The sequence below is a fragment of the Mesorhizobium sp. M0217 genome, assembly GCF_040321955.1.
Taxonomy (GTDB): Bacteria; Pseudomonadota; Alphaproteobacteria; order Rhizobiales; family Rhizobiaceae; genus Mesorhizobium.
In genome coordinates, this window is record NZ_JAMYSN010000002.1 from 280,376 (window position 1) to 393,751 (window position 113,376).

The window sequence follows — 113,376 nt, forward strand, 5'->3', positions numbered from 1 at the left end:
GCGCCTTGAGGTCGGCGATCACCTTGAACAGGATCTCGACTTCCGCCGCACTGAGCGCCGAGGTCGGCTCGTCCATGATCAGGATGCGTGCATCGAGCGAAACCGCCTTGGCGATCTCGACCAGCTGCTGCTGGCCGATGCGCAGATCCTCGACCAGCATGTCCGGTCGGATCCCGGCCTGCAGGCGTTCGAGAAATTGGGCCGCACGGCGCTCCTGCTCCTTGCGGTCGATCTTGCGAAACCGGTTGGTGATCTCGCGCGTGGCGAAGATGTTCTCGGCGACGGTCATATTGCCAAACAGGTTCAGCTCTTGGAACACCATGCCGATGCCGCGGTTCACCGCGTCGCCCGATGACGAGAAGGAGACCTCCTCCCCTTCCAGGAGGATCCGGCCGAGCGTCGGCTGTTCGACGCCGGCGATGATCTTCATCAGCGTCGATTTGCCGGCGCCGTTTTCGCCGACCAGCACATTGACGGCGCCCTTGCGCACCTCGAAATTCGCGCGCTTGACCGCGACGGTGCCGGAATAGACCTTGGAGACGTCCTCCAGCTTCAAGACGACATCGTGAGCAACCGCAGCGCTCATGGCTTCGGCCCGATTTCTGCCTCCGCCGGCGTCACCAGCGGCAGGTCCTGGCCGCTCTCGAGCGTATAGGCGCCGAGAACCTTGGCGGTCCGGCCTTCCAGCGCGTCACGCGGCAGTTTGGCAAACAGGGCCTTGACGGCATAGGCGTTGAACGCCTTGCCGAACTGGGCGAAGTCGATCTGGTTGGTAAAATCGTTGAACTGGATGAAATCGAGGCTGTCGCGCAGCGCGGTTCCGCGCATCGCCGGTCCGATCTGTACCCGCGCATCGGCCTTGCCGTCGCCGTCGACATCGATATCCATGGTCGCGGCCCGCGACTGCGTGTTGGCTGCGATGATCTTGCCCTCGACGCGAACCGCGAAGGTCCAGGGCGAATTCGCCTGCTTGTTCGGATTGCCATATTTGGCGCCGGCGGAAGCAGGATCGGTTTTTGCCAGAGCGTGGACCTCGGCAAAAGGCCCGGCCTTCTGCTGGAGGTAAGGCACGACCTTCGCGGCCCAGATCTCCTCGACCATCTTGTCCGGATTGAAGGCGGCAGCGCTGCCGCTATCCCCCGAGGGAGTCGGCAAAATCTTGCAGGCGGTCAGGCTGATGCCGACTGCAACGACAAGCATCGGCCAGATCGGCTTGTTGTTCAGCATGATGGCCTGTTGAGCATGGTGATTGGCACCCACGGAAAATGGCGGCGAGGGACGACCTTGATCGCCCCTCGCTATTCATGTCACGCCGGCTCAGTTGGTAAGCGCAAACGTTTCCAGCTTGGAAGCATTGTCGCCATTGACCAACACGCAGTCCATCAGCTGCTTTTCCTTCTCGGGCGACTTCTTGTTCTTGATGAAGTCGTTGGCCTGCTCGACCGCCATCTGCGCCTGCGCATAGGCCGGCTGCAGCACGGTTGCCTTGATGCCGCCCGCGGTGATCGAATCGCGCACGTCGTTGGATCCGTCGAAACCGACGACGATGACTTCCTTGCGGTTCGCCGCAACCAGCGCCGCATACGCGCCCATGGCCATCGTGTCGTTGCCGGAGATGACGCCCTTGATATCCGGGTTGGCCTGCAGGATCGATTCCATCTTGGAATAGGCTTCCGTCTGGCTCCAGTTGGCCGATTGCTGGGCGACCATCTTCAGGTCCGGATAATCGTCGATGACGTCATGATAGCCCTTCGAGCGAATGCCGGCATTGGTATCGGATTCCTTGCCGACCAGCTCGACGAAATTGCCCTTCTCGCCCATCAGCTTGACGAACTCCTGCGCGCCGAGCTGGGCGCCCTGGTAGTTGTTGGAGACGATCTGAGCCACGGCGACGCCGGTGGCGTTGATCTCGCGATCGATCAGGAACGACGGCACGCCTGCGTCCTTGGCCTTCTGCACGGCAGCGACAGTGGCGTCGGCGCCGGCATTGTCGAGGATGATCGCCTTGGCGCCGCGACCGATCGCGGTGTCGATCAATTCGGACTGCTTGTTGGCATCGTCGTCATGGACGAGCACAAGCGCTTCGTAGCCGAGTTCCTTGGCCTTGGCTTCGGCGCCGACGGCTTCCGCCTTGAAGAACGGATTGTCGTGCGAGGGCGTGATGATGGCAATGAGGTCGGCCGCATAGGCGGGTACCGCCGTGCCAAGCGCCAGCATGCCGGCGAACGCCGCAAGTGTCATTCTGCGTGTGAGTTTCATGATGTCCTCCCGTTTGAAAAATTGCCTTGATAAATCAAGGCCTCTGCATTCGAATTCATCGCGCAACGCGGGCCGCCGATCGGTTCAGGCTGAATGCCGGTGCCGGCTTCCCAAACGATCGCTGCTCCCCCGCCGTCCCTCCACTCGCCCAGGCTTCGTACTTCCCGCGAACCCTTGCCCAAGCCATTAACAGCTAAGCCAACTGGTATGATGAGTCAATCACTAATTGAGGTGACATGTTCCCACTGAGCAAAACATCTGTTCGTCATGGCGGGTGTGTCGAGCCATCGAGGCGCTCCGGCAAGCGCCCGACTCGGCCTGTCTCAGGTAATGCGCCGAATGCTCGCGGCGATCTCTTCCGGCTCGAACACTCGCTTCCAGTCGTCGCGCATCAGCACCGGCTTGCCGAATTCGATCGCCTTGTTGCAGGCATCCGAGAATACGCCCTTGGTCTCGCCGAAAATCACGGCGCCGAGCACGTTCATGTGGCCGAGCAGGAAGTCGAGCGCCGCCTGTTGGTCGACGCCTCGCGCGACGACCTCGTCGACGGCTTCCTTCATGACGACAAGCAGTGACGCGCACACCGTCTCCGATAGACCGGGCTCCAGCAGCGCCATCTGTTCGACGGTGACACGGTGCGAGCGCATGACCGGCGCCCAGATGATTTTTGCGACCGCCTCGCCCTTGGCGTAGTCCGCTTCCGGCCCCTGCATCAGCGCGCTGACCATATGCTGCTTGGCCTTGACGCCGCCAAAATAATCCTTCTTGGCCGCCATGTCGGTCTCGTCGTTGAAGATCGGCGGATGACAGGGATGGGTGACGAAATAGGTCAGGTCCGGCCGGTTGGGCAGATGGCCGGCGAAGGGTGCGGCCGCGTCGAGCACTATCACCATCGTGCCAGGCGCGAGCTTGCTCTCGATATCAGCCGCCACCTTGCCGATATGCGTGTCGGGAACGGCCAGGATGACGACATCCGCCCCGTCGAGCGCCGCATCGGCACTGACCGCGTCGAAGCCCAGTCCGGTCTTCAGCCGCTCGCGGCCGGCCTCGCTGACCTCGACATGGCGTACCGTGTAGGGCGATCCGCGAAAATTGGTCGACAGGCGGTAACCCATTTTGCCGCCGGCACCGAACAGCGCAATCGTCGTCATCTATCCCTACTCCCGCATTAAACGACGGCCGCGCCGATCGTCATGTTATTAACTGGTATAATCACCTTACCACGAATTGAGGAGTTGAACAGGGCTTTGATGAGCGGCTATACGGGCGCCCGTTTGGATTCCGTCCGCACGATTTCCGCAGTGGCGGTCGAGAATTCAACCAAGCCAGAGCGCCGTTGCCTTTCCAGACGTTCGATGCCCGCGTTAGAAGCCTCCAGGTCCATTTTTGCGGGGCTCGGTCGCGAGGTGACGGTGGGGGGCCACCAGCAAGGCGAAGCGCGTCCGCGCGGTCCGGTCGCGTTTTCGGGCCGTGAGTTCTCGCGGCGATTTGGCGAAGGGCTATAGAGAGCGCTTCGCCGGGGTTCCGGCGAGCCAAATCACTTCTAGTCGATCATGCCGACAATTATTTACCGGTAGCTTCCCGGGTCCTTGGCTTTCTCCGCCCTACAGCTGTCCGTGCGTTGCGCCGCCGTGCGGAAAGCGCCTTCATAAAACCTGATGGCTCTCTTGAATTTGGGGGGATTGGGCATCAGGTGTTTATCTTGCACATCGTACAAGATGTATATCGCCGTTATTTTGGATTTTCCGTCTGGAGTCAGCTGCAGCGCCGGGCATCGCGTCGTAACGGCGATGACGTTGGCTGACCATGTTACGACCAATTTCAACTGGGCGTCGGACAGCCCGGCCAGATAGTTGATGTTTTTTTGATAGGCAGGGTCGATGTGTTGTCGATTATCTTTTGCAGACGCAGCGGAAGACAGGACACCTACCACGCCGAGTATAATCAATATGCATTTCAAAAGCTGCCTCCCCCAATGTTATGGCCATCTCGACCACGGCATTGTCCGTCCCCACAAAGCAGGTTGAAACAAGTCAATTCGAAAAGCAATTGGGGTTCGCGACCTTATACGGATCACCGCACCTTCAGAACCCGGTTGCTCGCGGACGCCCTTCTTCAACCAATTGAAACCGGTAGCGGTCGCGCACGAACTCGTTGAAAAATTGCCCTTTCGAGAAGGCGGCCCGGAACGCCGCATAGGTCTCGGGCTCGACCTCTTCATAGTCGTAGCGGGCTCCGCTCGGGACGAACCAGACCGAGAGGATTTTCGTCGACGGGTCGTAGTGGGTATTGCGGATGGCAGTGGACGGCATGTCGAAAATCCCATCGTCCCCAAATCTTCTCCAAATCCTGCTTCGAACATGCGTAATGCCGCAACGATGCGGAGGTTCCGACAGGGAGGCGCACCACAACGCCGAAAATCTTGCCCGGGTGGCGAGGCTTCCTATCTCTCCGTCAGATGGCACAGACGAAATCCAGTACAACAGCGTATGCCAGCCAGGGCGATCTCTTCGGCGCGGCCGACACGCTGCCGGAAGGATTTTCTTACCGGCCTAGCCTGATCACAACGGACGAAGAGGCGGAACTGGTCCGTCACCTCAATGAACTGTCCTTCAAGCCGTTCGATTTCCACGGCCACCTTGCCAACCGGCAGGTCGCCGGCTTCGGCTGGCGCTACGACTACGACCGGCGCCAGGTCGTCGAAGCGCCGCCCATCCCGAAATTCCTGCTGCCGCTTCGCGACAAGGTCGCGGATTTTGCCGGCAGGCAGGCCACGGAATTCGCGCAAGTGCTCATCAACGAGTATCGGCCGGGCGCGGGCATAGGTTGGCATCGCGACAAGCCGCATTTCGATCTCGTCGCCGGCGTCTCGCTGCTGGCGCCCTGCAGCTTTCGGCTGCGCCGAAAAAACGGCTCGAAATGGGATCGCAAGACGATCGAGGTTCAGCCGAGATCTGTCTATCTCATTGACGGCCCGGCGCGCCACGAGTGGGAGCACAGCATTCCGCCGGTCGCCGGGCACCGCTATTCGATCACGCTGCGCACTCTGAAATAGGCCACACTCCAAGCCACGCAGCAGCCGCTCTGGAAGACCGAGCGCAGTTGTGCTTCGATCGCACATGAGCGTGGATCGCAGCAGAGTTTTGGTTACCCGCGTGGCGCTCTTTCTGGCGGCATGCCTGTCCTGCGTTCTGGCTCTGCAGTGGCTCGTCGACCTTGGCATGGTCGGCTTTCCCGACGGATACATAACGCCCTATGCCCAAGCAACGAGCACGCTGTTGCATGTCCTTGTCTGGGCATGCCTGGCTCAAAGTCTCTACTTCGCTTGCCGAGCCTTGTTTGGCAAACGCTTCGAGCCTGCTCCTCTCTTCCTGCAAATCCTGATCGCCGCCGCACTGACTGTCGTGCCGGTATTCATCGTAAAACACTGTCCGCGGTCCCAGGTATGCAGCAACATCTATGAAGCGCTCACGAATACGATGATGGACGACGGCACCGGCGGATGACGTTGTGTCTCCAGTAACTGACGAGAGATAGAAGTTTGGCGTCGCGCCCGCGCGGTGGCGGTAAAACCTGGAGGAACCATGCGAAAGATCCTGGCATCGATGCTGCTGTTCGCGGCGGCGCTATCTGCAAACCCCGCTCGGGCGCTGGACAGTACCAGCCCGCCGGTTGTCGTCACGCCGCTTGCCGATCGCAGCCAGACGGCGTCCGGCCAGCCGATCGTGCTGCCGCAGAAAAATGTCCAAGTGCTGGTTTCAACCTATGACATTGCGGTCGGCGCCACTCTGCCGGTGCACAAGCACCCGTTTGCCCGCTACGCCTATGTCGAGGCCGGGACACTCAAAGTGACGAATGTCGAGACCGGCAACAGCAACACCTACAAGACGGGCGATTTCATCATCGAGATGATCGGCCAATGGCACCAGGCCACCAACATCGGCGACGCCCCGGTCAAGCTGCTGGTCATCGACCAGGCCGAACGAGGCGCCAAGAACACGGTGCTGCAGAAACAATAGATCTCTCGCTACGGACCTAGGCAGGGTTGCCGGGCTGGCCCAAGCAGCGACTGGCTGTTCCGGCTTCCCCGGGAACCGAGCCGATGCTAGGGCTGGCCATCTGCAATCATGAAGGATCGCCCCTTGGCCGGAAATGCTCGCCCCCTGATCGAAATCTGCGTCGAAGGCATCGATGGACTGCTGGCTGCGCAGGCCGCCGGCGCCGACCGGGTCGAGCTCTGCGCCAGCCTGGTCGAAGGCGGCATCACGCCCAGCCTCGGCACGGTGCGCGCCGCACTCGAGAGCGCGACAATTCCCTTCCATGTCATCGTGCGGCCGCGCGGCGGCGATTTCCTCTACAGCGAGGCCGAATACAGCTCGATGCTCGCCGATGTCGCAGCGCTTCGTGACCTCGGCGTCGCCGGCGTCGTCGTCGGTTGCCTCAATGCCGACGGCACCATCGACGAAACCCGCATGGGCGCGCTGGTCGATGCCGCCGGTCCGCTCGCCGTCACCTGCCACCGCGCCTTCGACATGACGCGCGACCCGGCCGAGGCGCTGGAAGCGCTGATCCGCTGCAAGGTCGGCCGCGTGCTGACCAGCGGCCAGAGGGACACCGCGGTGGAAGGCGCCGGCCTGTTGGCGGATCTCGTCCGCCAGGCCGACGGCCGCATCATCATCCTCGGCTGTGGCGCGCTGGACCCCGAAAACATCGCCGGGGTGCTGGCATCAACCGGGCTGACGGAAATGCACTTCGCCGCGCTCAAGGATGTACCGAGCGCCATGGCCTACCGCAACCCGCAAGTCGGCATGGGCGGCGGCGATCTCGACCGCGAATACCGCACCACAGTCACCGATGGGGCGCTGGTTGCCGCGACGATTGCGGCGGCCAGAGCATGATGAGCGAAGCCGTGACTGGGCCGTCGCCGATCAGCCGTGTCTCGCCTCAGGACGAAGCGGCCATCCTCGCACTCAACAATGAGCACGCCGCCGAACTGTCATGGCTCGAGCTGGAACGGCTGTCCTTCCTGCTTGGCGAAGCGTTTTACGTCAGGCGCATCGGCACGCTCGAAGCCTTCATCATGACCTTCGACCAGAATGCGGCCTACGACAGCCCGAATTTCCTCTGGTTCCGCGAGCGCTATCCACGCTTCGTCTATGTCGACCGCGTCGTCGTCGCGGCGCAAGCGCGCGGCCGCGGCCATGCCCGCCGGCTCTACGAGGATCTGTTCGGGGAAGTCGCCCGCGCGGGCCACAGCATCGTCACCTGCGAGGTCAATGTCGAACCGCCCAATCCGGCTTCGGACGCCTTCCATGCCGCGCTTGGCTTCGCCGAGGTCGGCGACGCGGTGATCCATGGCGGCAAGAAGACCGTGCGCTACTACCTCAGGCAGATTGCGGGCTGACGCATCGCTGGCTGATGATCGGCAAGCAGATCGCCACGGCAGCATAAGATTAGGAGTCCGTAGCCCTCACCAATTCCGGTTCAGCCAGGCCCGCGCGGGCTTCTCGACCAGATAGTAGCTGCATAATGCACAGGCGAAGACAGCCGCCAGCATCGGGATCGGCGCACTGCCCTGCTCGGCGACGAATTTGTAGAAGGGCTGTTGCCAGAGATAGAGCGAGTACGACCATAGCCCGATCATCACCATCGGCCTGGATGAAAGCAGGCCGGTAAGATGCCAGTTGCTGGTGTCCAGCGTATTGACGGCAAGCGCCAGCAACGGCACCGCCAGTAGGTAATGGATCGGCGTCGGCACCGGATCGAGGAACAGCAATATAGCCGCCGCCGACACGAGGCTGACATAGGGGCTCGTCAGGAATGCCGGCAGCCGGTCATCGTGCTTGAGCAGGCAGATCGATGCCGACAGCAGGATCGAGGCGATATGCACATCGGTGCGCCAATAGCTGTGCTCGTAATCCATGCCGAGTGCCCAGTACGAAATGGCGCCATTGGCCATCGCCAGCAGCGACAGCGTCACCAGCAGCCGAACGACATTACCCCGCCCGGTCACCACCACGCTGATCAGCGCCAGGATGATGTAGGCATGCTCTTCCACGCATAGCGACCAGATGTGGTCGAGCGCGCCGGCGCGGGTGATGAGAATTCCGGCATAGTTGTAGGTGAATGTCAGCGCCGTCAGCGCCGCCTTCCATTTGAAGCCGATAAAGGTGCCGGAGAGCCCGATCATGGCTGATGTCACGAACACCAAAAGCGCGGGATAGATGCGCGAAAAGCGGCGCTTGAAGAATTTTTTCAGCGGAAAGCGTTCGATGAACAGTATCTCGCCCATCAGCCGGCCTGAGAGCACGAAGAAGAACTCGACGCCGAGCACGCCGAGATTGATCCCGGGAACGGGGAAGAAATGGCCGATCAGCACCAGTGCGATCGAAAGCCCGCGCCAACCATCGAGATAGGCCAGTCTTGCTCTGGCTGCTTTGTCGGCTGTGGCCCGCGGCAGGGCAACAGACGCTGCGGAGATGTCGGCCATGCCGATCCTCTACGACGCAAGATCTTGGCGCAGCTCACACCGCCGCGCGCAGAATCCACCCCGTGTTCCGCCAAGCTATACATATTGCAGTGCAATATCAGATTGTGCAAGTGCGAGAATGGGGCTGGGCAGTCCCTTGGGAAGTATGCGCCTGTTCTTCCACGGGAATTACCTGAAACAACGGATTTGCGCGTGGCAGCGAACCCGCAAGGACTGGGCAGTTACAGCCCGCCACAGACGAACAAAGGGGCCGCGATGGCCCCTTTCCTTGTCAGTAGCTTTATGATGTCAGGCGTTGGCTGCCGCCACCGCGCGCTTGGCCATCACGGCGATCAAATTGGCACGGTATTCGGCCGAAGCGTGGAGGTCGGTCATCAAATTCTTCGCCGGCACTTTCACGCCGTCGAGCGCCGATGCGGCAAAATTCTTCGCCAGTGCTGCTTCGATCTCCTTCGAGCGGAACACACCGTCATCGCCGGCGCCGGTAACGGCAACGCTGACCCCGTCCTTGCCCTTTGCCACGAACACGCCGACGATCGCATAGCGCGAGGCCGGGTTGCGGAATTTTTCGTAAGCAGCCTTGGCCGGCGCGGTAAAACTCACCGCGGTGATGATCTCGCCTTCTTTCAGCGCCGTTTCGAACAGGCCGGTGAAGAATTTCGCGGCTGAAATCTCGCGCTTGTTGGTGACGATGGTGGCGCCCAGCGCCAAGAGCGCCGCCGGATAATCGGCGGCTGGGTCGTTGTTGGCGACCGAGCCGCCGATCGTGCCCTTGTGGCGCACCGCCGGATCGCCAATCAGCGACGCAAGGTGGGCAAGCGCCGGACAGGCTTTCCGCAGCTTCTCGTCATTGGCGACGTCGTAATGGGTTGTGGCGGCGCCGATGGTGACGGTCTTGCCCGACACCTTGACGCCTTGCAGCTCCTTGATCCGCGACAGGTCGATCAGGTCGGACGGTGCGGCGAGCCGCGTCTTCATCGCCGGGATCAGCGTCATGCCGCCTGACAAAAGCCTGGCGTCGCCGCTCTTCACCAGCTTGGCGGCGTCGGCGACCGAGGCGGCGCGGTGGTAGTTGACTGCGTACATGGGATCCTCCCCTGAAGTGGTTAGGCAGTAGTGAGTAGTGAGTAGGGAATAGGGACGCTGTCATCTCCGGTAATGCCCATTCCCTACTCACTACTCCCTACTCACTCATTTCTTCGCCCTAATCGCCGCCCACACCGTCGACGGCGAGGCCGGCATGGCGATGTCCACAATCCCCAAAGCGTCGGTGATGGCGTTGATGACCGCCGGCGGCGAGCCGATGGCGCCGGCCTCGCCACAGCCCTTGATGCCGAGCGGATTGCTCGGACACGGCGTGTTCGAGGTCGACACCTTGAATGACGGCAGGTCGTCCGCGCGCGGCATGGTGTAGTCCATGTAGCTCGCCGTCAGCAGCTGCCCGCTATCGTCATAGTGCGCGCCTTCCAGCAGCGCCTGGCCGATGCCCTGGGCGATGCCGCCATGCACCTGACCCTCGACGATCATCGGGTTGATGATGTTGCCGAAATCGTCCGCCGCGACGAACTGGACGATCTCGGTCGTGCCGGTTTCCGGATCGATCTCGACCTCGCAGATGTAGCAGCCCGCCGGGAAAGTGAAGTTCGCCGGATCGTAGAAGGCTGTTTCCTTCAGTCCCGGCTCCATGCCTGCCGGCAGATTGTGAGCGGTGTAGGCGGCAAGCGCCACCTGGAACCAGGGCAGGCTCTTGTCGGTGCCGGCAACCTTGACCTCGCCATTCTCGATGACGATGTCGCCCTCGTCGGCCTCGAGCAGATGGGCGGCGATTTTCTTGGCCTTGGCCTCGACCTTGTCGAGCGCCTTGGCAATTGCCGACATGCCGACCGCGCCCGAGCGCGAGCCGTAGGTGCCCATGCCCATCTGCACCTTGTCGGTGTCGCCATGGACGATCGACACCGAGTCGAGCGGCACGCCGAAGCGCTGGGTGACCAGTTGCGCGAAGGTCGTCTCATGGCCCTGGCCGTGGCTGTGCGAGCCGGTCAGCACCTCGATCGTGCCGACGGCATTGACCCGCACCTCGGCCGATTCCCACAGACCGACGCCGGCGCCGAGCGAACCGACCGCCGCCGACGGCGCGATGCCGCAGGCCTCGATATAGCAGCTCATGCCGATGCCGCGCAGCCTGCCCTGGCTGGCGGCCGCCGCTTTGCGCTTGGCAAAGCCGGCATAGTCGGACGCCTGTGTCGCCGCATCGAGTGAAGCTCCATAGTCGCCGGCGTCATAGTTCATGATGACCGGCGTCTGATGCGGAAACTCGGTGATGAAATTGGCGCGCCGAAGCTCCGCCGGAGACACGCCGAGTTCGCGTGCGGCGGTCTCCATTGTGCGTTCGAGCAAATAGGTCGCTTCCGGCCGCCCTGCCCCACGATAGGCATCGACGGGTGCCGTGTTGGTGTAGACGGTGCGCACATTGGCGTGGATCGTCGGGATGTTGTACTGGCCCGACAGCAGCGTCGCGTAGAGATAGGTCGGCACGCAAGACGAGAACAGCGACATGTAGGCGCCGAGATTGGCGATGGTGTCGACTTTGAAGCCGGTGATCTTGTTGTTCTTGTCGAACGCCATTTCGACCGTCGAGACATGGTCGCGGCCATGTGCGTCGGTGAGGAAGCTTTCGGTGCGGTCGGCGACCCATTTGACCGGGACGCCGGTTTTCTTGGACGCCCACAGGCAGACGATCTCTTCGGGATAGATGTAGATCTTCGAGCCGAAGCCGCCGCCGACATCGGGCGCAATGACGCGCAGCTTGTTTTCCGGCGCGACATTGTAGAAGGCGCTCATCACTAGCCGCGCGACATGCGGGTTCTGCGACGTCGTCCAGCAGGTAAAATGGTCCTCGGCCTTGTCGTAATGGCCAAGCGCAGCGCGCGGCTCCATGGCGTTGGGAACCAGCCGGTTGTTGACGATCTTCATGCGGGTGACATGGGCCGCCGCCTGGATCGCCGCGTCGGTCGCCTTGGCATCGCCGATCTCCCAGTCGAAGATAAGATTGTCCTCGGCTTCGGCATGGACCTGCGGCGCACCTTTTTGCAGCGCCTTAGTGGCATCGACCACCGCCTTCAATTCCTTGTAGGTGATCTCGACCGCTTCGGCCGCGTCGCGGGCCTGGCCCTTGGTTTCCGCCACCACGATGACGACCGCGTCGCCGACATAGCGCACCTTGTCGACGGCCAGCGGCGACCACGCGCCCATCTTCATCGGCGAGCCGTCCTTGGAATGGATCATCCAGCCGCAGATCAGGTTGCCGATGCCGTCGGCCTTGAGCTCCTTGCCGGTCAAGACGCCGATGACGCCGGGCATCGCCTGCGCTCGTCTGACGTCGATCTTCTTGATCTGAGCATGCGCGTGCGGGCTGCGCACGAAAGCGGCATGCTTCATGCCGGGAACCACCATGTCGTCGACATAGCGGCCGGCGCCGGTGATGAACCGTTTGTCTTCCTTGCGCACGACCCGAGCGCCGATGCCTTCAATGCCCATAGGAATTCCTCCGGAATAGCGAATAGTGAGTAGCGAATAGTGAACAGTGAGTAGGGAATTGTGCTCGGAGCGGTTCGGCTAAACCGACTACTCGCTATTCACTATTCACTACTCGCTTCTTTCTTACGCTGCCTGTTTCGCCCTGCCCTTCGGCACCTTCGCCATCGTCTGCGATGCGGCGAGGATCGCCTTGACGATGTTGTGGTAGCCGGTGCAGCGGCAGATGTTGCCTTCGAGCTCGGCGCGCACCGTCGCCTCGTCAAGGCCTTCGGGATGGCGCGCGATCATGTCGGTCGCCGTCATGATCATGCCCGGCGTGCAGAAGCCGCATTGCAGCCCATGATGTTCCTTGAACGCGGCCTGCATCGGATGCAGGTCGCCGCCATTGGCAAGCCCTTCGATCGTCACCACGGTCGACCCGGAGGCCTGCACGGCCAGCATCGAACAGGACTTCACCGCCTTGCCGTCGACATGCACGACGCAGGCGCCGCATTGAGAGGTGTCACAACCGACATGCGTTCCGGTGAGACCAAGATTTTCGCGCAGGAAATGAACCAGAAGCGTTCGGTCCTCGGCAGCGCCGCTGATCCGTTTTCCGTTCACGACAAACGAAACGTCCGACATGCATCCTCCCTGGGTATCGACCTTGGTAGTCATGCTGCCGATGCGGCTTTGGCGCTCGGCCATGCGCTATTGGTACACTGCAAAAAGCGCAAAAAACACACGGCGCTCATTGTACTTTCGGTCATGGAGAAAACGAAAATCATGGGCCTGTCCGCCCCATTGCCAAAGAGCGAATAGGGGGCAACAATGCCCTCGACGCCAACGCGCCGAGAGACATAAAACGGGCGCGCGCAGGAAGCGTCGGAGGATATCGGGAGGAAGCCTCTGGCCAGTTCACGGACGAGCTATGCATCCGGTCTGTCGGCGCTCACCACCGACGAGCCCGACGCCGATGCATTCGCCCTGGCGGTCGCCGTCGAGGCCGCAGCCATCGATGCCGGCTTTGCCCTGCTGTTCTTTTCCCAGAGCCTGCTTGATGCGAGCGTCCTTTCGCAAGCGCTGAAGACCCACGCGCCGACGCTGGCCTACGCCGCCTGCTCGACCGCCGGCGAGATTACCCCCCAGGGCCTGGAGGAAGGCCATGTGCTGGCGCTGCTCTTTCCCTCCGCGTCGTTTTCGGCGGTCAGCACCATGGTCGACAATCTCTCCTCGTCGGGCATGGACAGGATCACTGATGAAGTCGAGGCCCTGCGGCGCCTACTGCGCGGACGCACCGGCAGTTGCCATGCCAAAAGCACCTTCGCGCTCTGCTTCATCGACGGCCTGTCCTTTGCCGAGGAAGCTGTAACCTCGGCCATCCATTGGGGGCTCGACGACATCCCGCTGATCGGCGGTTCGGCGGGCGACGATTTGAAATTCGAAACCACAAGGCTGATTTCAAACGGCAAGGTTGCGTCCGACAGCGCCATCATTGTGCTGGTCGCCACCGAGATACCGTTCCATGTCTTCAAGACCGACAATTTCATCCCAACCGACGAGAAGCTGGTGGTGACGGCATCCGATCCGGACCACCGCACCGTGCGCGAATTCAACGCCACCAACGCGGCTGAGGAATATGCAGCCTCGGTCGGCATCGTTGCGCAGAACCTGACGCCGATGAGCTTCGCCTCGCACCCGGTGGTGGTGAAAGTGGGCGGCGAATATTACTGCCGCTCGATCCAGAAGATGCATGCCGACGGTTCCCTGTCTTTCTTTTGCGCCATAGACGACGGCGTCGTGCTGTCCATCGCCCAGCCCAAGGACATGGTGGAATCGACGCGCGCCGCACTGCGCGACGTCGAGCAACGGCTCGGCGGCATCGACATGATCCTCGGCTTCGATTGCGTGCTGCGCCGGCTCGATGCGCGCAACCGCCAGGTGTTCCGCGACATTTCGGAGCTCTACCGGGTCAACAATGTCATCGGCTTCGGCACCTATGGCGAACAGTACCGTTCGATGCATCTGAACCAAACCTTCACCGGCATCGCCTTCGGCGAACGCCAGGCGGCGGAATAGCCCATGCCGCTCAGGGATATCGACGACGTCGACAGGCTGAAGAAGATCAACGCCGCTCTGGTCAGCCGCGTCGAGCGCTCGATGGACCAGCAGGGCAACGCCTTCTCGCTGTTCCAGACCGCAATTTCACTGGAAAACCGCGTGCGCATGCGCACCGAGGAACTGCACTCGACCTTGCGCCGGCTGGAACAGTCGAACATCGACCTCAGCGCCGCCAAGGAAAACGCCGAGCTGGCAAACCTGTCCAAGACCAGGTTCCTGGCCGCCGCCAGCCATGACGTGCTGCAGCCGCTGAACGCCGCCCACCTCTCCGTCTCGGCGCTGGCCGAAGTGCAGACCAGCGACGAGGGCAAGAAACTTGTCCGCCAGGTCGAGCGCTCGCTGGAGACCATGGAAGACCTGTTGCGCACGCTGCTCGACATTTCCAAGCTCGATGCCGGCGTGGTCCAGCCCGACATCGGCGATGTCAATCTGGAGACGCTGTTTTCCTCGCTTCGGTCGGATTTCCTGCCGGTGGCCGAGATGAAGGGGCTGGCGCTGAAGTTCCGCCCGGTCAGCGCCGTGGTGCGTTCGGACCGCACGCTCTTGCGCCGCATCCTGCAGAACATCCTGTCCAATGCGCTGCGCTATACCCCTTCGGGCGGCGTGCTTGTCGGCACAAGGCATCGCGGCGATACCATCCGCATCGATGTCGCCGACACCGGCTGCGGCATTCCCGACGACCAGCGCGAGGCGGTGTTCGAGGAGTTCCATCGCGGCTCCGCCATTCCAGCCGACACCGGGATCTCCGGCGGCGGGCTGGGCCTGGGCCTTGCCATCGTGCGGCGCATGGCCGCCGCGCTCGGTCATCCCGTGACGTTCTCCTCGAGGGTTGGGCGCGGCACCATCTTCCACATCGACGTGCCGGTCGGCATCGGCGCCAGCGCCGACGCCATCGCCAGCCTTGCCGAAATGGAGCGGCCGCGCGGCTACGGCCTGTTCGGCACCAAGGTGCTGCTGGTCGAAAACGACGCCGACGTGCTGCAGGCGATGACTTTCCTGCTCGAGCGCTGGCAGTGCCTGGTGCGCGCCGCGACCTCGACCGAGGCTGCGGTCAGCCTGCTTGGCGACACCGACTGGGTGCCCGACATCGTCATTGCCGACCAGCATCTCGACGACGGCGACCTCGGCACCGCCACCATCGCCGAAGTCCGCGATTATCTCGGCCGCGCCGTGCCGGCGCTGATCGTCACCGCCGACGGATCGGAGGCCGTCGCCAAGGCAGCCCGCGCCGCAGGCATAGAGCTGATGCGGAAGCCGCTAAAGCCGGCGCAACTAAGGGCGCTGCTGGCGCATCTGCTGGCTTGAGCCCCATACCCTCCCCTCGATGGGGAGGGTCGGCGCGCAGCGCCGGGGCGGGGTGCAGCGCCAAGCTCCCCCACCCCGCTCCGCTTCGCGGATCGACCCTCCCCACAAGGGGGAGGGTAAAGATCAAAACCCGGCCTGATCGCGAAACAGCTCCGCATTGTCCAGCTTCGACACCTCGATCACCGCTTGCGTGCGGCTGTAGACGTTGAGCTTGCGCAGGATCTCCGAGACATGCGCCTTGACCGTGGTCTCGCCGACCTGCAGCTCGTAGGCGATCTGCTTGTTGAGCAGGCCCTGGCGCAGCATCTGCAGCACGCGCAGCTGCTGCGGCGTCAGTTTGGCCAGCCGCTGCACCATGTCGGCGCGGTCGGCGCTGTCGGCGTCGGGCGGCTGTCCCTCATAGGTCTCCGGCACATAGATCGCGCCCTCCATCACCGAGCGGATTGCGGCCGCAAGATCGCTCTTGCGCGCCGATTTCGGGATGAAGCCGGCAGCGCCATAGGACAACGCCTCGGAGATGATCTTCGGCTCCTCATAGCCCGAGACGACGACCACCGGCAGCCGCGGATGGCGGGTCCTCAGCTGCAGCAACCCGTCAAAGCCATGCACATCGGGCATGTTGAGATCGAGCAGCGCCAGATCGAACGGTTTTATCCCACCCAGGAGATCGAGCGCTTCGGCAATCGAGCGCGCCTCCACCGTGTCGACTTCCGGGTACGCCATCTGCACGGCGCTGTGCAGCGCCTCGCGAAACAGCGGATGGTCGTCGATGATCAGAAACCGGGCGCGATCGTTGATTGCGGTCATGGTGTTTGTTTCAGTTCTCCGTGGGCACGATACTCCCGCTGGTATGGCCAGCTTATTGGCAAATAGTCTATCGCCATCTTAACCCCCGGAGGCGAAGCCGACTTTATCCGACAATCAAGGCGCAGCTCGTGCTTTTGCGGACGCTGATGCCTTGCCCGGGGGTTCAAATCGGTCAAATGTGCCGTCAAGATCCCAAGCAGAGACCCGCGCATGACAGACTTCGTCCTTCCCCTGCCCGCAACACCATCGGTCGCCGTCGCCGGCTCGGCCGAGCGTTTTGCGGTGCGCCGCATCTTCTGCGTCGGCCGCAACTACGCCGCCCACGCCCGCGAACTCGGCAATGACGAGCGCGACCCGCCGTTCTTTTTCACCAAGCCGGCCGATGCGGTGGTCGATTCCGGCACCACGATCCCCTACCCGCCCTTGACCAAGAACCTGCACCACGAGATCGAGCTGGTCGCGGCGATCGGCAAGGCCGGCTTCCGCATTCCTCGCGCGCAGGCGCTCGACCATGTCTGGGGCTACGGCGTCGGTATCGACCTCACCCGCCGCGACCTGCAGGACGAGGCCAAGAAAGCAGCCCGGCCCTGGGACTGGTCGAAGGCCTTCGACCGCTCGGCGCCCTGCGGCCCGTTGGTATCAGCCGCCAAATCCGGCCACCCGCAAAAGGGCCGCATCTGGCTCGCCGTCGACGGCACGGTGAAGCAGGAGGGCGACCTCGCCGAATTGATCTGGCCGATCGCCGATATCGTTTCGATCTGCAGCAGTGCGGTTGTACTACAACCGGGCGACCTGATCTTCACCGGCACGCCGGCCGGCGTCGGCGCGGTGGCGCCGGGACAGACGATGACCGGCGGTGTCGACGGCATCGGCACCATCGAGATCACTGTCGGCCAAGATTCGATCGGCCAAAATTCCACCGGCAAGCCGTGATCCGATGAGCGACCTCGTCCTCCACAACTACTACCGCTCCTCCACTTCCTACCGCGTCCGCATTGCGCTCGAGATGAAGGGGCTGGGCTACGATTACGTGCCGCATCATCTGCGTCATGGCGACCATCTGGAGCCGGCTTACCTGGCGGTCAATCCGCAGGGGCTGGTGCCGGCGCTGATCCTGGGCGACGGCACGCTTTTGACGCAGTCGCTGGCGATCATCGAATATCTCGACGAGACCCACCCCGAACCGCCGCTGCTGCCGAAGGACGCGCTCGGCCGGGCGCGCGTGCGAATGCTGGCGCAGATGATCGCCTGCGACATCCACCCGGTGAACAATCTGCGCGTGCTGACCTCGCTGCGCACTTTGTTCGGCGCCGGCGACCAGGATGTCATCCACTGGTTTCGCCACTGGGTGAACGAAGGGTTCCAGCCGCTTGAAAAGATTCTGGCTTCATCGGATGAGACCGGCACATTTTGCCATGGCGACGCACCGGGCCTCGCCGACATCTGCCTGGTCGCCCAGATCGCCAGCAACGCCCGCTTCGGAGTCGACCTGACACCCTACCCCGAGATCTCGCGCATCCACGCCGCCTGCATGGCGCTGCCGGCCTTTCAGAAGGCAGCGCCGGAGAATCAGATAGATGCCGAATAGGCTCACAATGCCGGAGCAGAGCACGGAGAGTTGCCGATGAAAGCCGTCGTCTTCGAAAAATTCGGCGAAGCGCCGAGAATCCAGACCGTGCCGGATCCTAAACCGGCCGCCGACGGCGTCGTCATCAAGGTCGAGGCGACCGGGCTCTGCCGCAGCGACTGGCATGGCTGGATGGGCCATGACGATGGCATCACACTGCCGCATGTGCCGGGCCATGAACTGGCCGGCATCGTCGTCGCCGTCGGCAAGCAGGTGACCCGCTGGAAGGCCGGCGAACGCGTCACCGTGCCGTTTTGCGTCGGCTGCGGCCGCTGTTTCGAATGCAATTCGGGCAATCATCAGGTCTGCGAGCACCAGACGCAGCCGGGTTTCACCGCCTGGGGATCGTTTGCCGAATATGTCGCCATCGAGCATGCCGACACCAATCTCGTACGCCTGCCCGAGGAGATGGAGTTCGCCACCGCCGCCAGCCTCGGCTGCCGCTTCGTCACCTCGTTTCGCGCCATTGTCGACCAGGGCCGGGTGACGCCGGGGGAATGGGTGGCGGTGCATGGCTGCGGCGGCGTCGGCCTGTCGGCGATCATGATCGCCAGTTCCATGGGCGCCAATGTCATCGCCATCGACCTCACCGACGAGAAACTGGACTTCGCCAAAAAGATAGGCGCCGTGGCGACCATCAACGCCGCGACCACGCCGAACGTGGTCAAGGCGGTCAAGCAAATCACCAATGGCGGCGCGCATATGTCGATGGACGCGCTCGGCCACCCCACGACATCCTTCAACTCGATTGCCAATCTGCGCCGGCGCGGCCGCCACGTGCAGGTCGGCCTGATGCTGGGCGAACATGCCCGCCCGCAAGTGCCGATGGACAAGGTGATCGCCTTCGAGCTCGAAATCCTCGGCAGCCACGGCATGCAGGCCTACCGCTACCCCGCCATGATGGAGATGATCCGCACCGGCAAGCTCAAGCCCGAACTGCTGGTCGGCAAGAAGATCAGCCTTGATGAGGCGCCTGCGGCGCTGATGGCGATGGGCGGGTTCGAGGGGATTGGCATTGGGGTGGTGACGAAGTTCTAGGGCGGAGTCGCCCTCCACCACCAAACTCCTAGCGCGCAAATTTCTTCGCCCCGAACACGCAGGCCACCACGCCGAGCGTGACGACAATCATCAGCGGGCTGACCTGTTCGTGCAGCAGCGTCGCTGCCAGCGCCAGGCCGAAAAAGGGCTGCAGCAGCTGCAACTGCCCGACGGCAGCGATGCCGCCTTGGGCGAGGCCGCGGTACCAGAACACGAAGCCGATCAGCATGCTGAACAGCGAGACATAGGCGAGACCCGCCCAGGCGCCGGAGCCGACGCCGGCGAAGGACGACGGCAGCGTCGCAAAGGTCAGCACCAGCATGATCGGCAGCGAGATCGCCAGCGCCCAGCAGATCACCTGCCAGCCGCCCAGCCTGCGCGACAATGCCGCCCCCTCGGCATAGCCCAGCCCGCAGACGATGATGGCAGCCAGCATCAAGCCGTCGCCGATCGGTGATGCTGTTACGCCTTGGGAGAAGGCAAAACCGCCGACAAGCGCGCTGCCGATGCAGGAGAACAGCCAGAAGGCCGGGCGCGGACGCTCGCCACCGCGCAGCACGCCGAAGATCGCGGTGGCCAGCGGCAGCAGGCCGACGAAGATGATGGAGTGGGCGGAGGTGACGTGCTTAAGCGCCAGCGCTGTCAGCAAGGGAAAGCCGACAACCACGCCAAGCGCCACGATGACCAGCGACAGAAAATCGCTGCGCTCCGGGCGCTTCTGCCGAAAAAGCATCAGCATGGCGAGACCGAGCAGTCCGGCAATCGCGGCGCGGGCCGAGGTCAGGAATATCGGATCGAAATCGGCCACGGCCACCCGCGTTGCCGGCAGCGAGCCTGAGAAGATCAGCACGCCGACGAATCCGTTCAGCCAGCCGCTCGCGGTCTTGTCCATTCCAGGCTCCATTGCTTTCGCCCTCTATCGGGCAAGTGCCTATGGTGCAGCCAGAGACAATGCAGTACAATTCCGCAAAACTGTAATGGCTGATTGAGCAATACAGATGACTGGTCTCGTTTTGGAAGTCGACACCGCACGCACTGTTGCCCCGACCACTCTGGTCGAAACTGTCATGGCGACCATCCGCCAGCGGATTGCCGCGCGCAGCCTGACGCCGGGCGCGCGGCTGCCTTCGATCCGCGCCTTCGCCAAAGCCATGCAGGTGTCCAAGTCGACCGTGGTCGAAGCCTATGAGCGGCTCGCTGCCGAAGGCGCGATACGCTCACGGCCGGGCTCGGGTTTCTATGCCGCCGGATCGCTGGCGCCACTGTCGCTGGCCGAGATCGGCCCGCGGCTCGACCGCGCTGTCGATCCGCTTTGGGTTTCGCGCCAGTCGCTGGAAGCCGGCGACGACATGCTGAAACCCGGCTGCGGCTGGATGCCGGCCTCATGGATGCCGCAGGCGGCCTTGCGCCGGGCGCTGCGCACCGTGGCGCGCGCAGACGATGTCGACCTAGCCGATTACGGCACGCCGCTCGGCCTGCCGCCGCTCAGGCAATTGCTCGCGCGGCGCATGGCCGGCCACGGCATCGAGGTCTCGCCCGAACAGATCATGCTGACCGAATCGGGCACGCAGGCCATCGATCTTCTGTGCCGCTTCCTGATCGAACCCGGCGATACCGTGCTGGTCGACGACCCCTGCTATTTCAATTTCCACGCGCTGCTGCGCGCCCACCGCGCCAAGGTCGTCAGCGTGCCCTACACGCCATCCGGGCCTGATATCGAGCTGTTCGCCCAGGCACTGGCCGAGCACAAGCCGCGCCTCTACATCACCAATTCCGCCATCCACAACCCGACCGGCGCGATCCTGTCGCCGGTCACCGCGCACCGGCTGCTGAAGCTCGCCGACCAGTCGGACCTGACCATCGTCGAGGACGACATCTTCGCCGATTTCGAGCACAGTCCCGCGCCCCGGCTGGCGGCGTTCGACGGCCTCAACCGCGTCGTCCATATCGGCAGCTTCTCCAAGACGCTATCGGCATCGGTTCGCTGCGGCTTCATCGCGGCACCGCGCGACTGGATCGAGCAACTCACCGACCTCAAGATTGCCACCACCTTCGGCGGCGGCCGGCTGGCGGCCGAACTGGTGCTGACGCTGCTTAGGGACGGCAGCTACCGCAAGCACATGGAATTGCTGCGCGCGCGGCTTTCCCGCGCCATGGGCGAGACGGGCGTGCGCCTGAAGGCGATCGGCATCACGCCCTGGATCGACCAACCGGCCGGCTTGTTCCTGTGGTGCAGCCTGCCCGATGGCGTGGATGCGGCCGAAATCGCCCGCCGCGCGCTGGCCGACAACATCGTGCTGGCGCCCGGCAACGCATTCAGCCTGTCGGGAACCGCCAGCCGCTTCCTGCGCTTCAACGTTGCCCAGTGCCAGGACGAGCGGATTTTCAGGGTGCTCAAGGCGGCAATGGCGCGCTGAGGGCTCAGCGGGAGGCCGCGCAGACCTCCCGAACGCAATCTCGCAGCCAGCGTTGCGCCGGAGCGGCATCGAGCCGTGGATGCCAGAGCATCGAGATGGTGACCTCCACCGTGGCGACCGGCAGCAGAAAGCTGACCATGCCGGCGCGTGCGCCTTGCGTGTGCCGTTCGGGCACGCTGGCGATCAGGTCCGAAGCGCGCGCCATGGAGAGTGCAGCCGAAAAGCCGGAGACCATGCACGCCACGGTTCGCTGCAGGCCGAGCAGCGCCAAAGTCTGATCGATCGGCCCTCTTTCCCGACCCCGCCGTGAAACGCTGATGTGGCGGCCGGCCGCGTAGCGTTCAGGCGTTACCGCGCCTTCACTCAAAGGGTGGCCGGCTCGCACAGCACCGACGAAGCGGTCGCGAAACAGCGCCTGTATCAGCACTTCAGGTCCGGCCTCGCCGGCAACGCCGATTTCGAGGTCGATGTCGGCGTCGCGCAATGAGGCGACGTCTTTGTCGGCTTTCGGCGCAAAGCGCAGCCGCACGCCCGGCGCCTCGGCCTGGATGCGGGCGACAAGACGCGGCCCGAATTCCTCGACGAACCCTTCATTGGTGCGCAGCGTGAAGATCTGTTCCAGCTTTGCCAGATCGAGCAGCCTGGCGGGACGCAATAGCGTTTCCGCATCGTGGACGACACGGCCGGCCTGCTGCCGCAATGCCTCCGCGCGCGGCGTCGGGACCAGGCCTCGGCCGGCGCGGACCAGCAGCGGATCACCGGTCGCTTCCCGCAGCCGCGCCAGCGTGCGGCTCATCGCCGACGGGCTGAGCCGTAGCCGGCTGGCGGCGCGCGCCACGCTGCCTTCGGCGAGCAAAACGTCGAGCGCGAACAGCAGATTGAGATCTGGCGATGCCATCGGCGGATTGTAGCACATGCCATGGCGTTTGGCGCACGAATAAGATGCAAATGCTGCGCCTTCCGCCATTCCACCCCGACGATTAGATCTCGGTTGCGGGACTGACAAGGAGGAAATCGCCATGGCAACTGCCGAGCAGAACGAGTGCGCATCGGCGCCGCAGAAAACCCGGTCCGCAGGCCTGGCCCACTCTCCTGTCTTGGCATTGGCCAGCCTGTCGCTCGCCACGCTGCTGTCGTCGCTTGGAACCAGCATTGCCAGCGTCGGGCTGCCTTCCCTCATGCAAGCGTTCGGTGCGCCGTTCCAGTCCGTGCAATGGGTGGTTCTCGCCTATCTGCTCGCCATCACGGCCCTGATCGTCAGCGCCGGCCGGCTGGCCGATATGGTCGGCCGCCGGCCGTTGCTGCTCGGCGGCATCGCGCTGTTCACACTGGCCTCGGTGCTCTGCGGCCTGGCGCCGACGCTCTGGCTGCTGATTGCGGCGCGCGCCGTACAAGGACTGGGTGCCGCGCTGATGATGGCGTTGACGCTGGCCTTTGTCGCGGAGACCGTAGCCAAGGAGAGAACCGGCAGCGCCATGGGTCTGCTCGGCGCCATGTCGGCGATCGGCACGACGCTCGGCCCCTCGCTCGGCGGCTTTCTGATTGCCGGCTTTGGCTGGCGGGCGATCTTCCTCGTCAATGTGCCGCTCGGCGTCGCGGCCTTCGCTATCGCCTGGCTGGCCCTGCCCGCCCGCGGCAAGGCTGCGGGCGTTCAAGGCGGGTTCGACGCGATCGGGACGGTCTTGCTCGCCTTGACGCTCACTGCCTATGCATTGGCCATGACGCTCGGCCGCGGCCATTTCGGCGCCCTCAACATCGGCCTCCTGGTGGCCGCCGGCATCGGCGTCGTTCTGTTCGGCGTTGCGCAGACGAAGGCGAAAAGTCCCTTGATCCGGCTTGCCCGGTTGTACGACATCCGGCTCAGCGCCAGCCTCGCCACGAACCTCGTTGTCGCCACTGTGATGATGGCGACCCTGGTGGTCGCTCCGTTCTATTTGTCGCGAGGGCTGGGGCTCAATGCTGCGATGGTCGGCGTGGTCCTGTCGACAGGTCCGCTGGTCTCCGCGCTCTCGGCGCTTATCGCCGGCCGCCTTACCGATCGCTTCGGTACCAACAGGATGATGATCGCCGGACTGTTCGGCCTGGTCAACGGCACCTTGCTTTTGTCGCTCGCCGCAACAAAACTCGGCATTGCCAGCTATATCGTGCCGATCGCCGTCACCTGCTTCGGGTACGCCCTGTTCCAGACATCCAACAATGCCGCCGTCATGAGCGGTGTCGCTGCCGGCGAGCGCGGCGTGGTGTCCGGCCTGCTCAATCTGTCGCGCAATCTCGGCCTGATCACCGGCGCATCGCTTATGGGCGCCATTTTTGCGGCTGCCTCGACGGGAGAACGGCAAAGCCAGGACATGCTGACCTCAGCGGCAGCCGCGCACGGCATGCAGGTTACCTTTCAGACGGCAACGGTCCTGGCGGTGGCTGCGCTGTTGCTGGCACTGCTCTCGACCCGCGCCGGCGGCAGTCTGTCGGTGCGGCAACAGCCATCATGACCGAAGATAGGGAGCTTACGCTCCCGCCCGCTTGCGCCGCTCATAAAGCATCACCAGCGTTTCGGCGGTCAGCGCCGGCCTCTGTTCGCCCTCGATCTCGACCGTATTGGCGGCCTTCATCAGATACTGGCCCGGCCCCTTGTCCTCCACCGACAACAGCGTCGTGCGCAGCCGGATGCGTGCGCCGACCCTGACGGGCGCCAGGAACCGCACCTTGTCGAAGCCGTAATTGAAGGCGGCTTGCGTGTTTTCGGGTACGATGCCCATGCCCAGCGCCAGCGCGCCGATGATCGACAGCGTCAGATAGCCATGCGCGATCGTGGTGCGAAATGGGCTCTGCCGCTTCGCCCGCTCCGGATCGACGTGGATCCACTGATGGTCGCCTGTGCATTCGGCAAACTGGTTGATGCGGTTCTGGTCGACGGTCGTCCATTCCGACACGCCGAGCTCCTGCCCGGCCATCGCCCTTAACTGCTCGAAGGTCGGCGGCGTTTTCGGCCGTAGTTCCGTCATTCCTGCTTTCCCGGTGGCTCCCAGTGCCTCGGACCACGAACGGACGGCTCCTGTCAATTCGCCCGTTGCGATTCCGTTCCGCCATTTTCCGCCAAACAGCGTCCCTCGTCCATGCTCATGCGCCGCAACCGGCCCACTCCTCTCATGGTTGCGTTGAGAGTCACTTCTTGTCATAGCCCGAGCGGATTTCCTCCATCGCTTCCTTGATGCGGCTGCGCAGGATTTCGATCGATTCGGTGCCGGATTTCTTGACCAGCTCGGCCACTTCGCCGGCATTTTTCAGGGCGGCTTCGAAGGATTTCCTGGCGAACTCCGCCTGTTTTGTCATCAGTTCCTGGGGATTGCCCGGCGCCTTGTAGCTCTGCGCCATGTCGCTGACTTCACGCAGCGTGTCCTGCAGCATCTCGCGCTGTCTGGACAACAATGAGGTCGCGCCGGCAGCTCCCGCCCGCGCCGATCTTTCCAGGGCCTCGAGGTTCTTGCGATGATGCGCGAGGATCGCCTCGACATTCGGCACCTTCAGGTCACGGCCGAACCGGCTGAACATGTCAAGGAACGAATCGGAGTCGGGTTGTTTGGCCATTGCTCGTGCTCCCCAGTGTCGCAAATGCTGAACCTCGAGCAATTCCAGGAAAAGTGTGAAACGGTTTTCCGTCAGGAATTGCGTCAAAACAAAGAGTTAGAGCAGGTCGCCGTTTCCTTGAAACGGTGAACTGTTCTGTTCTGGACAATAGCACTCGCGCGCCGTGTGTCCATTCGGACGCCCAAGCAATTCAGCGGCAAATGCAGCATCAGCCAGCGAGAAACAGCCTCTCCGCCGTGTAGAGCACGATACCCGCCAATCCGCCGACAATCATGCCATTGAAGCGGATATATTGCAGGTCCCTGCCGATGTTGATCTCGATCAGCCTCGTCAGCTGGGCAAGGTCCCAGCGCTTGACCTGGTCGGAGATGAACGTCGACACACCGCTCTTCTGGCTCTCGACGAATGACGACAGCGCCACGACAAAGCCCTGGTTCATGTCGGCCCTGATCTGCGGATCGCCTGAGAGATGGCGGCCGACCTCGACGAACATGTTGGCGAGATGCGCGCGAACAATCGAATTCTCCGCCTTGGCGTCCTGTTCGATGAACACGCTGAGGCTCTGCCACATGTCGCCGGCGAGCGACTTCACTTCCGGCCGCGCCAGGAAATCGCGCTTCAGCTTCTCGGCCCGTTTGGCGTATTGCTTCGAGGTTCTGAGCCGCTCGATGAAGCTGTGCGCGAAACGGTCGAATTCGGCGCGCATCGGATGGTCGGGGTCGGCCCGCACCTCGTCAAGCAGCGAACCGGCGGAAGCGACGATCTTCTTCAGCAGATAGGCGTCGGCTCTGAACAGGTTGAACAGCGACGGCAATTCCTCGCGGATTTTCTCGCGCATGGTCGCCAGCGCCTCTTCATCGTTCAGGAACCGGCCGATCACCCTGGTGAATTCGTCGAAGAGTTTCTGGTGGCGGCGGTCGTCGGTCAGTGCCGACAGCAATTCGGCCGCGAGCGGCGCCAGCGGCACCTTGTCGATCTGCTCCAGCATGCGGCTGGTGACGAAGCCGCGCAGGCCGGATTGCTCGATCGCCGCAAGCGTCTGCGGGACCAGCCGTACGACGAAGCGTGACAGGCCGGCAGAGCGTTCGGCGTCAGTCAGCCAGTCGGCGACGAGTGCTGCAAAATCGACCTCGGCCAGCTTTTCCCGCACCGGCTCCGGCGCCAGAAAATTGACCTCGATGAAGCGGCCCAGATTATCGGCGATGCGGTTCTGGTTCGCTGGGATGATGGCGGTGTGCGGGATCGGCAGGCCCAGCGGCCGCTTGAACAGCGCCACCACCGCGTACCAGTCGGCCAGGCCGCCAATGGTCGCCGCCTCGGCGAAGGCCGCCACGAAGCCCAGCCACGGATACTTGGCCTCGGACGATTTGGCCACGGCAAAAACCACGACGCAAAGCACCAGCGCAGCCGTGGCGAGGAACTTTGTCCGCCGCAACGCGAAAAGCTTGGCGCCCGTCTCGGCATCAAAACCGCCAGGCGCCAGGGACGAAGCCGATTGGGACATGATACGCCGCTCCTCATCGATCTCTTGGCTATCTGGCATGGGCTATTTAGGGGGTGTTTGGGCCCGTAGCATGATCGGATGGGCCGATTTCGTCCGGGGATTGCCGGTTTCGCACGCAAAGTTGACAAGAATGTTCATCTATCATGCAATCCCAGTCTGGAATTGTTCCAAGGTATAGGCCATATTCCGATCAGGCCAGTGTGGGCGAATCCGAAACTCCGGGTGAGAAAGCCGCACCAGCACAATCTAAAATCTGGTGCAGTTCCAGCGCGCCAGCACTCGGGTGAGGAATTAAATGCGGCTGACGCGCCAGACCAACTACGCCATGCGCATCCTGATGTATTGCGCCGCCAACAACGATCGCCTGAGCCGCATCCCCGAGATTGCGGCCGCCTATTCGGTGTCGGAGCTTTTCCTGTTCAAGATCCTGCAGCCGCTGGTCGAGCATGGCCTGGTCGAGACGGTGCGCGGCAGGAATGGCGGCGTGAGGATCGGCCGCCCCGCCGAGCAGATCAGCCTGTTCGACGTCGTACGGGTGACCGAAGAGAGCTTCGCCATGGCCGAGTGCTTCGAAAACGACGCCGCCGAATGCCCGCTGGTCGACAGCTGCCAGCTGAATTCGGCGCTGCGCGAGGCGCTCAACGCCTTCTTTGCCGTACTCTCCCGCTACACCATCGCCGATATGGTGGCGGCGCGCCCGAATGTGCGTCATTTGCTCGGCATCGACATGCTGGTCCAGCGAGCACCGGCCGCCTGAGTTTTCTAGTGCATGTCGCTCAAAAGTGGCCCCGGTTTTGAGACAACGACATGCATAAAGACAAAGACCTAAAGCGCGTCGCCTGAGTTCGTTCAAACGCGACGCGCTTTAGGCGGCTGACTGCGGCAAGACAAACGGCATGTTCGCCGCCGGCAACACACCGACCCTTAGCCGACAATCGAACACCTTTTCGATCAGATCGTCGCTCAGCACCTCCTGCGGTGAACCGTCGGCGGCGAGCCGGCCGCGATGCATCACGAAAATCCGGTCGGCATACATGGCCGTCAGATTGAGGTCGTGCAGGATGGCGATCACACCGCCGCCGCGCCGGGCGAAATCGCGGGCGATGTTCATGATGATCAGCTGGTGCTTGATATCAAGGCTGGAGACCGGCTCGTCGAGATAGAGATAGCGCGGCTTGCCGTCCAGCACCGGCGCCCAGACCTGGCACAGCACGCGCGCCAGCTGCACACGCTGTTGTTCGCCGCCCGAAAGCTCCTGATAGAAGCGGCCGGCAAAGCCGTCGAGGTCGACCCGCGCCAGCGCCCGCTCGGGCAGACGATCATCTTCGCCCGGCAGAACGCCGGAACGGCCGCCGATAAGGCCGAGCCTGACCACTTCGTGCACCGTGAAGGGAAAGGACAGCGTCGCGGCCTGCGGCAGCACGGCACGCACAGTGGCGGCCTCCACCGGCCTCATCGCCGTGAGATCGCGCCCGTTGACGGCCACTGTCCCCACAAACGCCAGATCGCCCGACAACGCCTTCAAAAACGTCGTCTTGCCCGAGCCGTTGGGTCCGACGACTGCCGCAATTTCGCCCGGCCGCGCGACGAAATCGACATTGGCAACAATGCGCTTGCCGCCGATCGCTACCGAGACATCGCGTGCTTCGATCATGCCGCCTCACAAGTCGATTACGCCGCGCTTGCGCAGCAGGATCCAGAGGAAGAACGGCGCGCCGGCGATCGCCGTGACGATGCCGATTGGCAATTCGGCCGGCGCCACGATGACGCGGGCAACTGCGTCGGCAAGAAGCAGCATCGAGGCGCCGAGCAGCGCCGATGCCGGCAAGAGATAGCGATTGTCCGGACCGATCAGCAGCCGCAAGAGATGCGGCACGACGATGCCGACAAAACCGATGCCTCCGCTGACTGCGACAGAGGCGCCGACCGCTGCCGAGACGCCGACGATCGCGGTGTATTTCAGCCGCTGTACCGGGATGCCGAGATGTCCGGCCGTCGCCTCGCCGAGCGCCAGGGCGTTGAGGCCTTTGGCCAGGAACGGCATTGCCGCAAGCGCCAGCACGATGATCGGCCCGACGGAAGCGATCTTCGGCCAGGTCGCGCCGCCAAGCGAGCCCAGCTGCCAGAAGGTCAGGTCGCGCAACTGCCGGTCGTCGGCCATGAAAATCAGGATACCGGTCAGCGCCATGGCAAGGGCTGCGAGCGCAATGCCGGCAAGCAGCATGGTGGCGACCGAGGTGCGCCCCTGCCGCGTGGCGACGCGGTAGAGCACCAGCGTGACCGCAAGGCCGCCGCAGAAAGCGGCGAGCGGCAAGGCCATGCCGCCGAGCGCCAAAGTGAGCGGCGCCAGCCATGTTGTGCCGAGCACGATGACGGCGACGGCGCCGAGGCTGGAACCGGCTGAAACGCCGATCAGGCCGGGATCGGCGAGCGGATTGCGAAACAGGCCCTGCATGACCGCGCCCGATACGGCCAGCGCCGCACCGATCACCACGCCGAGCAGCACGCGCGGCATGCGGATGTCGTAGACGATCAGCCGGTCGCGGGCGCCAAGCGCGGCGTCGGCCGGCACGGCGCCGGTTAGCCAGTCACGAATGACACCGACGGCCGATGCATCGGAAGCGCCCTACCTCAGAGACAGGAACAGCGAAAGGGCAAGGGCCACGCACAGGAGCAAAATAACCAGGCGCGCGCGCCCGGAACGATCGCCCTCGGCCATCTTGCGCGCCGCGCCGGCGACCGACTGATCCACCATCGGCTCAGTCCGTGACCTGGCTGCAATAGAGCGAGACTGCGAGATGGTGGATGGCATCGGCCGTGCGCGGCCCGAAGCCGAGCAGATAGCTGCCATCCATCAGGATCAGTTTGCGGCCTTCACCCGCCGGCGTCGAGGTGATCGACGGGATGGCGAAAAGCTCGGCCTCCGCAATCGGCGGTCCGGCATTTTTCATCGCCAGGATCACGTCCGGCCTGGCGGTTACGATGGCCTCGTCGGACATCTGCTTGTAGCCGGAAAAACCTTCGACGGCGTTGACCGCACCGGCGAGCTTGATGATGCCATCACCGGCGGTGTCGGTGCCGGCGGCCAGGATCTTGCCGCCCTGGATCGACAGCACGAACAGGATGCGCTTGCGCTGCTTGATCGACGCCGTCTGCTTCTCGGCCGCCTTCAGCTTGGCGTCGGTCTCAGCCACCAGCGTCTCGGCCTTGGCGTCGACGCCAAGCGCCTTGCCGACGATGCGGATCTTTTCCAGGATGCCGTCATGGCTGTAATGCTCGGGCACGTCGATGAACGGAACGCTCGACTTTTTCAGCACATCGACCGCTTCCTTCGGCCCACTGCCATGCAGCGCCAGAATGCCCGAAGGATTGACCGACAACACGCCTTCCGGCGACAGCTGGCGCATATAGCCGACGTCGGGCAGCGCGACCGCGGCGGCGGGGTAGCGGCTGGTCGAATCGCGGGCGACGAGATGACCTTCCTCGCCAAGCGCGTAGACGATCTCGGTGATCGAACCGCCGATCGCCACGATCCGCGACGTGTCGGCCAACACGGCCACGTTCTCGCTGGCCGGCACTGGGGCGGCAATAAACAGCGACAGGCCCATGGCCGCGGCAAGCGTCCTGAACAGTGAAATCATCGTCGTTTCCTCAGGCTGCGGTCGGGCTTGGAATGCGCGGCAGGTTCTCGGCAAGGAACCGCCAGTCGTCGCGCTCGCCCTCGCCTTCACGGCGCTTGCCGAAGAACTGGATGATCATCTTGCCGTCGGCGCCATAGGCTTCGAGCGAGGTGACATGACCGTCCTTGGTCGGTTTGCGCACCGCCCACACCTCCTGGATGTGGTCGGTGCGCAGATGCAAATGGAAGGTCTCGTCCATGACGTTGATCCACGGCCCCATCGGCTTGATCGACTTGACCGGGCCGGAATGGATCTGGATGCAGCCTCGGTTTCCGACAAAACACATGATCGGCATGCCGTCGGCGGCGGCATGGTGGAACATGGCGCCGATGGCGTCATTGTCGAGCAGCCAGGCATAGTCCTGGCCGACCATGCGCACGGCCTGGCGGCGGCTGAGCTTCAGCGCTTTCAACATGCCAAAGAACTGGTGGACGTCGGTCAGCCGGCTCCAGCGGTCGCGCAGATCATCGATGTCTGCGGCAATGCCCGACGTCTCCGCGTCGTCGTCGGCCAGGCCTGCGATAGACACGGTCGCCTCCTGGTTCGGCGATTCGAGTGCGGCCACGAGCTTCTGGTAGGCATAGAGATTGGACGCCGGCCGCAGATGCACCTTGTGCACCGCATCGCCGGCCGCGTCGAAGAATTGCAGGCTGCGGCGGATGTCGCCACCGTCGCGCTTTTCCACGGCAAAGCCATGCGCCCAGACCTTTGGAAAGATACGCAGGTCGATGTTTTCGCCCAGCACCATGGCATTGTGCGCGCCTGTGACAACCTTGTCGTAGACGCCGATCTTCTCGTGCACCGCGCTTTCGTTGCGGGTCAGCGCCATCACTTCGCCGACGGCGTCGAGGCCGGTCAGAAGATCGTTGACCCTGGGCTCGACGCGCACGACACCGTCGCCGCAATGCGCGGCCACCAGCTCGGCTTCGGAAATACCGAGCTCGGCGGCAAGATCGCGCTCGCGCGCTTTCGGATTGTCTGCCCGCGCTCGCCGGATTTCATGCGGTGCGGGTTTTACGCGCTGGTCCATGTCCTGCTTACCTGTCCTGCCTGGCGTTTTGGCCTGCCTGGCTGTTTCGTCACTTGTTGAGGATGAGCTTGCCCTGGCGGGTGATCTTCAGCCGATAGAGCGCCCCATGGTGCTCGATGCCGATCTCGTGCTCGCCCTGGAACAGCGTGTTGGAGGACAGCGTCCGCACCGCCAGCGGCACCCGGTCGAAGCGGGTCGGCGTCTCCTCGGAACGGCGGACGCGGTAACGGAAGTCGTTGGGATTGTGGGTGTTCATCTCTTTCGATCCCTTTCCTGTGCCGGGCAACTGGCTAGCGTTGTAAAAATGCCGATTCATTTCTTGACTCGAATAATCATGTTTATTAGTCAGTGCAATACCGGACAAAATGAGTCAACATTTAAGACGCCGGACAGAATGAAAAATGCCAGCGAGCACCAAGCCAGCCAGCATCGAACCTGGAATTTTGGAGTTGGGGCATGGGCTTGGGAAATTGTGGACGACTGGGTCTGGCGAACGCCGATCCGGTGCATCGGCCTATGGCAAAGGCAATGGCAGCCTTGCTTGCGGGGGCAGCGACGATCGCGCTGCTGACATCGCCGGCCAGCGCTCAGCAGGCTGCTGACCAGCAGCAGGCTGATCCGGCCAGGAAAGCTGAAGACACCAAGGCCGCCCCTGCCGGCGCAACGCTGCTCGACAAGATCCTCGTCATCAGCCGCACCGGCGAGACGGCGATCGAATCGCTTGCCTCGGCCAGCCATGTCGACCAGGAACAGCTCGACCGCCGCATGGCGACGACGCCGAGCGAAATGCTGCTCGGTGTGCCTGGTGTCGCCGTGCAGGCCGATGCGCGACGCGTCAGCTCCAGCATCAACATCCGCGGCCTGCAGGATTTCGGTCGCGTCGCCGTCATCGTCGACGGCGCCAGGCAGAATTTCCAGCGCTCCGACCACGGCACGCAGTCGACCTTCTATGTCGATCCCGAGCTCATCAAATCCGTCGATGTCATCCGCGGACCGACCGCCAACACCTATGGCTCCGGCGCCATTGGCGGCGTCGTCTTCTTCGACACCAAGGATGCGGTGGATTTCCTCAGATCGGGCGAAACCTGGGCCGGCTCCGTCACCGGGCGCTATGAAAGCAACGGCAAGGGCTGGACCGCCAGCGCCAGCGGCGCCTACAAATTCAACGACGATTTGGATGTGCTGGGCAACATCGTCTACCGCGACTACGGCGACTACAAGAATGGCAGCGGCGACACCGTCGCCGGTACCGGTTTCGACGTGCTGAGCGGCCTGCTCAAGACCACAATCCGCCCGAGCGAGAACAGCGAATTGAAGCTCGGCTGGGTCGGCTCGAGCGACGGCTGGACGGAAACCAGCGGCGGCGTGCCGGCCAACGACGTCGACCTGAAGTCGAACACCTTCACCGCCCGCTACAACATCACTGACGACGCCAAGAGCTGGCTCGACCTCCACATCAACGCCTCCTACAACAAGACCAATCTCGACCTCACCACGCTGGTCCCGCAGAACCGCTTCGATCCGTCGACCGGCCTTCCCGTGCTGCTGCCCGTCGGTTCGACCTCGACCTTCGACGTTGGCACGGCCGGCGTCGACATCTGGAACACGTCGCGCTTCGAAACAGCCGGTGTTGCGCACGAATTGACCTATGGCGGCGACTGGGTGGGTGACGATGTCGAGACCGGCGGCACCGCCGGCGGCGACAGCTTCTACACCCCATCGGGCAAGCGTAGTGTTTCGGGCGCCTACATCCAGGACAAGCTCACCTGGGACTGGCTCGAGGTCATTGCCGGGCTGCGTTACGACAATTACAGCCTGGAGGATTCCGACAATGGAACGTCAGGTGATCGTCTGTCGCCGCGCATCACCGTTGGTGTCACGCCCTTCGAAAGCGCCAGCCTGGCGGGCCTGCAGTTCTATGGCACCTACGCCGAAGGCTACCGCTCGCCGTCGCTGACCGAAACGCTGATCAGCGGCAACCATCCGGCAGGCGTCACCTTCCCGTTCCTGCCCAACCCCAACCTGCAACCCGAAACCGGCAAGACCACCGAATTCGGCGTCAACTACAAGCTGAACGACCTTATCGAGGCCGGCGACGCGTTCCGGCTCAAGGCCGGCTACTTCCACAACGATGTCGACGATTACATCGAAGGCGTCACGTTGTCGCCATTCGACCCGACCAGCGGCTGCCCGTTCGGCCCCGGCATTCCGATCTGCTTCCAGTACCAGAACGTCGCCCAGGCCAGGATCAACGGCTTCGAACTGGAAAGCGTCTACGATGCCGCCTGGGGTTATGCCGGGCTGTCGGCCTCGATCATCAACGGCCACACCATCTCCGATGAAGGCGAGCGGGCCGACCTTGCCACCATCCCGTCCTCGCAGGTCACCGGGCAGCTCGGCTTCCGCTTCCTTCAGGACAAGCTGACCGTCGGCGGCGAGGTGCAGTACAACGGCAAGCCGAAGGGCAACCCCGTGGCCAAGGATTATACTCTGGTCAACGCCTTCGCCAGTTACCAGGCCACCGACAATCTGAAGGTGGACTTCCGCGCCGACAATTTGTTCGACGTCAAATATACCAACCCGCTGAACGGCGGCACCACCGCCGTCATCTATGAACCCGGCATCACGCTGAAGCTGGCCGCAACCATGCGCTTTGGAGGCTGACACCCATGACAAGTTTGACGGCATCGCTTCGGCTCCTGACCTCGACGCTGGCGATGTCGCTTGGCTTGATGCCGGCGTGGGCTCAGTCCGCGCCGGCTCCGCAACTCAGCCTCGAGCTCAATGCCGCGCAGCCCTCCGAAAAGGGTTGCCGCCTGACCTTCGTCGTCAACAATGCGCTCGGCGCCGATCTTTCCAAGGCGGCATTCGAAATCGCGCTGTTCAACGAGGCCGGCATTGTCGACCGCCTGAGCGTGCTCGACTTCAAGGACCTGCCGGCCGGCAAGACCAAGGTGATCCGCTTCGACCTCGCCGGCACCGACTGCACCAAACTCAGCCGCGTGCTGATCAACAGCGCCACCGAATGCGCCGGCGTCGAACCGGGCGCCTGCATGCGCGGCATGAAGACGCAGACCAAGTCCGGTATCGCATTCGGCGTTTGAGGTGGGTCTGCATCCCGCCTTCCTGCACGACAATGCGACACGACCCGTCGCAGCTCCGCCGTTATGGCCGGCAACCGATCTTGATTTGACAATCCCGCCGCGCTCGCGGCAGGTCTCGCCGCGAACCATGCAGGACATCACCCCCCTCCCCGACGCCGGCAACGAACCGGCGATAACAATGGACGAGCTCGTACAGCCGGCGGCCGCGGACCGCAAATGGACTGTGGCGATCGTCGCGTCCTGCCTGCTCCATGCCGCTGCCGCAGCGGCGTTCTTCATCGGACCCGCAGGGACATTCGATTCCAGTAACGCGATACAATCCGAAGGCACCGACCAATCGGGCGCCGAGGTGGTCGGCAGCGCCTTGGACAGCCAGGCTCCCGACGCGGTCGATGTTACCCTGGTAACCGATCCGCAGCCGGCCAAGCCCGAGGCCGTTCGACCCGTGCCGCCGACCGAGGCGCCTCAACCGGTAAAGGAGCCGGCGGCGCCCAAGCCTGCGCCGGAAGCCGCCGAACAGGCGACCGCCGCGCCAGATACACTGACGGCCGCCATCCCGAATGATCAAACTGTCGCCCCAAGCGCTGAGACGTCGACTCCGCCAGGGGTTCAAACGCAAAGTTCAGAGGCACCGCCCGCCGACGAGCCCGCCGTTGATTTGCCTGCTGCCAAACCACCAGTCCCGAGCCCGCGGCCGACCCCTCCAGCCGGATCTGGAGATACCCGCGGTGCGGCAGATGGCGAAGAACGCGACGCACCGGCGGTTGCCAGCAAGGGTAAAAACCAGGACGCGGCTGGCAATGCGATGGAATCTCGTTACGGCGGTGAAATTCAAAAGAAGCTTGCCCGCGCTAACCGGCGCGTTTCGAAGGAAATTCAAGCCAAGGCTCGCAACAATGCCAGGGTCTATTTCGTCGTCATGGCTGACGGCAGCGTCAGCGACTTGCAGCTTGTCGAAAGTTCAGGGTCTGCCGAACTAGACCAATTCGCTTTGAAACTGGTGCGCCAGCAAGCCCCGTTCCCGCCCATTCCACCCGAGACCGGATTATCAAGTTGGGTGTTCAGGGCGCGGATCGGTCCGTTTTAACCAGCTCGCAGACCTTCGCCAAATCGTCCATCAATTCAAGAGGAAGCCCAATGTACATCGCCATGAACCGCTTCAAGGTCCAGAACGGCTCGGAGACCGCTTTCGAGGATGTCTGGAAGAACCGCGATTCGAGCCTCTCGGAGATGAAAGGCTTCAGGGAATTCCACTTGCTGCGCGGCCCGGTCAACGAGCCCGAGGGTTACACGCTATTTGCCTCGCACACGGTGTGGGCAAGCCATGAGGACTTCGTCGCCTGGACCAAATCCGAGAATTTTCGCGCCGCCCACCGCAACACCGGCACGTCGAAGGTGCACTATCTCGGCCATCCGCAGTTCGAAGGCTTTTCGGTCGTCGAAGGCGCCTGATTGAGATTTCACCCGTCGACGAGATCTGACGACGGGCAGATGCCGTCATGTTCCGGTTGAATTCCGGCCGCCCAGTCGCTGAAGCCACTGGGCAATGTGCAGGCGCAGCCGCCGCCAGGGCTGTCCGCGTGTCAGGTAGCGCGCCAACCGCGGATCACCGGCCAGCTCCGGGAATTGGCGCACATGCTGCGTCAGGAATGCAGCTATGAAATTGCGCCCGTTGAGATCGCTGAGCCAGGCAGAATTCGCCAGCAAATAGTCTGCGGCATCCGCCGCCAACACGCTCCTGTAGCTCCTGTATGCAGGCGTTTGCCGCACATTGCCGCCGGCAAAGGCAGTTCCGGTGGACAGGTTGGAGCCATGCAGGCGATAGAGCCCGAGACCTTCTGACAGGATGAGGCTGCCGCCGGCCTGGTGCGCGAGTGTCGCCGTCAGATAATCCGTCCCGACCTTGGCCTTGAACGGGAAGGACAATACCGGTTCCAGCGCGCCACGCCGGTACATGATCGCCGAGCATTGCGACCACAGCCAGCCCGTCACCGCAGGTGCGAAATAGGTTACCGGATGCTCCGATGCGTAGGCGATCCCGGGCGCCATGCCGGCAAGCCGGCCACCGGGCGCGATGGCGACGCCACTGCGATCCGCTCCGGACCGCGGTTTGCGCAAGGCAAGGAAGGTACCGCCCAGCAAGGTGCCGTCGCCATCGACAAGGAACACATCGGAACTCGACAGTGCGGCCGAATGCGTCGTGTTGAGGTGGGCGGACAGATGCGCGAGGAGAAAATCCGGCAGCCACACGTCATCGGCGTCGAGAAACGCGACGAAGGGCGCGTCGGTTGCGGCAAAGCCGTCGCGGAATCCCGCGGTCTGGCCGCCATTCTCCGTGCGCGCCAACAGGCGCAGGCGCGGGTCGTCTATATCCCTTAGAAGCTGTCGGACATGGTCGGCCGAGCCGTCCGTCGAGGCATCGTCGACGATGACGCATTCCCAATTCCGGTAGGTCTGCGCAAGCACCGAGCGGATCGCCTGTTCGACGTACGGCCGATAATTGAAGCAGGTGATGACCACCGCCACGCGCGGCAGCTCAAACGGTCGGGACGTGTCTTCCATCTGTTCGGCTGCCCCGCTCGAGTTGCTCTCTATCCCTTGCGCATACCCTTGCAACCCGACGCAGGCAAGCGAGCCGCGAAAAGCCCCCTAGGCCGCCGCGAGCAGGCTGGCATTGCCGCCGGCGGCCGTGGTGTCGACGCAGACAGCGCGTTCATGCGCATAGGCCGCCGGGTTGAGCACCTCGCTGACCAGCGGCACGATCGGCCCGCTGCGGTCGGCAATGACCTTGCGCACGATCCGCGCCGCCTCGGGCCTGCCCGAGAAGGCGACGACATGGACGCGCAGCGAACGCGCTTCGACTGGGTCTGGCCGACCGTCTATGGCCGCCAGCGGCAACCCCTTGCCGGTCAGCGCCGACAGTGCCGCCGGCGCGCTCGGCGCCACGGCCAGCACCGCATTGCCGGCGGCCAGCGCCTGGATCGTCTGGGCAAGCAGCGTGTCGGCGTCCGGACCGAGGCACAGCACCCGGCCACGCGGCGACAGCGACAGCGTGTTGGCCTCGCCGGTCGGTCCGGGCAGGTCGACCTGGCCGAAATCGATGGCGGCTGCAGCGCCGATCGCTGCAGCGCCCTTGCCGCGCAGATGTTTTCTCAAAATGGCGATGCGGTCCGGCCGCGTCGACCAGCCGCCAAGCGTCGGATCGGGCAGATTGTCGGCCAGTTCGGTCGCCGTCACCTTGTGGCCCTCGGCAATCTCCGTGCCCGCCTCCGGCCCTTTGCGGAACCGCCGGAGATAATGCGGCCCGCCGGCCTTCGGCCCGGTGCCCGAAAGCCCCTCGCCGCCAAAGGGCTGCGAGCCGACGACGGCGCCGATCTGGTTGCGGTTGACATAGATGTTGCCGGCATGGATGCCGTCGACGAAATGCTGGACGCGGCCTTCGATGCGGGTGTGCAGGCCGAAGGTCAGGCCATAGCCCTTGCGGTTGATGGCGGCGATGACGGCGTCGATCCCGTCGGCGTCGAAGCTGGCGACATGCAGCACCGGACCGAACACTTCGCGCTCCATCTCCTCGATGCCCTTGACCCGGAACACATGCGGCGCAACGAAGCGGCCGTCCTTCGGTGCTTCGAGCTTGGCAATCAACCGGCCCTGCAGCCCCATCTTGGTGCAATACTCGCGGATCGATTCCTGCGCCTCGTCATCGATGACCGGCCCGACATCGGTCGAAATCTGCCAGGGATCGCCGATGGTGAGCGCTTCCATGGCGCCCTTCAGCATCTCCAGCATCTTCTTCTCGACATCCTTTTGCACGTAGAGCACGCGAAGCGCCGAACAGCGCTGGCCTGCACTCTGGAAAGCCGATGCCAGTATGTCGCGCACCGCCTGTTCGGGCAGTGCTGTGGAATCGACGATCATGGCATTGAGACCGCCGGTCTCGGCGATCAGCATGGCGTCCGGCGCGGCCGTCTCGGCCAGTTGCTTCTCGATCAGCTTTGCAACCTCGGTCGAGCCGGTGAAGCAGACGCCGGCAATGCGCGGATCCGCAGTTAGCGGTCCGCCGACCGCCGGACCGTCGCCCGGCAAAAGCTGGATGACATCTTCCGGAACGCCGGCCTCGCGCAGCAGCTCGACGGCGCGGAAGGCGATCAGCGGCGTCTGTTCGGCTGGCTTGGCGATGACCGAATTGCCGGTGACGAGCGCTGCCGCGATCTGGCCGGTGAAGATGGCGAGCGGGAAATTCCACGGCGAAATGCACACGATCGCGCCGCGCGCCTCGCTGCCCGCTTCGTTGTTGGCCGCTTCGGCAGCGTAGTAGCGCAGGAAGTCGACGGCTTCGCGCAGTTCAGCCACGCCGTCGGCCAGCGACTTGCCGGCTTCCCTTGTAGCCAGCGCGAAAAACTCGACCGCATTGGCCTCATAGAGGTCGGCGGCGCGGTTGAGGATGGCGGCGCGCTCGGCAACGGGACGCTTCGCCCAGGCCGGCTGCGCTTCCACAGCAAAGCGCACCGCGGTCGCGACCTGCTTGGCAGCGGCTTCGGCGACCGTGCCGACGATCTCGGCAGGCTTTGCCGGATTGACCACCGGGCGCTGCTTGCCGTAGCCGGCGGCGCGCGTGATCGGCTTGGCATGCCAGCGCTCGGGCCCGGCAAAGGCCGCCTTGGCCTTGTCGATCGCCGCCAGCGTCACCGGATCGGTGATGTCGAACCCCTTCGAGTTGCGCCGACCAGCGCCGAAGATCGTCGCAGGACGAGCGATTGCCGGATTGGCGGCGGGGCCCTGGCTCTCGACCGTCTCGAGCGGATCGCGCGCAATATCCTCCGGCTCGACGTCCTCGTCGGTGAGCTGATGGACGAAGGAGGAGTTGGCGCCATTCTCCAGCAGGCGGCGAACCAGATAGGCCAAGAGGTCGGAGTGCGCGCCGACCGGCGCATAGATGCGGCAGCGCGTGCCTTCGGCCCGGCGCACCGTCTCATGCAGCGCTTCGCCCATGCCGTGCAGGCGCTGGAATTCGAAAGCGTCACGGTTGTCAGCCATCGACAGGATGGCGGCGACGGTATGGGCATTGTGCGTGGCGAATTGCGGATAGATGCGGTCGGTCATCGACAGCAACTTTTTGGCGCAGGCCATGTAGGAAACATCGGTGTTGGCCTTGCGGGTGAAGACGGGGTAGCCGGAAAGCCCGAGCGTCTGTGCCCGCTTGATCTCGGTGTCCCAATAGGCGCCCTTGACCAGCCGCACCATGATGTTGCGGTCGTACTTTTCCGCCAGCGCATAGAGCCAGTCGATGGTGAAGGCCGCGCGCGGGCCGTAGGCCTGGACGACGACGCCAAAGCCATTCCAGCCGGCAAGCTCCGGCTCGGACAACACACGCTCGATCACATCGAGCGACAGGTCGAGCCGGTCGGCCTCCTCGGCGTCGATGTTGAGGCCCATGCGCGAATGGCGTGCGGCCAGCGCCAGCGACAGCAGCCGCTCGGCCATCACCGGCAGCATCTTTTCCTTCTGTGCCTCTTCGTAGCGCGGATGCAGCGCCGACAGTTTGACCGAGATGCCGTGGTTCTGGCGGATATCGGGACCGTTGGAGCCTGAATCGAGCGAGGAGATCGCATCGGCATAGGCCTTGAGGTAGCGCAGCGCGTCGGCCTCGGTGCGGGCCGCCTCGCCCAGCATGTCGAAGGAATAGAGATAACCTTTCTGGATCATCGACTTGCCGCGCTTGACGGCTTCCGCAATGGTGCGGCCGAGCACGAACTGCTCGCCCATTTCGCGCATGGCGGCGGCGACCGCCTTGCGGATCACCGGTTCGCCCAGCCGGCGAACCATCGAGCGCAGCGTGCCTTCAATGCCGCCCTCGCCTTCGTCGAGCACACGGCCGGTCAGCATCAGCGCCCAGGTCGAGGCGTTGACGAAGATCGAGCTCGACCCGCCCGAATGCGCCGACCAGTCATGCGGTGCGATCTTGTCGGCGATCAGGTCGTCCATAGTCTCGGTGTCAGGCACGCGCAGCAGTGCCTCGGCCAGGCACATGAGCGCCACGCCTTCCTTGGTGGAGAGGCCGTAGGCGGAGAGAAAAACCTCCATCAGCCGCGGGTCGGACGAGCCGCGCACCGCGCGCACCAGATCCGCGGCACGGGCCGAGACGGCTTTGCGGTCATCGGCCGAAAGTTCTGTCGCGGCAGCCAGGCGCTTCACAGCCGCGTCTTCGTCGGGCAGGTAGTTGGCGCGGATCTGCTGGCGGATGGTGTCGAGCGGCATGGCGGTCCTGCGGAGCAAGCATCTGGGAGCGGGCCGGCGGTCGCCGGACCGAATGGCGCAAGCTAGCACAGAGCCGCATTTTCGGCCGGTCCAAAGAAATCGACATGGCAGGCCGGATGATCTATCATTGCGGCTCAATTGTTATCAGATGGGCTGTGATATCCGTGACAGAAGACCAATTGGACCGCATCGACAGAAACATCCTGTCGGCGCTGGCGCGCGACGGGCGGCTGTCCATGTCGGAACTGGCCGGCAAGGTCGGCCTGTCGAAGACGCCGGTGCAGGCGCGGGTGAAGCGCCTGGAGAAGGACGGCTATATCAGGGGCTATCAGGCGATCATCGATCGCGAGCGCATGGGCGAAGGCCATGTCGCCTTCGTCCAGGTCAAACTGTCGGACACGCGCTCGGCCGCGCTCGATGCTTTCAACCGTGCGGTGCAGGCCGTGCCGGAGATCGAGCAGTGCCACATGATGGCGTCGAGCTTCGATTATCTCCTGAAAGTCCGTACCACCGACATCGCCGCCTATCGCCGCGTGCTCGGCGAGCGCATCTCGGCACTGCCGCATGTTGCGCAGACCTCGACCTTCGTGGCCATGGAGACGGTGAAGGATCGCTAGCTCACTCCGACAGCGTCTTCAAAAACGCCACCAGCGCCGCGCGTTCGCGGTCCGACAGTTGCAACGGGTGCACTTCGGAGGTGCCTTCAACGGCCGCCTCCGCCTTCGCGTAGTGCGCCACCACCTCCTCCAGCGTGGAGAACTGTCCGGCATGCATATAGGGCGGCCGTGTCGCCGCGCCCCGCAGCGACGGCGTCTTGTAGGCACGCATCAGTTCGGGTGCTGCCTTGACGATGAAGCGCAGTTCTCCGCAGGCGCCGGCGTCGCCATCGCGGAAGGCGCCGAAGCAGTTGAATGGGTCGGCCTGAACCTGGGCCACCGCATCGAAACGGCCGCGATCCAATGGCAAATCCCTGACCGGCCGCACGCCGGTGTTGTGGAAAGCGTTGTCGGTGAAGCGCGGGCCGTTATGGCAGGTGACGCAATTGGCCTTGCCGATGAACAGTTTCAGCCCGAGCATCTCCTCCTGCGAAAAGGCATCGTCGGCTTTCGGCTTGGCGCCTGACGCAAGATCGATGGCAAAGCGGTCAAAGCGCGTCTGTGCCGGTTCGATCGACCGTTCGAAGGCGGCGATCGCCTTGCCGATATTGGAAAAGACGCGGTTGACGCCCTCAGCCTGAGTTGGGGTCATCGCCTTCCAGGCCGCCTGCTCGGCCTCGTTGCCAAGCGGGCTGGCGTGGGCCGGCACGGCGGAAAGATCCGGCAGTGGCCCGAAGATGCGCTCGTAGCGCGCACCAAAGCGCTTCTGGATGTAATGGGCGAAGGCGGCGCGGTTTCCCGCCTGCTCGAGCGGATTTTCCAGCGGCGTCAGCGCCTGCGCCCACAGGCTGTCGCGCCGCCCATCCCAGAAGAACCACGGATTGCGGGCAATGCCGGCCAGCGGCATCGAGCGCCTGTTGGTTCGGCCGACGCCGACGGATTGCGGCAGGTCATCCTGGAACTGCCGGTCGATCTTGTGGCAGGTCGAGCAGGATACGTTCCCGTCACGGCTCATCCCCTGGTCGAAGAACAGAGTGGAGCCCAGGGCGGCGGCGGCCGGCACGTCGGCGAAGCGGTTGGTGGTGTCGGGTTTGAGCGCCGGCAAGGTGTTCAGCGCCAGCGAAGCGATGGTCTTCTTCTCGGCATCGGAAAAATCCGGTTTGCCGCAGCCGGCAACGAGCACGACCGCCGCTAATGCCAGAAGGCGCAACAGGCCGTTCATCCGCTCACAGCACCACGTTGAAGACGACCGTGTCGGAACCGGCCGCCGCCGAAATGGCGAAGCGCAACTGCCACACGCCGCTCATGGTGAATTTCAGCCCCTCGATCCTGTAGCGCCCCTCGCCAAGATAATCGGTCGCCTGCGGACTGGTCGGCAAGCCGTGATTGTGCTGCGGCATGCCGCCGGACACCGAGATCGCCGCACCTTCCACGGAATCGCCGTTGACCGTCTTCAGGGTCAGCAACCAGGATTGCAGTTCGCCTTGCCGGATAACGCCGCGTTCCGGCTGAATGCTGGCGACAAACAAGCCGTTCGCCGTCTTCTTCGAGCGCGAAACATCGGGGCCCGGCGCCGACTGCGGCGCGGTCAGATAGACGATCGCCAATATGCCAGCCAGCAAGGCGGCCAGACCAACGCCCGCAAGAAGATAACGCCATATCGATGCCAAACCGGTTCCTCTTCTGGGCATAACGTCTCGGGAAGCAATTCGCGTCCCCGCTTCTGTGGGAAAACGCTTCTGGCGCAAAAAACCGCCGCCGCCAAGCATGGCGCTGCCGGCCGCAAAAAGCTACAGCAGCGAACTGATCCGGAGACAGATACATGGCAGCAGACGGCGTCGCTTCGATCGGTGAATGCATGCTCGAACTGTCCGGCCAGGCCGGGCCGAACTGGCGCATGGGCTTTGCCGGCGACACGTTCAACACGCTGTGGGCGCTGCATGCGCTGAGCGGCGAGCGGCCGGCGACCTATGTCTCGGCCTTCGGCGACGATCCCTTCTCGCAGGGCCAGATTTCGTTCTTCGCCGAAAACGGCATTGACATCGGCGCCAGCCCGGTCATCCCAGGCGCGCGGCCCGGCCTCTACGCCATCACCTTGACCGGCGCCGAACGCGCCTTCACCTACTGGCGCAGCGACGCGGCGGCCAGGCGGCTCGCCTCGGACCCGCCCGCCTTGGCAAAAAGCCTTGAAAACCAGGCTCTTGTGTATTTTTCCGGAATCACCTTGGCAATTCTGGATGCCGCCGCGCGCAAGACGTTGCTGGCGGAAGTGTCCAAGGCGCGGGCTGCCGGTTCGCTCGTCGCCTTCGACCCCAACTACCGGCCGCGCCTGTGGCAGAGCCGCGAGGAGGCGCAAGCCGCGATCCTCGACGCGCTTGCCGTCGCCGACATCGCGCTACCGACCTTTCCCGACGAGCAGATGCTGTTCGGCGACTCGGCACCGCAAGCGACCGCCGAGCGGTTCGGAAAACTGGTCGGCGAAGTCGTCGTCAAGAATGGCGAGGAACCCGCGCTGATCGCCACTGGCGGAGCCCTGCAGCCGGTTCCGGCCCAGCATGTCGCCACCCCGGTCGACACCACCGGCGCCGGCGATTCCTTCAATGGCGGCTATCTCGCCGCCCGGCTGGCCGGCCATGCCCCGGCGGATGCCGTGCAGCGCGCGCATCGCGTCGCCGCCACAGTCGTCCAGGTGCGAGGCGCGCTGGCGCCGTTCGAGGTTCTAAGAACCGCTTTCGAGGGCTAAGACCTTAGGGAGGCCTGAAACGATATTCCGTCACCTGATGATAGATCTGGCCCGGCCACAGCGTGGCCTGTGGGAAATAGGGCCGGTTCGGCGCGTCGGGCCAGGTCTGCGCTTCCAGGCAAAAGCCGGAAAACGCCTTGTAGCGCCGTCCGTCCAGGCCGCCCGAGGTCGGCGCGACATACTGGCCGGTGTAAAGCTGCAGGCCAGGCTCTGTGGTCCAGACCTCCATCTCGACGCCGGAATTGGCGCCTTGCGCCCACGCCACCTGGTGAAGCGGGCCCCGGGCTGACGCCAGGCAAAAATTGACGTCGTAGGGAAGCTGCTCGCCTTCCGTTTCCATGCGCAGCGGCCGCGCCTGGCGGAAGTCGAAGGGCGTGCCGTCGACAGGTTTGACCACGCCGGTCGGGATCATCTCGCCATCGATCGGCGTATAGGCGCCGGCATTCAGCATCAGCCGGTGGTCGAGAATGTCACCGGCGCCGCCATCGTCGAGATTGAAATAGGAATGCTGCGCCAGATTGCACAGCGTCGGCTCCTCGCAAGTGGCGGTCAGTTCCATCGAGAGCGTGCCGGGAATCTTCAGCCGGTAGGTGCAGGTGACGTCGAGCGCGCCGGGAAAGCCCATCGTGCCCTCGGGATCGTGCAGGGTCAGCGTGACAAAATCCCGGCCGTGCAGCGAAACCGTCCACGGCCGGTGGAAGAAGCCCTCCGAGCCGCCATGCAGCGTGTGCTTGCCGAGGAAATTGCGCTCGGTCTGGTAGCGCTGGCCGGCAATGGTGAAGCGGCCGTCGCGGATGCGGTTGGCATAGCGGCCGACGACCGCGCCGAAGAAGGCCCGGTCAGTCTCGTAAGGCTCGAAGCGATCGTAGCCCAGCACCAGCGGCGCATCGTGGCCGGCGAGCCGCAGATCCTGGATGATTGCGCCGAGCCCGATGATGTTGGCGCTGATGCCGCCGCCCCGGATGGTGAAACGGCGAACGGATTCGCCTGCCTGCGTCGTGCCGAAGACTTCGCCGTCCTTCATCGCTATGTCCAAATGCTAATTCATCGATCTGTCGACTTAGAGCAATTCCAGGAAAAGTGTGAAACGGTTTTCCGTCCGGAATTGCAAAAAACAAAGAACTGGAGCGGTTCGGCGTTTCCGTGAAACGCTGAACCGCTCCAGTCCGGCTGAATGTCGTCTGGCAAGGGCAGGCGCGCGGCCTGCCCTGCCCGTGAATGATTTAGAGGCCGAGACCCCCGATGCAGACATATTTGGTGTCGAGATAATCCTCGATGCCCTGATGTCCGCCTTCCTTGCCGAGGCCCGATTCCTTGACGCCGCCGAACGGCGCTTCCGGCGTGGTGATCAGGCCTTCATTGACGCCGACCATGCCGTATTTCAGGCCTTCCATGACCCGGAAGGCGCGGCCGAGGTCGCCGGTGTAGAAATAGGCGGCCAGGCCGAACTCGGTGTCGTTGGCGAGCGCAATGGCTTCCTCCTCGGTCTCGAACTTGAACACCGGGGCGATCGGGCCAAAAATCTCTTCCTTCATGAAGCGCATGTCGGGCTTCGCATCGGCGATGACGGTCGGCTGGAAGAATGAGCCGCCAAGCGCGTGGCGCTTGCCGCCGGCAACGACCTTGCCGCCCTTCGACGTGGCGTCGGCGATGAATTCCTCGACCTTCTCGACCGCCTTCACGTCGATCAGCGGTCCCTGCTGCACGCCCTCTTCCAGGCCCGAGCCAACCTTCAGCGCATTGCTGGCAGCGGCCAGCCTCTCGACAAACTTGTCGTAGATGCCGGCCTGCACCAGGAAGCGGTTGGTGCAGACGCAGGTCTGGCCTGAATTGCGGTATTTGGCGGTGATGGCGCCGGCGACGGCGCGATCGAGGTCGGCATCGTCGAAGACCACGAACGGCGCATTGCCGCCGAGTTCCATCGAGACCTTCTTGACGGTGACGGACGACTTCTGAATCAGCAGCTTGCCGATCTCGGTCGAGCCGGTGAAGGTGATCTTCGACACCAGCGGATTGGCGCAGATCTCGTCGCCGATTTCGCCGGCAGCACCCGTCAGGATGTTGATGACGCCCTTGGGGAAGCCGACTTCCTCGGCGAGCGCGCCCCATGCAAGGCCGGAATACGGCGTCTGCGAGGCCGGCTTGACCACGGCGGTGCAGCCGGCGGCAAGCGCGGGGCCAAGCTTGCGGGCAAGCATTGAGGAGGGGAAATTCCACGGCGTGATGGCGGCAATGACGCCGACCGGCTCCTTGGTCACCAGGATGCGGCGATCGCCCCATGGCGATGGCACGACATCGCCATAGGTGCGGCGGCCTTCCTCGGCAAACCACATGATATAGGCGGCGGCCGAACCGATCTCGCCCTTGGATTCGGCGAGCGACTTGCCCTGCTCGATGGTGAGCAGTTCGGCCAGCACATCCTGATTGTCCATCATCGCGTCATGCAGCTTGCGCAACAGCTTCGAGCGCTCAAGCGCGGTCGTCTTGCGCCAGGTCTTGAAGGCTTCGCTTGCGGCTTCGATGGCGCGGCGGGTTTCCGCCTTGCCCGACTTCGGCACGGTGCCGATCTTGAGACCGGTGGCCGGGTTGTTGACGTCGACCGTCTGGCCGCTGTCGGCCTGCACCCATTCGCCGTTGATGAGATTGGCCTGGCGCATGAAATGGCTGGTTTTCTGCAGCATGGTCTAGCCTCCGTTCGGCGCACTGACGGGCCGGTTTCCTGGATCTCTTGAACGAGCGTGCACAATGGCGGCGGAGCCGACACGCTGAAGCCAATGCTCTTTACCTAGGGCAAGCCCGGCAAGCAATTGCAAGATGGCATATAGGCTTTGGGCCAGCCCAACGCCAGAGAAAATTCACATGTAAATTAGTTTGGGCCGCAGCCTTGTCAAAGACCAGCCTTGCCAAAGACCAGCCTTACAGAAGACCAAGCCTACCCAAAGACATGCACCACCACCGTCAGCCAAAAGGCGGTTGTAACAACCGCGCTTGCCGTGGCGATGGTCATCTGGTTCGACGCCAGCGCCTGGCCGGTGTTGAACTGCACGGCGATGAGATAGGAATTGATGCCGGACGGCAGCGCCGCCACCACGACCGCAACTTTGGCCGTCAAGGGCGGCAGGCCAAACAGCCAGACCAGGCCGAGCACCAGCGCCGGCATCAGGAACAGTTTCAGCGTCGACAGCGCCAGCGCCGGTCGGATGTTACCGGAAATGCCGAAACGGCGCAGGCTGAGCCCCATGGCGAACAGCGCCACCGGCCCGGCGGTGTTAGCCAGCGCATCGGCCAGTCGCATGGCAAGGTTCGGCAGCGGCGCGCCGGTGAGGCGCCATGCCAGCCCGGCCAGGATGCCGATGATCAACGGATTGGTGAACAGTCTTCTCAGAAAGCTCTGGATGATGCGCAGCGGGTGTACGGGCTCGCTGACGCCGCGGCCAAATATCTCGAACATGATGATCGAAGCCATCATCATGGTCGGCAGATGCACGGAAACGAGCAGCGACAGCACTTCGAATCCGCTGGACCCGAATACGCCGAGAACGAAGGGAATGCCCAGCAACACCACATTCGAGAAGGATGACGACACTCCACCGACGATGCCGGTGCGCGCGTCCCGCCCAAAGATCCGTGTCGTCACCAGATGGCCGGCGGCCCATGTCATTGCAACCGCCGCGAAATAAGCACCCCACAGCGACCAGGGCGCCACGCCGTGGAAATCCGAATTCACCATCGTCCGAAACAGCAGCAGCGGCATCGCGACGTTGATGGCGAATTCGGAGATGCCGTCCCCGCTGGCCGGTTTCAGATAGCCGGTGAGCCCGGTGACATAGCCGAGCGCGACGAGGCTGAAGACGAAAAGAACGGTTTCGGTGAGCGGAGACATTTTTCAGGGATAGGCGAGCCCGGATTCCAGCGCAATCGCCATGATCTTCAGAAACCGCTCCTCGATCCGCCCGGCGCCTGAATTTGATCATGGTCGGGTGGCAGCGCTATACAGGCTTGGGATCATCAGGGCGGACACACAGCGAATGGTTGCGACGCCGAAACAGCGTCATTTCAGACGGGAGTGGCTGGTCAGACAAGTGTGGCTGGTCAGACAGGGGTGGCTTGCGGGTTTCGTCGCTATACTGCTTTGCCTTGGCGTATCTGAGGCCCAGGCCGCCGAGACCAAAAGTCTCAAGGGCGTGGCGCTGATCATCGGCCAGTCGAAATACGAACACATCGCAGCCCTTGCCAACCCGGCCAACGACGCCCGCGACATGGCCAAGATGCTGACCGACCTCGGCTTCGACGCCCGCAACGTCACCGATCGCGATGCCGCCAAGCTGAAGCGCGATCTCGATCGGTTTGTCGAGGACGCCGAAGGCGCCGACGTCGCCTTCATCTATTATTCCGGCCACGGCATCGAGGCGGGCGGCGAGAATTATCTGGTGCCGGTCGATGCCGACGTCTCGTCGTTGAAAAATGCCGGTGAGGCGCTGGTGCCGATTTCAGCCGTCATGGACGAGCTGAAAAAGACCGTGCCGGTGACGATCGTGCTGCTTGACGCCTGCCGCACCAACCCGTTTCCGCCGGACGCGGTCGTGCGCCGCGGGCCGACGGCTTCCGCCGAGCCTGTCGGCGCCGGTGGGCTGGAGCCGGTGCGCGGCGCCAAGGCCCTCGCCGATGCCTCAGTGGATGATGCCAGCCTGGGAACCGTCGTCGGCTTCGCCGCCGAGCCGGGCCGACCCGCGCTTGATGGCGCAGCCGGCGAAAACAGCCCCTACGCCGCCGCCCTGCTGCGCCACCTCACCGCGATGAAAGGCACGGAATTCGGCTCGGTAATGCGCATGGTCACCGAGGAGGTCTATCTCGACACCAAGGCAAAGCAGCGACCTTGGGTCAGCGAGAGCCTGCGTCGCCTGCTCTATTTCGGCGTCGCGCCGCCGGAACCGACCGGCGACGACGGGCTGATCACCGGTGAGCGGCGGCAATTGCTGCTGACCATTTCCGACCTGCCCGATCCCAAGCGGGCTCAGGTGGAGTTGGCTTCTCTGCAGGACGGCGTGCCCCTTGACGCTCTCTACGGCGTGCTCAAGGCGCTCGGCACGGAAAAGATCCCGGAGGACCCGAACGACCTGCAGAAGGTGCTGGACAGCCAGGCCGAGCGTCTGAAGAAGATGATGGCCGAGCGCGCCGCGCTGCGCACCGACGATCCTGAGATCAGTCGCCTCGTCGCATCCGCCGACAAAGCCATCGGCCAGGGCGCCATGGTGACGGCGCGCAAATTCCTCGACGACGCGGTCGGCCGGATCGAGGAAAACAGCGGTGCGGTCGACGAGGCCGAGGACCTGCTCCGGCAAAAGCGCATCGCCGACGCCGCCATCTATGCCAAACGCGCCGACGCCGCCGCGCTGGTCTTCGACTACAAATCCGCCGCCAACGACTATGCCAAGGCGTATTCGCTGGTCGAGAAGTGGGACGAAAAGCTGCGCTGGAACTACAAGAACCAGGAGGCCGAGGCGTTGAACGCTCATGGCTACGCCACCGGCGACCTCGATGCACTACAACAGTCCATCGAGGCCTATCATGTCATCTTGAACTTCATTCCCAATGGCGAACAGAGCCGCGATTGGGCAATCACTCGCAACAACATGGCGGTCGTGCTGCAAACCATCGGCGAACGCGAAACCGAGACCGCGCATCTGGAAGAGGCAGCGCAGATCTTCCGCGGTTCGCTTGCCGTTTTCGAGCGCGAGAAAGATGATCGCAACTGGGCCGCTGCGCAGAACAACCTGGCCAATGTGCTGCTTAAGATCGGCGAACGCGAAAGCGACCCCAAGCGCCTGAACGATGCGGTGGCGGCAATGCGCGCCACGCTGGAGAAGCGCCCGCGCGACAAGCTGCCTTTGGACTGGGCCTCTTCGCAGAACAATCTTGGCCTCGCCCTCTATGCGCTCTCCGAACGCGAACCCACCGGCGAGCATCTAAAGCAGGCCGAAGCCGCCTACCGGCTGGCGCTCGAGGAGTACACGCGCGAAAAAACGCCGGTAGAATGGGCGATGATCGAGAACAATCTCGGCAACACGCTGGTCACGCTTGGCATCCAGCTCAACGACAAGGCCAAGATCAATGAGGCGGCCGACGCTTTCCGCGCCGCGCTGGAAGTGCGAACCCGCGAAACTTTCCCGGTGTCCTGGGCGACCAGCCGCCTCAACCTGGGCAATGCGCTGAGCGGTATCGCCCGCTTCGATATGGGCACGGCTACGCTCGAAGAAGCTGCTGCTGCCTATGACGACGCTCTGACGGTGTTTACCCGCAAGCGCTTCCCGATGGACTGGGCGTCAGCCCAGAACAATCTCGGCTCGATCTATCAGACGCTGGGCCAGCGCACGCGTGATGCGGCCAAGCTGGAACAGTCGGCGGCAGCCTTCCAGGCGGCACGGCAGGTCTATGTCAGGCGGAAGTTCCCGCAGGACTGGGCGATGAGCTACTACAATCTCGGCAACACGCTGCAGCTTCTCGGCGGCGTCACCGACAAGCCCGAGCATTACAGCGAGGCGGTCGACGCCTACGGCAATGCGTTGCGCGAGTACAAGCGCGAGACCAACCCGCGGCAATGGGCAATGGCCCAGGCCGGCCTGGGCTCGACGCTGCACTGGTTGAGCATGAGCAATGGCGATGCCAAGATGCTGCAGGATTCGATTGCGGCGCGGCGGGCAGCGCTCGAAATACTCACCATCGAGGCCGCGCCGGTCGACTGGGCCAACGCTCAAAATGGCCTCGGTATGAGCCTGCTCAATCTCGGCAATCTCCAGCGGACCGACAAATATCTCAACGACGCCGAAGCGGCGTTCACGGCGGCGCTGAAGGTGTTTACGCGCGAAAGTCAGCCGCTGCAGTGGGCCTTCGAGCAGAACAATATCGGCGACGTCCACTGGAACCGCGCCAGCTATGGCGCGGGCAAGCCGGAATATCTCAAGGCGATCGAATTCTTCGAGAACGCCAAGCAGGGCTTCACCGAAGCCGGCTACACGATCCCTATCCCGCTCACCGATCAGAAGATCGAGCTGGCGAAGAAGCAAATGGCGAAAATGTGAAGCGAACCGAGGGTTCGCCTTTCGCTTGTCTTTGTGCCGGCTTTCCGATCCCTATATCAGAATGACCGGAGCCGGCATCCGGCTCCCGGAAAGGTTTCGATGATTCGATTTGTGCTGTCGCTGTTCCTGCTTGCTGTTCCCGCCGTCGCCCACGCGACCGACGCCGGCTGGGCGCTGCTGCGTGACGGCGGGCATGTCGTGCTGCTTCGCCACGCACTGGTCACCGGCACCACCGACCCCGCCAATTTCGTCATCGACAACTGTGCCACCCAGGTCAATCTATCGGCGCGCGGCAAGCAGCAGGCGAGCAAGATCGGCGCGCTGTTCGGCGCCCGCGCCGCCCCCATTGAGCGGGTGCTGTCCAGCCGCTATTGCCGCTGCCTCGACACTGCCCGCATCGCCTTCGAAGCGGAGCCGGAGCTTTTTGCGCCGCTAGACCTCCTGAGGAGCGATCCGACCGAGAAGGCCGCGCAGCTCGACGCGGTGATGAAGGAAATCCGCGCCTACACCGGTTCCGACAATCTGGTCATGGTCACGCATCTCGAAAACATCGTCGCGCTGACCGGCGTCTCGCCGCGCGAGGGCGAAGCGGTGGTGGTCGAGCCGCAGGGCGATGGCTTGCGCGTGCTCGGCCGCGTCACGTTCTGAGAAAGCCAGTGGTCAAGCTCCGTGAAAACTAAGCTGACGTAACGTCAACTGGGAGGGCCGCCGGCTTGTCGGGCGGCCCTTCTTGTCTTCACGGGAGGGCCATCCCATCTGCGCCCGGCGCATCAGGCCTTTTCCTGCCGGAAAAAACCGATTAGACAGCGCCCAAACCAGATGCGGACAGATTCCGCCCGCAACCGAAGGAAGAGCCCTTGTCCACCACGTTCGACAAAGTCGCCAAGATCATTGCCGACACCAGCGAGATCGATATCGACACCATCACTCCCGAGAGCCACACGATCGACGATCTCGGAATCGACAGTCTCGATTTCCTCGATATCGTCTTTGCCATCGACAAGGAATTCGGCATCAAGGTGCCGCTGGAAAAGTGGACCCAGGAAGTCAATGACGGCAAGGCTTCGACCGACGATTACTTCGTCATGAAGAACCTGTGCGCCAAGATCGACGCGCTGGTCGCCGCCAAGACCGCCTGATATCGGCTGGCGCGCGGCCTTGACGGGCTGCGCCGCCTGACCCACAAAGCCGCTCATGAGCAGCCCTCGCGACGTCGTCATCACCGGTATCGGCCTTGTCTCCTCGCTGGGAGAGGGTCCGGATACCCACTGGCAGAAGCTGGCGCAGCCGGGCCTGCAGCCGGTGCTCGAATCCGCACGCTTTGCGCCCTACACCGTGCATCCCCTGCCGGAGATCGACTGGAACCTGCAGATCGCCAAGCGCGGCGACCAGCGGCAGATGGAAACCTGGCAGAGGCTGGGCACCTATGCCGCCGGCATGGCGCTGGATGACGCCGGCATCAAGGGCAATGACGATCTCTGCACGACGATGGACATGGTGGTGGCCGCCGGCGGCGGCGAGCGGGACGAGGCGGTCGATGCCGCCATCCTCGCAGCGTCCGAGAGCCGCAACGACCGCGACGTGCTGCTCAACGAGAAACTGACCACCGAATTGCGGCCGACCCTTTTCCTGGCCCAGCTCTCCAATTTGCTCGCCGGCAACATCTCCATCGTCCACAAGGTGACGGGGTCGTCGAGGACCTTCATGGGCGAGGAAGGTGCCGGCGTCGCGGCCGTCGAGACCGCCGCCGCGCGCATCCGCTCCGGACAGTCGACGCACATACTGGTCGGCGGCGCCTTCCAGACCGAACATTCCGACATGCTGCTCGGCTATGAATTGGCCGGTTATCTGCATCGCGGCCCATGGAAGCCGGTCTGGCAGAGACAGGGCGCCGAGGGCGGCGGCCTGGTCTCCGGCTCCGGTGGCGCCTTCCTGGTGCTGGAGCAGCGCGAACACGCGCAAAGCCGTGGGCGGAAAATCTATGCCGAGCTCGGACCGGTCGTCTCAGGCCGCGCCCGGCGCTCGCGCGGCGAGCTTGACGCCGAGATCGCGGCATTGCTCAAACAGGCGGCTCTCCCGAACGGCAAGTTGCTGGCCCTGTCGGGCGCCTCCGGGGCGCATACCGCGACGTCAGCCGAAAAGTCAGCGCTGGATGCCAATCCGGCGATATCGGCGCGCGGCTTCGCCACGCTGACCGGGCATATGAAGGAAGCGCAGTTTCCATTCGCGGTCGCCCTCGCCGCCCTGGCCGTCGACCGCAAGGCCGCCTACCCCGTATTCGACGCCGCGGCCGAGAAGCCGTTCGAAGGCATTCCCGAAACCGTGCTCGCAACGGCGATCGGCTATCACCAATTCGAGGGCATGGCGCTGGTCAACGCTGCTTGAAGCAGCGCTGCGCGATCATGCTGCAAAGTTAAGAGGTTCCGGATGGCCAATCTCAGAGATCACATGGGCAGGCCGATCGTCGCCGTCACCGGCATCGGCGTGGTAACCTCGCTCGGCGTCGGCAAGGCAGACAATTGGGCGGCACTGACCTCCGGCAAATCGGGCATCCACCCGATCACCCGCTTTCCCGTCGACCACCTCAACACCCGCATCTCCGGTATGGTCGATTTCCTCGACTCAAGCTCGAAAGGCGCCAGCCTGCTGACCTACGAGCTGGCCGAAACCGCCGCGAATGAGGCGGCGGCCGAATCCGGCCTCGATTCCTCTGATTTTGGCGGGCCTCTGTTCCTCGCCTCGCCGCCGGTCGAACTCGACTGGCAGGATCGCTTCGCGCTCTACAATTCCGACGCCAAAGGCGCCGGCGCCGAAAGGCTGCTCAGGGTGGCGCGCGGGCTGAAGGAAACGGATACGTTCGCAAGCACGCAGTTCGGCGCGATCGCCGACCGGCTGGCCGACCGCTTTGGCACGCGCGGCCTGCCGATCACGCTGTCGACGGCCTGCGCTTCGGGCGCCACCGCCATCCAGCTCGGCGTCGAAGCGATCCGCCGCGGCGAATGCGACCGGGCGCTGTCCATCGGCGCCGACGGTTCGGCAACCGCCGAGGCGCTGATCCGCTTTTCGTTGCTCTCGGCGCTGTCGACCCACAATGACATCCCTGAAAAGGCGTCAAAACCCTTCTCCAAGGACCGCGACGGCTTTGTGCTGGCCGAAGGCTCCGGCGCTCTGGTGCTGGAATCGCTTGAGGCAGCCCTTGCTCGGGGCGCCAGCGTTCTCGGCATCCTGCGCGGCTGCGGTGAAAAGGCCGACGATTTCCATCGCACCCGTTCCAAGCCCGACGGTTCGCCGGCGATCGCAGCAGTCCGCGCCGCCCTTGCCGATGCCGGCTTGAGCAAGGACGAGATCGACTACGTCAACGCTCACGGCACCTCGACACCGGAAAACGACAAGATGGAGCATCTGTCGCTGTCGACCGTGTTCGGCGATCGCATCGGCTCGATGCCGGTCTCGTCGAACAAGTCGATGATCGGCCACACGCTGTCGGCGGCGGGTGCTGTCGAAGCGGCGTTTTCGCTGATGACCATGCGCGAAAGCGTGATTCCGCCGACCATCAACTACGACAATCCCGACCCGGCAATCGTGCTCGACGTGGTGCCCAACAAGAAGCGCAATGCCGAAGTCGGCACCGTGCTCTCGAACTCGTTCGGCTTCGGCGGCCAGAACACTTGCCTTGTCATGGCGCGGGAACCGGTCTAAGCGACCTTTTTCAGCCAGACTGAACTGACAGGCCCCATGCGCGCACTGCAACTTATCGAGGACCGCCGTCTTGAAACGGTGGACCTGCCGCCCCCGCCGCCCCCCGCATTGGGCGAAGTCACGCTGCGCATCAAGGCGGTGGCGCTGAACCATATCGACGTCTGGGGCTGGCGTGGCATGGCCTTCGCCAAGCGTAAGCTGCCGCTGGTCGTCGGCGCCGAAGCCTCCGGCGAGGTCGAAGCTGTCGGCCCCGGCGTCTCCAGCCTGCTGCCCGGACAATTGGTATCGATCTATGGCGCGCGCACCTGCGGCCTTTGCCGCGCCTGCCGCGAAGGCCGCGACAATCTCTGCGAACATGTCTCGGGCGTCCACGGCTTCCATCTCGATGGCTTTGCCCAGGAGAAGATCAACCTGCCGGCGCGCCTGCTGGTCCCTGCTCCTCCCGGCGTGACCGATGTCGGCGCGGCTGTCGCCCCCGTCACCTTCGGCACCGTCGAGCACATGCTGTTCGACAATGCCAAGCTGCAGCCCGGCGAAACCATCCTCATCCATGCCGGCGGCTCCGGCATCGGCTCGGCGGCGATCCAGCTGGCCAGGCGCATGGGTTGCACCATCATCACCACGGTCGGCTCCAACGACAAGATCGACAAGGCCAAGGCGCTCGGCGCCGACCATGTCATCAACTACCGCGACGACCGTTTCGAAGGCGTCGTGCGCAAGCTCACCAGGAAGAAGGGCGTCGACGTCGTCTTCGAGCATGTCGGCGCCGACACCTTTGCCGCCTCGATGCTGTGCCTCAAGCGCGGCGGCCGCCTGGTCACCTGCGGCTCGACCTCCGGCGTGTCGACGCAGATCAATCTGATGCAGCTGTTCCAGCAGCAGCTGAAGCTGCTCGGGTCCTTCGGCTGCCGCATGGAGAACATGGCCAACGCCATGCAGAAGATGGCGGCGGGACAGGTAGCACCTGTCATCGACACCGAGGTCGGCTTCGACGGCATCGACGCCGCGTTGAAGCGCATGGAAGGCCGCGACGTGTTCGGCAAGATCATCCTGCGCGTTTCCTAGGACAATGGCCGGCAAGGTGTTCAAGAAAGCCCGCCGGGACTTCATGTTCCGCTATGGCCGAAGACTGCGCCAGATGGAGCACTGGCTGGTGGCGCGCGCGGCGATGACGATCATCTCGCTGCTGCGCCTCTTGCCCGCCGACAAGGCGCTCAATTTCGCCGACCGCGCGGCCCGCCGCATCGGCCCCCGTGTCGGGCGCCACCGCGTCGCCGTCAACAATCTGCGCCTTGCCTATCCCGAAAAGAGCGATGCCGAGATCGAGGCCATCGCCTCCGACATGTGGGGCAACATGGCCCGGCTCGCCGCCGAATACATCTTTCTCGATGCGCTCTTCGACTATGATCCGAACGCAGCGACGCCCGGCCGCGTCGAAGTTGGCGGCGCCGATCATTTCCATCAGATAGCTGGCGAGGACAAGCCGCATATCCTGTTCACCGGCCATCTCGGCAATTTCGAACTGCTGCCGGTGGCTGCCGCGACGTTCGGCATGAAGATCACGGCGCTGTTTCGTCCGCCGAACAATCCTTACCTCGCCGATTATATCCATTCGACGCGGCGTTCGAGCATGGGCGCCTTGCTGCCGTCTTCGACCGGCGCCTCCTTCGCGCTGGCGTCGATTCTGGAGAAAGGCGGCAATATCGGCGTGCTGGTCGACCAGAAATTCTCCAGCGGACTGGAGACAATCTTCTTTAACCGCCCATGCCAGAGCAATCCGGTTCTGGGCATGCTCGCCCGTCACTATGATTGCGACGTCTATCCGGCGCGATGTGTGCGGCTGCCTGGCAACCGCTTCCGCCTCGAGATCGAGGACAAGCTGACCTTGCCGCGCAATGAAAGCGGCAGCGTCGATGTCGCGGCCACCACCCAACTGCTCGCCGACGTGGTCGAGCGCTGGGTGCGCGAGGATCCGGGACAGTGGATGTGGTTCCACAAAAGGTGGGAAATCTCAGGCCGGCGTCGCCGCCGGCGCGGACAGGCCAACGCCACCGGCCAGGGGCAGCGTCAATCTTAAGTCGTCGAAAGCCTCAGTTCGTCACAACGATCCGCGTATTGCCGAAGCCGACTTCGCGCACCATCGCATAGAACATCGCGGCATTGGCGGTGTGCAGCCGCACGCAGCCATGCGATGCCGGACGCCCTAGCTGCCTGACCGCGCCGGTGCCGTGGATGGCGTAGCCGCCATGGAAGAACACCGAGTAAGGCATTGGCGACATGTGGTATTTTTTCGAATACCACATCCGCGCCGTGCGTTGCGGCCGATAGGTGCCGCGCGGCGTGAAATAGCCGCTGCGCGCGGTCGACACGCTCCAGCGATAAAGCACCTGGCCGTATTGGCTGACGGTCATGGTCTGCGACGAGACGTCGATGCTGGCCACCAGCGAGGCAGCCCTGCTTTCGATGGACGTGCCGAACAGCATCGCAGCAAAAGCAGCTGCCATGAGAACGATTTTAGTCATGAGATCAAACCCCTTTGATGCCCCTTGCCTGCCCTGTCATCACGCGGTTTTTCATCTTTTTAACGACAGGTGAGTGATCTAACACACACTCCTTGATAAATTCGCCAATCTAAAGCAGCGAATTTGAACGATTTTCCCGCCATAGTTGCCGCTGCGACACGAAGTTTCGGCGCCAGTGGCGCGATGCTTGCAAAACCACCCCCTTGCCTGCTCAAATCCGGGAATGAGCGAACGACTCTTCAAAGCGATAGACGCCCGTGTTGATGACCTGGTCGCACTGACCGCCGACCTGATCCGCTTCCCGACCATCAACCCGCCCGGCGAAGCCTATCGCCCCTGCGCCGAATATATCGGTGCGCGCCTAGGCAGGCTTGGCTTCGAAACCGAATTCATCCGCGCCGAAGGCACGCCCGGCGACACCGACCGCTATCCCCGCGTCAATGTCGTCGCCCGCTTCGACGGCCGCTCGCCTGGGGCCTGCGTCCATTTCAACTCGCACATCGATGTGGTCGAAGCCGGCGAAGGCTGGAGCGTCGATCCCTTTGCCGGGGTGGTGAAGGACGGCAAGGTCTACGGCCGCGGCGCCTGCGACATGAAAGGGGGCATGGCCGCCTCGATCATCGCGGCGGAAGCCTTCATGGAGGTATTCCCCGACTTTCCTGGCGCCATCGAAATCTCCGGCACCGTCGATGAAGAGTCCGGCGGCTTCGGCGGCGTCGCCCATCTGGCGAAGCTTGGCTATTTCTCGAAACCCAAGGTCGACCACGTCATCATCCCCGAGCCGCTGAACAAGGACCGCATCTGTCTTGGCCATCGCGGCGTCTGGTGGGCGGAGATCGAGACCAAGGGCGAGATCGCGCATGGCTCGATGCCGTTCCTCGGCGACAATGCGGTGCGCCATATGGGCGCCGTGCTGCAGGCCTTCGAGGATGAACTGTTTCCGGCGCTCGATCGCAAGGTGACGCGCATGCCTGTCGTGCCCGAAGGCGCAAAGCGCTCGACCATGAACATCAACTCGATCCATGGCGGCCAGACCGAGGATTTCCGCCCCGGCCTGCCCTCACCCAACGTGCCCGACGCCTGCCGGCTTACCATCGATCGCCGCTTCCTGCTCGAGGAAGACCTTGCCACGGTCAAGAGCGAGGTGACCGATATCCTCGACCGGCTGAAGCGCGAGCGCAAAAAGTTCGACTACGAGATTCGCGACCTGATGGAGGTGCTGCCGCTGATGACCGAGCGCGACGCGCCGGTGGTCAAGGCGGTGGCGCAAGGCATCATGGCGATCTTCGACCGTGAGCCGGATTATGTCATTTCACCAGGCACTTACGACCAGAAGCACATCGCCCGCATCGGCCACATCTATGATTGCATCGCCTATGGCCCGGGCATTTTGGACCTCGCCCACCGGCCCGACGAATGGGTCGGTATCTCTGATATGGTGGAGTCGGCCAAGGTGATGGCGATCGGGCTGAATGTGCTGCTCAGGGGCACGGCCGCGGACTGAACCATCGGCTTCGCTGAAAAAACATTCCTCCCCGCGCCGCTGCGGAGCACGAAACGCAATTTACTCCACCTCGAAATCACGCTTCTATCGCATCAGGGTTCGAGCATTTGGGAGTTGCACGATGAAATTGTGGAAAACCATTCTTGCCGCCACGGTGCTGGCACTGGCCGGCAGTCAGGCATTTGCCGCACGCACCGACCTGGTGATCGGCATTCCGCTCGAGCCGCCGCATCTCGATCCGACCGCCGGTGCTGCCGCGGCGATCGACGAAGTGCTCTACGCCAACGTCTTCGAGGGCCTGACCCGCATCGGCCCGAATGGCGAAGTGCTGCCCGACCTTGCCGAGAGCTGGGCCATTTCCGACGATGGCAAGGTCTACACCTTCAAGCTGCACACCGGCGTCAAATTCCATGACGGCAGCGATTTCGACGCCGGCGACGTGAAGTTCTCGCTCGACCGCGCCCGTGCCGACAATTCCGTAAACGCGCAAAAGGCCCTGTTCGCCGCCATCGATACGGTCGAAGTCGTCGATCCGACAACGGTCAAGGTGACGCTGAAGAACCCGCAGGGGTCGTTCCTCTACAATCTGGGCTGGGGCGACGCGGTGATCGTGGCGCCGGAGAGCGCCGACACCAACAAGGAAAAGCCCATCGGCACCGGCCCGTTCAAATTCCAGAGCTGGGCCAAGGGCTCGTCGATCACGCTGGTCAAATCCGACAACTACTGGGGCGCTCCGGTATCCCTCGACAAGGCCGAATTCCGCATCGTTCCCGACGCCGCCGCCGCCGTGCCGGCGCTGCTCTCCGGCGACATCCAGGCTTTCCCTTTCTTCGATCCCGACAGCGTCGCGCAGGTCAAGGACGATCCGCGCTTCAAGGTGGTGATCGGCTCGACTGAGGGCGAGACCATTCTGGCGATCAACAACAAGAAGCCGCCTTTCGACAAGCTCGAGGTGCGGCAGGCAATTGCCTTCGCGCTCGACCGCAAGGCGATCATCGACGGCGCCTCGGCCGGCCTCGGCGTGCCGATCGGCTCGCACATGTCGCCCGCCAGCAAGGCCTATGTCGACCTCACCGGCCTGTACCCGCACAATGTCGACAAGGCCAAGGAGCTGCTGAAGCAAGCCGGCTTCGAAAACGGAATCAAGGCGACGCTGAAACTGCCGCCGCCTTCCTATGCACGGCTTGGCGGCGAGATCATCGCCTCGCAGCTGCGCGACGTCGGCATCGACCTGGAAATCATTCCGGTCGAATGGGCGCAGTGGCTGGATCAGGTGTTCACCAAGAAGGATTACGACCTGACCATCGTCTCCCACACCGAGCCCAACGACATCGATATCTACTCGCGCAAGGACTACTACTTCAACTACGACAACCCCGCCTTCGACAAGATCATCGCCGAGCTGAACCTCACCTCCGACGACGCCAAGCGCAACACGCTGCTCGGCGAAGCACAGAAGATCCTGGCCGACGACGCCGTGGTGGGGTTCCTCTATGAACTGCCGAAGGTCGGCGTCTGGGACGCCAAGCTGCAGGGCCTGTGGGAAAACGCCCCGATCCAGGCGAATGACCTGACCAAGGTGAAGTGGGCGAATTGAGGCGGCGGGCCAAAGGGCGGCGTTTGCGCTCCGTCACACCCCCCTCTGCCCTGCCGGGCATCTCCCCCTCAAGGGGGGAGATTGCGCTCTCATCTCTGCTTTCGCCAATTGCCAGCGCCGCAAAGGAAAGCCCGGCGCTGAAACTGCTGATCTCCCCCCTTGAGGGGGAGATGTCCGGTAGGACAGAGGGGGGTGTGACAGAACGCTGCCTTTGCTCAGTCATCGCACTTGGCAACGCACCATTCCCGCCGCAATGACCCCCTACCTCCTCAAACGCCTCGCCATCGCGATCGCAACCTTGATCCTGGCCTCGATGGTCGTCTTCGCCGTGCTCGAAATCCTGCCCGGCGACCCGGCGCGGCTGATGCTGGGCCTCAACGCCAGCGCCGAGCAGGTCGAACTCCTGCGCAACCAGATGGGCCTCAACGCGCCGCTTCTCCTGCGCTACCTTCATTGGGTCGGCGGTCTGCTCAGCCTCGATTTCGGCCGCTCCTACACTTATTCAGTGCCGGTCATCGACCTTGTCCGCGAGCGCATGGCGGTTTCCCTGCCGCTGGCGCTGATCGCGCTGGCGCTGTCCACCATCATTGCCATCCCGGTCGGGCTCTATTCCGCCAGCCGGCGCGGGGGGGCCGGTGACACGATTGCCATGGGCGCCGCCCAACTCGGCGTCGCCATCCCGAACTTCTGGTTCGCGCTGATGCTGATCTACCTCTTTGCCGTCTGGCTGCGGCTGGTGCCGGCCGGCGGCTTTCCCGGCTGGAGCGCCGGTGTCTGGCCGGCGCTGAAATCGCTGCTGCTGCCGGCCGTAGCACTTGCGCTGCCGCAGGCGGCGATCCTGGCGCGCGTTGCCCGCTCCGCGCTGCTCGAGGTGCTGAACGAGGATTATATCCGCACCGCCCGCGCCAAGGGCCTGCCCTATCGTGCCGTACTATGGCGGCACGCGCTGCGCAACGCGATGATCCCGGTTCTGACCATTCTGGGCCTGCAATTCGCCTTCCTGCTCGCCGGCACCATCATCATCGAGAACGTCTTTTATCTCCCCGGCCTCGGACGGCTGGTGTTCCAGGCGATCACCCAGCGCGACCTGATCGTCGTCGAAAGCATCGTCATGCTGCTGGTCGTCGCCGTCATTGCCGTCAACCTCGTCGTCGACGTCTCCTACGCCATCGTCGATCCGCGCCTTCGAGGCCGGCAATGACGCTGCACATCGACATCCCGCAGGAGACGTTGGGCAGCATTCTGGCCAAGGCCTTCCGCAACCGCTCCTTCCTCATCGGCTTCGCCATCACGGTGCTGGTGGCTGCAATAGCGGTCATCTCCTACGTCTGGACGCCCTACGACGTGACCAAACTGGTGATCTCGGACAAGACGCTCGCGCCCTCTGCGGCGCACTGGTTCGGCACCGATCATTTCGGCCGCGACATCCTGTCGATGATCATGGTCGGCGCCCGCAACTCGATCGCCGTGGCGCTGGTCGCGGTCGGCATCGGCATGGGCGTCGGCGTGCCGCTCGGCGCCTTCGCCGCGGCGCGCGGCGGGTTCGTCGACGAGGCGCTGATGCGGCTGAACGACCTTGTCTTCGCCTTCCCGGCGCTTTTGTCGGCGATCATGATCACCGCCATCTTCGGACCGGGCGCCATCAACGCCATCATCGCCATCGGCATCTTCAACATCCCGGTGTTTGCGCGCGTCGCCCGCGCCGGCGCGCTGGCGATCTGGCCACGCGAATTCATTCTCGCCGCGCGCGCCGCCGGCAAGAGCAAGACGCAGATTACAATCGAGCACGTGCTGCCCAACATCGCCACGCTGCTTCTGGTGCAAGGCACCATCCAGTTCGCGCTCGGCATTTTGGCCGAAGCCGGTCTCTCCTATGTCGGCCTCGGCGCCCAGCCGCCAATGCCGAGCTGGGGCCGCATGCTGTTCGACGCCCAGACGCGCATGGTGGTGGCGCCGTGGATGGCCATCTTCCCCGGCATGGCCATCGTCATCACCGTGCTTGGGCTCAATCTGCTCGGCGACGGCATCGCCGACATACTCGACCCGAAATCGCGGCGGCAGCGATGAGCCTGCTGCAGATCGAGAACCTGTCGCTGGCGATCGGCGACACGCCGATCCTGAAAGGGGTCGAGCTCTCCGTCGCGCCCGGCGAGGTGATGGGCCTGGTCGGTGAATCCGGTTCCGGCAAATCGATGACGGCGCTGACCATCATGCAGCTTCTGCCGCATGCGGCGCGCGCCACCGGCCGCGTGACCTTCGACGGCATCGATATTCTGGCCGCAACCGAGGACCAGATGTGCGCGCTGCGTGGGGACGACATCGGCATGGTGTTCCAGGAGCCGATGACGGCGCTCAACCCCGTCAAGACCATCGGCGAGCAGGTCGCCGAAGGCATACGCTGGCACACTAGGGCAAGCCGTGCCGACGCCGAAGACCGCGCGCGCAAAATGCTCGACCGCGTTGGCCTGCCGGAGGCCAAATTCCCGCTGTCGCGCTATCCGCACGAACTGTCGGGCGGCCAGCGCCAGCGCGTCGTCATCGCCATTGCCTGCGCATTGAAACCCAAGCTGCTCATCGCCGACGAGCCGACCACGGCGCTCGACGTGGTGCTGCAGGCGCAGATCCTCGACCTCTTGCGCGGCCTTGTCAGCGAAAACCGAATGGGCCTGCTGTTGATCTCGCACGATCTCGCGGTCGTCACCGAAATGGCCGACCGCATCACCATCCTGCGCCATGGCGAGGTGATGGAAGCCGGCGACACCGCACGCACGCTGTCGGAACAGCTGCATCCCTACACGCGCCAGCTGGCGCTGGCCTCCATGCACGTGCCCGCGCGCGCCAAGGTTCACGCCGCCGGCCAGGGCAAACCGCTGCTTGAGGTCGAAGGCGTGACACGGGACTATCCGGGCCGGCGCACCTCCCTGTTCAAGTCAGCGGCTCCGATCCGCGCCGTCGACGACGTGTCCTTGTCGCTGGCGCCGGGCCAATCGGTGGCGCTGGTCGGCCGCTCCGGCTGCGGCAAGTCAACGCTTGCCCGCATGATCCTGGCGCTCGACAAATCGACATCGGGAACGATCCGCTTTCGCGGCGAGACCATAACCGGCAAAAGCGAGGCGGAGCTCAAAGCCGCGCGGCGCGACATGCAGGTGGTGTTCCAGGATCCCTACGGCTCTTTCGACCCGCGCCAGAAGGTCGTAAAACTGGTCGCCGAGCCGCTGCATGTACTGGAGACGAAGCCGTCACCGGCCGAGCGGCGGGAGATGGTGGCGCACGCACTGCACGAGGTCGGCCTCGGCACCAGCGACATGGACAAATATCCGCATGAGTTTTCCGGCGGCCAGCGCCAGCGCCTGTCGATCGCCCGCGCCATCATCACCAGGCCGAAGCTGGTCGTCGCCGACGAGCCGGTCTCGGCGCTCGACGTCTCGATCCGCGCCCAGATCCTCGATCTGTTCGCAGAGCTCAACCAGAAGCTCGGCATCGCCTATCTCTTCATCACTCACGATTTGACCGTCGCCCGCGCCATCACCGATGAGGTGCTGGTCATGCATGACGGCAGGATCGTCGAGCGCGGCAAGACCGGTGACGTGCTCGATCATCCGCAGTCGGAGGCGGCCAGGGCGCTGGTCGCGGCTGCGCCCGATCTGCATCGGGCGATCGCTCACCGTATGCAGGAACAGGGGTGAGTGACCGGTTCGCGCAGCGAATTCATCGTGCCAGTGGCACGATGAAAGGTCACGAACGCTGGGGCGCTGCGAAGCAGCGGGGACCCGGCTGGGCGGCCGTTGCCCCTGGTCTGCCTCACTCCTCCGGCTTCACCACATCGACCGGGCTGATGTCGAGCAAATCGAGCGTGCGGCGCAACAGCCGCACTTCGCTCTCGGCCAGTTTGGAATCGGCTTTGGCGATCTCCGCCATGTGGAGCGCCAGCAACTTGCGCCGTTCGACATCGAGATCGCGGAACAGCGCAATGGCTTGCGAACCGTTGGTCTCGTAGCCGAAATCATTGAGATATTCGATGACCGCGTCGATGCTGGTTTCCGGGATGCCGAAGGCGTCCTTGCAGATGCGCCGGAAGGCGACCATCTCGCTCTCCGAAACCGAGCCGTCGGCCAGGATCATGCGAAACAGCATCAAGAGTTCCGCCGACAGCACAGGGTCGTCGGCAACCTTGCGCACGCCGGGGTCACCATCGAAGATCGAGCGTATCTGTTCGAGCAATGCCATCGCCAACAGTGTCCCTTTCCCGAGCCCGCCCAGCGCACATGACCCAAAACTGCGCAGCGGTACTGAGATAATGACATGCACCACAGGAAATCCAAGCGCAACGCGCTTGGATGGACGTAGCGCGGAATCGGCCTTGCGCAAACCAGATGGCCATGAGAAGGCGCGGCATCACCTTTCCCGCCGGAATGTTCAGAAATCCCGATGCTCGACCTCGCTACCCACACCGTCATCATGCTTGCCTTGGCCGCCTTTGCAGCCGGCTTTGTCGATTCGATAGCCGGCGGCGGCGGGCTGATCACCATCCCGGCCCTGCTGCTTGCCGGATTCCCGCCGGTCGCAGCACTTGGAACCAACAAGCTGCAGGGCATTTTCGGCACCGCTTCGGCGACCATCCACTATGCCAGGAATGGCCGTGTCGATCTGCGTCGACAGCTGCCATCGGCGCTTCTGGCCCTTACCGGCAGTGCCGTCGGCGCCTTGCTGGCGGCATTCGTGCCAGGTGATCTCCTGCGGGCGCTGCTGCCGCTGCTTTTGATCGCCATCGCGATCTACTTCGCCGTGAAACCCAACATGAACGATGTCGACCGCGCCGAGCGCCTGTCGCCCTTCCTGTTCGGGCTGATCATCGCCCCTTTGGTCGGCTTCTATGACGGGCTGTTCGGGCCGGGAGCCGGCTCCTTCTATATGCTGGCCTTCGTCAGCCTTGCCGGCTTCGGCGTGCTCAAGGCTACGGCACACACCAAGCTGCTCAATTTCGCCTCCAACATCGGCGGCTTCATCGTCTTTGCGGTCGCCGGCGTCGTCTACTGGAAGATCGGGCTGATGATGGGCGTCGCCCAGTTCCTCGGCGCCCGGCTCGGCGCCAGCCTTGCCATCCGCATCGGCGCCCGGCTGATCAAGCCGCTGCTGGTGATCATCTGCCTGGCTCTGGCGGTGAAGCTGCTGGCCGACCCGGCGAACCCATTGCGCCAGCTGATTGGTGTATAAGCCTCACGCCTGATAGAGTGCCGTTGTACGAATCATGTTGGAGGGACCACACATGAATCTTAGTGCACCCACTCAGCTTGTTTTCATCATATCCCTTGTCATCGCCATCATCGGCGTGCTCGCCGCGCTTGGCGTTCTTGCGTTCATTCCTCTGGCTGCGGTGTGGATTGTCCTCATCGCATACATCGTGCTTGCCGCCGCCTGCCTGATGCGCGGCGCCTAGGCGCCCGCGACTTCTGCAATTCGAAGCGCCCGGTCAAAAGCCGGGCGCTTTTGCTTTGGATGCATGGTCCGTTAGGCTCTTCCGCGCGGAAGGATGACCATGAAGCAAAGCGGACGCGCAGACCCGAGGATGACGAAACGGTGGATGGTCCTACCTTGCTAACCCAAAAATCGCATCGCACTCAAGATGGCGCTCCATCTCGGTGGCGATCTCGTCCAGCGCTTTTTCCACCTCCGCGCGATAGTCGATGCCGCCGCCTTTCACGCCGAGGCTTTCCAGGAATCTCGCCCGGAAAGCGTCGGCGGAAAACAGGCCGTGCAGATAGGTGCCAAAAACCTTGGCATCGGCGGAAATGGCACCGTCGTCGGTCCCGTTGATCACAGCCGACGGCCGCGCCATGTCCGGCCCGGTGGTGCGGCCGAGATGAATTTCGTAGCCCTCGAGCGCGAGGCCGAACGGCACCGAGCGGGCGCTGACATTGCGCACCGTCTTTTCCGGCTCCATCACCGTCTCGATGTCGAGCAGACCAAGACCTTCGGCCTCGGTGACGCTGCCCTCGATGCCATCGGGATCGCGCACCAGGCGGCCGAGCATCTGGAAACCGCCGCAAATGCCGACGATATGGCCGCCGCGTTTGCGGTGGGCGAGGAGATCGCGATCCCAGCCATTCTCGCGGAACTTCATGAGATCGCCGATCGTCGATTTGGAACCGGGAATGACCACCAGGCCGGCATCCTCCGGCAAGCGCTGCCCCGGCGGCACGAACACCACTTCGACCTGCGGCTCGGCCTTGAGCGGGTCGAGGTCGTCGAAATTGGCGATGCGGCCAAGCATCGGCACGGCGACCTTCAACGCCCGCTTCTCGCCCGATGCCAGGCGTTCGAGCACGACCGAATCCTCCGAAGGCAATCGCGCCGCCGCCTTCAGCCACGGCACGACGCCAAAGCAGCGCCAGCCGGTGAAGCTTTCGATCGACCGGATGCCGTCGTCGAACAGCGAGACATCGCCGCGGAACTTGTTAATGAGGTAGCCGACGATCATGCGCCTGTCTTCCTCCGGCAGGATCAGATGCGTGCCGGCGACCGAAGCGATGACGCCCCCGCGGTCGATGTCGCCGACCAGGATCACCGGCACGTCGGCGCGTGTGGCAAAGCCCATATTGGCGATGTCGCGGCTGCGCAGGTTGATTTCGGCCGGCGATCCGGCGCCCTCGACGATGACCAGATCGGCGCCCTCACCGACCTTCGTCCAGGACTCCAGCACGGCGTCCATCAGCCCCGCTTTCATTGTCTGGTAGTCGCGCGCTCGCGCCTCGCCGAACACCTTGCCTTGCACGATCACCTGCGAACCGATGTCGCTCTGGGGTTTGAGCAGCACCGGATTCATATGCACGGTCGGCTGAACACCACACGCCAGCGCTTGCAGCCATTGCCCACGGCCAATCTCGCCGCCGCCGGGGCGGTTGTCGCCCGGAATGTCGGCGACGGCGGCATTGTTCGACATGTTCTGCGGCTTGAACGGCCTGACTTTCAGCCCGCGATTCCTGGCCGCGCGGCAGAGCCCCGCCACCAGCACCGTCTTGCCGACATCCGAACCCGTGCCTTGCAGCATGATCGCCTTGGCCATGCTCAGCCCCTGCCCTGCGCGCCGGAAACGGTCGATTTCTGCGCCAGCGGCCCGCCGCGCCAGATGTAGAGCGCCAGCAACGCTTCGCTGCCGGTGCGCATGGCATGGCTGACATTGGAGGCGTGATGGATAATTTCGCCCGCCTGGCGGGTGTGAAAGCCGCCTTCGCCCATGCGCCACTCGGTGCCGCCGGTCAGCGGAATGTAGATCTCCTCGGCAATGTGATGATGGTCGGGATAGGTGATGCCGGGCCCCAGGATCAGCAATCCGGCCGCGACCTCTTCATTGGCGAAATGGCCGCGCGTGCCAAACGCCTCCAGCCAGCCGTAGTTCTGCAAGAACGCTTCACCAAAATCGCTCGCGTTGTAGGTCTGCCCCCAGCACAGATCGTCACGACGCTCCGCCAGCAGTTGCACCAGAGGCTGCGGGTCCGGCGGCACCAGTTTGACAATGCGGTCGAGCAGACCAAGGCAAGGCAGCGGATGCGCTTCGAGCACGCGCGCCGTCATATTCCAGCCGATCCGGGTCACGGCGTCCCGCACCAGCGCGTTGTCCACGCCCCGGAGATAGGCATGGAAGCGGTCGAGCAATTCGTCGAAATATGTCGGCACGCAATGCTCCGTTGATCCATTCATGCACAGCGGCTGCGCGGCGAGCCGGGTTGCGCGGCGGCATCATTGGTCTAGATTGAGCGGCGCGCAAAGCCAAAAACAACAGGCCAGCAAGCCAACCCCAGCTGGGGAAACACAGGGAGCACGCCATGGACGCCGCGGTCGATGCGAGCACCAGTCAGTTCGAACTCAATGAGGAGCAGCGCGCCATCCAGGAGATGGCACAGGCCTTCGCCGCCGATCGCGTTGCGCCCAATGCGCTCGAATGGGACCGGGCAAGACACTTTCCCGCCGATGTAATCCGCGAGACCGGCCCGCTTGGCCTTGGCGGCATCTATGTCAGGGACGATGTCGGCGGCTCGGCGCTCGGCCGGCTCGACGCCGTGCTGATCTTCGAGGCACTGTCGCACGCCGATCCGGCGTTTTCCTCCTTCATCTCGATCCACAATATGGCGGCGTCGATGATCGACCGCTTCGGCGACGACGAGCAGCGCCAACGCTTCCTGCCGAAGCTGACCTCGATGGAATGGCTGGCGAGCTACTGCCTGACCGAGCCGGGCTCAGGCTCGGATGCCGCGGCGCTGACGACGCGCGCGGTGAAGAGCGGCGACGACTATGTGCTTAACGGCGCCAAGCAGTTCATCTCCGGGGCCGGCGACAGCGACCTCTATGTCGTCATGGCGCGCACCGGCGCCGACGGGCCGAAGGGCATTTCCACCTTCGTCGTGCCGAAGGATGCGCCCGGCCTGTCCTTCGGCGCCAACGAGCACAAGATGGGCTGGCACATGCAGTCGACCCGCCAGGTGATCTTCGAGGACTGCAAGGTGCCGGCTGCAAACCTGCTGTCGGGGGAAGGCGCAGGTTTCGGCATCGCCATGGCCGGCCTTGACGGCGGCCGCCTCAACATTGCGGCATGCTCGCTCGGCGGCGCGCAATCGGCGCTCGACAAGGCTTTGGCCTATACGGGCGAACGCAAAGCCTTCGGCTCGAAGATCAACCAGTTCCAGGCGCTGCAGTTCAGGTTGGCCGACATGGAGACCGAATTGCAGGCAGCGCGGATCTTTCTCTACGCCGCCGCCTCGAAACTCGACCGCAAGGCGTCGGATGCCGGCAAATGGTCGGCCATGGCCAAGCGCTTCGTCACCGACATCGGCTTCAACGTCGCCAACGAGGCGCTGCAGCTGCATGGCGGTTATGGCTATCTTCATGATTACGGTATCGAAAAACTGGTGCGCGACCTGCGCGTCCACCAGATCCTCGAAGGCACCAACGAGATCATGCGCGTGATCATCGCGCGGGCGTTGATCGGACGGCAGTAGGCAGTAGGCAGTAGGCAGTAGGCAGTAGGCAGTAGGCAAAGGATGACCGCCAAGATCAACTCGTACAAGGATCTTATCGTATGGCAGCAGGCGATGGATCTGGCTGTCAGCACCTACTCATTGACCAAGACATGGCCCAAAGAGGAATTGTATGGGCTGACCAGCCAAATCCGCCGTTCAGCAACCTCTATCCCTGCAAACATCGCGGAAGGCTATGGCCGAGACAACCGAGGCTCCTATCAGCAATTTCTCAGGATAGCCCAAGGCTCGCTGAAGGAGTTCGAGACACACCTCCAAATCGCTCAACGCATTGGCGTTGCCACGCATGGGCAAGCTGAGCACCTGCTTCTGGCGGCCGAGGCCATCGGAAAGATGCTTCGCCAACTTATTCTCAAACTCGCACCCGAATAGGTCGCCCTACTGCCTACTGCCTACTGCCTACTGCCTACTGCCTACTGCCTACTGCCTACTGCCTACTGCCTACTCATCATGGAGCACCACTATGACCACTGTCGCCTTCATCGGCTTGGGTAATATGGGCAATCCGATGGCTACCAATCTCGTCAAGGCGGGGCACGCGGTGCACGGCTTTGACCTGATGCCGGAAAACCTCACCGTCGCCCGCGAGCATGGCGTCATTGTCATGGCGAATGCCGTGGCGGCGGTGAAGGACGCCGATGTCGTGATCACCATGCTTCCCGCCGGCAAGCACGTGCTCTCGGTCTACGAGGACATCGCACCCAAGGCCAAACCAGGCGCCCTGTTCATTGATTCCTCGACCATCGATGTCGAGTCGGCCCGCAAGGCGCATGCCGTAGCAAGGAAGCACGGGCTGCATTCGATCGACGCCCCCGTCTCCGGCGGCACCGGCGGTGCTGCTGCGGGAACGCTGACCTTCATGGCCGGCGGCGCCAAGGATGCCTTCGCCAAGGCCGAACCGGTCCTGAAGCCGATGGCAGGCCGCATCGTCCATTGCGGTGACGACGGCGCCGGTCAGGCAGCCAAAATCTGCAACAACATGATGCTCGGCATTTCGATGATCGGCGTCGCAGAGGCCTTCGTGCTGGCCGAAAAGCTCGGCCTCTCGCATCAGGCCCTGTTCGACGTTGCCTCGACCTCGTCGGGCCAGTGCTGGTCGCTGACCACCTACTGCCCGGTGCCGGGTCCCGTGCCGGCCTCACCCGCCAACCGCGACTACAAACCGGGCTTTGCCGCGGCACTCATGCTGAAGGACCTGAAACTGGCGCAGGAAGCCGCCCAAAGCGCCGGCGCGGTGACGCCGATGGGGGCCGAAGCGGCCCAGCTTTATGCGCTGTTCAACGCCCAGGGAAATGGCGGCGACGATTTTTCCGGCATCATAAATTTCCTTCGCGGCAGTTCTCTATAAGTTTCGAATTTGGCAGCGCTTTTCTCGATTTTTATTGCGCGGAAAAATTGCAAATTTAGATTTGCTTAAGCTCTCGATAACCCGGCGGTAACGATGTGCCTATATAACGGATGGCGAGGCGGACACATCGCATCCGCCCGGCGCTCCGGATCAGGTCTCGCGTACCGGAGCCCGTAAGTTTCGCAAGTGTATTGTTGGCGAAATGCCATGCGTATCTGGCAAAGCCGCGTTCCGATGGAGCGCGGTTTTTTGCGTTTTGCAGTCCTATACTGTTCGGTCTGAATTATATTCCGATTGCAGCGTTCGGAATTGCCTGATGGTCTTCATTGACCAGCACGATCGGTGCGCTGACCCCTTCGACCCTGACGATAAGCAGGCGCACAGTCCGGGCGCCCTGATTGCAAGGCGTCCGGCTGTCGTTCCATCTACTTCTTGCGCAAATCCGCTTGCGCCAGATCCAGCGCTTTGGCGATGCGATCGCAAGCCATGTCGATCGTCGCGCGGGTCCAGATCAGCGGCGGCGACAGGATCATCGTGTCGCCGGTGGCGCGCAGCATCAGGCCTTGCGCGATGGCGTGGTCGCGGACGGTGACGGCGGCACTGCCCGCCGGCAGGAAGCGCTCCTTGGTCGCCTTGTCCTTGACGATCTCGACCGCGCCCATCAGCCCGATCGATCGCACCTCGCCGACCAGTTCGTGGCCGGCAATGCGCTCCTGCAGCGCCTGGGCGAAGTAAGGTCCAGTGTCGTTCCTGACCCTGTCGACCAGGCCTTCTCGCTCCATGATCTCGAGATTCTTCAGCGCCACCGCGCAGGCCACCGGGTGACCCGAATAGGTATAGCCGTGGTAGAATTCGCCGCCCTTTTCGACCAGCGTCGCCGCGATACGGTCGCCGACCAGCAGCGCCGACAGCGGCTGATAGCCCGAGGTCAGTGCCTTGGCCGTGGTGATGGTGTCGGGCTCGATGCCGAAGGTCTGCGCCGCAAACCATTCGCCGGTGCGGCCATAGCCGGTGATAACCTCGTCCAGCATCAAAAGCACATCGTATTTGCGGCAGATGCGCTGCACTTCCGGCCAATAGCTCATCGGCGGTATTTTCACCCCGCCCGCGCCCATCACCGGCTCGCCGATGAAGGCCGCCACCTTGTCGGCACCGGCTTCGAGGATGGCGTCCTCGACGGCCTTGGCCGCGCGCAGGCCGAAATCATGGTCGCTTTCGCCGGGCAGCGCCAACTCATAAGCATAGGGCATCATGACATGGACGATGTTGGGAACCGCCCCGCCGAGCTGCTTGTGCATCAAATCCATGCCGCCCAGCGACGTCCCGGCGACGGTCGAGCCGTGATAGGCCGACTTGCGCGAGATGATGCGGTTCTTCTCCGGCTTGCCTTCCAGCACCCAATAGTGGCGCACGAGCCGCAGCGCCGTGTCGTTGGCCTCCGAGCCGGAGGAGCCGTAGAAAACCTGGCTGATGCCCTTGGGCGCCAGCTCGGCCAGCTTCTTCGACAGCAGCACGGGCGTCGGCGTCGAGCATTTGAAGAAGGAATTGTAGTAGGGCAATTCCTTCATCTGCGCGTAAGCGGCGTCGGCCAGCTCGTCGCGGCCATAGCCGACATTGACGCACCACAGCCCGGCCATGCCGTCGAGTATTTCGGTGCCGTCGGCATCGTAGATGAACGGGCCGTTGGCGTGGGTGATGATGCGCGAGCCGGTCTCGCGCAATTCCTTGTGGTCGGTGAAGGGATGCAGATGATGCGCGGCGTCAATCTGCTGAAGCTGCTTCAGCGAATAGTTCTGGTAAGTCATGGGTTTGCTCTTTCCTCTGGAATCAAACCGGCAAGCTGCCGGGGCGACTTCGTCAGAGGACGGCGGGCGGCGAATAGCCGATGCGGGCGCACAGCCTGAGCAGTTCGGCGCGCAGCGTGCGCGGCGACGGTGTCACTGCGACCCCGAAGGCGCCGGATGTGCTCATGTAGACCATGGCGGCAGTCTATGCCGCCCGAGGCCCGGAATTCAAGCGGTGCCGCTCAATACCCTTTGCAGGAACACGTATTTCATGGCGGTTTGCGCCGCTTGCGGCCGGCGGTCGCCGCGTCCGCCATGGCCGCCTTCCGTCTCCTCGAAGAACAACGTCTTGCCGTGACCTGCTTCCTGCAGCTTCGCCGCCATCTTGCGGGCGTGGCCGGGATGGACGCGGTCGTCGGCGGTCGATGTCGTGAGCAGCACCGGGGGATAGACGGCATCGGCCGAGACATGATGGTACGGCGAATAGGCGGCGAGCCACTTGGCTTCTTCCGGTTTTGCCGGATCGCCATATTCGCCGATCCACGAGGCGCCTGGCGGCAGTTCGGTATAGCGCAGCATGTCGAGCAGCGGCACCTCGATGATGACGGCGCCGAACAGTTCGGGATGCTGCGTCAGGGAAACGCCGGTAAGCAGGCCGCCATTCGAGCCGCCCTGGATGCCGAGGGAAGCAGCGGTGGCGATGCCGCGCCTGACGACGTCCTGCGCCACCGCGGCGAAATCGTCGAAGGCAGTCTGGCGATTGCCCTTCAGCGCCGCCTGATGCCAGGCCGGCCCAAACTCACCGCCGCCGCGAATGCAGGCCTGCACATAGGCATTGCCCTTCTCCAGCCACAGCCTGCCGCGCACGCCGGCATAGCCGGGCAGCAGCGGTATTTCGAAGCCGCCATAACCATAGAGAAGCGCCGGTACCGGACCCTTCTGGTCGCGCCGCCTGACGACGAAATACGGGATCATGGTGCCGTCCTTCGAGCGCGCCTCGAACTGTTCCGAGACCAGCGGCGCGCCGTCGAACCGCGCCGGCTGCGATTTCACGGTAGCCAGCGTCACCCCGTCATCGTCCGACCAGATGATCGAACTCGGCGTCAGGAAATCGGTGAAGGAGAAGGAGACGCTGGAACCGAAATGCTCGGCATGCGCGATGCCGACATTGCCGTTCTCGGGCAGCGCCACCGGCTTCAGCGACCAGCGGTCGCCGCTGCGCTCGGCGACAACGACCTTGCCGCGCACATTGTCCATCAGATTGATGAACAGCCGGTCCTGAGTGCGGGCAATGCCGGCGACCGAAACACGGTGCGCTGGCGCGAGCATGGTTTCAACAGGGCCCAGGTCGCCGGTGTCGATCCAGTGTTCGAAATCGAAGGAATAGAGGCCGTCCGGCAAGCACTCAGTGCCGCCCGGCGCCGTCCATGGGCTGCGCACCCCGAACACGAACCGGCCCTTGAACAGCGCGGTGTCGGTGACATCGTCCGGCAGCGGGATGCGCCGGTTTTCGCCCGACGGCAGGCGCAGAAAACTGTGCGAGGAGAAGAAGGCGATCGTGCGGGCCAGAAACAAATACTGCCTGTCGCCATCATGCTCGACCCCCGCGCCCGCCGCGAGATCCTGCTTCTCGGCCTCGAAGATCGGCGTCGCCTCCTCCAACCGGGTGCCGCGCTTCCACAGCTTGACGACGCGCGGATAACCGGACTGGGTCTTGTCGTCTTCATTGAAGGCAGCCGAGACAATGACCGTGTCCTTGTCCAGCCAGGAAAAGCCGGATTTCGAGGCGGGAGCGCGGAAGCCGCCCTCGATGAAGGATTTGGTCTCGATGTCGAATTCGCGCATCTCGCTGGCATCGCCGCCATCCGGCGACATCGCCACCAGGCAAAGGTTGAAATCGGGGTAAAGGCGGCTGGCGCCGCTGAACACCCACTTCACCCCCTCCTTGGCCGACAGCACGTCGAAGTCGATGATCGTCTCCCACACGGGCTTTTCGGTCTTGTAGGAGGCGACCGTCGTGCGGCGCCAGAGGCCGAGCACATTGGTCTTGTCCTGCCAGAAATTATAGACTTGGCCGTTGAGCGCGGCGCCCACAGCGATGTTGTCTTCGGCCGTCATCAGGTCGAGCGCCGTCTCGAAGGCCGCCTGGTAGGACGGATCGCCCTGTAGTTCGGCCACGGTGATCTCGTTCTGGCGATGCACCCAGTCGAGCGATTCCTTGCTGGTCCGGTCCTCCAACCAGAGGAACTTGTCCTCCACGGTGGCATCCGTCTGGCGTTTTGTCGTCGATTGGGTCACGCATGGTCTCCAGGCTAGTGGCGGGCAGCCCTGCCTACATCGCGTTGCAAGCGGTTTTATTCAAGATGGTACGTCAGGTCATCGGGAGAATGCGGCCTCAAACCATCCGCCGGCGCAGGACCGTGGCCACAGCCAGTGCCAGACAAATCGTGCCCAGCGTGATCGGCAGGCCGGAGGCGCCGATCACATCCATGACGCCACCCGCCAGCGGCGGCACCACGATGCCGCCGACGCCCCACATCAGGGAGAAGGCGGCATTGCCGGCGACCAGCGCCGAGCCGGTAAAGCGGTCGCCGAGCTCGATGATCGACATGGTGTAGATGCCATAGGAGACCGCGCCCCAGATAAAGACGCAAGGCCAGATCAGCGGCGTCTCGATGAGCAGCGGCAACAGGGCGCAGCCCAGCACCGTCACCACGACGCAGATGAATCGCACCAGCCGCGCCGTCAGCCGTTCCGCCAGCAAGCCGAGCGGCACCTGCATGGCGATGTTGCCGGCGATCATCACCGACAGCAGCGCCGACATGCGCGCTTCCGCGATGCCATAGTGCGTGCCGTAGACCGGCAGCAGCGCCAGCACGCCCTGTTCGAAACCGGCGGCAACGACCACCGCCGACAGCAGTAGCCATGCCAGTGGCACGAAGCCCATGACCGAAACCCTGTGCCCGGCTTCGTCGACCTTCGGCAGTCGCGGCAGCACCAGCGCCAGGCAGGCGCCGCAGAAGATGAAGGCGGCGATCCCCACCAGGAATGGCGGCCATCCCACGGTGCCGACAGCGAGCAGGCAGAGCGGCCCGGCAGCGAAGCCGGCCGAGATGATGGTTGAATAGACACCCATGACGCGACCGCGGCGCGATGGCGGCGCCAGTGCAATGACCCAGATTTCGCTCAAGACATAGAGCGGATTGGTCACCACCCCGATCAAGAAGCGCAGAGGAAACCACAGATAGACATTCTGCGTCCAGCCGATCAGCGCAAGCACAATAGCCGAAAGCGCCGCGCAGGTAAGCGCGGTGCGCCCTGCCCCGAACCGGCGCGCCAGTGCCGGGATCAGCGGCGACGAGACAATGAAGCCGATCGGCGTCATTGCCGCCGAGAGCCCGATGATGGCCGGCGAAACGCCTTGGCGTTGCAGGATGAAGCTCAGCAGCGGATAGGACAGGCCTTGCGCGATGGCGAACACCGAGACGGTCGCGATCACGCCGCTGATCGCCGCCCACTGCATCTTCTCGTTGTCAGCTTCCGCCAGGTTCATCATTGGCACCTAAACCAGGTTCAGGACTAGCTTTTCTGTCCGACGCGGGTAAGCCCCGCCCCGCGAAAAACCGTTTGCTCCAGACAAGGCCTGTCATGAGTTTGGGCCTGTCAGGAGTTTTTGGGCCGTCAGGAGTTTTGGCGCTTGAACGATCGATAGAGCGCGAAGCTCACCAGCAGCGCGTCGAGTCCGGCGATCACCACCGGCAGACCGAGCGGACCGATGATCTGCATCAAGGCACCGGCGCCAGGCGGGCCGACAATGCCGCCGGCGCCCCACATCAATGCGAAGGCGGCGTTGCCGGCGACCAGCACGGTTCCCCTGAAGCGGCTGCCGAGTTCCACCAGCGCCATGGTGTAGACGCCGTAGCCGACAGCGCCCATGACGAGAAGGACGAGCCAGATCGCCGGCGTCGTGATCAGCAACGGCAGCAAAACCGCGCAGGTCGTTGTCGCCAACGCACAGAAGATGATCATCGCCCGCCCGCCGAAACGCTCGGCCAGCAGGCCGAGCGGGATTTGCAGGAAGATGTTTCCCAGCGACAGTGCCATCACCAGGGCCGCCAGCGTCCTTTCGGGCAGGCCATAGGCGGCACCGAAGACCGGCATCAAAGCGTAGGTGCCCTGCTGGACCGCCGCCGAAACCAGCACGGCAAACAACAGCGCCGGCGCCAGCCTGGCGAAACCGAAAAAGCCGCCGGGCAATTGGCCGTCATCCTCGAAGCCGGCGAGGCTTGACGAAACAGCACGAAGGATCGCGGCGCACAGGATGAAGCCGGCCATGCCGACCAGGAAAGGAACCCAGCCCGATATCCCAACCGCGGTCAGGACCAAAGGCCCCGCAGCATAGCCAGCGCCCAGCACGGTGTTGAATGCCCCCATCACCCTGCCGCGGCGCGACGGCGGCGCCAGCGACAGCGCCCATACTTCGCCCAGTATATAGAGCGGGTTGATGACGATACCGATGATGAAGCGGATGACGAACCAGCCCACCCAGTCCTGCAGGTAGCCGATGCCGAGGAAGCACAGCGCCCCAATCAATGAGCAACCCACAGCCAGGTTGCGCGCGCCGACCAGCCGAACGGCTGCCGGCACGAACGAGGCCGAAAGGATCAGGCCAAGCGGCATCATCGCTGCCGACAAGCCGATCAGCGCCGGCGACATGCCTTGCTTCTGCATCAGCAGCGTAAACAGCGGCGAGCTCAGCCCTTGCGCCGCACCGAACATCGCGAGGGCGGCAGTTACGCCGGCAAGCGCCGCCCATTGCGTCCCCGCTTCGCCATCGCTCGAACCGGTCGCAGCCATGATGCCTTCCACATGAATTGCCGGCCCGATCCAGCGGCAAACCATTGAGCTAGCGGTTCGATTTAGGGAAAGGAAGGGCCGCGCCTGAAATCCCCTTGCGCCAAGAGCCGCAGTGGGCGCGTCCTGTCCGCCAATCCCCGGCAAGGTTGTCAGCTATCGGACTGCCGTTCGGGCATGTCGCTTCCCTCGTCCTAGTGGTCGCCGCCTCCGCAATGGCCGGACAGCCGCCGGTCCATTATGCCGCCCGCTACCAGCATCGTACGAGGACCATCATGACCGCCGCCCTGCACCCAGCCGAACCGCCTTTGGCAACCGACCGCGCCCGTCGCGGTGGCCGTGCGGGCAAGCGCGCCGGCGGCTCGGCCGCCTTCGAACAGCCGGCTTTTCGGCAACTGAGAAATCCGCTGACGCCGACCAAGCTGGTCTCTGACGACGAGCTGGAATCGATCCACCTCGCCTCGCTGCGCGTCTTGAGGGAAATAGGCGTCGACGTGCTGCATGACGAAGCGCGCCGCATCATGAAGGAAAATGGCGCTGATGTCCGCGAGGGCATTGAGCGCGTGCGCTTCGACAGCGACATGATCCTCGATCTCATCTCCAAATGCCCGTCGGAATTCACGCTCCATGCCCGCAACCCGGCGCACAATGTCCGCTTCGGCGGCAACAATGTGATCCTGTCGATGATGGCGTCGGCACCGAACTGCTCCGACCTCGATCGCGGCCGCCGTCCGGGCAACCAGCAGGACTACCGCAACTTCCTGCGCCTGGCGCAGATGCACAACATCCTGAACTGCACCGGCGGTTATCCGGTCGAGCCGACCGACATCCATCCATCCGTGCGCCACCTCGAATGCATCCGCGACCTCGCCACGCTGACCGACAAGGTGTTCCACATCTATTCGCTCGGCAAGGAGCGCAATGTCGACGGCATCGAGATCGCCAGGATCGCCCGCGGCATCAGCCATGAGCAGATGCTCGAAGAGCCGTCCGTCTTCACCATCATCAACACCAATTCGCCGCTGAAACTGGATGTGCCGATGATGGAAGGCATCATCCAGATGTCGAGCAAGGGTCAGGTCGTCGTCATCACGCCCTTCACCCTGTCCGGCGCGATGGCGCCGGTGACCATCGCCGGTGCGCTGGTGCAGCAAAATGCCGAGGCGCTGTCCGGCATCGCCTTCGCCCAGATGGTGAGAAAGGGCGCGCCGGTTGGCTATGGCGGCTTCACCTCGAATGTCGACATGAAGTCAGGCTCGCCGGCCTTCGGCACGCCTGAATATATGAAGGCGCAGCTTGTCGGCGGCCAGCTTGCCCGCCGTTACAAGATCCCCTACCGCACCTCCAATACCTGCGCCGCCAACACCGTCGACGCGCAGGCAGCCTATGAAAGTGTGTTCTCGCTGTGGGGCGCCATCCAGGGCGGCGGCAATCTGATGATGCACGGCGCCGGCTGGCTCGAAGGCGGCCTGCGCTGTTCCTACGAGAAGACCATCCTGGACATCGACCTGTTGCAGATGGTGGCCGAGTTCCTCACCCCGCTCGACCTGTCCGACGAAGCGCTCGGCTTCGACGCCATCCAGTCGGTCGGCCCCGGCGGCCATTTCTTCGGCACCCAGCACACGCAGGACCGCTACAAGACAGCCTTCTACTCGCCCATCCTCTCCGACTGGCGCAATTTCGAGACCTGGGCCGAAGCCGGATCGCCGACCGCGCTGGAAAAGGCCAACAAGGTCTGGAAGGAGCGGCTGGCATCCTACGAGGAACCCTATATGGAGCCGGCGATTCGCGAAGAGCTCAACGACTTCGTCGAAAAGCGCACGTCCGAAGGCGGCGCGCCGACCGATTTTTGATCGGCAAGCAACTGGCGGCATCCCGCCAACCGACACACCTGATTCAATTTACGCAAAAACGGACCTATCTCTCATGAAATCTCATGTAAAAGCGGTTGTCATTGGCGGCGGCGTCGTTGGCTGCTCGGTGCTCTACCATCTGGCCAAGGCCGGCTGGACCGACATCATGCTGATCGAGCGTTCCGAGCTCACCTCCGGCTCGTCCTGGCACGCAGCCGGCGGCTTCCACACGCTGAACGGCGATCCCAACGTCGCCAAACTGCAGGCCTATACGGTGCAGCTCTACAAGGAGATCGAGGAAATCTCCGGCCAGTCCTGCTCGCTGCATCTGACCGGCGGCGTGATGATGGCCGATACGCCCGAGCGCATGGATTTTCTGCGCCTGGCCCACGCCAAGGGCCGCTATCTCGGCATGGACACCGAGCTGATCACGCCCTCCGAAGCCAAGGCGATGTTCCCGCTGATGGACGAGACCAATTTCGTCGGCGCCATGTGGGATCCGGTCGAAGGCCATCTCGATCCCTCCGGCACGACGATCGCCTACTCCAAGGCGGCCAAGAAGCTGGGCGCCGAGATCGTGCTGCGCAACCGCGTCGTCGAGCTGACGCAGGAAGTTGACGGCACCTGGAACGTCGTCACCGAACAGGGCACCGTCCACGCCGAGCATGTCGTCAACTGCGGCGGCCTGTGGGCGCGCGAGATCGGCCGCATGGTCGGCGTCGAACTGCCGGTGCTGGCCATGGAGCACATGTACCTGCTCACCGAGCCGATGCCCGAGGTCGAGGAATTCAACAAATCGACCGGCCGCGAGATGATCGGCGTGCTCGACTTCAAGGGCGAGATCTACACCCGCCAAGAGCGCAACGGCATCCTGCTCGGCACCTATGAAAAGGCCTGCAAGCCATGGTCGCCGGTCAATACGCCGTGGGATTTCGGCCATGAACTGCTGCCGCCCGACCTCGACCGCATCGCGCCGTCGCTGGAGATCGGCTTCAAGCATTTCCCCGGCATCGAGAAAGCCGGCATCAAGCAGATCATCAACGGCCCCTTCACCTTCGCGCTCGACGGAAATCCGCTGGTCGGGCCGGTGCAGGGCCTGACCAATTTCTGGTGCGCCTGCGCCGTCATGGCCGGCTTCAGCCAGGGCGGCGGCGTCGGCCTTGCGCTGTCCAACTGGATGGTGCATGGCGATCCCGGCTTCGACGTCTGGGGCATGGATGTCGCCCGCTTCGGCGAGTGGGCCGGCCTGCGCTACACCAACGCAAAGGTGCGCGAAAACTATTCGCGCCGCTTCTCCATCCGCTTCCCCAATGAAGAGCTGCCGGCTGCGCGCCCTGCACAAACCACCCCGCTCTATGACACGATGCTCGCCAACAACGCCGTCATGGGCGATAGCTGGGGCCTGGAGACCCCGCTGTGGTTCGCGCCGAAGGGCAAGGAGCCGAAGGACGTCGTCTCCTTCCACCGCTCAAACGATTTCGGTCCTATCGGCGAGGAAGTGCGCGCCACGCGCGAACGCGTCGGCGTCACCGAAATCGCCAACTTCGCCAAATACGAAGTGTCGGGACCTGCGGCTGAGGATTTCCTCAACCGGCTGATGACCAACCGCATGCCGAAGATCGGCCGCATCGTGCTGACGCCAATGATCAACGAATTCGGCAAGCTGATCGGCGACTTCACCATCGCCAAGGCAGGCGAAGACAGATTTATGATCTGGGGCTCTTCCGCCGCGCAGAAATACCACATGCGCTGGTTCGAAAAGCACCCGCCGAAGGATGGTTCGGTGCGCATCCACCGCTTCGATCAGACGCTCGTCGGCCTGTCGATCGCCGGGCCGAAATCGCGCGACCTCTTGCAGAACCTGGTCGATGTCGACATCTCGACGAAAGCTTTCCGCTTCATGGATTTCCGCGAAATGGCGGTCGGCGGCGCGCCCTGCATGGTCAACCGCATCACCTATACCGGCGATCTCGGCTATGAAATCTGGATGGCGCCGGCCTATGAGCGTCTGGTCTACAAGGCGATCAAGGACGCCGGCGAGGAGTTCGGCCTCGTCGATTTCGGCATGCGCGCTTTGCTCTCCATGCGCCTGGAGAAGAACTTCCCGACCTGGTACCGCGAGCTGCGCCCGATCTACGGCCCGTTCGAAGGCGCGATGGACCGCTTCATCAAGCTGGAGAAGAACGACTTCATCGGCCGCGAAGCCGCCGCCAAGGAACAGGCGGAAGGGCCGAAACTGCGCCGTGTTTCCTTCATCGTCGATGCGGCCGACGCCGATGTCATGGGCGACGAGCCGATCTGGGCCAAGGTCGGCAAGGACTATGGCACGGTGGAAAAGCCGCATGGTTATGGCGCGCCGCGCTTCGACATGGCGGGCAAGGAAGTGCGTGGCTCGAAGGCTGCCGAAGGCGCTTCCGCCGTGCGCGGCATCGTCGACGGCGACTGGCGCGTGGTCGGCTGGGTCACCTCGGGCGGTTATGCGCACTATGTGCAGAAGTCGATGGCGCAGGGCTATGTGCCGGCGGCACTCGCCGAGGACGAAAGTGCCGGACTGTTCGAGATCGAGATCCTCGGCCACCGGCGTCCGGCGCGCATCAATGTCGAGGCGCCCTTCGACCCCAGCGGCGAGAAGATGCGGACCTGAAAAGGCGACAGGGAGCGTGAGATCGTGTAAGGGGCCTTCGGCAGTTGGCCGCAGGCATTTTCCCTCGATGAGAAGACGATCCCCTTGCAGTATCTAGAGAAATGGACGGACTGGCTCGGCGAAGGCAAGGTCGGTCCCTTCAACGCCGCACTGGTCTGCGTCGCGGTCTATTGCGTCGTCCAGATCGTGGTGATGGCGCTGCTGTCCCATGTCGTAGGAACCGGTGTCGGCGTCGACGATTCCGAACAGCTGATGTACATGCACTACCTCTGGGCTGGCTATGGCGGCTCGCAGCCGCCGCTCTACACCTGGCTTGCCCGCCTCGTCGCCGCCGTGATCGGAACGAACATCCTCGCGCTCAAGATCGTGAAGTACCTGCTGATCGGAGCGGCGCTGGCGTCGGTTTTCATCGCTGTCCGCCGCCTGGGCTATTCCAGCCGCGCTGGCGCCGCCGCATTGTTCGGCCTGCTGTTGTTTCCGCAGATGGTGTGGGAGATGCAGCACGCCCTCACCCACTCGATCGCCGCTTTCTGTTTTTCAGTGGTGCTGTTTCTTGCGCTCGTCGAACTGGTGCAGCGGCGTTCGCTGGCCACCTATGTGCTGTTTGGCGTGGCGATGGCCGCCGCCATCCTGTCGAAATACAACAACGCCATCTTTCTCGCCGCGCTGATCCTGTCCACCCTGTCGCTGCGCGAAACGCGCGGCGTCATCCTCAACCGCCGGTTTTCGATCAGCCTTGTCGTGGCGGTGCTGCTTTGCCTGCCGACGCTCTACTGGAACCTGACCTACACCGACCAGTTGCTGTCGCACAGCGGCGGCTTCGGCATGGGCAGAGGAGAAAGCGCCATACAAACCGCATTCTACGGAATGCGCGGACTGGGCAAGGCTATCCTGTATTTCGCCGTGTTGCCGGCCGGCATATTCGTCGCGGCTTTGCTCATCGCATGGAAAAAGCCGGCGCCGGCTCTGCAACCGGCGCCATGGACCGAGAAACTGGTGTGGCGCACCATCGCTTTTGCCCTGGCGATGACCATCGTGCTCGTCCTGGCGAGCGGGACGACGCAATTTCGCGATCGCTGGATGCTTCCCATTCTTGTGTTGCTGCCGGTCGCGCTGGCCTTGCGGATGGATGCCAGAGGCGACAAGGGAATGAAGGTGCAGGACGTCGTCGTCTTTGTCGGCGCAACGCTTGCCATCCTCGTGCTGCCGGTGACCTGGTACACGCACCTCAATGGCGGCGACAGCCGCGGCAGCATCGTGCGTGTCGACTACCAGTCGCTCTATGGCCAGCTGACGGCAAACGGTCCGGTTCGCACGGCGATATCGAGCTGGCACTGGGTGGGAAATCTGCGTCTTGTCGATCCCGATCTGGTCGTGCTCGACGACGAGATGCCGGACTTCGGCCATTTGCTGATCGAGCCGGCGGTGCTGGTGATGGCCAATGACAAGGAACCTCCCGAGGGCATCCTGCGGGCCTTGAGCGAGGCCGGCTATGTCGCTGACGGCTCGCCGCAGCAGTTGGTCGTTCCGATGCTGTTCGACAGCGAGCCGCCCACCCGCACGCTGACGGTCACGCGGCTGAAGAAAGCGGCCGCGGGCGCAGCGCCACAGTAAGTCGGCAGGGAGGCGTCGGGTGGAGAAACAAGGGTTCGGTCGTCATCGCAAGATCATGCCGTTCGAGCCCGGCTCCGTCGAAGCCTTGCGCGACGCATCGCGCCAGAAGGCGGCGTCGCTGAACCAGCATGTGCTGGGCTATGGCGCGCTGGCTGAAGCCGAATGGCAAGCGGCAGGCATCGCCGCGCCCGATCTTGCCGCGATGCGCAAATACCGGCTCGAGCGCCTCCGCGCCGAACTGAGGCGGCGAAACTACGCCGGCGCGCTGCTCTACGACCCCGTCAACATCCGCTACGCCACCGATTCGACCAACATGCAGCTGTGGGTCGCGCACAATCCGACCCGCCACTGCTTCGTCGCCACTGAGGGACCCGTGGTGCTGTTCGACTATTTCTCCTGCGAGCATCTGTCCGATCATTCCGGCGTCGTCGACGAGGTGCGGCCGGCAGTGTCGTGGATGTATCTCTATGGCGGCGAGCTGACCGAGCACAAAGTCCGCCGCTGGGCGGCCGGCATCGCCGATCTGGTCAAGGAGCATGGCGGCGGCAACAGCCGCATTGCGGTCGACCACATCAACCCGGAAGGCGTCGAGGAACTCGCCCGCCTCGGCATTTCGATCGGCAATGGCGAAGCGGTGATGGAAAATGCGCGGCTGATCAAATCGCCGGACGAGATCCTCGCCATGAGCCGCGCCATCGTCGCTTGCGAAGCGGCGATGGGTGAAATGGAGAAGGCGCTGACGCCGGGCATTTCCGAAAACGAATTATGGGCCGAACTCCACCGCGGCAACATTGCGCGCGGCGGCGAATGGATCGAAACCCGGCTGCTTGCCTCGGGACCGCGCACCAATCCGTGGTTCCAGGAATGCTCATCGCGGGTGATCGAAGCAGGCGACCTCGTCGTCTTCGACACCGACCTGATCGGCCCCTACGGCTTCTGCGCCGATCTCTCCCGCACCTGGCTTTGCGGCGATGCGAGACCATCGAACGAGCAACGGGACCTCTTCCACATCGCCGCCGACCAGATCGCCCACAACACGCAATTGATGCAGCCCGGCATATCCTTCCGCGACCTGGTCGAACGCTCGGTGGTGCCGCCGGGAGATTGCTTCCCGGCGCGCTACGGCGTGCTCTATCACGGCGTCGGCCTCGCCGACGAGTATCCAACCCTGCCGCATGCAAGCGACTGGACGCCGGACACGCCCGACGGCGTGCTGGAGCCGGGAATGGTCCTGTGCGTGGAAAGCTATATCGGCCGTCTCGGCGGCCATGCGGGCGTCAAGATCGAGGAACAGATCCTGATCACCGAGACCGGTAACGAGCAGCTTTCAACCTACCCGTTGGATGCGAGGCTGCTCGGCTGATCCGGCAAGCGCCTCGCGCAGAGCCTTGAGCGTCTTTTCCGGCGTCGTCCTGGCGGTGATGTAGGGCAGGCCTTTGCGCCTTGCCGTCCAGCCGACCACCTTCACGGCGTTTGCCGCAGGTTCGAAACGCTGCGCCAGCGCCCAGCTCTCACAGTCGATGGCAGCTATATCCGCCTTGCCCTCGGCGACCGCGACGATCGAGCCGCGATGGCCACCGCTTTCGCTGCGCGAGGAAAAGATATCCAGGCTTTCGCCGGCGGCCTGCAGGTCGCGCGCCAGTGCAATGATGCCCGACATCGAATCGAGGCTGTTGTAGGTAAAACGCTTGCCGCGCATCAGATCGAGCGGCAGCGAGGCTTTGCCATCCGCGGGCGAGCGAACCTCCGGTCCCTCGCCCGTCCGCATCACCAGCGCGCTCGAATAGAGTTCGCCTTCGCCGCCCTCGTAAGCGTCGTAGCTCGGCTGGCCGACCACCTGCACATGCTTGCTCAGGCCGAGTTCCATCGGCCCCCAGCAGGTCTGCGCGAACAGCAGCGCCGGATGCAGCCAAAGCTGGTGATGGTCGAGTTCGTCCGGCGGCAGTATCGCCGGATCGGGCGCGATCAGTCTGCCCTCGGCGTCGTGGATACCGCCCGGCACCGGCGGCAGGTCGCCATTGCGGCGCACGATTGTCTGCGGCCCATCGACGCCCTTGTGCCGAAAAGCATCGCGCAACGCTGCCCATTGCGCGTCGACCTCGCCGCGCACTTCGGGCCAGTCATACATCGGCAATGCCGCAACCAAATCACTCATGCCGACACTCAATCATCATGGCTCGGGAAAGGATCGCAAAAACGCGGCGTCCAATCAGAATTGGCCGACACGGGTTCGGGAAGTCCGAGGATTATTCCTTCGGCGGCTCGGCCGGAACCGGCGCGCTGCCAAGCCCGCTGATGCTGCGCGCCCTGATGCGCGGCTTGAACGCCCTGCCCGGCTCGGGCCGGCGGCGCAGCACCGGGTGCACGATCGGCTCCTTGGCCTTGAAGGCGTAGGCTTTGATCAGTGCGAAATAGTTCGGATAGGCGTAGCCATTGTTCATCCGCAGCCACTCGTCGCGGCGGTCGGCAAACAGTTTTGGCAGCCTGTACCAGGCAACGGTCGGGGTCTTGTGGTGAACGAAGTGCAGATTGTTGTTGAGGAACAGGAACGACAGCGGCGAGCGCTCGATGATCACCGTGCGTCCTTCAGGGTGCTCGGACCACTGATGTTCGGCGAAAGTCCGGACCGCGATCAGCGACTGGCCGAGCCAGACCGGCACCAGAATGTAGAGCCATACGGGAATGCCGAAGCCGAACTGCACGATCGGCACTACGATGGCGAGGCCGATCGCATGCAGCAGCCATGCCTTGCCGATCGCCTTGTCGCCGGCAATCACATGCCTGGCGTCGTCGACGAAGAAACCGATGCAGGACAGCCAAGGGCCGAGAAAGAAACGGCCGGCCATGGTGTTGTTTATCTTGAGCAGGAATTTCATCGTCGGCGGCAGATCATCATGCATCCACAGCGCCTGGTAATAGCTCTCGGGATCGTCGAGCGGATCGGTCAGGCGCTCGTCGGCGTGGTGGCGCAAATGAAGCGTCTTGAAGCGACGGAACGGCCAGACCAGGCCGATCGGCAGGAAGACGAAGGCTTCGTTGATGAGCGCGCTGCGCGTCGGATGGCCATGCAGCACTTCGTGCATGATCGACGACTGCAAGGCCAGGACGAAGCCGAGGAGAAGAAGTGCCGGGATCGGATAAGAGGGCCAGAGCAGGAGCCCGGCAGCGAGCCACATTCCGTAACAGAAGAAAGCGAGGACCACGGTCGGCCACTCGATGGCCGCTGCGTCGCGTCGCTTGATGCGCTTGCCTGTCATGCTATCGACCACTGCCCCTCAGTCGCCGGAATTGGTTCCTGACAGCATAGTGTCAGGAGAAGCGATTCCGCTCAACGAGACAAAGTGTACAAAATGTTGCGATTGCGCATTTTTGACCGCAGATGTTATACATTGTAAACAACCCTACGGATTCATTTACGCTGGAAGTGCTGATTCGACGGCTCGGGCGCAAATTTTTCCTAAGAGAGCGCGGAGAACGAACAGTGGACAAACGGGACCTTTCGGCAATCTTCCGGGAGCGCCTGAAGCTGCTCCTGACACGGTCCGATCTCAACCAGTCGGCCTTCGCGTCAGCAGTCGGCATCGACCGGTCGGCGCTGTCGCAACTGATGTCCGGCGCCTCGACGCGCCTGCCACGCGCCGAAACGCTGCTCAACATCGCCGCCGAATTCAAGATCTCGCTGGACTGGCTGCTCGGCCTCTCGCAGGACGAAGGCGTCACCGGCGAAATCCGCGAAAGCCTGGAGATCGAAGAGGCGCCCGACGGCTTCGACCGCACGCTGCTCGCCAAATGGTTCGCCGAGGCCGCAGGCACCAAGATCCGCTATGTGCCGGCCGGCATTCCCGATCTCCTGCGCACACGCCAGCTGGTTGACTACGAAGCCAACATCACCAACCGCAGCCGCCTCGCTCAGGCGAGCGAGACGCAGTACCGCATCGAGTACAACCGGCGCCCTGAGACCGACATGGAGGTCTGCATGCCGCGCCACACGCTGGAGATTTTCGCCCGCGGCCTGGGCGTCTGGGACCGCTTTCCCGAGGCCGACCGCCGGCAGCAGCTTGCCCATATGGCGACGCTGCTTGACGATCTCTACCCCACCTTCCGGCTGTTCCTCTATGACGGCCGCATGCGCTATTCGATCCCGCTGACAATCTTCGGTCCCTATCGCGCCGCCATCTATGTCGGCGACATGTATGTGGTGCTGAATGCCACCCAGCCGGTCCAGGCGCTGACCCAGCATTTCGACAATCTGATCCGGGCCGCCGACATCAACCCGCATGAGGCCGCCGCCTACGCGCGCAATCTGGCCGGCGCGTCATTTCCATCGGGTTCTGCCTGATCGCCAACGCCCCGGAAAGGTGCGCCGCGCGGCATTGCCGGTTGCAAACACATTGACTGGACATAAAGACTTCTTTATATCCTTATTCCATTCAAATATCTGAAAGTCGATCCGATGACCGCGAACAATCCCATCGATGCTCTGCTGGCCGAAAAGGGCGTGCTGCTCGCCGATGGCGCCACCGGCACCAATCTGTTCGCCATGGGTCTGGAGGCCGGCGAAGCGCCGGAGTTGCTGAACGAGACAGCGCCCGACACCATCACCAGCCTGCACCAGAATTTCGTCGACGCCGGCGCCGATATCATTCTCACCAACTCGTTCGGCGGCACGCGCCCCCGGCTGAAGCTGCACCATGCGCAGGACCGCGTGCATGCGCTGAACAAGCGCGCCGCCGAGATTGCCCGCGCGGTCGCCGACAAGGCCGGCAGGAAAGTCATCGTCGCCGGCTCGGTCGGCCCGACCGGCGAGTTGCTGGTGCCGCTCGGCGCCATGACCTATGACGAAGCAGTCGAGGCTTTTGCCGAGCAGATCGAGGGTCTCAAGGAAGGCGGCGCCGAAGTCGCCTGGATCGAGACCATGTCTGCGCCGGACGAAATCCGCGCCGCGGCGGAGGCCGCCATCCGCGTCGGCCTGCCCTACACCTATACCGGTTCATTCGACACTGCCGGCCGCACCATGATGGGCCTGCTGCCCAGGGATATCCACGGCGTCGTCGACGGACTTTCAGAGACACCGCTCGGTGTCGGCGCCAATTGCGGCGTCGGCGCCTCCGACATCCTGGCCTCGCTGCTCGACATGACCGAGGCGAGGCCGGAAGCGACGGTGATCGTCAAGGGCAATTGCGGCATTCCCGAATTTCGTGGCACCGAAATCCATTATTCCGGCACGCCGGAGCTGATGGCCGACTATGTCCGGCTGGCTGTCGATGGCGGCGCGAAGATCATCGGCGGCTGCTGCGGCACCTCGTTCCAGCACCTTGCCGCCATGCGCAAGGCGCTTGACGCGCACACCAAATCCGAACGCCCGACCGTCGCGGCGATCGTCGAGCGCATCGGTCCGATGCGCAACAAGGTGGCGACGGAAAACACCGCCGAGACCAGCGAAGCCCGCCGCGAACGCCGCCGCAGCCGCGCCTGATATCGAACTTATTCGCTGTTTTCAGCGTAACGCGATAGCGCCGTCTTGAAATCCAGGGCGGTGCCGTTGGCGTTGCCACTCATCGTCACCAGGTCACCCGACGACTGCGGATTGCCGATCTGCTCCAGCATGACGCGAAAGCGGTCATTGGTCAGCGCCGACTTTGCGGTATTCCGGGCTGCGTCAACGTCATCCATGATGCGCCTGGATTCTGGCGACAGCGTTCCCGACGCCTGCGTGTGTCTCACCGCCGGCGTCGTGTTTCCAATGTTCATGATCTGCAATTCCCGGCTCCCCAAGCCCAGTCCCGACCCCATGCAATAATAGCAGGGCATTGCGATGACGTTCCGGAAAAGCCGCGCAATTTAACGATCAGGCGGATCATCGGTGCGCTTCGGATCAATCGATCCGAAAAAAGGCCGGCAGGGTTTTCCCCGCCGGCCTGCCTCACCCGCCCGTAGCCGGTTCCCCGTATCAGAACGACCCCCGTCTGAAAGGAACCGGCTGTATTGCCACTACCGGTTACCGCCGAGCGCCGAGGCAAGGCGCACAAGCGAAAGGAACTCGGACCTGTACCCAAACGGGTCGGCTCCTCGGGCGGCGGTGGCAATCTCCATGATCTTGTCGTAGCCGAACTTCGCGGTCGCATCCTCGTCGCGCAGCTTCTGGCCGAAGGCGGCGACAGCGATGGAGAAACGCTGGTCGGTGCTGGCCTGGTCGAAAGACTGGACCTCGTTGGCCGACGTCACCGGCGTGGTGATCAGCTTCGAGACGTCTTCGTTCGGCAGCTTGTAGCGGATCTTGACGAATGCATATTCGTCGGCATTGGCGACGCCGCCATTGTTGACCGTTGCCTGGCCGTAGCGCAGCGGATCCATCTGCTCGCCGCCACTGCCCTTCGGCGTGATCTCGTAGATGGCCGTCACCGAATGACCGGAGCCGATATCGCCGGCATCGACGCGGTCATTGTTGAAGTCCTCGCGGTTCAAGGCGCGGGTTTCATAGCCGATCAGCCGGTACTCCGAGACCTTGTCCGGATTGAACTCGACCTGGATCTTGACGTCCTTGGCGATGGTGAACAGCGTCGATGAGGCATCCTCGACCAGAACCTTCTCGGCCTCGGCCAGCGTGTCGACATAGGCGGCGGTGCCGTTGCCGTTCTGGGCGATGGTCTGCATCATCTGGTCGTTCAGATTGCCGCGGCCGAAGCCGAATACCGACAGGAACACGCCGGTCCTGCGCTCCTGCTCGATCAGCCGCTTCAGATCGTCGTCATCGGTCTGGCCGACATTGAAGTCGCCGTCCGTGGCCAGCATCACACGGTTGATGCCGTCCTTGACGAAGGACTGCTGGGCAAGCCTGTAGGCTTCCTTGATGCCCGCCTCGCCGGCCGTCGAGCCGCCGGGCGACAGATTGTCGATGGCGTTGAGGATCTTGTCCTTCTCGGTAACCTTGGTCGGCATCAGCACGGTGCCGGCGTCACCGGCATAGGTGACGATCGAGATGGTGTCGTCCGCCTTGAGCTTGCTGACCAGCAGCCGGAAAGCCGACTTGAGCAGTGGCAGCTTGTCAGGCTCGTCCATCGAACCCGAGACGTCGATCAGGAACACCAGATTGGCCTTGGGCTGCTCGACCGGCTTGATGTCGAAGCCCTTGATGGCGACGTGCATCAGCTTGGTGTGCCCGTTCCACGGCGTCGGCATGACGCTGACGGTCGAATTGAACGGCGTCGAAGCCGAGTCCGGCCCCTTCCAGTCATAGGGGAAGTAATTGACCATCTCCTCGACGCGCACCGTGTCGGCCTGCGGCAGGTAGCCCTGCTTCAGCGAGCCGCGGACGAAGGAATAGGAAGCGGTGTCGACGTCGATCGAGAAGGTCGAGACCGGATCCTGAAGCGCTGCATGCACCGGATTGGTCTTGAAATCCTCGACGCGGTCGCGGTTTGGCTCCTGCGGCGCAATCTGGTCGGCCGGCATGGTAGAGGGCTGCGCCAGGTACTTGGATTCGGTCGCGCCGGCCATGCGGTCGACCCGCGCGCCGCCGGCCGGGGCAGCGGTGCCGTCAAGCGAAAACTCGCGGCTCTCAACTGGCGCAGGCTCGGCCAACACGCCGCGCCCCAGCGCATCCTGCTGCGCAGGGGCGACAGCAACGGTCGATTCGGGCTTCGGCGGCGCGGGCGGCGTAAGCGTCGTAGTAGTGTCGCGGCTTCGCGCGTCGGCGTCGGCCTTCTTGTCGCCTTCAGGCGCCTGCTTGTCTTTTACCGGCGCGTTGATCGCCGGCCCATTGGTTGCCGGCTTGTCGGCCAGCGTCTCAGTGATCTTCTCGTCGCTGCCGAACGGCGACGGCTGTTCCCTCAGCATATGAAAGGTGGCGTATCCGGCGATCGGCAGGGCGACGAGCCCGGCAATGGCTGGCGTGGCGATGAGTTTCTTTTGCATGATCTCGCTCCAGAGCTTTTGTGCTCGCTCTGTGAGACGAAGCCCGCCGACCGATCCTTGGGTGACGGCAGAAATATTTTCCTGATCATAGGCGCGCATGGCGGCTTCGAAGGCGCGTGCCTTCGCGCTTTCCCCGGGCGCCGGTACTGCTGCGTCGCGCAGCCTGTTGAGTTCGTTGTCGTCGACCATGGTCACACTTCCCCGGCTGAACGAATCAACGTCTTCAGCCGTTTCTTCGCTTCATGGATGTGCCAGGAAACCGTCGTCTCCGAGATTGCCATCGCCTCGGCGGCGGCCGCATGGCTCAACCCTTCGCCATAGACCAGAAGTACTGCATCGCGCTGCTTGTCCGGCAATTGCCGCACCGCTGCCCAGAGCGCCTCAGAGGGATCTTCGGGCTCGGCCGAGGCCTCTCCCGAAATCATGCTGTAGGCGCCGAAAGCCTCGGTCTTGACGTTTTCGCGCGTGGTCTTGCGCATCATGTCGCGCGCCGCGTTCAGCGTCACGGAATAGAGCCATGTCGTGAACGCGCCGCCGCTGCGGTAGTCGCGGATCGCCTTGCCGAGACGGACACAGACCTCCTGGGCGATGTCTTCGGCATCGGCCTTCTTTCCGCACCAGCGATAGGCGGCGCGATAAACGAAGTCGTAGTGCCGCTCCAGCAATTTGCCGAAGGCACCCCTGTCTCCGCCCTTCGCCCGCCCGATCAATTCGGCGTCGGAGGCTTCGCTTTCATCCAGCATCATCGCCATCATTTGCCTGTTGGACGAAGGCTAATGGCCAATCCTTGGGGTTATGGAAAGATTTTTTTCCGAGGCGACGGATGCACGCGCAACAGGTGCGCTGAGATTCAGGTCAGGCCGAGCCGAAAACGATGGATTTCGAGAACCGGAGCGGAGCGTACTTTTGGTACGCGAGCACCGGAAGCACAGAAAGCCGTCGTTTGCAGGCCGGCCTCACCTGAATATCAGCACACCTGGCCCGAGGCCCAGCCGGACGACCAAGCCCACTGAAAATTATAGCCGCCCAGCCAGCCCGTGACATCGACGACTTCGCCGATGAAAAACAGCCCCGGCACGGATTTCGCCTGCATCGTCTTCTGATCGAGCCCATTGGTATCGACACCGCCAAGCGTCACTTCCGCCGTGCGGTAACCCTCGGAGCCGGCCGGCTTGATGCGCCAGTCGTTGACGGCGGCTTCGACGGTTTTCATTTGCAGGTCTGTCAAATCAGCGAGATTGCCATCGATCCCACTGCGCTCGGCGACTGCTTGCGCAAGGCGCTTCGGCAAATGGTTTGCAAGCACCGTCTGCACCGCTTGCCTGCCGTTGACGCGCCGGGCGGCGCGCAGCAGTTCCGCCACATCCCTCCCCGGCAGCATGGCGATGCGGATCTCGTCGCCCTCGCGCCAATAGGACGAGATCTGCAGGATGGAAGGCCCGCTCAAGCCGCGATGCGTAAACAGCATCGCTTCTGAAAACCACGTCTTGCCGCAGGCGACTTCGGCCTCGACGGCATTGCCGGCCAAGGGCGCCAGCCGCTCCAGCGTTCTTGCGTCGAAGGTAAGCGGCACCAGCGCCGGCCGTGTTTCCACCACCGCCAGGCCGAACTGCGCCGCAAGCTCGTAGCCGAAACCGGACGCGCCCATTTTGGGGATCGACTTGCCACCACAGGCAACGACCAGCGAATTGCAGGCGACGCTGCCAGTGGAGAGCGTCAGCACAAAACCGTCCGCGGCCTTGCTGACGTTCCTCATCTCGGTCGACAGCGCCAGCTCCACGCCGCCATCCTGCATTTCAGAGACCAGCATGTCGATGATCAGCCGCGCCGAGCCATCGCAAAACAGCTGTCCAAGCGTCTTCTCGTGATAGGCGACGCCGTGGCGTTCGACGAGCTCGATGAAATCGCGCTGCGTGTAGCGGCTGAGCGCCGAGATGCAGAAATGCGGATTGCCGGAGATGAAATTCTTCGGGCTCGCATGGATGTTGGTGAAGTTGCAGCGGCCACCGCCGGAGATGCGGATCTTCTCGCCGGGCTTTGCCGCGTGATCGAGCACCAGGACCGAGCGGCCGCGCTTGCCGGCCTCGATGGCGCACATCATTCCGGCCGCACCGGCGCCGATCACCACGACATCATAGGATTGCATCAGGCTGTTCGTTCCCGCTCGACTGGCGCTGTTTTAACAGGCCGCGCCAATCGTGCAGTCTCTACCCGTTCGTTGCGACTTCAGGCAACGCCTCGTTAGATCAGCGTCTCGGCGAACAGCGTCGTCAATCGCTTCCAATGACGTTCGGCGGCGGCCGCGTTGAACACGCTGTGATCCGACACGCACCAGCCATGCGCCATGCCGGCATAGTTTTCGATGACGTGGTCGACTTCCGCCACGCGCAGCGCCTCGGCCAGTCGCGCCGACTGCTCCGGCGGAAAGCTGCGGTCCACCCCAGACGTTCCGACATAGACCCGCGCCTTGATCATTGCAGCCTTGCGGTGCGGACTGTCGGCGGCATCGCTGGCCAGATTGCCGCCATGGAAGCTTGCCGCCGCCACGATGCGATCGGGATAGGTTGCAGCCGCATTCAAGGCCCGCGCCCCGCCCATGCAGTAACCGACGACACCGACCGGTCCGGTGACACCTTCAGCGGTAAGCGTGTCGAGGAACGCCCTGCTGTCGCGGATGGTCATGTCCTGTGTCGTGCCGTGGACCAACGCCGTCAGCGCGACCTTGGTCTCCTCGACGACGAAAGCGGTCTTGGGCTCGAACGGCCCGTAGGGTGCGTTGCGATAGAAAAGATCCGGCACCAGCACCGCACAGCCCTCGCCGGCCAGCCGCTCCGCCATTGCGTCGAGCGCCGGTCGAGGACCGAAGGCGTCCATATAGAGAATGACACCGGCCCTGGACGGGGAAGCGGTCGCCGAACGGAACAGCCCGGCTTTCGCTACGCCGTCCTCGGTTTTTATCTCAATGTCCTGCTTCGCCATGGCGCGCCCCGTTGATTGTCGTGCGATACATATAAGCAGGCATTGTCAGGGCAAGCCGTTCCCTGACAATCCCGTTCAACACTTTGTGCGGGCTTTCGACCCGGCTACAGGCCGGCAAACGCCGTCATGTGAAAGGCCTGAACCTCAGGCGGATAGCGATGGGCCGTGCCATACGGACAGGCGTTGCGGTCGAGGCAGCCGCCGCCGCGGCATGGTTCGCCCTTCGATCCCCGCACATGCGCCAGGCAAGCCTGATGAGCGAAACCATCCGCGGAATAGGCGTCAACCGGACAGGATTTCAGGCAAGGTTTTGCAACACAGGCGTCGCAAAGGTGAATCGCTTCGCGACGTTCAGGAAGCGCGATCTCATCCTCGAACAGCAACGCGCCGCGATAGGCATGCCAGAGCCCGTACTGCGGATGCATCAGGATGCCCAGCGGCGACGGTCTCAGCCTCTCCGCTCGCATCGCCCATTGCTGGAACGGCAGATAAGGTCTGTCCGAAGGCGAAACGGCGCGCGCGCCGAATTTCTCCGCCACCGCACCGATCACTGCGCGCGACCATGTGTCGAGCGGATTAGCAATGGTTTGCGGTTGCCGGTCGCGCCAGCGCAGGAAATGCGGCCAGGGTGCCGCTCCCGCCTGCCCCACCAACAGCACGGATTTGGCGGGGGCAACTGAAGGGCCATGCGGCGGCGTTTCGCTTGTTGCGAAATTGAAGCCGCCGCGCAGGATGAGGCCGTCGGCGGAAAGCGCGGCCGCTATCTCGTCAGCCCGGCGCCGCGCAATCATCCCTTCTTGTCCGGGTCGGAGAAAGCGCTCCGCCAGACTTCCTTGTGGATGATGTTGGCGACTTTAGCCCCGCCTGACTCGGGCTCCTTTCAGGTGAAGGCGTCAGCCATCGACGCCTTCTTCGTCGCGATGTAGTCCTTCAACCCGTCGTCGATGCCCGGATCGAGATAAGGCGCCTCGTAGGTCTCCAGCCAGCGGCGGGCGAGTTCGTTGGCGCGCTGCGGCGCTGTCTTCTCGCCCTCGGCCAGCCACTGCTCGTAGGAATTGTTGTCGGCGATGCTGGAGCGGTAGAAGGCGGTCTGGAAATTGGCCTGCGTGTGGTCGCAGCCGAGATAGTGGCTGCCCGGGCCAACCTGGCGGATGGCGTCCATCGCCTGGCCGTTTTCCGACAGGTCGACGCCTTCGGAAAACTTTTGCGTCATGCCGAGCTGGTCGATGTCCATCATGAATTTTTCGTAGCAGGACGCCAGTCCGCCTTCGAGCCAGCCGGCCGAATGCAGGACGAAATTGGTGCCGGCAAGAATGGTCGAGTTGAGCGTGTTGGCGCTCTCATAGGCGGCCTGCGCGTCCGGAACCTTGGAGGCGCAGAGCGATCCGCCGGTGCGGAACGGCAGGCCGAGCCGGCGGGCAAGCTGTGCGGCGCCGTAGGAAACCAGCGACGGCTCCGGCGTGCCGAAGGTCGGCGCACCAGACTGCATGGAGATCGACGAGGCGAAGGTGCCGAACAGCACCGGCGCGCCGGGACGGATCAACTGCGTGAAAGAGGCGCCGGCCAGCACCTCTGCCAGAACCTGCGTCAGCGTGCCGGCCACCGTGACCGGGCTCATCGCGCCGGCAAGGATGAACGGCGTGACGATGCAAGCCTGGTTGTGACGCGAATAAACCTTCAGCGCGCCCAGCATGGTTTCGTCGAACACCATCGGCGAATTGGCGTTGATCAGGCTGGTCAGCACGGTGTTGTTTTCGACGAAATCGTCGCCGAACACGATCTTGGCCATGGCGACGGTGTCTTCGGCCCGCTCTGGCGCCGTCACCGAACCCATGAACGGTTTGTCCGAATATTTGATGTGGCTGTAGATCATGTCGAGATGGCGTTTGTTGACCGGCACGTCGACCGGCTCGCAAACCGTGCCGCCCGAATGGTGAATCGACGGCGCCATATAGGCGAGCTTCACGAAATTCCGGAAATCCTCGATCGTCGCGTAGCGCCTGACACCGTCGAGATCGCGCACGAAGGGCGGACCATAGACCGGCGCGAAGACCGTGGCGTTGCCGCCGATCTGCACCGAACGTTCGGCGTTGCGCGCATGCTGGGTGTAGATGGGCGGCGCGGTCTTCAGCAGCGAGCGGCAGAGGCCCTTGGGAAAATGCACGCGCTCGCCCTTGACGTCGGCGCCCGCCTCTTTCCAAAGCTGCAGCGCCTCGGCGTCGTCGCGAAAGATGATGCCGATCTCTTCCAGCACCGTATCGGTGTTGTTTTCGATAATCGCCAGGCCTTCCTCGTTGAGGACCTCATAGATGTTGATCTTGCGCTTGATATAGGTGAGCTGGGTGCCCGGTCCGCCGCCCGAGCGCGCCGCCCGCCTTGCAGCCGCGCCGCCGCTGGCAGCACGTCCACGTCGCGCATTGGACGCTTCCTGGTCGACTGACGCGTTTTCACTCATGATCGTTTTTCCCTAAAAACCGTTTGCGGCCGCGTAGGCGGCTTCTCGCCCGGATCGTAGCCATGCACCCTATTCGAAACGGCCCGCCAGCGCCAACGCCTGTCGCAAAATCGACAAGAATTCCAATAGATTTGCGGTCGCTTTCCTTTTGCGGGAAGTCGCAAATCAGCTATGGATACCTGCCCCCGCCGGGTTAGGTATTGACGCGATTATTTTAAGCCGCCGTGATCGCATCCGCGCGGCAAGGAGCCCGAGAAAAATGGCCGACGACGAGATCATCCTCTCCGAGCTTTCCGACGACGAGTTGGTGCAGCAGATGCACGACGATCTCTATGACGGACTGAAGGAAGAGATCGAGGAAGGCACCAACATCCTGCTCGAGCGCGGCTGGGTGCCCTACAAGGTGCTGACCGAAGCTCTGGTCGAAGGCATGCGCATCGTCGGCGAGGACTTTCGCGACGGCATCCTGTTCGTTCCCGAGGTGCTGCTGTCGGCCAACGCGATGAAAGCCGGCATGTTCATCCTGCGCCCGCTGCTGGCCGCCACCGGCGCGCCGAAGCAGGGCAAGATGGTGATCGGCACCGTCAAGGGCGACATCCACGACATCGGCAAGAACCTCGTCGGCATGATGATGGAAGGTGCCGGCTTCGACGTCATCGATCTCGGCATCAACAATGCGGTGGAAAAATACCTCGACGCCATCGAGCAGCACCAGCCCGACATTATCGGCATGTCGGCGCTTTTGACCACGACCATGCCTTACATGAAGGTCGTCATCGACACGATGAAGGAAAAGGGCATCCGCGACGACTATGTCGTCCTGGTCGGCGGCGCGCCGCTAAACGAGGAATTCGGCAAGGCCGTCGGCGCCGATGCCTATTGCCGCGACGCGGCTGTGGCGGTCGAGACCGCCAAGGACTTCATGAAGCGCAAGCATAACGTGCGCGCTTCAGCCTGATCTGTTACGCAAGGCGTCTGGGCCACAATCGAAAGCCGCGCCTTGCAGCGCGGCTTTTTTGTTCCAGCTATTGGAACGGATGGCTGCGTCAGGGTTTGGTGACGGTGTCGTCGACGGCTTTCGCAGTCGATTTGATATCCCGGCCGACACCACGGACGGTGTTGGCACAGGCCGTAAGCGCCAGGATGCAGGCAAGGATTGCAATCGGCGCAACGCGTAACAGTTTCATGGACGGTTTATCCCTCTCTCGATAGATTCGCCCCACAGCAACGAAGGCCGCTTCGACCGGGTTCCATGGCCAGAATGCAAAAAACGAAACCGAATCAGGACGACAGGCTGCTAGTCATCGCCTGCGGAATGATTGCGCGCGAAGTTTTGGCCGTCAAGGAGCAGCTCAAGCTCGACCATCTCGACCTGACCTGCCTGCCGGCGGAGTTCCATTTCTACCCCGACCGCATCGCACCGGCGATGGACAAGGCGATCGAAAAGGCCAAGGCGGAAGGCTATAGCAACATCTTCGTTGGCTATGCCGATTGCGGTACCGGCGGCATGCTCGACCGGGTCCTGGAGAAGCACGGCGTCGAGCGCATGGCCGGGCCGCACTGCTTTGCCTTCTACCAGGGCATGGACGCCTATGCGAAGGTCGCCGACGACGACATGATGTCGTTCTACATGACCGATTTCCTGTGCCGCCAGTTCGACGCCTTCTTCATGAAGCCGCTCGGCCTCGACAAGCACCCGGAGCTGATCAAGGACTATTTCGGCAACTACCAGAAGCTGATCTACATCGCCCAGACCGACGATCCGGAACTCGACAAGGTCGCCGAGCAGGCCGCGAAGATGCTTGGCCTCGCCTATGAGCGCCGCTCGACCGGCTATGGCGACCTGACGGCCGGGCTGGCGCAGGCCGCCGCCCACGCCTGAAGCGGTTCTTGAGCCGGGACGCTGTCGAGAACAGATGACAGGCCGCCGCGGATGGTTAAGTTGTGAGCAACAAGCAAACAGGCTGATTCAGCCATCCGAACACGGAACGTCCCGATGACCCCTCGCGTCCTGCTCTCCGCCCTTGGCCTCCTCTGCCTCGTCTTGCCCGCTCGCGCCGACGGCGAGGTGCAGAAGATCATCACGCCTGCCGACAAGGTGCGGCTCCACAAATATGGCGAGACCCGCAAGGCGGCGCTGGCCGAGGCAAAAGCGGGAGACCCGGCTGAGGTCAGCCAACTCGACGCGCTGCTGGCAAAGCCGATAGTGGCCTTTTCCGACAAGGACCTGAGCGGCAACTGGCAATGCCGAACCATCAAGGTGGGCCTGACCGGCCCGCTGGTCATCTATGGCTGGTTCAAGTGCAAGGTCACGGACGATGGCTCCGGCTGGCAGCTGGAAAAGGTCAGCGGCTCGCAACGCACTAAGGGCCGTTTCTTCGACGATAGCGAAAAACGCGCGATCTATCTCGGCTCCGGCTATGTCAATGACAACAAGCCAAAACCCTATGGCAGCGGCCCGGAAAGCGACCAGGTCGGCTATGCCTTCCGCACCAGCGCCAATGAATGGCGCATCGAATTCCCGGCGCCCTACTACGAATCGAAACTCGACATCATCGAGTTCAAGCGCTGATCCGTTGGTCTCTCGCTGGCCGGGCGGTCATCAAGATTTAACCTCGCCCGGCACAGAATTGAGCCGGGCAGCGCACGGCAAATGGTTGCGCGCCGGCAAGAAAGCGCGCCATGGCATCAGCGGTTGAAAAAAGTGCTGCGATCGTCATCGTCACCGAAGGCGGGCCGCACATCTGGGCCATCGTCAACGCCATCGCCGACCAGCTCGACCCTGTCAGCGTCATCCTCGAAAGCCCTGAATCCAAAAAACAATTGCTGCTCGGCCGGGCGCGCCGCCAGGGCTGGTTTTCGGCCATCGGTCAACTCGGCACGATGGTGTTGACGAGGCTCGGCAAGCGCTTCTTCGCTGGCCACGCAGAGCGGCTCATCGCCGATCAGAAGCTTGAGACCGAGCCGAAGCCGGGACAAAAGATCATCCACGTCTCCTCCGCCAACGCAGCCGATTGCCTGCAGGCGATCGCCGACATCCGCCCGGGCGTGGTGCTGCTCGCCGGCTGCCGGCTCTTGTCCCGGCAGACGCTGGCGCAAATGCCCTGCCCGGTGCTCAACTACCACGCCGGCATCGCGCCGAAATACCGCGGCATGAATGGCGGCTACTGGGCGCTGGCCTGCGGCGATCTCCAGAATTTCGGCACCACCGTGCATCTGGTCGACGCCGGCGGCGACACCGGCGGCGTGTTGAAACAGGCGCGCGGCAAGCCGGAGCCCGGCGACACTATTTCGAGCTATGCGTTGCGCCAGGCGGCGTTCTCGCGTGACATCTGCGTCGAGGCGGTCCGCGGGGCCTTGGACGGAAAGTTGGCCACGATCAAGCCGGACCTGCCCTCAAAACAATGGTACCACCCGACGATCTGGTTCTATCTCTGGACCGGCCTGACCAAGCGGGTTTGGTAGCCAGCCTTCCCTCGGAATCTCGCCTTTCTTTTTGCGACGTCCAATAGCGTCGCTTTTGAATGCGCGCGCGTCGTCCCATAACAAGCAGCCCCACTGCGCATCCGGCAATGCTCGCACCTGCTGGACAAAGTGGTGGAGCGTCGTTTCCCTCATGGACGCACGGCGCTCTACAGGGAGTGAGAGAATTCATGGCCGATCTGATCGTCGTCTATTGGCGCGACATCCCCGCCCAGGTCATCGTCAAGAAGGGCCGGCAGAACGCCAAGCGCGAACTGCCGCTGCGCTTCACCGAGGCGATCGATATGTGCGCCATGCGCACCGGCGCCGGCGGCACCGACGATTACCTCGCCGAATGGCGCAAGGCCGATCCGATCCCGGTTGGCGACGACCTCGAAGCCGAGGTCGAGAAGGCATTCAGCGAGATCGACGCGAAATACGACCGCGAGCGGCTGGTCGCTCTGGTCAAGGCGGGCGGGAAAGAAAATGTCTGACACGACTCCCGGCAAAGGGGGCCCGGCGGTGACCCAGGCCACGCAGGTCAAGAAGGCAGCGCCGAAATCCGACTACAAGCCGGCCGACGTATCGCCGCAGCGGCGCGTGCAGCGCTCGTTTGCGATCAGGCTGTGGTCGATCCGCCATTCGCGATTGCTCGAATGGTTCTACTCCAGGTTCGCCGACATGTTCCTGCTTCTTCATCCGCTTTGGAAAGGCCTCGGCTATGGGCGCGTCGAGGCGCCGATCAAGTTTGTCGAAAGGCGCGTCAAGGGCTTCATGTTCGACTGCCGCATGTGCGGCCAGTGCATCCTGTCCTCGACCGGCATGTCGTGCCCGATGAACTGCCCCAAGCAGCTGCGCAACGGCCCTTGCGGCGGTGTGCGCGCCAACGGCAATTGCGAGGTCGAGCCCGATATGCCTTGCGTCTGGGTTAAGGCCTGGGAAGGCTCGCGGAACATGGAGCATGGCGACAGGATCCTGACCGTGCAGAAGCCGGTCGACCAGTCGCTGCGCGAAACCTCGGCCTGGCTGCGGGTGACGGCCCAGTCGGCAGCGGCCCGTGAAGCAGCGGCCAAAGCCAACACTGGAGCGGCCGCGTGATCGGCCGCCAGCGCGATGAAAACCCGGCCGGCATCCATCTGCCGCTCGATCCGCTGCCCGGCCACTCCTCGCGTGGCCGGCTGGAGCGTGTGCTGCGGCGCGGCGAATTCGCGGTCACCACCGAGCTCAACCCGCCCGACAGCGCCGATCCCGAAGACGTCTATAACCGCGCGAAAATCTTCGACGGCTGGGTCGACGCCATCAATGCCGTCGATGCCTCCGGCGCCAACTGCCACATGTCGTCGGTCGGCATTTGCGCGCTGCTCACCCGCATGGGCTACGCGCCGATCATGCAGATCGCCTGCCGCGACAGGAACCGCATCGCCATCCAGGGCGACGTGCTGGGCGGTGCCGCCATGGGGGTCGCCAACATGCTGTGCCTCACCGGCGACGGCGTCCAGGCCGGCGACCAGCCCGGCGCCAAGCCTGTCTTCGACCTCGATTCCATGTCGTTGCTGGAAACCTGCCGCATCATGCGCGACAACGGCAAGTTTCTGTCCGGCCGCAAGTTGACGACGCCGCCGCAAATTTTCCTCGGCGCCGCCGTCAACCCCTTCGCGCCACCCTTCGATTTCCGCCCGATCCATCTCGGCAAAAAGATCGCCGCCGGCGCGCAGTTCGTGCAGACGCAGTATTGCTTCGACGTGCCGATGTTCAGAACCTTCATGCAGAGGGCGCGGGACTTGGGGCATACGGAAAAAGTTTTCATCCTGTGCGGCGTCGGCCCGCTGGCTTCGGCCAAGACGGCCAAATGGATCCGCTCCAACGTGCCGGGCATTCATATTCCCGATGCCATCATCAAGCGGCTGGAAGGCGCCCAGGACCAGAAGAAGGAAGGCAAGCAGCTCTGCACCGACATCATCAACGAGGTGAAGGAAATTCCTGGTGTCTCCGGCATCCATGTGATGGCCTATCGCCAGGAGGAATATGTCGCCGAGATCGTCGATGAATCGGGTGTGCTGAAAGGCCGCCAGCCATGGAAACGTGAGATCCGCCACGACGATCAGATGGTCGCCGACCGGCTCGAGAGCATACTCCACGACGACATTACCGAAACGCAGGTGGATATGGTGAAGACCGCGCACTGACAGCGCGGACGGCCAGCCATTCGCTTGAATGAAACCAGACAACGATATAAAGAAATCTTTATATCAGGCGGAGAGACTTCATGACCCGGACCATCGTCGCCTCGGCGACACGAGAGATCATCATCGGCTTCGACCAGCCTTTCTGCGTCATCGGCGAGCGCATCAACCCGACCGGCCGCAAGAAGCTGGCCGCCGAGATGATCGCCGGCAATTTCGAGACCGTCATCAAGGATGCGCTGGAACAGGCCGCCTGCGGCGCCACGATGCTCGACGTCAATGCCGGCGTCACCTCCGTTAATCCGAACGAAACCGAACCCGGCCTGCTGGTGCAGACGCTGGAGATCGTCCAGGGCCTGGTCGACCTGCCGCTGTCGATCGACTCGTCGGTGACCGCCGCCATCGAGGCAGCGCTCAAGGTCGCCAAGGGCCGGCCGCTGGTCAACTCCGTGACCGGCGAAGAGGAAAAGCTCGAAGCCATCCTGCCGCTGGTCAAGAAGTACAATGTTCCGGTCGTCGCGATCTCCAACGACGAGACCGGCATTTCGATGGACCCGGATGTGCGCTTCGCCGTCGCCAAGAAGATCGTGCAGCGCTGCGCCGATTTCGGCATTCCCGCGCATGACGTCGTCGTCGACCCGCTGGTGATGCCGATCGGCGCGCTGGGCGATGCCGGCCGCCAGGTGTTTGCGCTGCTGCGCCGTCTGCGCGAAGAGCTCAAGGTCAACACCACCTGCGGCCTGTCCAACATTTCGTTCGGCCTGCCGCATCGCCACGGCATCAACGCCGCCTTCATCCCGATGGTGATCGGCGCCGGCATGACTAGCGCTATCATGAACCCGGTTCGGCCGCAGGAAATGGAAGCCGTGCGCGGCGCCAATGTGCTCAACGGCACCGACGAGAACTGCACCAACTGGATCAGGACCTACAAGGACTACAAGCCGGCCGAAGGCGGCCAGGCGGTCGCAGCGCCCACCGCGGTTAACGCTCCGGGCGAAGGCGGCGGCAATGGCAATGGCGGTCGCCGTCGCGGCGGCCGTGAAGCCCGCATGGCCAGGGGATAGAGCGAGACAGGACACGGTTTTCTTGACAGATCAAGACCGCACAAGGCCTGAAATGCCGAACTGGCAGGTAATTCTGCGAGTGGCTTTTTGCAGCGTATTTATGCTTTTGGCCGGGTCCTATGCCTTCGGCTATCTGAGTCATGAATACCTCCGGTATTTTGTTCTGTGTATCTACGCCACTGCCTTGCTAATGTTTGTCCTGATCGCATTTCCACTTCTGCTCGGGGCAATTCCCGCAAGGACATTGGACCGGCAAAGACTGGACAATTTCTCCATGTTTTGGCTGCGATGGTATCCGCTGCCGCTCATCGCTTCCTATCTGGCAAGCCTCGCATATGGGAAATCTTTTCCCAGTGCCGGCTTAGTCGAGTAATGAAAATATGAACTCGCCTGCAAACATTACCGATCCGCTCGTGCTGTTCATGCCGTCAGGCAAGCGCGGGCGGTTTCCTGTCGGCACGCCGGTGCTCGACGCCGCGCGCCAGCTCGGTGTCTATGTCGAAAGCGTCTGCGGCGGCCGCGCCACCTGTGGGCGCTGCCAGATCGAGGTGCAGGAAGGCAATTTCGCCAAGCACAAGATCGTCTCGTCCAACGACCACATCTCGCCCAAGGGCGCCAAGGAAGAGCGCTACGAGCGCGTCCGCGGCCTGCCCGAGCGGCGCCGCCTGTCCTGCTCGGCGCAGATTCTCGGCGACCTCGTCATCGACGTGCCGCAGGACACGGTCATCAACGCCCAGACCATCCGCAAGGATGCCGACACGCGCGTCATCGCCCGCGATGCGGCAATCCGCATGTGCTATGTCGAGATCGAAGAGCCCGACATGCACAAGCCGCTGGGCGATCTCGACCGCCTCAAGATCGCCTTGATGAAGGATTGGGGCTTTAAAAACCTCGAATTCGACTTCTACCTGATGCCGCAGGTGCAAGGCATACTGCGCAAGGGTAACTGGACCGCGACCGCGGCCATCCACAAGGATGCCGAAAGCGACATCGCCCGCGTCATAGCACTCTGGCCCGGCCTCAAGAACGAGGCCTATGGACTGGCCTGCGACATCGGCTCGACCACCATCGCCATGCATCTGGTGTCGTTGCTGTCGGGCCGCGTCGCCGCCTCGTCGGGCACCTCCAACCCGCAGATCCGCTTCGGCGAGGATCTGATGAGCCGCGTCTCCTATGTGATGATGAACCCGGACGGCCGCGAAGGCATGACGGTCGCCGTGCGCGAGGCGATCTCGGGCCTTGTCGACAAGGTCTGCGCGGAAGGCAATGTCCAGCGCAACGACATCCTGGATTCCGTCTTTGTCGGCAATCCGATCATGCACCATCTGTTCCTCGGCATCGATCCGACCGAACTCGGCGGCGCGCCCTTCGCGCTCGCCGTCTCGGGCGCGGTGCGCATCAAGGCCTCCGATATCGGCCTGAAGCTCAACCAGGGCGCCCGCCTCTATATGCTGCCCTGTATTGCCGGCCATGTCGGCGCCGATGCGGCGGCGGTGACGCTGTCGGAAGGCCCGCATCGCCAGGACGAGATGATGCTGATCGTCGACGTCGGCACCAATGCCGAGATCGTGCTTGGCAACCGCAAGCGGGTGGTCGCAGCCTCCTCGCCCACCGGTCCCGCCTTCGAGGGCGCCGAAATCTCCGGCGGCCAACGCGCCGCCCCCGGCGCAATCGAGCGCGTGCGCATCGACCCCGATACGCTGGAGCCGAAATACCGCGTCATCGGCTCTGAACTCTGGTCCGACGATCCCGGCTTCGTCGATAGCGTGCAGGCGACCGGCGTCACCGGCATCTGCGGCTCCGGCATCATCGAGATCGTGGCCGAAATGTACCTCGCCGGCATCATCTCCGAGGATGGAGTGATCGACGGGTCGCTGGCCGAGCGCTCGCCGCGCGTCACGGTCAACGGCCGCACCTTCTCTTATGTCTTGAAGGAAGGCGAACCCAAGATCACCATCACGCAGACCGACGTGCGCGCCATCCAGCTTGCCAAGGCGGCGCTCTATGCCGGCACCAAGCTTCTGATGGAAAAGCAGAACACCGAGCACGTCGACCGCATCCATTTCGCCGGCGCCTTCGGTTCCTTCATCGATCCGAAATACGCCATGGTGCTCGGCCTGATCCCGGATTGCGACCTCGACAAGGTCTCGGCCGTCGGCAACGCCGCCGGCGCCGGTGCGCGCATGGCCCTGCTCAATCGCGGCTATCGCCGCGAAATCGAGGATACCGTCAGCCACATCGAGAAGATCGAGACCGCACTGGAGCCGAAATTCCAGGAGCATTTCGTCTACGCCATGGCGCTTCCCAACAAGGTCGATCCGTTCCCGAAACTGTTGGCGGCGGTGAAATTGCCGCCACGCAAGACCGTCAGCGAGGATGGCGTCGCCGGCGACGCCGCCCCGCGACGGCGTTCGCGTGAAGGCCATGCCGCCAGGCGCAGCCGGGAATAAGCCGCCTTACGAAGGCCGCCAATTCGACCAATTTCATTTGTATGCAAATGTTTCCAGATCGCACCGATCTGGAAACCGAAACGCTGTTTTGGCGCAATACGTCCGATACAGACGTGAAGCATTTAACGGACATCGAATGGCGGACCGGACTATTCCGCCGCCACAACGCTCCAAAGGAGAATAGAGATGTTCGAGACCCTCGGCCGTTTTCGTGCGGCCATGAAGAATGCACAGGCCGTGCGCGCCATGAACAACCTGCCACCCGAGATCCAGAAGGACATCGGCTGGCCCGTGTCGCCGCGCATCGACGCCCAGACCAACCTGTCGCGTCTGATCCTGGGCTCGGGCCGTTGATGACCTTCGCCGACAAGTGCAAATTGCTGACTAAACGCCGGGGCCGCCGCATGGTCCCGGCTGCGACCGACATCAAGCTTCGCGCCGCGCTGCTGCCCCGGCGCTGAGCCGCGCTGCCCAGAGCCGCGGACGTGGCTGATCAAACAACCGTGTTGGCTTGGGCCAGAATCTTGACATTTCGGCTGGAGGTACGATCTTCGCGATAGTGGGGAATTCTCTTAGTCGGCTGCTGCCGAGCTTGTGTATTCGAATGCCCAGTTTCAAAAGCCACCTCGTTTCCTTCATCCTCCGGCACAGCCGCAAGAAGGCATTTGCCAGCCCGGAAAACCTGCAGCGCTGGATCGCCTATGCCCGCAAGACCGAGGATCATCATCCCCCGGCATTGCTGCGGGAGCGGCTCGATATCACCGAGCGCAGCGTCGATGGCTTTCCCGTCTACGAGATCGCGCCGAAGGCGGGCGAACGCAGGCGCATCCTCTACATGCATGGCGGCGCCTATGTCTTCCACATCACATCCTATCATTGGGGGTTGATCGCCGAGATGGCCGAGCGCTTGGGTTTCGGCATCACCGTGCCGATCTATCCCATCGCGCCGGAGCATGATTTCCACGCCATGTTCGGCATGGTCGGCGACGTCTACCGGCAGATGCTGGATGAGACCGACGCTGAAGACATCGTCTTCATGGGCGATTCCGCGGGCGGCAACATGGCCGTCGTGCTGACCATGATGGCGGCTGAGGAAGGCCTGCCCTTGCCGTCGCGCCACGTGCTGATTTCACCCGGCCTCGACATGTCACTGTCCAACCCCGAAGTGTTCGAGGCGGAACGCAACGATCCGTGGCTCGGCATTTCCGGCGGGCTGGAAGCGATCCGCATGTACAGTGCCGGCATCGATCGCAGCGACTGGCACATCAGCCCGCTCTATGGCGACCTCTCGGTGCTGCCGCAGACCCTGCTTCTGACCGGCTCGCACGACCTGCTCAGCCCCGACAATCTGATCTTCGCCAAAAAGGCGCGCGCTGCCGGCGTCGACGTCCAGGTCGTCTACGAGGAAGGCATGTTCCACGTCTGGCCGCTGATCGAGATGCCGGAGGCGCGTCGCGCCAGGGACAGCATCGTCGCCTTCCTTGAAGGTGAGCCCACCAGGCGGCACGCAACTGCGCGGCGCACGGCGCGACCCGCTCTCGCGGCGCGCCCCGCCCAAGCAGCGGAATAGCAGAGCAATTCCAGGAAAAGTGTAAAACGGTTTTCCCGGGAAAAGCGTGTAGCGCTTTCCGTTGGGAATTGCGTCAAAACCAGGAGTTAGAGCGGCTCGCCGTTTCCGTGAAACGGTGAACCGCTCTAGAACTTGCCGGTTTCGCGGAAAAGCTCGAACGTCGCACGGATATGGTCGGCGACGGCCTTGACCGGCGCGCTGGCGTCCGGCGACACCACCATCGCCAGATTGTAGGTGCCGATATCGGGCATGCCGTCCTTCGGGCAAAGCTCGACCATGTCGTTGCCCAGGAACGATTTCGGCAACGGTGCAACCGCGAGATCCGACATGATGGCGGCGCGCTGGCCGGCCGTGTGGGCGCTCATATAGGCGATGCGGTAATTGCGGCCTTCACGGCTCAGCGCATCGAGCGCGCCGGCCCGCCAGGCGCAGCCCTCTTCCCACAGCGACACCGGCAAAGGCTCGCGCAGATGCGCGCTGCCGCCCTTGGCGCCGGCCCAGACGATCGGCTCGGTGAGCAGCACCTCGGCGCCGAGTGCGCTGGTCTTGTAGGAATTGGTCAGCAGCGTGATGTCGAGCGCCCGGTCGTCCATGCGGCGGCGCAGATTGCTGCTCTGGTCGATGGTGACGTCGACGGCAATCGACGGATGCGACTGCGCGAAACGCTTCAGCACATGCGGCAACACGCGCTCGCCATAGTCGTCCGGCGAGCCGAGCCGCACCACGCCGACGATCTCGGGGATGATGAACTTCGACACCACCTCGCGGTTGATCGACAACAGCCGGCGGGCATAACCGAGCAGCATCTCGCCATCCGTGGTCAGCGTCACCGAGCGCGCATCCCGCGCGAAAACAGAGCGCCCGAGAATGTCCTCGAGCTTCTTGATCTGCATGGAGACCGCCGACGGCGTGCGGAACACCGCATTGGCCGCCGTGGTGAAACTGCCGGTCTCTGCAATGGCCACGAAGGTGCGCAAAACGTCGAGATCGAGCAGCGGCAGCGGATGATTGAGTGGGGCGTTCATCGGGATCGACCTTCAATTTTTCTGATGTGAAGCATCATTCCATTTCGTTTGATTGAACATCAGATTGGGAGGATAGTCAACTCCATCGAAGGCAGGACGTGCCATGGCTCCAACGCTCCTGACACGGAATTGCACTCGATGCGGAATATCCAGGCGACGGAACGCGTTCATGCGGGACGTGCCACAACCAAAGGAGAATGAAATGTCTATCCTGTCATCCATCGGTCGGCTTGCGACCGAATTGAGCGCGGCCCGCGCCCGCTTCCAGACCGAACGTGCGATCCGCTCGCTACCGATCGAACTGCAGAAGGATATCGGCTGGCCTGAAGCTGCCGACACCAAGACCGGTGCACGCCACGGCGTCGGATCCTGGGCTGGAGCAAAGTAAACCATTGTGTACCTTGTGCTGAAGGCCTGCCGCGCAGACCAGCCCGGCAGGCCTTCTCTATTCGCCCTGCAGGCTTTCTCCAACTTATTTGCACTCAAATGATTTTCAGAGCCGTGTCGCCGCTGCATGGCGCATATGCGTCACTTGCATGGCGCCTCAATGTCGCCGGTAACACACTGTAAGTAATCGTAAATTTTGGGCACCATGCCCAATAATGTCGCAAACGATGTCGCATTTCCATTCAAGCGCTTCGCATTTGCGATTTAGTTTCTGCCCACGCAGGCCTATATCACCGTCAGCAAACGAGCTGCCCCACTCCATCAAGCGAAGGCGACCCGTCTGAGCAACCGATAGGAGATGATGATGAAGCTTTTTGCCCGCCTCTTTGCCCGCCGCGAAATGAACCTGACGACCGCTCTCGAGCGCCAGCGCCTTGCCAATACCATGCCCGGCCAGACCGGTGCCATGAATGCGGTGCGCCTCGGTTTCGTTGCCTGAGATAACGGCTAGCGCTCAGCGCTTCCCTGCCGCTGCCGATAGTCGATATCAGCGCCGCTTCGGCTTGACCGAAGCGGCGTTTCTCATTTTTGGCACCTATGCCGCCGCCACCATGCCCAATCCGTCGGCAGCCCGTGCCTGTCATCCCGGACGATTGCTCATTTGCGACCCATGTCGCAAATATAGTTTCCGCTTAGCCCCCTAGCCAATTGACAGGAATGGTTTTTCCTGATGTCGCTGTGCTGTTCGCGACATCCTGTTCGCGCCATGGCCGCGTGAGGTTCCCTTGAACGCCGTAAAGCATCCGATCAAGCGATCGTTTGTATTCTTCCTTGTCCCGGACTTCACCATGATCGCCTTTGCGACGGCGCTCGACCCGCTGCGCTCGGCCAACCGCATGCTCGGCTATGAGGCCTATCGCTGGCGCCTCGCCAGCATCGACGGCAAGCCGGTGCGCGCCTCCAACGGCGTCGAATGCGCCGTCAACACCTCGCTCGAGGAAGAGCGCAAGAAAATGGCCGGGCCGGATCGGCCGAACATGGCCATCGTCTGCAGCGGCATGAATGTCGAGCGCTACCAGAATAGGTCGGCCTTCGCCTGGCTGCGCGAGGAATACAACAGAGGCGTCGCCGTCGGCGGCCTGTGCACCGGCGCGCATATCCTTGCCGCCGCCGGCCTGCTCTCCAACAAGCGCTGCGCCATCCATTGGGAAAACCTGCCGGGCTTTTCCGAGGCCTTTCCCAAGGCCAACGTCTTTGCCGACCTCTTCGAGATCGACCAGAACATCTACACCTGCGCCGGCGGCACCGCCGCCCTCGACATGATGCTCAAGCTGATCGGCGACGATTTCGACGACAATCTGGTCAACCGCGTGTGCGAGCAGGTGCTGACCGACCGCGTGCGCAGCCCCACCGACCGCCAGCGCCTGCCGCTGCGCGCCCGCCTCGGCGTGCAGAATTCCAAGGTGCTGACCATCATCGAACTGATGGAAGGCAACCTCTCCGAGCCGCTGTCGCTGATCGAAATCGCCGACCACGTCGACCTGTCGCGCCGCCAGATCGAGCGGCTGTTCCGCACCGAGATGGGCAGGTCCCCTGCCCGCTACTACCTGGAAATCCGCCTCGACCGCGCGCGACACCTTTTGATCCAGTCGTCGATGCCGGTGGTCGAAGTGGCGGTCGCCTGCGGCTTCGTCTCGGCGTCGCATTTCTCCAAATGCTACCGCGAGCTCTATGCCCGCTCGCCGCAGCAGGAGCGCGTCGACCGCAAGCAATTGCTGGCGGCCTGATCCGAAAACGCACTCAGGCTTCGGCGGGCTGCGCCTGTACTGTGCGCATCGCCTCGACGCGGATATCCTCGGTCAGCCGCGCCTTCAGGCCTGAGAACTCCGGGCTGGTCTTCAGCGTGTAGTGGCGTGGATGCGGCAGGTCGATGGCGACATCCGACTTGATGCGGCCTGGCCGCGCGCTCATCACGATCACCCGCGAGGCCATGAAGATCGCCTCCTCGATGTCGTGGGTGACGAACAGCACCGTCTTCTTGCGCCGTTCCCAGATGCCGAGCAGCAGCTCCTGCATCAGCCCACGGGTCTGGTTGTCGAGCGCACCGAACGGCTCGTCCAGCAACAGGATTTCGGGGTCGTTGGCCAGCGCCCGGGCGATCGCCGTGCGCTGCTGCATGCCGCCGGACAGCTGCTTTGGCCAATGGTTCTCGAAGCCCTTGAGCCCGACGAGGTCGACATAGGAAGCGACGATCCCGTCTCGCTCCTTTTCGGCCATGCCGCGTTCGCGCAGGCCGAAGGCGATATTCTGCGCCACCGTCAGCCAGGGAAACAGCGTGTAGGACTGGAACACCATGCCGCGATCCGGTCCCGGCCGCGTCACCGCCTTGCCGTCGAGCAGCACACGGCCTTCGCTCGGCCCTTCCAGTCCGGCAACGATCCTGAGCAGCGTCGACTTTCCGCAGCCGGACGGCCCCAGAATGGTGATGAAGTCGTTGGCGGCGACCGCAAGGTCGACCGGCATCAGCGCCTTGACCGGCTGCCCGCCACGCACGCCGGCGAAGGTTCGCGAGACGCCTTCGATAAGCAACTTGCTCATGCCAGGCTCCAGGGGAAGAGCCAGCGATTGAACGCCTTGAAGGCGAAGTCGGACAACAATCCGATCAGCCCGATGACGATGATGCCGAAGATGATCTGCCCTGTCGCCAGCCGCGATTGGCTGTTGATGATCATGTAGCCGATGCCTGAGGACGAACCGATCAGCTCGGCGACGATGACATAGGTCCAGGCCCAGCCGAGCACCAGCCGCAGCGTCTCGGCAATCTCGGGCGCATTGGCCGGCATGATGACCCGTTTGACGATGCCATTGTTGGTCGAGCCCAGCGTATAGGCCGCCTCGACCAGGTCGCGCCGCGTCGCGCCGACCTTGACCGCGACGATCAGGATGATCTGGAACACCGAGCCGACGAAGATGACCAGCAGCTTTTCCAGCTCGCCAATGCCGGCCCACAGGATGAGCAGCGGAATGAAGGCCGAAGCCGGGAGGTAGCGGGCGAAGGAGACGAACGGTTCCAGAAACGCCTCTATTGGCTTCCAGGCGCCCATGGCGATGCCGATCGGCACGGCGACGATCGACGCCAGCAGGAACCCGCCGAAGACCCGCCAGATGGTGATCAATATGTCGAGCCAGAAGCGATCCTCGACCAGCAGCCGCCAGCCATCCCGCAGCATTGACAGCGGATCGGCGAGGAAGATGCGGTTGACGTGGCCGCCAAGCGTGATCCACGCCCAGAAGGCGACGAACAGCACGAAGAAGGAAATGCCAAGCACGGTTCGAATGCCCGGCGACACCGGATGCAAGGGGCGCATCTTCAGATCGTCCGCATCGTCAGATCGTCCCCATGCTCAGTCGCGTTGCCCGGTAGAAAGCGGCGGCGCGCTGGCACCGCCGCATGATGGTCAAAGGCCGGACTATCAGTTCGCCACCGCGCTGGTATCGGCAAGCGCTGCAACATCTGGCGCTTCCTTGATCAACCCCATCTGCAGCAGAAGCTCGCCGGCGGTCTTGGAAAAGTCCTGGAATTCCTTGGTGAAGAATTGCTTGTTCTCCGCCTTGTCGGCCCATTTCAGGTATTTCGCCGAATCCTCGAATTCTTTCGCAGACTGCTTCACGTCGGCGCCCATGATCTCGTAGGATCTCTGCGGATCGCTCTTGATCAGGTCGAGCGCTTCGAAATAGCTGTCGGCCAACGCCTTGGCGGCGTCGGGGTTGGCGGTGAGGAATTCAGGCGTGCAGCCGACCGTGTCGAGCACCATCGGGTAGTCGAGCGTGGTCGCCAATATGTGGCCCTGATCGGACTTGTCGCGCACCGCCGAGATGAACGGCTCATAGGTGACCGCCGCATCGTTCTGGCCGGCGAGGAAGGCTTGCGCCGCCGCATCCGGTTCCAGGTTGACGACGGTCACATCCTTGGTCGACAGGCCGTTCTTGTTCAGCACCCAGGCCAGCATGAAATAGGGCGACGTGCCCGGCGCCGAGGACGCGACATTCTTGCCCTTGAGGTCGGCGACGGTCTTGATGTCGTTGCGCACGACAATGCCGTCGGCGCCATAGGATTTGTCGAGCTGGAAGATCTGCTTGGTGGTGACGCCGCTGGCGTTCCACACCAGCCAGGTCTCGACCGTGGTGGCGGCGCATTGCAGATCGCCGCTGGCGATGGCGAGCGGCCGGCTGGCCTGCGGCACCTTCTTCAGGGTCACGTCGAGGCCATGCTTCTC

107 protein-coding genes and 1 pseudogene (2 of these 108 only partly in view) are annotated in these 113,376 nt (G+C 63.4%); 57 read left to right on the forward strand and 51 right to left on the reverse strand.

What is annotated here, in order from left to right:
* The 6 genes from NKJ18_RS05925 to NKJ18_RS05950 all read right to left on the reverse strand — a co-directional run.
* Positions 1-586: the 5' end (the start) of a sugar ABC transporter ATP-binding protein gene (locus NKJ18_RS05925; RefSeq protein ID WP_352757956.1), read on the reverse strand. Its footprint begins 962 nt before the window's first position; 586 of the gene's 1,548 nt are visible here — the first part of the coding sequence; its start codon is at positions 584-586; its stop codon lies beyond the left edge, outside the window.
* Positions 583-1,227 carry a DUF2291 family protein gene (locus NKJ18_RS05930; protein ID WP_352757957.1) on the reverse strand — a complete coding sequence of 215 codons (645 nt, stop codon included), beginning with the start codon at positions 1,225-1,227 and terminating at the stop codon, positions 583-585. The genes NKJ18_RS05925 and NKJ18_RS05930 overlap by 4 nt, the downstream gene beginning before the upstream one ends.
* Positions 1,228-1,317: 90 nt before the next feature.
* Complete coding sequence (locus NKJ18_RS05935) at positions 1,318-2,259, reverse strand: D-ribose ABC transporter substrate-binding protein (protein WP_023825737.1); 942 nt, start codon at positions 2,257-2,259, stop codon at positions 1,318-1,320.
* Between the two features lie 323 nt (positions 2,260-2,582).
* Positions 2,583-3,410: a phosphogluconate dehydrogenase C-terminal domain-containing protein gene (locus NKJ18_RS05940; protein WP_023825738.1), complete on the reverse strand. Its 828-nt coding sequence runs from the start codon at positions 3,408-3,410 to the stop codon at positions 2,583-2,585.
* A 416-nt stretch (positions 3,411-3,826) separates the two neighbouring features.
* The gene (locus tag NKJ18_RS05945) at positions 3,827-4,207 is read right to left on the reverse strand and encodes a hypothetical protein (protein WP_023805419.1); all 381 of its coding nucleotides are present in this window, start codon (positions 4,205-4,207) and stop codon (positions 3,827-3,829) included.
* A 136-nt stretch (positions 4,208-4,343) separates the two neighbouring features.
* The gene (locus NKJ18_RS05950) at positions 4,344-4,571 is read right to left on the reverse strand and encodes a KTSC domain-containing protein (RefSeq protein WP_023805420.1); all 228 of its coding nucleotides are present in this window, start codon (positions 4,569-4,571) and stop codon (positions 4,344-4,346) included.
* A gap of 146 nt (positions 4,572-4,717) precedes the next feature.
* On the opposite strand from NKJ18_RS05950, the gene NKJ18_RS05955 reads away from it, so the two are divergent.
* From NKJ18_RS05955 to NKJ18_RS05975, 5 genes are all read left to right on the forward strand, one after another.
* On the forward strand, positions 4,718-5,314 hold the full coding sequence (locus tag NKJ18_RS05955; RefSeq protein ID WP_023672616.1) for an alpha-ketoglutarate-dependent dioxygenase AlkB: 597 nt from the start codon (positions 4,718-4,720) through the stop codon (positions 5,312-5,314).
* A gap of 64 nt (positions 5,315-5,378) precedes the next feature.
* Positions 5,379-5,765 (forward strand): hypothetical protein, encoded by a 387-nt coding sequence (locus NKJ18_RS05960; RefSeq protein ID WP_023672617.1) that lies wholly within the window; start codon positions 5,379-5,381, stop codon positions 5,763-5,765.
* A gap of 78 nt (positions 5,766-5,843) precedes the next feature.
* Entirely contained in the window at positions 5,844-6,278 is a 435-nt protein-coding gene (locus NKJ18_RS05965; RefSeq protein ID WP_023672618.1) for a cupin domain-containing protein, read from the forward strand.
* A 108-nt stretch (positions 6,279-6,386) separates the two neighbouring features.
* Complete coding sequence (locus NKJ18_RS05970) at positions 6,387-7,157, forward strand: copper homeostasis protein CutC (RefSeq protein ID WP_023672619.1); 771 nt, start codon at positions 6,387-6,389, stop codon at positions 7,155-7,157.
* Positions 7,157-7,663, forward strand: coding sequence for a GNAT family N-acetyltransferase (locus tag NKJ18_RS05975; protein WP_023672620.1), 507 nt, complete (start codon positions 7,157-7,159; stop codon positions 7,661-7,663). The genes NKJ18_RS05970 and NKJ18_RS05975 overlap by 1 nt, the downstream gene beginning before the upstream one ends.
* 66 nt (positions 7,664-7,729) lie before the next feature.
* Here NKJ18_RS05975 and NKJ18_RS05980 read toward each other — a convergent pair whose 3' ends face one another.
* The 4 genes from NKJ18_RS05980 to NKJ18_RS05995 form a co-directional block, all read right to left on the reverse strand.
* Positions 7,730-8,749 carry an acyltransferase family protein gene (locus NKJ18_RS05980; RefSeq protein WP_023672621.1) on the reverse strand — a complete coding sequence of 340 codons (1,020 nt, stop codon included), beginning with the start codon at positions 8,747-8,749 and terminating at the stop codon, positions 7,730-7,732.
* A gap of 288 nt (positions 8,750-9,037) precedes the next feature.
* The gene (locus NKJ18_RS05985) at positions 9,038-9,835 is read right to left on the reverse strand and encodes an FAD binding domain-containing protein (RefSeq protein ID WP_023672622.1); all 798 of its coding nucleotides are present in this window, start codon (positions 9,833-9,835) and stop codon (positions 9,038-9,040) included.
* A 105-nt stretch (positions 9,836-9,940) separates the two neighbouring features.
* Complete coding sequence (locus NKJ18_RS05990; protein ID WP_023756366.1) at positions 9,941-12,286, reverse strand: xanthine dehydrogenase family protein molybdopterin-binding subunit; 2,346 nt, start codon at positions 12,284-12,286, stop codon at positions 9,941-9,943.
* A 123-nt stretch (positions 12,287-12,409) separates the two neighbouring features.
* Entirely contained in the window at positions 12,410-12,910 is a 501-nt protein-coding gene (locus tag NKJ18_RS05995; RefSeq protein ID WP_023681712.1) for a (2Fe-2S)-binding protein, read from the reverse strand.
* Positions 12,911-13,252: 342 nt separating this feature from the next.
* Here NKJ18_RS05995 and NKJ18_RS06000 point away from each other — a divergent pair, with 342 nt between their 5' ends.
* Positions 13,253-14,344, forward strand: coding sequence for an FIST N-terminal domain-containing protein (locus tag NKJ18_RS06000; protein ID WP_352758017.1), 1,092 nt, complete (start codon positions 13,253-13,255; stop codon positions 14,342-14,344).
* A gap of 3 nt (positions 14,345-14,347) precedes the next feature.
* Complete coding sequence (locus NKJ18_RS06005) at positions 14,348-15,691, forward strand: ATP-binding response regulator (protein ID WP_023710729.1); 1,344 nt, start codon at positions 14,348-14,350, stop codon at positions 15,689-15,691.
* A gap of 123 nt (positions 15,692-15,814) precedes the next feature.
* Here the strand turns inward: NKJ18_RS06005 and NKJ18_RS06010 are convergent, their stop codons facing one another.
* Positions 15,815-16,498 (reverse strand): response regulator, encoded by a 684-nt coding sequence (locus tag NKJ18_RS06010; RefSeq protein WP_023672627.1) that lies wholly within the window; start codon positions 16,496-16,498, stop codon positions 15,815-15,817.
* 210 nt (positions 16,499-16,708) lie between these two features.
* On the opposite strand from NKJ18_RS06010, the gene NKJ18_RS06015 reads away from it, so the two are divergent.
* The 3 genes from NKJ18_RS06015 to NKJ18_RS06025 are packed head-to-tail and all read left to right on the forward strand — an operon-like array spanning position 16,709 to position 19,163.
* Positions 16,709-17,431: a fumarylacetoacetate hydrolase family protein gene (locus NKJ18_RS06015; protein ID WP_023746797.1), complete on the forward strand. Its 723-nt coding sequence runs from the start codon at positions 16,709-16,711 to the stop codon at positions 17,429-17,431.
* 4 nt (positions 17,432-17,435) lie between these two features.
* Positions 17,436-18,086 (forward strand): maleylacetoacetate isomerase, encoded by a 651-nt coding sequence (gene maiA, locus NKJ18_RS06020; RefSeq protein WP_023746798.1) that lies wholly within the window; start codon positions 17,436-17,438, stop codon positions 18,084-18,086.
* A 36-nt stretch (positions 18,087-18,122) separates the two neighbouring features.
* Positions 18,123-19,163 (forward strand): zinc-dependent alcohol dehydrogenase family protein, encoded by a 1,041-nt coding sequence (locus tag NKJ18_RS06025; RefSeq protein WP_023688171.1) that lies wholly within the window; start codon positions 18,123-18,125, stop codon positions 19,161-19,163.
* A gap of 28 nt (positions 19,164-19,191) precedes the next feature.
* On the opposite strand, the gene NKJ18_RS06030 is transcribed toward NKJ18_RS06025, so the two are convergent.
* Positions 19,192-20,055, reverse strand: a complete 864-nt coding sequence (locus tag NKJ18_RS06030; protein ID WP_023833809.1) for a DMT family transporter — start codon at positions 20,053-20,055, stop codon at positions 19,192-19,194.
* Between the two features lie 106 nt (positions 20,056-20,161).
* Here NKJ18_RS06030 and NKJ18_RS06035 point away from each other — a divergent pair, with 106 nt between their 5' ends.
* Positions 20,162-21,580 (forward strand): aminotransferase-like domain-containing protein, encoded by a 1,419-nt coding sequence (locus NKJ18_RS06035; RefSeq protein WP_023750179.1) that lies wholly within the window; start codon positions 20,162-20,164, stop codon positions 21,578-21,580.
* Positions 21,581-21,584: 4 nt separating this feature from the next.
* Here NKJ18_RS06035 and NKJ18_RS06040 read toward each other — a convergent pair whose 3' ends face one another.
* Entirely contained in the window at positions 21,585-22,478 is an 894-nt protein-coding gene (locus NKJ18_RS06040) for a LysR family transcriptional regulator (protein WP_352757958.1), read from the reverse strand.
* A gap of 121 nt (positions 22,479-22,599) precedes the next feature.
* On the opposite strand from NKJ18_RS06040, the gene NKJ18_RS06045 reads away from it, so the two are divergent.
* The gene (locus NKJ18_RS06045) at positions 22,600-24,069 is read left to right on the forward strand and encodes an MFS transporter (RefSeq protein WP_352757959.1); all 1,470 of its coding nucleotides are present in this window, start codon (positions 22,600-22,602) and stop codon (positions 24,067-24,069) included.
* A 15-nt stretch (positions 24,070-24,084) separates the two neighbouring features.
* On the opposite strand, the gene NKJ18_RS06050 is transcribed toward NKJ18_RS06045, so the two are convergent.
* From NKJ18_RS06050 to NKJ18_RS06060, 3 genes are all read right to left on the reverse strand, one after another.
* Positions 24,085-24,582 (reverse strand): MaoC family dehydratase, encoded by a 498-nt coding sequence (locus NKJ18_RS06050; protein ID WP_023681725.1) that lies wholly within the window; start codon positions 24,580-24,582, stop codon positions 24,085-24,087.
* A gap of 160 nt (positions 24,583-24,742) precedes the next feature.
* Complete coding sequence (locus NKJ18_RS06055) at positions 24,743-25,165, reverse strand: phasin family protein (protein ID WP_023672638.1); 423 nt, start codon at positions 25,163-25,165, stop codon at positions 24,743-24,745.
* A gap of 208 nt (positions 25,166-25,373) precedes the next feature.
* Positions 25,374-26,669, reverse strand: coding sequence for a DUF445 domain-containing protein (locus NKJ18_RS06060; RefSeq protein WP_352757960.1), 1,296 nt, complete (start codon positions 26,667-26,669; stop codon positions 25,374-25,376).
* A 295-nt stretch (positions 26,670-26,964) separates the two neighbouring features.
* Between NKJ18_RS06060 and rirA the strand changes: the two genes are divergently transcribed.
* On the forward strand, positions 26,965-27,426 hold the full coding sequence (rirA, locus tag NKJ18_RS06065) for an iron-responsive transcriptional regulator RirA (protein WP_023672640.1): 462 nt from the start codon (positions 26,965-26,967) through the stop codon (positions 27,424-27,426).
* A 108-nt stretch (positions 27,427-27,534) separates the two neighbouring features.
* Here the strand turns inward: rirA and NKJ18_RS06070 are convergent, their stop codons facing one another.
* The 5 genes and pseudogenes from NKJ18_RS06070 to hemP all read right to left on the reverse strand — a co-directional run bounded on the left by NKJ18_RS06070 (position 27,535) and on the right by hemP (position 31,635).
* Positions 27,535-28,323 carry a heme ABC transporter ATP-binding protein gene (locus tag NKJ18_RS06070; RefSeq protein WP_023707864.1) on the reverse strand — a complete coding sequence of 263 codons (789 nt, stop codon included), beginning with the start codon at positions 28,321-28,323 and terminating at the stop codon, positions 27,535-27,537.
* Positions 28,324-28,329: 6 nt separating this feature from the next.
* A pseudogene (locus tag NKJ18_RS06075) lies at positions 28,330-29,424 on the reverse strand (FecCD family ABC transporter permease).
* A 4-nt stretch (positions 29,425-29,428) separates the two neighbouring features.
* Positions 29,429-30,310 carry a heme/hemin ABC transporter substrate-binding protein gene (locus NKJ18_RS06080; protein WP_352757961.1) on the reverse strand — a complete coding sequence of 294 codons (882 nt, stop codon included), beginning with the start codon at positions 30,308-30,310 and terminating at the stop codon, positions 29,429-29,431.
* A gap of 10 nt (positions 30,311-30,320) precedes the next feature.
* Positions 30,321-31,379, reverse strand: coding sequence for a hemin-degrading factor (locus NKJ18_RS06085; protein WP_023681730.1), 1,059 nt, complete (start codon positions 31,377-31,379; stop codon positions 30,321-30,323).
* Positions 31,380-31,428: 49 nt separating this feature from the next.
* Positions 31,429-31,635, reverse strand: a complete 207-nt coding sequence (gene hemP / locus NKJ18_RS06090) for a hemin uptake protein HemP (RefSeq protein ID WP_023673860.1) — start codon at positions 31,633-31,635, stop codon at positions 31,429-31,431.
* Between the two features lie 272 nt (positions 31,636-31,907).
* Between hemP and NKJ18_RS06095 the strand changes: the two genes are divergently transcribed.
* The 4 genes from NKJ18_RS06095 to hmuQ are packed head-to-tail and all read left to right on the forward strand — an operon-like array spanning position 31,908 to position 35,935.
* Positions 31,908-34,043, forward strand: coding sequence for a TonB-dependent hemoglobin/transferrin/lactoferrin family receptor (locus NKJ18_RS06095; RefSeq protein WP_352757962.1), 2,136 nt, complete (start codon positions 31,908-31,910; stop codon positions 34,041-34,043).
* A gap of 5 nt (positions 34,044-34,048) precedes the next feature.
* Positions 34,049-34,483, forward strand: coding sequence for a hypothetical protein (locus NKJ18_RS06100; RefSeq protein ID WP_023805440.1), 435 nt, complete (start codon positions 34,049-34,051; stop codon positions 34,481-34,483).
* A 1-nt stretch (position 34,484) separates the two neighbouring features.
* Positions 34,485-35,570 (forward strand): energy transducer TonB family protein, encoded by a 1,086-nt coding sequence (locus NKJ18_RS06105; protein WP_352757963.1) that lies wholly within the window; start codon positions 34,485-34,487, stop codon positions 35,568-35,570.
* 50 nt (positions 35,571-35,620) lie between these two features.
* Positions 35,621-35,935 carry a heme-degrading protein HmuQ gene (gene hmuQ / locus NKJ18_RS06110; RefSeq protein WP_023673856.1) on the forward strand — a complete coding sequence of 105 codons (315 nt, stop codon included), beginning with the start codon at positions 35,621-35,623 and terminating at the stop codon, positions 35,933-35,935.
* Positions 35,936-35,980: 45 nt separating this feature from the next.
* On the opposite strand, the gene NKJ18_RS06115 is transcribed toward hmuQ, so the two are convergent.
* Together NKJ18_RS06115 and putA are read right to left on the reverse strand one after the other, a co-directional pair.
* Complete coding sequence (locus NKJ18_RS06115; protein ID WP_023673855.1) at positions 35,981-37,045, reverse strand: glycosyltransferase; 1,065 nt, start codon at positions 37,043-37,045, stop codon at positions 35,981-35,983.
* Between the two features lie 87 nt (positions 37,046-37,132).
* Positions 37,133-40,741 carry a bifunctional proline dehydrogenase/L-glutamate gamma-semialdehyde dehydrogenase PutA gene (putA, locus tag NKJ18_RS06120; RefSeq protein ID WP_352757964.1) on the reverse strand — a complete coding sequence of 1,203 codons (3,609 nt, stop codon included), beginning with the start codon at positions 40,739-40,741 and terminating at the stop codon, positions 37,133-37,135.
* A gap of 164 nt (positions 40,742-40,905) precedes the next feature.
* Between putA and NKJ18_RS06125 the strand changes: the two genes are divergently transcribed.
* Entirely contained in the window at positions 40,906-41,358 is a 453-nt protein-coding gene (locus tag NKJ18_RS06125) for an Lrp/AsnC family transcriptional regulator (protein ID WP_023681737.1), read from the forward strand.
* Between the two features lies 1 nt (position 41,359).
* Here NKJ18_RS06125 and NKJ18_RS06130 read toward each other — a convergent pair whose 3' ends face one another.
* Together NKJ18_RS06130 and NKJ18_RS06135 are read right to left on the reverse strand one after the other, a co-directional pair.
* Complete coding sequence (locus NKJ18_RS06130; protein WP_023744741.1) at positions 41,360-42,559, reverse strand: cytochrome-c peroxidase; 1,200 nt, start codon at positions 42,557-42,559, stop codon at positions 41,360-41,362.
* A gap of 4 nt (positions 42,560-42,563) precedes the next feature.
* Entirely contained in the window at positions 42,564-43,007 is a 444-nt protein-coding gene (locus tag NKJ18_RS06135; RefSeq protein ID WP_023735257.1) for a FixH family protein, read from the reverse strand.
* Between the two features lie 152 nt (positions 43,008-43,159).
* Here NKJ18_RS06135 and NKJ18_RS06140 point away from each other — a divergent pair, with 152 nt between their 5' ends.
* Positions 43,160-44,080, forward strand: coding sequence for a sugar kinase (locus NKJ18_RS06140; RefSeq protein WP_023670447.1), 921 nt, complete (start codon positions 43,160-43,162; stop codon positions 44,078-44,080).
* Between the two features lie 4 nt (positions 44,081-44,084).
* Here NKJ18_RS06140 and NKJ18_RS06145 read toward each other — a convergent pair whose 3' ends face one another.
* The 3 genes from NKJ18_RS06145 to NKJ18_RS06155 all read right to left on the reverse strand — a co-directional run bounded on the left by NKJ18_RS06145 (position 44,085) and on the right by NKJ18_RS06155 (position 47,963).
* The gene (locus NKJ18_RS06145; protein WP_352758018.1) at positions 44,085-45,110 is read right to left on the reverse strand and encodes an aldose epimerase family protein; all 1,026 of its coding nucleotides are present in this window, start codon (positions 45,108-45,110) and stop codon (positions 44,085-44,087) included.
* 193 nt (positions 45,111-45,303) lie between these two features.
* On the reverse strand, positions 45,304-46,761 hold the full coding sequence (locus tag NKJ18_RS06150) for an NAD-dependent succinate-semialdehyde dehydrogenase (protein ID WP_352757965.1): 1,458 nt from the start codon (positions 46,759-46,761) through the stop codon (positions 45,304-45,306).
* 251 nt (positions 46,762-47,012) lie between these two features.
* The gene (locus NKJ18_RS06155; RefSeq protein WP_023833822.1) at positions 47,013-47,963 is read right to left on the reverse strand and encodes an AEC family transporter; all 951 of its coding nucleotides are present in this window, start codon (positions 47,961-47,963) and stop codon (positions 47,013-47,015) included.
* Positions 47,964-48,108: 145 nt separating this feature from the next.
* Here NKJ18_RS06155 and NKJ18_RS06160 point away from each other — a divergent pair, with 145 nt between their 5' ends.
* The 7 genes from NKJ18_RS06160 (at position 48,109) to NKJ18_RS06190 (ending at position 56,935) form a co-directional block, all read left to right on the forward strand.
* The gene (locus NKJ18_RS06160) at positions 48,109-51,159 is read left to right on the forward strand and encodes a caspase family protein (protein WP_352757966.1); all 3,051 of its coding nucleotides are present in this window, start codon (positions 48,109-48,111) and stop codon (positions 51,157-51,159) included.
* Positions 51,160-51,258: 99 nt separating this feature from the next.
* Positions 51,259-51,807 (forward strand): histidine phosphatase family protein, encoded by a 549-nt coding sequence (locus NKJ18_RS06165; protein WP_023670442.1) that lies wholly within the window; start codon positions 51,259-51,261, stop codon positions 51,805-51,807.
* Positions 51,808-52,016: 209 nt separating this feature from the next.
* Positions 52,017-52,298, forward strand: a complete 282-nt coding sequence (locus NKJ18_RS06170) for an acyl carrier protein (RefSeq protein ID WP_010909964.1) — start codon at positions 52,017-52,019, stop codon at positions 52,296-52,298.
* Positions 52,299-52,353: 55 nt separating this feature from the next.
* A complete protein-coding gene (locus NKJ18_RS06175; RefSeq protein WP_023681743.1) occupies positions 52,354-53,544 on the forward strand; it encodes a beta-ketoacyl-ACP synthase in 1,191 nt (396 codons plus the stop codon).
* Between the two features lie 42 nt (positions 53,545-53,586).
* A complete protein-coding gene (locus tag NKJ18_RS06180) occupies positions 53,587-54,858 on the forward strand; it encodes a beta-ketoacyl-ACP synthase (RefSeq protein WP_023714370.1) in 1,272 nt (423 codons plus the stop codon).
* A gap of 36 nt (positions 54,859-54,894) precedes the next feature.
* On the forward strand, positions 54,895-55,923 hold the full coding sequence (locus NKJ18_RS06185) for a zinc-binding dehydrogenase (protein ID WP_023681745.1): 1,029 nt from the start codon (positions 54,895-54,897) through the stop codon (positions 55,921-55,923).
* Between the two features lie 4 nt (positions 55,924-55,927).
* Positions 55,928-56,935 carry a lipid A biosynthesis lauroyl acyltransferase gene (locus tag NKJ18_RS06190; RefSeq protein WP_031201841.1) on the forward strand — a complete coding sequence of 336 codons (1,008 nt, stop codon included), beginning with the start codon at positions 55,928-55,930 and terminating at the stop codon, positions 56,933-56,935.
* Between the two features lie 13 nt (positions 56,936-56,948).
* Here the strand turns inward: NKJ18_RS06190 and NKJ18_RS06195 are convergent, their stop codons facing one another.
* Complete coding sequence (locus NKJ18_RS06195) at positions 56,949-57,380, reverse strand: L,D-transpeptidase (RefSeq protein WP_023681747.1); 432 nt, start codon at positions 57,378-57,380, stop codon at positions 56,949-56,951.
* Positions 57,381-57,603: 223 nt separating this feature from the next.
* Between NKJ18_RS06195 and NKJ18_RS06200 the strand changes: the two genes are divergently transcribed.
* The 5 genes from NKJ18_RS06200 to NKJ18_RS06220 all read left to right on the forward strand — a co-directional run bounded on the left by NKJ18_RS06200 (position 57,604) and on the right by NKJ18_RS06220 (position 64,167).
* Complete coding sequence (locus tag NKJ18_RS06200; RefSeq protein ID WP_352711547.1) at positions 57,604-58,884, forward strand: acetylornithine deacetylase/succinyl-diaminopimelate desuccinylase family protein; 1,281 nt, start codon at positions 57,604-57,606, stop codon at positions 58,882-58,884.
* Between the two features lie 121 nt (positions 58,885-59,005).
* Entirely contained in the window at positions 59,006-60,481 is a 1,476-nt protein-coding gene (locus tag NKJ18_RS06205) for an ABC transporter substrate-binding protein (protein WP_352757967.1), read from the forward strand.
* 253 nt (positions 60,482-60,734) lie between these two features.
* Positions 60,735-61,682, forward strand: a complete 948-nt coding sequence (locus tag NKJ18_RS06210) for an ABC transporter permease (RefSeq protein WP_352757968.1) — start codon at positions 60,735-60,737, stop codon at positions 61,680-61,682.
* The gene (locus NKJ18_RS06215) at positions 61,679-62,548 is read left to right on the forward strand and encodes an ABC transporter permease (protein WP_023691037.1); all 870 of its coding nucleotides are present in this window, start codon (positions 61,679-61,681) and stop codon (positions 62,546-62,548) included. The genes NKJ18_RS06210 and NKJ18_RS06215 overlap by 4 nt, the downstream gene beginning before the upstream one ends.
* On the forward strand, positions 62,545-64,167 hold the full coding sequence (locus NKJ18_RS06220) for an ABC transporter ATP-binding protein (RefSeq protein WP_352520522.1): 1,623 nt from the start codon (positions 62,545-62,547) through the stop codon (positions 64,165-64,167). The genes NKJ18_RS06215 and NKJ18_RS06220 overlap by 4 nt, the downstream gene beginning before the upstream one ends.
* Positions 64,168-64,282: 115 nt before the next feature.
* Here NKJ18_RS06220 and NKJ18_RS06225 read toward each other — a convergent pair whose 3' ends face one another.
* Positions 64,283-64,714 (reverse strand): TerB family tellurite resistance protein, encoded by a 432-nt coding sequence (locus NKJ18_RS06225; protein WP_352757969.1) that lies wholly within the window; start codon positions 64,712-64,714, stop codon positions 64,283-64,285.
* A gap of 195 nt (positions 64,715-64,909) precedes the next feature.
* On the opposite strand from NKJ18_RS06225, the gene NKJ18_RS06230 reads away from it, so the two are divergent.
* Together NKJ18_RS06230 and NKJ18_RS06235 are read left to right on the forward strand one after the other, a co-directional pair.
* Positions 64,910-65,695 carry a TSUP family transporter gene (locus NKJ18_RS06230; protein ID WP_023733743.1) on the forward strand — a complete coding sequence of 262 codons (786 nt, stop codon included), beginning with the start codon at positions 64,910-64,912 and terminating at the stop codon, positions 65,693-65,695.
* Positions 65,696-65,747: 52 nt separating this feature from the next.
* The gene (locus tag NKJ18_RS06235) at positions 65,748-65,918 is read left to right on the forward strand and encodes a hypothetical protein (RefSeq protein WP_023670429.1); all 171 of its coding nucleotides are present in this window, start codon (positions 65,748-65,750) and stop codon (positions 65,916-65,918) included.
* 150 nt (positions 65,919-66,068) lie between these two features.
* Here NKJ18_RS06235 and NKJ18_RS06240 read toward each other — a convergent pair whose 3' ends face one another.
* Both NKJ18_RS06240 and NKJ18_RS06245 read right to left on the reverse strand, forming a co-directional pair.
* Positions 66,069-67,544 carry a cobyric acid synthase gene (locus tag NKJ18_RS06240; protein ID WP_352520523.1) on the reverse strand — a complete coding sequence of 492 codons (1,476 nt, stop codon included), beginning with the start codon at positions 67,542-67,544 and terminating at the stop codon, positions 66,069-66,071.
* 2 nt (positions 67,545-67,546) lie between these two features.
* A complete protein-coding gene (locus tag NKJ18_RS06245; RefSeq protein ID WP_352757970.1) occupies positions 67,547-68,155 on the reverse strand; it encodes a dimethylsulfonioproprionate lyase family protein in 609 nt (202 codons plus the stop codon).
* 149 nt (positions 68,156-68,304) lie between these two features.
* On the opposite strand from NKJ18_RS06245, the gene NKJ18_RS06250 reads away from it, so the two are divergent.
* From NKJ18_RS06250 to mmsB, 3 genes are all read left to right on the forward strand, one after another.
* Entirely contained in the window at positions 68,305-69,474 is a 1,170-nt protein-coding gene (locus NKJ18_RS06250) for an isobutyryl-CoA dehydrogenase (RefSeq protein WP_352757971.1), read from the forward strand.
* A gap of 42 nt (positions 69,475-69,516) precedes the next feature.
* Complete coding sequence (locus NKJ18_RS06255; RefSeq protein ID WP_023744726.1) at positions 69,517-69,885, forward strand: four helix bundle protein; 369 nt, start codon at positions 69,517-69,519, stop codon at positions 69,883-69,885.
* Between the two features lie 91 nt (positions 69,886-69,976).
* Complete coding sequence (gene mmsB, locus NKJ18_RS06260) at positions 69,977-70,861, forward strand: 3-hydroxyisobutyrate dehydrogenase (RefSeq protein ID WP_352757972.1); 885 nt, start codon at positions 69,977-69,979, stop codon at positions 70,859-70,861.
* A gap of 425 nt (positions 70,862-71,286) precedes the next feature.
* On the opposite strand, the gene NKJ18_RS06265 is transcribed toward mmsB, so the two are convergent.
* The 5 genes from NKJ18_RS06265 to NKJ18_RS06285 form a co-directional block, all read right to left on the reverse strand.
* Positions 71,287-72,666 carry an aspartate aminotransferase family protein gene (locus NKJ18_RS06265; protein WP_352757973.1) on the reverse strand — a complete coding sequence of 460 codons (1,380 nt, stop codon included), beginning with the start codon at positions 72,664-72,666 and terminating at the stop codon, positions 71,287-71,289.
* Positions 72,667-72,718: 52 nt separating this feature from the next.
* Complete coding sequence (locus tag NKJ18_RS06270; RefSeq protein ID WP_023670422.1) at positions 72,719-72,841, reverse strand: hypothetical protein; 123 nt, start codon at positions 72,839-72,841, stop codon at positions 72,719-72,721.
* 32 nt (positions 72,842-72,873) lie between these two features.
* Positions 72,874-74,943: a prolyl oligopeptidase family serine peptidase gene (locus NKJ18_RS06275; protein ID WP_352757974.1), complete on the reverse strand. Its 2,070-nt coding sequence runs from the start codon at positions 74,941-74,943 to the stop codon at positions 72,874-72,876.
* Between the two features lie 97 nt (positions 74,944-75,040).
* On the reverse strand, positions 75,041-76,198 hold the full coding sequence (locus NKJ18_RS06280; RefSeq protein WP_352445985.1) for an MFS transporter: 1,158 nt from the start codon (positions 76,196-76,198) through the stop codon (positions 75,041-75,043).
* Between the two features lie 128 nt (positions 76,199-76,326).
* Positions 76,327-77,502 (reverse strand): MFS transporter, encoded by a 1,176-nt coding sequence (locus NKJ18_RS06285; protein WP_023825767.1) that lies wholly within the window; start codon positions 77,500-77,502, stop codon positions 76,327-76,329.
* A gap of 272 nt (positions 77,503-77,774) precedes the next feature.
* Here NKJ18_RS06285 and NKJ18_RS06290 point away from each other — a divergent pair, with 272 nt between their 5' ends.
* The 4 genes from NKJ18_RS06290 to NKJ18_RS06305 all read left to right on the forward strand — a co-directional run bounded on the left by NKJ18_RS06290 (position 77,775) and on the right by NKJ18_RS06305 (position 84,973).
* Positions 77,775-79,352, forward strand: a complete 1,578-nt coding sequence (locus NKJ18_RS06290; RefSeq protein WP_352757975.1) for a trimethylamine methyltransferase family protein — start codon at positions 77,775-77,777, stop codon at positions 79,350-79,352.
* Positions 79,353-79,425: 73 nt separating this feature from the next.
* Positions 79,426-81,996, forward strand: coding sequence for a GcvT family protein (locus NKJ18_RS06295; RefSeq protein WP_023691024.1), 2,571 nt, complete (start codon positions 79,426-79,428; stop codon positions 81,994-81,996).
* Between the two features lie 84 nt (positions 81,997-82,080).
* A complete protein-coding gene (locus NKJ18_RS06300; protein ID WP_023691023.1) occupies positions 82,081-83,610 on the forward strand; it encodes an ArnT family glycosyltransferase in 1,530 nt (509 codons plus the stop codon).
* A 55-nt stretch (positions 83,611-83,665) separates the two neighbouring features.
* Positions 83,666-84,973, forward strand: coding sequence for a M24 family metallopeptidase (locus tag NKJ18_RS06305; RefSeq protein WP_352758019.1), 1,308 nt, complete (start codon positions 83,666-83,668; stop codon positions 84,971-84,973).
* Here NKJ18_RS06305 and NKJ18_RS06310 read toward each other — a convergent pair.
* Entirely contained in the window at positions 84,938-85,765 is an 828-nt protein-coding gene (locus NKJ18_RS06310; protein ID WP_023741575.1) for a phosphate/phosphite/phosphonate ABC transporter substrate-binding protein, read from the reverse strand. The genes NKJ18_RS06305 and NKJ18_RS06310 overlap by 36 nt on opposite strands.
* 91 nt (positions 85,766-85,856) lie before the next feature.
* A complete protein-coding gene (locus tag NKJ18_RS06315; protein ID WP_031249048.1) occupies positions 85,857-86,867 on the reverse strand; it encodes a fatty acid desaturase in 1,011 nt (336 codons plus the stop codon).
* A gap of 224 nt (positions 86,868-87,091) precedes the next feature.
* Here NKJ18_RS06315 and NKJ18_RS06320 point away from each other — a divergent pair, with 224 nt between their 5' ends.
* Positions 87,092-87,949 (forward strand): helix-turn-helix domain-containing protein, encoded by an 858-nt coding sequence (locus NKJ18_RS06320; RefSeq protein ID WP_023681768.1) that lies wholly within the window; start codon positions 87,092-87,094, stop codon positions 87,947-87,949.
* 114 nt (positions 87,950-88,063) lie between these two features.
* Complete coding sequence (gene bmt / locus NKJ18_RS06325; protein WP_352757976.1) at positions 88,064-89,086, forward strand: betaine--homocysteine S-methyltransferase; 1,023 nt, start codon at positions 88,064-88,066, stop codon at positions 89,084-89,086.
* Positions 89,087-89,094: 8 nt separating this feature from the next.
* Here bmt and NKJ18_RS06330 read toward each other — a convergent pair whose 3' ends face one another.
* The 7 genes from NKJ18_RS06330 to NKJ18_RS06360 form a co-directional block, all read right to left on the reverse strand.
* On the reverse strand, positions 89,095-89,361 hold the full coding sequence (locus NKJ18_RS06330) for a hypothetical protein (protein WP_031202677.1): 267 nt from the start codon (positions 89,359-89,361) through the stop codon (positions 89,095-89,097).
* Positions 89,362-89,601: 240 nt separating this feature from the next.
* Positions 89,602-91,713, reverse strand: coding sequence for a vWA domain-containing protein (locus tag NKJ18_RS06335; RefSeq protein WP_023739086.1), 2,112 nt, complete (start codon positions 91,711-91,713; stop codon positions 89,602-89,604).
* 2 nt (positions 91,714-91,715) lie between these two features.
* Positions 91,716-92,276 carry an RNA polymerase sigma factor gene (locus tag NKJ18_RS06340; protein WP_352758020.1) on the reverse strand — a complete coding sequence of 187 codons (561 nt, stop codon included), beginning with the start codon at positions 92,274-92,276 and terminating at the stop codon, positions 91,716-91,718.
* Between the two features lie 215 nt (positions 92,277-92,491).
* A complete protein-coding gene (locus tag NKJ18_RS06345) occupies positions 92,492-93,670 on the reverse strand; it encodes a BaiN/RdsA family NAD(P)/FAD-dependent oxidoreductase (RefSeq protein WP_352757977.1) in 1,179 nt (392 codons plus the stop codon).
* Positions 93,671-93,765: 95 nt separating this feature from the next.
* Entirely contained in the window at positions 93,766-94,503 is a 738-nt protein-coding gene (locus tag NKJ18_RS06350; protein ID WP_352757978.1) for a dienelactone hydrolase family protein, read from the reverse strand.
* A gap of 104 nt (positions 94,504-94,607) precedes the next feature.
* Complete coding sequence (locus tag NKJ18_RS06355; RefSeq protein ID WP_023681775.1) at positions 94,608-95,294, reverse strand: hypothetical protein; 687 nt, start codon at positions 95,292-95,294, stop codon at positions 94,608-94,610.
* An 89-nt stretch (positions 95,295-95,383) separates the two neighbouring features.
* Positions 95,384-96,958 (reverse strand): trimethylamine methyltransferase family protein, encoded by a 1,575-nt coding sequence (locus tag NKJ18_RS06360; protein WP_023670403.1) that lies wholly within the window; start codon positions 96,956-96,958, stop codon positions 95,384-95,386.
* 259 nt (positions 96,959-97,217) lie between these two features.
* Between NKJ18_RS06360 and NKJ18_RS06365 the strand changes: the two genes are divergently transcribed.
* Entirely contained in the window at positions 97,218-97,916 is a 699-nt protein-coding gene (locus NKJ18_RS06365; RefSeq protein ID WP_023688118.1) for a cobalamin B12-binding domain-containing protein, read from the forward strand.
* An 88-nt stretch (positions 97,917-98,004) separates the two neighbouring features.
* On the opposite strand, the gene NKJ18_RS06370 is transcribed toward NKJ18_RS06365, so the two are convergent.
* Positions 98,005-98,145 (reverse strand): entericidin A/B family lipoprotein, encoded by a 141-nt coding sequence (locus NKJ18_RS06370; protein ID WP_023688117.1) that lies wholly within the window; start codon positions 98,143-98,145, stop codon positions 98,005-98,007.
* A 65-nt stretch (positions 98,146-98,210) separates the two neighbouring features.
* On the opposite strand from NKJ18_RS06370, the gene NKJ18_RS06375 reads away from it, so the two are divergent.
* From NKJ18_RS06375 to NKJ18_RS06425, 11 genes are all read left to right on the forward strand, one after another.
* On the forward strand, positions 98,211-98,840 hold the full coding sequence (locus NKJ18_RS06375) for a DUF1638 domain-containing protein (RefSeq protein WP_352757979.1): 630 nt from the start codon (positions 98,211-98,213) through the stop codon (positions 98,838-98,840).
* Positions 98,841-98,954: 114 nt separating this feature from the next.
* The gene (locus NKJ18_RS06380) at positions 98,955-99,530 is read left to right on the forward strand and encodes a DUF4893 domain-containing protein (protein WP_023681777.1); all 576 of its coding nucleotides are present in this window, start codon (positions 98,955-98,957) and stop codon (positions 99,528-99,530) included.
* A 110-nt stretch (positions 99,531-99,640) separates the two neighbouring features.
* On the forward strand, positions 99,641-100,423 hold the full coding sequence (locus NKJ18_RS06385; protein ID WP_352757980.1) for a formyl transferase: 783 nt from the start codon (positions 99,641-99,643) through the stop codon (positions 100,421-100,423).
* Positions 100,424-100,611: 188 nt separating this feature from the next.
* Positions 100,612-100,914, forward strand: a complete 303-nt coding sequence (locus NKJ18_RS06390; RefSeq protein ID WP_352757981.1) for a virulence factor — start codon at positions 100,612-100,614, stop codon at positions 100,912-100,914.
* Positions 100,907-101,518 carry a methylenetetrahydrofolate reductase C-terminal domain-containing protein gene (locus tag NKJ18_RS06395; protein WP_352757982.1) on the forward strand — a complete coding sequence of 204 codons (612 nt, stop codon included), beginning with the start codon at positions 100,907-100,909 and terminating at the stop codon, positions 101,516-101,518. Before NKJ18_RS06390 ends, NKJ18_RS06395 begins: the two co-directional genes overlap by 8 nt.
* Positions 101,515-102,606, forward strand: coding sequence for a methylenetetrahydrofolate reductase (locus NKJ18_RS06400; RefSeq protein WP_023681780.1), 1,092 nt, complete (start codon positions 101,515-101,517; stop codon positions 102,604-102,606). Before NKJ18_RS06395 ends, NKJ18_RS06400 begins: the two co-directional genes overlap by 4 nt.
* An 80-nt stretch (positions 102,607-102,686) precedes the next feature.
* Positions 102,687-103,667, forward strand: coding sequence for a methyltetrahydrofolate cobalamin methyltransferase (locus NKJ18_RS06405; RefSeq protein WP_023688111.1), 981 nt, complete (start codon positions 102,687-102,689; stop codon positions 103,665-103,667).
* 22 nt (positions 103,668-103,689) lie between these two features.
* Positions 103,690-104,040: a hypothetical protein gene (locus tag NKJ18_RS06410; RefSeq protein ID WP_352757983.1), complete on the forward strand. Its 351-nt coding sequence runs from the start codon at positions 103,690-103,692 to the stop codon at positions 104,038-104,040.
* Positions 104,041-104,047: 7 nt separating this feature from the next.
* Positions 104,048-106,117, forward strand: a complete 2,070-nt coding sequence (locus NKJ18_RS06415) for an ASKHA domain-containing protein (RefSeq protein ID WP_352757984.1) — start codon at positions 104,048-104,050, stop codon at positions 106,115-106,117.
* Between the two features lie 186 nt (positions 106,118-106,303).
* Positions 106,304-106,471, forward strand: a complete 168-nt coding sequence (locus tag NKJ18_RS06420) for a hypothetical protein (RefSeq protein WP_196813564.1) — start codon at positions 106,304-106,306, stop codon at positions 106,469-106,471.
* A 250-nt stretch (positions 106,472-106,721) separates the two neighbouring features.
* Entirely contained in the window at positions 106,722-107,687 is a 966-nt protein-coding gene (locus NKJ18_RS06425; protein WP_352757985.1) for an alpha/beta hydrolase, read from the forward strand.
* Between the two features lie 125 nt (positions 107,688-107,812).
* Here NKJ18_RS06425 and NKJ18_RS06430 read toward each other — a convergent pair whose 3' ends face one another.
* Entirely contained in the window at positions 107,813-108,712 is a 900-nt protein-coding gene (locus tag NKJ18_RS06430; protein WP_023670389.1) for a LysR substrate-binding domain-containing protein, read from the reverse strand.
* A 202-nt stretch (positions 108,713-108,914) separates the two neighbouring features.
* On the opposite strand from NKJ18_RS06430, the gene NKJ18_RS06435 reads away from it, so the two are divergent.
* From NKJ18_RS06435 to NKJ18_RS06445, 3 genes are all read left to right on the forward strand, one after another.
* Positions 108,915-109,100: a hypothetical protein gene (locus NKJ18_RS06435; protein ID WP_023681786.1), complete on the forward strand. Its 186-nt coding sequence runs from the start codon at positions 108,915-108,917 to the stop codon at positions 109,098-109,100.
* A gap of 363 nt (positions 109,101-109,463) precedes the next feature.
* A complete protein-coding gene (locus tag NKJ18_RS06440) occupies positions 109,464-109,598 on the forward strand; it encodes a hypothetical protein (RefSeq protein ID WP_023681787.1) in 135 nt (44 codons plus the stop codon).
* A gap of 349 nt (positions 109,599-109,947) precedes the next feature.
* On the forward strand, positions 109,948-110,886 hold the full coding sequence (locus tag NKJ18_RS06445; RefSeq protein WP_348524244.1) for a GlxA family transcriptional regulator: 939 nt from the start codon (positions 109,948-109,950) through the stop codon (positions 110,884-110,886).
* Between the two features lie 13 nt (positions 110,887-110,899).
* Here NKJ18_RS06445 and NKJ18_RS06450 read toward each other — a convergent pair whose 3' ends face one another.
* The 3 genes from NKJ18_RS06450 to NKJ18_RS06460 all read right to left on the reverse strand — a co-directional run.
* Positions 110,900-111,697 carry an ABC transporter ATP-binding protein gene (locus NKJ18_RS06450; RefSeq protein ID WP_023823080.1) on the reverse strand — a complete coding sequence of 266 codons (798 nt, stop codon included), beginning with the start codon at positions 111,695-111,697 and terminating at the stop codon, positions 110,900-110,902.
* Positions 111,694-112,467 carry an ABC transporter permease gene (locus tag NKJ18_RS06455; RefSeq protein WP_352497857.1) on the reverse strand — a complete coding sequence of 258 codons (774 nt, stop codon included), beginning with the start codon at positions 112,465-112,467 and terminating at the stop codon, positions 111,694-111,696. Before NKJ18_RS06455 ends, NKJ18_RS06450 begins: the two co-directional genes overlap by 4 nt.
* A 105-nt stretch (positions 112,468-112,572) precedes the next feature.
* Positions 112,573-113,376, reverse strand: partial view of an ABC transporter substrate-binding protein gene (locus NKJ18_RS06460; RefSeq protein ID WP_023670382.1) — the 3' portion only. Its footprint extends 147 nt past the window's final position; the window shows 804 of its 951 coding nt (coding positions 148-951); its start codon lies beyond the right edge, outside the window — the gene reads right to left on this strand; its stop codon occupies positions 112,573-112,575.

Bases quoted from the DNA above. Each gene is read 5' to 3' on its own strand.
- NKJ18_RS05930 (WP_352757957.1), bottom strand. From the start codon at position 1,227: ATGCTGAACAACAAGCCGATCTGGCCGATGCTTGTCGTTGCAGTCGGC.
- NKJ18_RS05935 (WP_023825737.1), bottom strand. From the start codon at position 2,259: ATGAAACTCACACGCAGAATGACACTTGCGGCGTTCGCCGGCATGCTG.
- NKJ18_RS05940 (WP_023825738.1), bottom strand. From the start codon at position 3,410: ATGACGACGATTGCGCTGTTCGGTGCCGGCGGCAAAATGGGTTACCGC.
- NKJ18_RS05950 (WP_023805420.1), bottom strand. From the start codon at position 4,571: ATGCCGTCCACTGCCATCCGCAATACCCACTACGACCCGTCGACGAAA.
- NKJ18_RS05955 (WP_023672616.1), top strand. From the start codon at position 4,718: ATGGCACAGACGAAATCCAGTACAACAGCGTATGCCAGCCAGGGCGAT.
- NKJ18_RS05960 (WP_023672617.1), top strand. From the start codon at position 5,379: ATGAGCGTGGATCGCAGCAGAGTTTTGGTTACCCGCGTGGCGCTCTTT.
- NKJ18_RS05965 (WP_023672618.1), top strand. From the start codon at position 5,844: ATGCGAAAGATCCTGGCATCGATGCTGCTGTTCGCGGCGGCGCTATCT.
- NKJ18_RS05970 (WP_023672619.1), top strand. From the start codon at position 6,387: ATGAAGGATCGCCCCTTGGCCGGAAATGCTCGCCCCCTGATCGAAATC.
- NKJ18_RS05975 (WP_023672620.1), top strand. From the start codon at position 7,157: ATGAGCGAAGCCGTGACTGGGCCGTCGCCGATCAGCCGTGTCTCGCCT.
- NKJ18_RS05980 (WP_023672621.1), bottom strand. From the start codon at position 8,749: ATGGCCGACATCTCCGCAGCGTCTGTTGCCCTGCCGCGGGCCACAGCC.
- NKJ18_RS05985 (WP_023672622.1), bottom strand. From the start codon at position 9,835: ATGTACGCAGTCAACTACCACCGCGCCGCCTCGGTCGCCGACGCCGCC.
- NKJ18_RS05990 (WP_023756366.1), bottom strand. From the start codon at position 12,286: ATGGGCATTGAAGGCATCGGCGCTCGGGTCGTGCGCAAGGAAGACAAA.
- NKJ18_RS05995 (WP_023681712.1), bottom strand. From the start codon at position 12,910: ATGTCGGACGTTTCGTTTGTCGTGAACGGAAAACGGATCAGCGGCGCT.
- NKJ18_RS06005 (WP_023710729.1), top strand. From the start codon at position 14,348: ATGCCGCTCAGGGATATCGACGACGTCGACAGGCTGAAGAAGATCAAC.
- NKJ18_RS06010 (WP_023672627.1), bottom strand. From the start codon at position 16,498: ATGACCGCAATCAACGATCGCGCCCGGTTTCTGATCATCGACGACCAT.
- NKJ18_RS06015 (WP_023746797.1), top strand. From the start codon at position 16,709: ATGACAGACTTCGTCCTTCCCCTGCCCGCAACACCATCGGTCGCCGTC.
- maiA (WP_023746798.1), top strand. From the start codon at position 17,436: ATGAGCGACCTCGTCCTCCACAACTACTACCGCTCCTCCACTTCCTAC.
- NKJ18_RS06025 (WP_023688171.1), top strand. From the start codon at position 18,123: ATGAAAGCCGTCGTCTTCGAAAAATTCGGCGAAGCGCCGAGAATCCAG.
- NKJ18_RS06030 (WP_023833809.1), bottom strand. From the start codon at position 20,055: ATGGACAAGACCGCGAGCGGCTGGCTGAACGGATTCGTCGGCGTGCTG.
- NKJ18_RS06035 (WP_023750179.1), top strand. From the start codon at position 20,162: ATGACTGGTCTCGTTTTGGAAGTCGACACCGCACGCACTGTTGCCCCG.
- NKJ18_RS06040 (WP_352757958.1), bottom strand. From the start codon at position 22,478: ATGGCATCGCCAGATCTCAATCTGCTGTTCGCGCTCGACGTTTTGCTC.
- NKJ18_RS06045 (WP_352757959.1), top strand. From the start codon at position 22,600: ATGGCAACTGCCGAGCAGAACGAGTGCGCATCGGCGCCGCAGAAAACC.
- NKJ18_RS06050 (WP_023681725.1), bottom strand. From the start codon at position 24,582: ATGACGGAACTACGGCCGAAAACGCCGCCGACCTTCGAGCAGTTAAGG.
- NKJ18_RS06055 (WP_023672638.1), bottom strand. From the start codon at position 25,165: ATGGCCAAACAACCCGACTCCGATTCGTTCCTTGACATGTTCAGCCGG.
- NKJ18_RS06060 (WP_352757960.1), bottom strand. From the start codon at position 26,669: ATGTCCCAATCGGCTTCGTCCCTGGCGCCTGGCGGTTTTGATGCCGAG.
- rirA (WP_023672640.1), top strand. From the start codon at position 26,965: ATGCGGCTGACGCGCCAGACCAACTACGCCATGCGCATCCTGATGTAT.
- NKJ18_RS06070 (WP_023707864.1), bottom strand. From the start codon at position 28,323: ATGATCGAAGCACGCGATGTCTCGGTAGCGATCGGCGGCAAGCGCATT.
- NKJ18_RS06080 (WP_352757961.1), bottom strand. From the start codon at position 30,310: ATGATTTCACTGTTCAGGACGCTTGCCGCGGCCATGGGCCTGTCGCTG.
- NKJ18_RS06085 (WP_023681730.1), bottom strand. From the start codon at position 31,379: ATGGACCAGCGCGTAAAACCCGCACCGCATGAAATCCGGCGAGCGCGG.
- hemP (WP_023673860.1), bottom strand. From the start codon at position 31,635: ATGAACACCCACAATCCCAACGACTTCCGTTACCGCGTCCGCCGTTCC.
- NKJ18_RS06095 (WP_352757962.1), top strand. From the start codon at position 31,908: ATGGCAGCCTTGCTTGCGGGGGCAGCGACGATCGCGCTGCTGACATCG.
- NKJ18_RS06100 (WP_023805440.1), top strand. From the start codon at position 34,049: ATGACAAGTTTGACGGCATCGCTTCGGCTCCTGACCTCGACGCTGGCG.
- hmuQ (WP_023673856.1), top strand. From the start codon at position 35,621: ATGTACATCGCCATGAACCGCTTCAAGGTCCAGAACGGCTCGGAGACC.
- NKJ18_RS06115 (WP_023673855.1), bottom strand. From the start codon at position 37,045: ATGGAAGACACGTCCCGACCGTTTGAGCTGCCGCGCGTGGCGGTGGTC.
- putA (WP_352757964.1), bottom strand. From the start codon at position 40,741: ATGCCGCTCGACACCATCCGCCAGCAGATCCGCGCCAACTACCTGCCC.
- NKJ18_RS06130 (WP_023744741.1), bottom strand. From the start codon at position 42,559: ATGAACGGCCTGTTGCGCCTTCTGGCATTAGCGGCGGTCGTGCTCGTT.
- NKJ18_RS06140 (WP_023670447.1), top strand. From the start codon at position 43,160: ATGGCAGCAGACGGCGTCGCTTCGATCGGTGAATGCATGCTCGAACTG.
- NKJ18_RS06150 (WP_352757965.1), bottom strand. From the start codon at position 46,761: ATGCTGCAGAAAACCAGCCATTTCATGCGCCAGGCCAATCTCATCAAC.
- NKJ18_RS06155 (WP_023833822.1), bottom strand. From the start codon at position 47,963: ATGTCTCCGCTCACCGAAACCGTTCTTTTCGTCTTCAGCCTCGTCGCG.
- NKJ18_RS06160 (WP_352757966.1), top strand. From the start codon at position 48,109: ATGGTTGCGACGCCGAAACAGCGTCATTTCAGACGGGAGTGGCTGGTC.
- NKJ18_RS06165 (WP_023670442.1), top strand. From the start codon at position 51,259: ATGATTCGATTTGTGCTGTCGCTGTTCCTGCTTGCTGTTCCCGCCGTC.
- NKJ18_RS06175 (WP_023681743.1), top strand. From the start codon at position 52,354: ATGAGCAGCCCTCGCGACGTCGTCATCACCGGTATCGGCCTTGTCTCC.
- NKJ18_RS06180 (WP_023714370.1), top strand. From the start codon at position 53,587: ATGGCCAATCTCAGAGATCACATGGGCAGGCCGATCGTCGCCGTCACC.
- NKJ18_RS06185 (WP_023681745.1), top strand. From the start codon at position 54,895: ATGCGCGCACTGCAACTTATCGAGGACCGCCGTCTTGAAACGGTGGAC.
- NKJ18_RS06190 (WP_031201841.1), top strand. From the start codon at position 55,928: ATGGCCGGCAAGGTGTTCAAGAAAGCCCGCCGGGACTTCATGTTCCGC.
- NKJ18_RS06195 (WP_023681747.1), bottom strand. From the start codon at position 57,380: ATGACTAAAATCGTTCTCATGGCAGCTGCTTTTGCTGCGATGCTGTTC.
- NKJ18_RS06200 (WP_352711547.1), top strand. From the start codon at position 57,604: ATGAGCGAACGACTCTTCAAAGCGATAGACGCCCGTGTTGATGACCTG.
- NKJ18_RS06205 (WP_352757967.1), top strand. From the start codon at position 59,006: ATGAAATTGTGGAAAACCATTCTTGCCGCCACGGTGCTGGCACTGGCC.
- NKJ18_RS06210 (WP_352757968.1), top strand. From the start codon at position 60,735: ATGACCCCCTACCTCCTCAAACGCCTCGCCATCGCGATCGCAACCTTG.
- NKJ18_RS06215 (WP_023691037.1), top strand. From the start codon at position 61,679: ATGACGCTGCACATCGACATCCCGCAGGAGACGTTGGGCAGCATTCTG.
- NKJ18_RS06220 (WP_352520522.1), top strand. From the start codon at position 62,545: ATGAGCCTGCTGCAGATCGAGAACCTGTCGCTGGCGATCGGCGACACG.
- NKJ18_RS06230 (WP_023733743.1), top strand. From the start codon at position 64,910: ATGCTCGACCTCGCTACCCACACCGTCATCATGCTTGCCTTGGCCGCC.
- NKJ18_RS06235 (WP_023670429.1), top strand. From the start codon at position 65,748: ATGAATCTTAGTGCACCCACTCAGCTTGTTTTCATCATATCCCTTGTC.
- NKJ18_RS06240 (WP_352520523.1), bottom strand. From the start codon at position 67,544: ATGGCCAAGGCGATCATGCTGCAAGGCACGGGTTCGGATGTCGGCAAG.
- NKJ18_RS06250 (WP_352757971.1), top strand. From the start codon at position 68,305: ATGGACGCCGCGGTCGATGCGAGCACCAGTCAGTTCGAACTCAATGAG.
- NKJ18_RS06255 (WP_023744726.1), top strand. From the start codon at position 69,517: ATGACCGCCAAGATCAACTCGTACAAGGATCTTATCGTATGGCAGCAG.
- mmsB (WP_352757972.1), top strand. From the start codon at position 69,977: ATGACCACTGTCGCCTTCATCGGCTTGGGTAATATGGGCAATCCGATG.
- NKJ18_RS06265 (WP_352757973.1), bottom strand. From the start codon at position 72,666: ATGACTTACCAGAACTATTCGCTGAAGCAGCTTCAGCAGATTGACGCC.
- NKJ18_RS06270 (WP_023670422.1), bottom strand. From the start codon at position 72,841: ATGGTCTACATGAGCACATCCGGCGCCTTCGGGGTCGCAGTGACACCG.
- NKJ18_RS06280 (WP_352445985.1), bottom strand. From the start codon at position 76,198: ATGAACCTGGCGGAAGCTGACAACGAGAAGATGCAGTGGGCGGCGATC.
- NKJ18_RS06285 (WP_023825767.1), bottom strand. From the start codon at position 77,502: ATGGCTGCGACCGGTTCGAGCGATGGCGAAGCGGGGACGCAATGGGCG.
- NKJ18_RS06290 (WP_352757975.1), top strand. From the start codon at position 77,775: ATGACCGCCGCCCTGCACCCAGCCGAACCGCCTTTGGCAACCGACCGC.
- NKJ18_RS06295 (WP_023691024.1), top strand. From the start codon at position 79,426: ATGAAATCTCATGTAAAAGCGGTTGTCATTGGCGGCGGCGTCGTTGGC.
- NKJ18_RS06305 (WP_352758019.1), top strand. From the start codon at position 83,666: ATGCCGTTCGAGCCCGGCTCCGTCGAAGCCTTGCGCGACGCATCGCGC.
- NKJ18_RS06310 (WP_023741575.1), bottom strand. From the start codon at position 85,765: ATGAGTGATTTGGTTGCGGCATTGCCGATGTATGACTGGCCCGAAGTG.
- NKJ18_RS06315 (WP_031249048.1), bottom strand. From the start codon at position 86,867: ATGACAGGCAAGCGCATCAAGCGACGCGACGCAGCGGCCATCGAGTGG.
- bmt (WP_352757976.1), top strand. From the start codon at position 88,064: ATGACCGCGAACAATCCCATCGATGCTCTGCTGGCCGAAAAGGGCGTG.
- NKJ18_RS06330 (WP_031202677.1), bottom strand. From the start codon at position 89,361: ATGAACATTGGAAACACGACGCCGGCGGTGAGACACACGCAGGCGTCG.
- NKJ18_RS06335 (WP_023739086.1), bottom strand. From the start codon at position 91,713: ATGGTCGACGACAACGAACTCAACAGGCTGCGCGACGCAGCAGTACCG.
- NKJ18_RS06340 (WP_352758020.1), bottom strand. From the start codon at position 92,276: ATGGCGATGATGCTGGATGAAAGCGAAGCCTCCGACGCCGAATTGATC.
- NKJ18_RS06345 (WP_352757977.1), bottom strand. From the start codon at position 93,670: ATGCAATCCTATGATGTCGTGGTGATCGGCGCCGGTGCGGCCGGAATG.
- NKJ18_RS06350 (WP_352757978.1), bottom strand. From the start codon at position 94,503: ATGGCGAAGCAGGACATTGAGATAAAAACCGAGGACGGCGTAGCGAAA.
- NKJ18_RS06355 (WP_023681775.1), bottom strand. From the start codon at position 95,294: ATGATTGCGCGGCGCCGGGCTGACGAGATAGCGGCCGCGCTTTCCGCC.
- NKJ18_RS06360 (WP_023670403.1), bottom strand. From the start codon at position 96,958: ATGAGTGAAAACGCGTCAGTCGACCAGGAAGCGTCCAATGCGCGACGT.
- NKJ18_RS06365 (WP_023688118.1), top strand. From the start codon at position 97,218: ATGGCCGACGACGAGATCATCCTCTCCGAGCTTTCCGACGACGAGTTG.
- NKJ18_RS06370 (WP_023688117.1), bottom strand. From the start codon at position 98,145: ATGAAACTGTTACGCGTTGCGCCGATTGCAATCCTTGCCTGCATCCTG.
- NKJ18_RS06375 (WP_352757979.1), top strand. From the start codon at position 98,211: ATGGCCAGAATGCAAAAAACGAAACCGAATCAGGACGACAGGCTGCTA.
- NKJ18_RS06380 (WP_023681777.1), top strand. From the start codon at position 98,955: ATGACCCCTCGCGTCCTGCTCTCCGCCCTTGGCCTCCTCTGCCTCGTC.
- NKJ18_RS06385 (WP_352757980.1), top strand. From the start codon at position 99,641: ATGGCATCAGCGGTTGAAAAAAGTGCTGCGATCGTCATCGTCACCGAA.
- NKJ18_RS06390 (WP_352757981.1), top strand. From the start codon at position 100,612: ATGGCCGATCTGATCGTCGTCTATTGGCGCGACATCCCCGCCCAGGTC.
- NKJ18_RS06395 (WP_352757982.1), top strand. From the start codon at position 100,907: ATGTCTGACACGACTCCCGGCAAAGGGGGCCCGGCGGTGACCCAGGCC.
- NKJ18_RS06405 (WP_023688111.1), top strand. From the start codon at position 102,687: ATGACCCGGACCATCGTCGCCTCGGCGACACGAGAGATCATCATCGGC.
- NKJ18_RS06415 (WP_352757984.1), top strand. From the start codon at position 104,048: ATGAACTCGCCTGCAAACATTACCGATCCGCTCGTGCTGTTCATGCCG.
- NKJ18_RS06420 (WP_196813564.1), top strand. From the start codon at position 106,304: ATGTTCGAGACCCTCGGCCGTTTTCGTGCGGCCATGAAGAATGCACAG.
- NKJ18_RS06425 (WP_352757985.1), top strand. From the start codon at position 106,722: ATGCCCAGTTTCAAAAGCCACCTCGTTTCCTTCATCCTCCGGCACAGC.
- NKJ18_RS06430 (WP_023670389.1), bottom strand. From the start codon at position 108,712: ATGAACGCCCCACTCAATCATCCGCTGCCGCTGCTCGATCTCGACGTT.
- NKJ18_RS06435 (WP_023681786.1), top strand. From the start codon at position 108,915: ATGTCTATCCTGTCATCCATCGGTCGGCTTGCGACCGAATTGAGCGCG.
- NKJ18_RS06440 (WP_023681787.1), top strand. From the start codon at position 109,464: ATGAAGCTTTTTGCCCGCCTCTTTGCCCGCCGCGAAATGAACCTGACG.
- NKJ18_RS06445 (WP_348524244.1), top strand. From the start codon at position 109,948: ATGATCGCCTTTGCGACGGCGCTCGACCCGCTGCGCTCGGCCAACCGC.
- NKJ18_RS06450 (WP_023823080.1), bottom strand. From the start codon at position 111,697: ATGAGCAAGTTGCTTATCGAAGGCGTCTCGCGAACCTTCGCCGGCGTG.
- NKJ18_RS06455 (WP_352497857.1), bottom strand. From the start codon at position 112,467: ATGCGCCCCTTGCATCCGGTGTCGCCGGGCATTCGAACCGTGCTTGGC.